82 protein-coding genes, 1 tRNA gene and 1 pseudogene (1 of these 84 only partly in view) are annotated in these 115,343 nt (G+C 66.2%); 44 read left to right on the top strand and 40 right to left on the bottom strand.

What is annotated here, in order from left to right:
* Positions 1–25: 25 nt before the first annotated feature.
* Together B9C43_RS48090 and B9C43_RS48085 are read right to left on the bottom strand one after the other, a co-directional pair.
* Positions 26–2,038, bottom strand: coding sequence for a bifunctional copper resistance protein CopD/cytochrome c oxidase assembly protein (locus tag B9C43_RS48090; RefSeq protein WP_084433998.1), 2,013 nt, complete (start codon positions 2,036–2,038; stop codon positions 26–28).
* A gap of 16 nt (positions 2,039–2,054) precedes the next feature.
* A complete protein-coding gene (locus tag B9C43_RS48085; RefSeq protein WP_084433997.1) occupies positions 2,055–3,251 on the bottom strand; it encodes an MFS transporter in 1,197 nt (398 codons plus the stop codon).
* Between the two features lie 144 nt (positions 3,252–3,395).
* On the opposite strand from B9C43_RS48085, the gene B9C43_RS48080 reads away from it, so the two are divergent.
* Entirely contained in the window at positions 3,396–4,178 is a 783-nt protein-coding gene (locus B9C43_RS48080) for an alpha/beta fold hydrolase (protein ID WP_084433996.1), read from the top strand.
* Position 4,179: 1 nt separating this feature from the next.
* Here the strand turns inward: B9C43_RS48080 and B9C43_RS48075 are convergent, their stop codons facing one another.
* The 4 genes from B9C43_RS48075 to B9C43_RS48060 are packed head-to-tail and all read right to left on the bottom strand — an operon-like array spanning position 4,180 to position 8,526.
* Entirely contained in the window at positions 4,180–4,752 is a 573-nt protein-coding gene (locus B9C43_RS48075) for a hypothetical protein (RefSeq protein ID WP_084433995.1), read from the bottom strand.
* Positions 4,749–6,296, bottom strand: coding sequence for a vWA domain-containing protein (locus B9C43_RS48070; protein ID WP_084433994.1), 1,548 nt, complete (start codon positions 6,294–6,296; stop codon positions 4,749–4,751). Before B9C43_RS48070 ends, B9C43_RS48075 begins: the two co-directional genes overlap by 4 nt.
* Complete coding sequence (locus tag B9C43_RS48065) at positions 6,293–7,450, bottom strand: toxic anion resistance protein (RefSeq protein ID WP_084433993.1); 1,158 nt, start codon at positions 7,448–7,450, stop codon at positions 6,293–6,295. Before B9C43_RS48065 ends, B9C43_RS48070 begins: the two co-directional genes overlap by 4 nt.
* Positions 7,447–8,526 (bottom strand): hypothetical protein, encoded by a 1,080-nt coding sequence (locus B9C43_RS48060; RefSeq protein WP_084433992.1) that lies wholly within the window; start codon positions 8,524–8,526, stop codon positions 7,447–7,449. Before B9C43_RS48060 ends, B9C43_RS48065 begins: the two co-directional genes overlap by 4 nt.
* 359 nt (positions 8,527–8,885) lie before the next feature.
* On the opposite strand from B9C43_RS48060, the gene B9C43_RS48055 reads away from it, so the two are divergent.
* Positions 8,886–17,453: a SpvB/TcaC N-terminal domain-containing protein gene (locus B9C43_RS48055; protein WP_084433991.1), complete on the top strand. Its 8,568-nt coding sequence runs from the start codon at positions 8,886–8,888 to the stop codon at positions 17,451–17,453.
* 27 nt (positions 17,454–17,480) lie between these two features.
* Here the strand turns inward: B9C43_RS48055 and B9C43_RS48050 are convergent, their stop codons facing one another.
* Together B9C43_RS48050 and B9C43_RS48045 are read right to left on the bottom strand one after the other, a co-directional pair.
* A complete protein-coding gene (locus B9C43_RS48050) occupies positions 17,481–18,215 on the bottom strand; it encodes an ABC transporter permease (RefSeq protein ID WP_084433990.1) in 735 nt (244 codons plus the stop codon).
* Positions 18,212–18,961 carry an ABC transporter ATP-binding protein gene (locus tag B9C43_RS48045; protein WP_084434073.1) on the bottom strand — a complete coding sequence of 250 codons (750 nt, stop codon included), beginning with the start codon at positions 18,959–18,961 and terminating at the stop codon, positions 18,212–18,214. The genes B9C43_RS48050 and B9C43_RS48045 overlap by 4 nt, the downstream gene beginning before the upstream one ends.
* A gap of 68 nt (positions 18,962–19,029) precedes the next feature.
* Between B9C43_RS48045 and B9C43_RS48040 the strand changes: the two genes are divergently transcribed.
* The 3 genes from B9C43_RS48040 to B9C43_RS48030 are packed head-to-tail and all read left to right on the top strand — an operon-like array spanning position 19,030 to position 22,913.
* Entirely contained in the window at positions 19,030–19,569 is a 540-nt protein-coding gene (locus tag B9C43_RS48040; protein ID WP_084433989.1) for a TetR/AcrR family transcriptional regulator, read from the top strand.
* Positions 19,566–20,135, top strand: coding sequence for a mycothiol-dependent nitroreductase Rv2466c family protein (locus B9C43_RS48035; RefSeq protein WP_033382567.1), 570 nt, complete (start codon positions 19,566–19,568; stop codon positions 20,133–20,135). The genes B9C43_RS48040 and B9C43_RS48035 overlap by 4 nt, the downstream gene beginning before the upstream one ends.
* 27 nt (positions 20,136–20,162) lie before the next feature.
* Entirely contained in the window at positions 20,163–22,913 is a 2,751-nt protein-coding gene (locus tag B9C43_RS48030; RefSeq protein ID WP_160097252.1) for an ATP-binding protein, read from the top strand.
* 100 nt (positions 22,914–23,013) lie between these two features.
* On the opposite strand, the gene B9C43_RS48025 is transcribed toward B9C43_RS48030, so the two are convergent.
* Positions 23,014–24,864 (bottom strand): S9 family peptidase, encoded by a 1,851-nt coding sequence (locus tag B9C43_RS48025; RefSeq protein ID WP_235039270.1) that lies wholly within the window; start codon positions 24,862–24,864, stop codon positions 23,014–23,016.
* A gap of 124 nt (positions 24,865–24,988) precedes the next feature.
* Here B9C43_RS48025 and B9C43_RS48020 point away from each other — a divergent pair, with 124 nt between their 5' ends.
* The 6 genes from B9C43_RS48020 (at position 24,989) to B9C43_RS47995 (ending at position 29,733) form a co-directional block, all read left to right on the top strand.
* The gene (locus B9C43_RS48020) at positions 24,989–25,537 is read left to right on the top strand and encodes a cysteine hydrolase family protein (RefSeq protein ID WP_200826039.1); all 549 of its coding nucleotides are present in this window, start codon (positions 24,989–24,991) and stop codon (positions 25,535–25,537) included.
* The gene (locus B9C43_RS48015) at positions 25,534–26,436 is read left to right on the top strand and encodes a GlxA family transcriptional regulator (protein ID WP_084433987.1); all 903 of its coding nucleotides are present in this window, start codon (positions 25,534–25,536) and stop codon (positions 26,434–26,436) included. The genes B9C43_RS48020 and B9C43_RS48015 overlap by 4 nt, the downstream gene beginning before the upstream one ends.
* 49 nt (positions 26,437–26,485) lie before the next feature.
* Positions 26,486–26,890: a hemerythrin domain-containing protein gene (locus tag B9C43_RS48010; RefSeq protein WP_160097250.1), complete on the top strand. Its 405-nt coding sequence runs from the start codon at positions 26,486–26,488 to the stop codon at positions 26,888–26,890.
* Positions 26,891–26,907: 17 nt separating this feature from the next.
* Positions 26,908–27,969, top strand: coding sequence for a LacI family DNA-binding transcriptional regulator (locus B9C43_RS48005; protein WP_200826038.1), 1,062 nt, complete (start codon positions 26,908–26,910; stop codon positions 27,967–27,969).
* Between the two features lie 88 nt (positions 27,970–28,057).
* Positions 28,058–28,130 (top strand) — tRNA-Arg (locus B9C43_RS48000).
* A gap of 724 nt (positions 28,131–28,854) precedes the next feature.
* Positions 28,855–29,733, top strand: coding sequence for a helix-turn-helix domain-containing protein (locus tag B9C43_RS47995; RefSeq protein WP_084433984.1), 879 nt, complete (start codon positions 28,855–28,857; stop codon positions 29,731–29,733).
* A gap of 55 nt (positions 29,734–29,788) precedes the next feature.
* On the opposite strand, the gene B9C43_RS47990 is transcribed toward B9C43_RS47995, so the two are convergent.
* Positions 29,789–30,004, bottom strand: a complete 216-nt coding sequence (locus B9C43_RS47990; protein WP_084433983.1) for a DUF397 domain-containing protein — start codon at positions 30,002–30,004, stop codon at positions 29,789–29,791.
* A 193-nt stretch (positions 30,005–30,197) separates the two neighbouring features.
* On the opposite strand from B9C43_RS47990, the gene B9C43_RS47985 reads away from it, so the two are divergent.
* From B9C43_RS47985 to B9C43_RS47965, 5 genes are read left to right on the top strand one after another with little or no spacing between them, the layout of a single operon-like run.
* Positions 30,198–31,754: an AfsR/SARP family transcriptional regulator gene (locus B9C43_RS47985; protein WP_084433982.1), complete on the top strand. Its 1,557-nt coding sequence runs from the start codon at positions 30,198–30,200 to the stop codon at positions 31,752–31,754.
* On the top strand, positions 31,741–33,981 hold the full coding sequence (locus tag B9C43_RS47980; protein ID WP_143447114.1) for a hypothetical protein: 2,241 nt from the start codon (positions 31,741–31,743) through the stop codon (positions 33,979–33,981). Before B9C43_RS47985 ends, B9C43_RS47980 begins: the two co-directional genes overlap by 14 nt.
* A complete protein-coding gene (locus tag B9C43_RS47975) occupies positions 33,978–35,075 on the top strand; it encodes a hypothetical protein (protein ID WP_084433980.1) in 1,098 nt (365 codons plus the stop codon). The genes B9C43_RS47980 and B9C43_RS47975 overlap by 4 nt, the downstream gene beginning before the upstream one ends.
* Complete coding sequence (locus B9C43_RS47970) at positions 35,068–35,616, top strand: hypothetical protein (protein WP_160097248.1); 549 nt, start codon at positions 35,068–35,070, stop codon at positions 35,614–35,616. Before B9C43_RS47975 ends, B9C43_RS47970 begins: the two co-directional genes overlap by 8 nt.
* A gap of 29 nt (positions 35,617–35,645) precedes the next feature.
* Positions 35,646–36,368 (top strand): maleylpyruvate isomerase family mycothiol-dependent enzyme, encoded by a 723-nt coding sequence (locus B9C43_RS47965; protein WP_084433978.1) that lies wholly within the window; start codon positions 35,646–35,648, stop codon positions 36,366–36,368.
* Between the two features lie 2 nt (positions 36,369–36,370).
* On the opposite strand, the gene B9C43_RS47960 is transcribed toward B9C43_RS47965, so the two are convergent.
* The gene (locus B9C43_RS47960) at positions 36,371–37,204 is read right to left on the bottom strand and encodes an RDD family protein (protein ID WP_084434070.1); all 834 of its coding nucleotides are present in this window, start codon (positions 37,202–37,204) and stop codon (positions 36,371–36,373) included.
* A gap of 35 nt (positions 37,205–37,239) precedes the next feature.
* Between B9C43_RS47960 and B9C43_RS47955 the strand changes: the two genes are divergently transcribed.
* Positions 37,240–38,247, top strand: coding sequence for a stage II sporulation protein M (locus tag B9C43_RS47955; protein WP_033382560.1), 1,008 nt, complete (start codon positions 37,240–37,242; stop codon positions 38,245–38,247).
* Here B9C43_RS47955 and B9C43_RS47950 read toward each other — a convergent pair.
* The 7 genes from B9C43_RS47950 to B9C43_RS47920 form a co-directional block, all read right to left on the bottom strand.
* Complete coding sequence (locus B9C43_RS47950; RefSeq protein ID WP_084433977.1) at positions 38,244–39,536, bottom strand: DUF58 domain-containing protein; 1,293 nt, start codon at positions 39,534–39,536, stop codon at positions 38,244–38,246. The two genes, B9C43_RS47955 and B9C43_RS47950, sit on opposite strands and share 4 nt — an antisense overlap.
* A 5-nt stretch (positions 39,537–39,541) precedes the next feature.
* Positions 39,542–40,492 carry an AAA family ATPase gene (locus B9C43_RS47945; RefSeq protein WP_084433976.1) on the bottom strand — a complete coding sequence of 317 codons (951 nt, stop codon included), beginning with the start codon at positions 40,490–40,492 and terminating at the stop codon, positions 39,542–39,544.
* Positions 40,492–41,622, bottom strand: a complete 1,131-nt coding sequence (locus B9C43_RS47940) for a DUF4350 domain-containing protein (RefSeq protein ID WP_084433975.1) — start codon at positions 41,620–41,622, stop codon at positions 40,492–40,494. Before B9C43_RS47940 ends, B9C43_RS47945 begins: the two co-directional genes overlap by 1 nt.
* Complete coding sequence (locus B9C43_RS47935; RefSeq protein WP_235039269.1) at positions 41,619–42,227, bottom strand: DUF4129 domain-containing protein; 609 nt, start codon at positions 42,225–42,227, stop codon at positions 41,619–41,621. Before B9C43_RS47935 ends, B9C43_RS47940 begins: the two co-directional genes overlap by 4 nt.
* Entirely contained in the window at positions 42,224–43,264 is a 1,041-nt protein-coding gene (locus tag B9C43_RS47930; RefSeq protein WP_200826037.1) for a DUF7847 domain-containing protein, read from the bottom strand. Before B9C43_RS47930 ends, B9C43_RS47935 begins: the two co-directional genes overlap by 4 nt.
* A 365-nt stretch (positions 43,265–43,629) precedes the next feature.
* The gene (pip, locus tag B9C43_RS47925) at positions 43,630–44,718 is read right to left on the bottom strand and encodes a prolyl aminopeptidase (RefSeq protein ID WP_084433974.1); all 1,089 of its coding nucleotides are present in this window, start codon (positions 44,716–44,718) and stop codon (positions 43,630–43,632) included.
* 9 nt (positions 44,719–44,727) lie between these two features.
* Entirely contained in the window at positions 44,728–45,936 is a 1,209-nt protein-coding gene (locus B9C43_RS47920; RefSeq protein WP_084433973.1) for an MFS transporter, read from the bottom strand.
* A gap of 81 nt (positions 45,937–46,017) precedes the next feature.
* Here B9C43_RS47920 and B9C43_RS47915 point away from each other — a divergent pair, with 81 nt between their 5' ends.
* The 3 genes from B9C43_RS47915 to B9C43_RS47905 are packed head-to-tail and all read left to right on the top strand — an operon-like array spanning position 46,018 to position 49,490.
* A complete protein-coding gene (locus B9C43_RS47915) occupies positions 46,018–46,911 on the top strand; it encodes a LysR family transcriptional regulator (protein ID WP_084433972.1) in 894 nt (297 codons plus the stop codon).
* Positions 46,912–46,944: 33 nt separating this feature from the next.
* Positions 46,945–47,433: a (2Fe-2S)-binding protein gene (locus tag B9C43_RS47910; protein ID WP_200826036.1), complete on the top strand. Its 489-nt coding sequence runs from the start codon at positions 46,945–46,947 to the stop codon at positions 47,431–47,433.
* A complete protein-coding gene (locus tag B9C43_RS47905) occupies positions 47,430–49,490 on the top strand; it encodes a xanthine dehydrogenase family protein molybdopterin-binding subunit (RefSeq protein WP_143447112.1) in 2,061 nt (686 codons plus the stop codon). Before B9C43_RS47910 ends, B9C43_RS47905 begins: the two co-directional genes overlap by 4 nt.
* Positions 49,491–49,953: 463 nt before the next feature.
* Here the strand turns inward: B9C43_RS47905 and B9C43_RS47900 are convergent, their stop codons facing one another.
* The 4 genes from B9C43_RS47900 to B9C43_RS47885 are packed head-to-tail and all read right to left on the bottom strand — an operon-like array spanning position 49,954 to position 54,632.
* The gene (locus B9C43_RS47900; protein ID WP_084434066.1) at positions 49,954–50,952 is read right to left on the bottom strand and encodes a LacI family DNA-binding transcriptional regulator; all 999 of its coding nucleotides are present in this window, start codon (positions 50,950–50,952) and stop codon (positions 49,954–49,956) included.
* Positions 50,953–51,005: 53 nt separating this feature from the next.
* Positions 51,006–52,433, bottom strand: coding sequence for an NAD-dependent succinate-semialdehyde dehydrogenase (locus tag B9C43_RS47895; protein WP_084433971.1), 1,428 nt, complete (start codon positions 52,431–52,433; stop codon positions 51,006–51,008).
* An 11-nt stretch (positions 52,434–52,444) separates the two neighbouring features.
* The gene (locus tag B9C43_RS47890; protein WP_084433970.1) at positions 52,445–53,689 is read right to left on the bottom strand and encodes a M24 family metallopeptidase; all 1,245 of its coding nucleotides are present in this window, start codon (positions 53,687–53,689) and stop codon (positions 52,445–52,447) included.
* Positions 53,679–54,632, bottom strand: coding sequence for an NAD(P)-dependent oxidoreductase (locus B9C43_RS47885; RefSeq protein ID WP_084433969.1), 954 nt, complete (start codon positions 54,630–54,632; stop codon positions 53,679–53,681). Before B9C43_RS47885 ends, B9C43_RS47890 begins: the two co-directional genes overlap by 11 nt.
* A gap of 106 nt (positions 54,633–54,738) precedes the next feature.
* On the opposite strand from B9C43_RS47885, the gene B9C43_RS47880 reads away from it, so the two are divergent.
* Positions 54,739–55,656: an ABC transporter substrate-binding protein gene (locus B9C43_RS47880; RefSeq protein WP_160097246.1), complete on the top strand. Its 918-nt coding sequence runs from the start codon at positions 54,739–54,741 to the stop codon at positions 55,654–55,656.
* Here the strand turns inward: B9C43_RS47880 and B9C43_RS47875 are convergent.
* Positions 55,651–56,118 carry a MarR family winged helix-turn-helix transcriptional regulator gene (locus B9C43_RS47875; RefSeq protein ID WP_033382541.1) on the bottom strand — a complete coding sequence of 156 codons (468 nt, stop codon included), beginning with the start codon at positions 56,116–56,118 and terminating at the stop codon, positions 55,651–55,653. The two genes, B9C43_RS47880 and B9C43_RS47875, sit on opposite strands and share 6 nt — an antisense overlap.
* A gap of 48 nt (positions 56,119–56,166) precedes the next feature.
* Positions 56,167–57,078, bottom strand: coding sequence for a TetR/AcrR family transcriptional regulator C-terminal domain-containing protein (locus B9C43_RS47870; RefSeq protein WP_200826035.1), 912 nt, complete (start codon positions 57,076–57,078; stop codon positions 56,167–56,169).
* Positions 57,079–57,184: 106 nt separating this feature from the next.
* Here B9C43_RS47870 and B9C43_RS47865 point away from each other — a divergent pair, with 106 nt between their 5' ends.
* A complete protein-coding gene (locus B9C43_RS47865; protein WP_084433966.1) occupies positions 57,185–58,363 on the top strand; it encodes an FAD-dependent monooxygenase in 1,179 nt (392 codons plus the stop codon).
* Between the two features lie 27 nt (positions 58,364–58,390).
* On the top strand, positions 58,391–58,783 hold the full coding sequence (locus B9C43_RS47860) for a DUF2237 family protein (protein ID WP_084433965.1): 393 nt from the start codon (positions 58,391–58,393) through the stop codon (positions 58,781–58,783).
* On the opposite strand, the gene B9C43_RS47855 is transcribed toward B9C43_RS47860, so the two are convergent.
* Positions 58,780–60,159 (bottom strand): polysaccharide deacetylase family protein, encoded by a 1,380-nt coding sequence (locus B9C43_RS47855; protein WP_084433964.1) that lies wholly within the window; start codon positions 60,157–60,159, stop codon positions 58,780–58,782. The two genes, B9C43_RS47860 and B9C43_RS47855, sit on opposite strands and share 4 nt — an antisense overlap.
* A 31-nt stretch (positions 60,160–60,190) precedes the next feature.
* Positions 60,191–61,342, bottom strand: a complete 1,152-nt coding sequence (locus B9C43_RS47850; protein WP_084433963.1) for a hypothetical protein — start codon at positions 61,340–61,342, stop codon at positions 60,191–60,193.
* 149 nt (positions 61,343–61,491) lie between these two features.
* On the opposite strand from B9C43_RS47850, the gene B9C43_RS47845 reads away from it, so the two are divergent.
* Positions 61,492–62,670, top strand: coding sequence for an alginate lyase family protein (locus B9C43_RS47845; protein ID WP_084433962.1), 1,179 nt, complete (start codon positions 61,492–61,494; stop codon positions 62,668–62,670).
* Between the two features lie 71 nt (positions 62,671–62,741).
* The gene (locus B9C43_RS47840; protein ID WP_235039268.1) at positions 62,742–63,266 is read left to right on the top strand and encodes a DUF4865 family protein; all 525 of its coding nucleotides are present in this window, start codon (positions 62,742–62,744) and stop codon (positions 63,264–63,266) included.
* Between the two features lie 272 nt (positions 63,267–63,538).
* On the opposite strand, the gene B9C43_RS47835 is transcribed toward B9C43_RS47840, so the two are convergent.
* Complete coding sequence (locus B9C43_RS47835) at positions 63,539–64,459, bottom strand: phosphotransferase (protein ID WP_084433961.1); 921 nt, start codon at positions 64,457–64,459, stop codon at positions 63,539–63,541.
* Between the two features lie 26 nt (positions 64,460–64,485).
* Entirely contained in the window at positions 64,486–65,781 is a 1,296-nt protein-coding gene (locus B9C43_RS47830) for an aminotransferase-like domain-containing protein (protein ID WP_084433960.1), read from the bottom strand.
* A gap of 72 nt (positions 65,782–65,853) precedes the next feature.
* Between B9C43_RS47830 and B9C43_RS47825 the strand changes: the two genes are divergently transcribed.
* Positions 65,854–66,609: an alpha/beta fold hydrolase gene (locus B9C43_RS47825; RefSeq protein WP_200826034.1), complete on the top strand. Its 756-nt coding sequence runs from the start codon at positions 65,854–65,856 to the stop codon at positions 66,607–66,609.
* Positions 66,606–67,364 carry an SDR family oxidoreductase gene (locus B9C43_RS47820; RefSeq protein ID WP_143447110.1) on the top strand — a complete coding sequence of 253 codons (759 nt, stop codon included), beginning with the start codon at positions 66,606–66,608 and terminating at the stop codon, positions 67,362–67,364. The genes B9C43_RS47825 and B9C43_RS47820 overlap by 4 nt, the downstream gene beginning before the upstream one ends.
* Here B9C43_RS47820 and B9C43_RS47815 read toward each other — a convergent pair.
* Both B9C43_RS47815 and B9C43_RS47810 read right to left on the bottom strand, forming a co-directional pair.
* Entirely contained in the window at positions 67,352–67,810 is a 459-nt protein-coding gene (locus B9C43_RS47815) for a TetR/AcrR family transcriptional regulator (protein WP_033382533.1), read from the bottom strand. The two genes, B9C43_RS47820 and B9C43_RS47815, sit on opposite strands and share 13 nt — an antisense overlap.
* Before the next feature lie 8 nt (positions 67,811–67,818).
* The gene (locus B9C43_RS47810) at positions 67,819–68,613 is read right to left on the bottom strand and encodes an SGNH/GDSL hydrolase family protein (protein ID WP_084433959.1); all 795 of its coding nucleotides are present in this window, start codon (positions 68,611–68,613) and stop codon (positions 67,819–67,821) included.
* Between the two features lie 97 nt (positions 68,614–68,710).
* On the opposite strand from B9C43_RS47810, the gene B9C43_RS47805 reads away from it, so the two are divergent.
* The 10 genes from B9C43_RS47805 (at position 68,711) to B9C43_RS47760 (ending at position 80,526) form a co-directional block, all read left to right on the top strand.
* Complete coding sequence (locus B9C43_RS47805) at positions 68,711–69,802, top strand: winged helix DNA-binding domain-containing protein (RefSeq protein WP_084433958.1); 1,092 nt, start codon at positions 68,711–68,713, stop codon at positions 69,800–69,802.
* Between the two features lie 135 nt (positions 69,803–69,937).
* Positions 69,938–72,112, top strand: coding sequence for a xanthine dehydrogenase family protein molybdopterin-binding subunit (locus B9C43_RS47800; RefSeq protein WP_084433957.1), 2,175 nt, complete (start codon positions 69,938–69,940; stop codon positions 72,110–72,112).
* Positions 72,113–72,122: 10 nt separating this feature from the next.
* Entirely contained in the window at positions 72,123–72,578 is a 456-nt protein-coding gene (locus B9C43_RS47795) for a (2Fe-2S)-binding protein (protein WP_033382526.1), read from the top strand.
* A 66-nt stretch (positions 72,579–72,644) separates the two neighbouring features.
* Positions 72,645–73,847 carry a PucR family transcriptional regulator gene (locus B9C43_RS47790; RefSeq protein ID WP_084433956.1) on the top strand — a complete coding sequence of 401 codons (1,203 nt, stop codon included), beginning with the start codon at positions 72,645–72,647 and terminating at the stop codon, positions 73,845–73,847.
* Between the two features lie 8 nt (positions 73,848–73,855).
* Entirely contained in the window at positions 73,856–74,503 is a 648-nt protein-coding gene (locus B9C43_RS47785) for a hypothetical protein (RefSeq protein ID WP_084433955.1), read from the top strand.
* Between the two features lie 28 nt (positions 74,504–74,531).
* A complete protein-coding gene (locus B9C43_RS47780) occupies positions 74,532–75,317 on the top strand; it encodes a PaaX family transcriptional regulator (RefSeq protein ID WP_084434063.1) in 786 nt (261 codons plus the stop codon).
* Between the two features lie 71 nt (positions 75,318–75,388).
* Positions 75,389–77,002 (top strand): S8 family serine peptidase, encoded by a 1,614-nt coding sequence (locus B9C43_RS47775; RefSeq protein ID WP_084433954.1) that lies wholly within the window; start codon positions 75,389–75,391, stop codon positions 77,000–77,002.
* A gap of 1 nt (position 77,003) precedes the next feature.
* A complete protein-coding gene (locus B9C43_RS47770) occupies positions 77,004–77,579 on the top strand; it encodes an RNA polymerase sigma factor (protein ID WP_033382521.1) in 576 nt (191 codons plus the stop codon).
* Between the two features lie 2 nt (positions 77,580–77,581).
* Complete coding sequence (locus tag B9C43_RS47765) at positions 77,582–78,049, top strand: hypothetical protein (RefSeq protein WP_033382520.1); 468 nt, start codon at positions 77,582–77,584, stop codon at positions 78,047–78,049.
* 20 nt (positions 78,050–78,069) lie between these two features.
* Entirely contained in the window at positions 78,070–80,526 is a 2,457-nt protein-coding gene (locus B9C43_RS47760) for a CHAT domain-containing protein (protein WP_084433953.1), read from the top strand.
* Here the strand turns inward: B9C43_RS47760 and B9C43_RS47755 are convergent.
* Positions 80,487–80,939, bottom strand: a complete 453-nt coding sequence (locus B9C43_RS47755; RefSeq protein WP_084433952.1) for a RidA family protein — start codon at positions 80,937–80,939, stop codon at positions 80,487–80,489. The two genes, B9C43_RS47760 and B9C43_RS47755, sit on opposite strands and share 40 nt — an antisense overlap.
* Positions 80,936–81,691, bottom strand: coding sequence for an SDR family NAD(P)-dependent oxidoreductase (locus tag B9C43_RS47750; RefSeq protein ID WP_033382515.1), 756 nt, complete (start codon positions 81,689–81,691; stop codon positions 80,936–80,938). Before B9C43_RS47750 ends, B9C43_RS47755 begins: the two co-directional genes overlap by 4 nt.
* A 97-nt stretch (positions 81,692–81,788) precedes the next feature.
* Here B9C43_RS47750 and B9C43_RS47745 point away from each other — a divergent pair, with 97 nt between their 5' ends.
* The 3 genes from B9C43_RS47745 to B9C43_RS47735 all read left to right on the top strand — a co-directional run bounded on the left by B9C43_RS47745 (position 81,789) and on the right by B9C43_RS47735 (position 88,697).
* Positions 81,789–84,110, top strand: a complete 2,322-nt coding sequence (locus tag B9C43_RS47745) for a bifunctional salicylyl-CoA 5-hydroxylase/oxidoreductase (protein WP_084434062.1) — start codon at positions 81,789–81,791, stop codon at positions 84,108–84,110.
* A complete protein-coding gene (locus B9C43_RS47740) occupies positions 84,107–85,213 on the top strand; it encodes an acyl-CoA dehydrogenase family protein (RefSeq protein ID WP_084433951.1) in 1,107 nt (368 codons plus the stop codon). Before B9C43_RS47745 ends, B9C43_RS47740 begins: the two co-directional genes overlap by 4 nt.
* Positions 85,214–85,568: 355 nt before the next feature.
* Entirely contained in the window at positions 85,569–88,697 is a 3,129-nt protein-coding gene (locus B9C43_RS47735) for a GH92 family glycosyl hydrolase (protein ID WP_084433950.1), read from the top strand.
* Positions 88,698–88,736: 39 nt separating this feature from the next.
* On the opposite strand, the gene B9C43_RS47730 is transcribed toward B9C43_RS47735, so the two are convergent.
* Entirely contained in the window at positions 88,737–90,749 is a 2,013-nt protein-coding gene (locus B9C43_RS47730; protein WP_084433949.1) for an MDR family MFS transporter, read from the bottom strand.
* A 71-nt stretch (positions 90,750–90,820) separates the two neighbouring features.
* Here B9C43_RS47730 and B9C43_RS47725 point away from each other — a divergent pair, with 71 nt between their 5' ends.
* Complete coding sequence (locus B9C43_RS47725; protein ID WP_084433948.1) at positions 90,821–91,840, top strand: Gfo/Idh/MocA family protein; 1,020 nt, start codon at positions 90,821–90,823, stop codon at positions 91,838–91,840.
* On the opposite strand, the gene B9C43_RS47720 is transcribed toward B9C43_RS47725, so the two are convergent.
* Positions 91,793–92,011: a DUF397 domain-containing protein gene (locus B9C43_RS47720; protein ID WP_084433947.1), complete on the bottom strand. Its 219-nt coding sequence runs from the start codon at positions 92,009–92,011 to the stop codon at positions 91,793–91,795. The two genes, B9C43_RS47725 and B9C43_RS47720, sit on opposite strands and share 48 nt — an antisense overlap.
* Positions 91,983–92,852 carry a helix-turn-helix domain-containing protein gene (locus B9C43_RS47715; RefSeq protein ID WP_160097242.1) on the bottom strand — a complete coding sequence of 290 codons (870 nt, stop codon included), beginning with the start codon at positions 92,850–92,852 and terminating at the stop codon, positions 91,983–91,985. The genes B9C43_RS47720 and B9C43_RS47715 overlap by 29 nt, the downstream gene beginning before the upstream one ends.
* 121 nt (positions 92,853–92,973) lie before the next feature.
* Here B9C43_RS47715 and B9C43_RS47710 point away from each other — a divergent pair, with 121 nt between their 5' ends.
* Together B9C43_RS47710 and B9C43_RS47705 are read left to right on the top strand one after the other, a co-directional pair.
* A complete protein-coding gene (locus tag B9C43_RS47710; protein WP_084433945.1) occupies positions 92,974–93,180 on the top strand; it encodes a hypothetical protein in 207 nt (68 codons plus the stop codon).
* A 2-nt stretch (positions 93,181–93,182) separates the two neighbouring features.
* Positions 93,183–93,629, top strand: a complete 447-nt coding sequence (locus B9C43_RS47705; RefSeq protein WP_033382503.1) for a DUF309 domain-containing protein — start codon at positions 93,183–93,185, stop codon at positions 93,627–93,629.
* Here the strand turns inward: B9C43_RS47705 and B9C43_RS47700 are convergent.
* Positions 93,605–94,468 (bottom strand): patatin-like phospholipase family protein, encoded by an 864-nt coding sequence (locus B9C43_RS47700; protein WP_143447109.1) that lies wholly within the window; start codon positions 94,466–94,468, stop codon positions 93,605–93,607. The genes B9C43_RS47705 and B9C43_RS47700 overlap by 25 nt on opposite strands.
* 43 nt (positions 94,469–94,511) lie before the next feature.
* Between B9C43_RS47700 and B9C43_RS47695 the strand changes: the two genes are divergently transcribed.
* Entirely contained in the window at positions 94,512–95,150 is a 639-nt protein-coding gene (locus B9C43_RS47695; RefSeq protein ID WP_084433943.1) for a phosphoribosyltransferase, read from the top strand.
* Between the two features lie 4 nt (positions 95,151–95,154).
* On the opposite strand, the gene B9C43_RS47690 is transcribed toward B9C43_RS47695, so the two are convergent.
* The 4 genes and pseudogenes from B9C43_RS47690 to B9C43_RS47675 all read right to left on the bottom strand — a co-directional run.
* Positions 95,155–95,337: an MbtH family protein gene (locus B9C43_RS47690; protein WP_084433942.1), complete on the bottom strand. Its 183-nt coding sequence runs from the start codon at positions 95,335–95,337 to the stop codon at positions 95,155–95,157.
* A gap of 14 nt (positions 95,338–95,351) precedes the next feature.
* Positions 95,352–96,560, bottom strand: a complete 1,209-nt coding sequence (locus B9C43_RS47685; RefSeq protein ID WP_084433941.1) for an MFS transporter — start codon at positions 96,558–96,560, stop codon at positions 95,352–95,354.
* Positions 96,557–115,054: a non-ribosomal peptide synthetase gene (locus B9C43_RS47680; RefSeq protein ID WP_084433940.1), complete on the bottom strand. Its 18,498-nt coding sequence runs from the start codon at positions 115,052–115,054 to the stop codon at positions 96,557–96,559. Before B9C43_RS47680 ends, B9C43_RS47685 begins: the two co-directional genes overlap by 4 nt.
* A gap of 3 nt (positions 115,055–115,057) precedes the next feature.
* Positions 115,058–115,343 (bottom strand): annotated as a pseudogene (locus B9C43_RS47675) (non-ribosomal peptide synthetase); its annotated part runs 7,250 nt beyond the window's last position; the annotation flags it as partial.

Raw genomic sequence — 115,343 nt, 5'->3', positions numbered from 1 at the left:
TGGGCCGGATTGTCGGTGGGGTGTGCTAGTCGGGTTTTCCGCCGTTCATCTTGTTGAGCATCGCGTTGTAGGCGGCCAGTTCCGCTTCTCCGTCCGCGTCGGCCTTGCGGTCGCGGCGACGTGCTTCTTTCTCGTCCTGGCGGGCCCATTGGACCAGCAGCGCGACCAGCACGACCACCAGCGGGAGCTCTCCCGCGGCCCAGGCGATGCCGCCGCCGAGGCGCTGGTCGGACAGCAGGTCACTCGCCCACGGCAGGGCCAGCGAGCGGTAGAACCGGTCGCCGATGATCTGCTGCATGCTCATCAGGATCACGCCGAAGAAGGCGTGGAACGGCAGTGACGCGAAGACCATCGCCAGCCGGCCGACGGGCGGCAGGCGACGTGGCGCGGGGTCGATGCCGATCACCGGCCAGTAGAAGATGTAGCCGGTCAGCAGGAAGTGCGCGTTCATCGCCAGGTGCGCCCAGTGCAGGTCCAGCGCGCCGTCGAACAGGCCGGAGAAGTACAGCGCGTAGTAGGAGCCCACGAACAGCACCAGCGCCACGACCGGATGCGTCAACGCGCGAGCCAGCGGCGAGTGCACGAGCGACACGATCCATTCGCGCGGCCCGGGCGGGTTGTCCTTGCCCGCGGTGGGCAAGGCGCGCAGTGCCAGCGTGACTGCCCCGCCGAGGACCAGCAGGATCGGCGCGAGCATGTTCAGCATCATGTGGCTGATCATGTGGATGCTGAACATCGACGGTGAGTACCGGCCGATCCCGGAGGACGTCGCCAGCAGGATCGTCGCGCAGCCGCAGAGCCAGGCGATCGTGCGGCCTACCGGCCAGGCGTCGCCGCGGGCTTTCAGCCGTCGAACACCGAGCAGGTACAGCACCGCCAGCGCGATCGCCAACGTGCCGTAGATCAGGTCGAAACGCCAGTCCACCAACGCTTTCAGCAACGTCGGCGCACCGTCCAAGGTGTACCCGATGCGCAGTTCGACGTTGTTGGGCTGGGTCACGGCCTGCTGCGGCGGTGGCGTACGGGCCAGCGCCGCCGCGATGCCGATGGTGATCATCATGACCAGCACCTCGAACGCGGCGAGTTTCACCAGCGCACGCCCGGAACCGGTGGCGACCACGGCCGCGACACCGCGTTGCCGTTGGAAGTACCCGAACACCCCGAGTGCGAGCAGCGCGAGGATCTTGGCGACCACGAGCAGGCCGTAGTTGGTGCTGAACAGGTCCGCCAGCGGCAGCCGCACCAGTGCGTTGATCACGCCGGACGCGGCCATCACGATCCAGCACGCCAGGGCGACCTTGGAGAACCGGCTCGCGGCCAGCCCGAGGTACTCGCCCTTGCGCCTGCCGTGTGCCAGCAGCGCGACGAGTCCACCGACCCACAGCGCGGCGGCGATCAGGTGCAGCAGCAGGCTGTTGGTGGCCAGGTCGTGCTGGCCGCCGCTGGAGGAGTGCCCGCTCACACCCAGCGGGAGCAGGCCTGCGACGGAGACGAAGAACAGTGCCGTGGTCCAGCCCCACGTCAGCACGAGTCGTGTGCCGACCGCCACCAGGAACGCGATCGCCGCCGTTATGAGCCATGTGTTCGTCAGTTCCGCCGCGCCCGCGAGGTCAACGAGCGTCTGGATGTCGAACAGCTGCGACACCGGACGGCCGAACGTGTCAGCGGTCGTGAACGGAATGGACAGCAGCGCGCAGACGCACCAGATGATCGATGCCCAGCTGGCCATGCGCACGGCTGCGTAGCCGTCCACGGCAAGCACACCGGACTTCTGCGGCGGCACCATGAACGCGGCGAACAGCAGCGAACCGATCACCAGCACGCTGCTGATCTCGGCCACTACGCGCAGCGTGATCATGCCGTACGCGGTGAACGCACCGGGGTTGGGAACGCCTGCCAGGTAGCGGTCGCTGACGAGCGCGAACAGCGCTGCCGCGACGAGCACCGCGAGGACACCGCCCACCGCGAGCAACGGCCCGACACGAGCACGCGCTCGTTTCGTACCGGTCGCCTGCGTTGGGGAGTCGGTGGAGGTCACAAGCTGAGAGTAGTGGTCACGTCGTGGCGGTCTCGACGGCCTGTTGACGGGTTTGCTGTTCCCGTCGCCGTGCACGGTTCGCCAGCAGTGTCAGCGGTGCCATGGCCCACGCGATGACCGCGGCAACGCCCAGCGCTACGGGCAAAGACGTGACTGAGGCGATCCCGCCGATCATGGGTGGGCCGAGCAGGAACCCGCTGTATGCGATGGTCGTCACAAATCCGAGCTCGCGTTCGCCACCGCCGCCGTCGGCTCGTCGCCCGACCGCTCCAGCAAGCTCCAATGCGACGGGGAATCCGTACGCGAGGCCCATACCGGCCAAAGCGAACCCGATGTACGTGAACGCTGGCGCGGGTACGAGCACGGCGATGAACAACCCGAGCGCGCCGATGGTCGAACCGCCGATCAGCATCCGCTGCGAACCCCAACGGGTCTCGATGCGCTCACCCAGCAGGCGTGCGATGGCCATGCAGATGGAGAACCCGGCATAGATCAACGCTGCCGACGCTTCGCCGATCCCGCGCTCGTGCACGCCGAAGAACGCCGACCAGTCCACGCTCGCGCCCTCGGCGACGGACGAGCACAACGCGATGAAACCGAGCAGCCACAACACTGGGCGCTGCACGAGTGACTTCTTCGGCCCGGTGTGCGCTGCCTGGGGTTTCAGGTCCTCGACCGGGATACGGCGCGCGAACCAGATAGCCATCGCCGTGCCGATCACCGCGACAATCGACAAGTGCCGCAACGGGTTGAGCGCCAACGCGGCCGCGCCCGCGGCACCGAGCGCACCGATCAGGCCGCCGATGCTGAAAAACGCGTGGAACACCGGCATGATCGCGCGACCGGACTGACGGATCGCGGTCACCGCGGCGATGTTCATTGCGACGTCCAGAGCGCCGACGGTGACGCCGAGCACGACGAGGACCAGTCCGAGTTGCAGAGGTGACGTCGCGAGCCCAAGCACCGGCAGCACAACGCACCCCGCGATCGCGCTGATCAGGACCATGACCTTGGCGCCGTAGCGGGCACACAGCGATCCGGACAGCAGTGCCGAGGCGATCATGCCGATGCTGGCGCCGAGCAGCGACAGGCCGAGCGCGCCTTCTTCGGCGCCGATCTGGGCGGCCAGGGCGGGCACCCGCGGCGCCCATGAACCGAAAACCACGCCGTTGAGAGCGAAAATGCCCAGCACAGCGACGATGGCGGAACGCACGGGCCCCTCCTTCGGTAGTCGATGTGAAGCGCTTCAGAGGTTAGCTGAAGCGCTTCAGACAGCCAAAGGGATTTACCGGATGGCGAGGTGACGCCACCCCACGACGGGTACAAGGAAGAGAACGCCTGACAGAATCGGGAAACGATGATCCGTGAGCTGACTTTGCACGGCGGGATGCCCGCGCTGGCCTACGGCGAAGGGCCTCCCCTCGTCTTCATCCGCACGATCTTGCCGAACGCGGGCAACCCCACCGGAATGAGCCGGCTCACCGAGACCCGGCAACTGAACCGGCTGACTCGTGGCCGCACGATCTACTCGATCGGCAGGCGCCCGGGCCGCAAGGCCGGGACGACCATGGCCGATCTCGCCGCGGACGTGGCCGAGGCGATCCTGCGCAAGTTCCGGGAACCCGTCGAGGTCATGGGATTCTCGACGGGCGGGTCGATCGCGTTGCAGGTGGCGGCCGATCGGCCGGACGCGGTCACGAAGCTGGTCGCGTGCGCCACCGCCTACCGCCTCGGGCCCGTGGGCAAGCAGGTGCAGCGGGACTACCGTGACCGGCTGGCGCGAGGTGACTATCGGGGCGCGATATCCGCGCTCGTGCCGGGCTGGGTGGACAAACCCTTGCCCCAGAAGCTGCTCAAGCAGTTCATGAGCCTGGACACGAGCACGCCGGAGGATCCGGACGGCATGATCGCGATGCTCGACGCGGAGGACGGCTGCGACGTCGACTGCGAGAAAATCGCCGCGCCGACTTTGCTCATCGCCGGTGACCGCGACCGGTTCCACCCGCGTGACCTGGTCGAGCAGACCGCGCACCGGATTCCCGACGCCACGCTCAAGCTGTATCCCGGACGCGGACATGTGAACGTTGTCCGGGACAAGTCGTTCTACCCGGACATCATCCGGTTCCTGGTCAACCGGTGAGTCACGAGTCGCCGGCGTGTTCTGCGCGTTGACGCAGGTAGCGGGTGTGGTCTGCTTGCTGGGTGATGTCGTCGCGATAGAAGCGTTCGGCGATTCGGTGGGTCTCGGCTTCCATCAGGTCCAACTGCGTGAGGAGCTCATCTGCGCGGCCGGACAGCCACCGGGGCACGTTCAGGTATGACTGGATCGACAGCGGCAGGTCGACTCGCGCCAATCGGATCACGCTGTGCAGGAGATCTGGGTCGGCGCGTAGCACGGTCGGGCGATCGAGCATTCCTGTCAGCACGGCGGTGATTCGCGAGACGAACTCTGCCGCACCCTCGGGTAAGCGCTGCTGTTCCACTGTGGACAACAGGGCCGCGAGGTCGGTTCGTACCTGGGAGATCTCGACAGACGTGTCTCCTGGTACGAGGCGGACTCGGTCCGGTGGCGCAAGGAGCGCGCCCGCCGCGTACAGGCCGACCACCACCAGCGGCCAGTACCCGCCTACCACGCCGAACACGTACAGCAGCACGCCGAGCAGGCCTGCCGCGGAGCCGACGAGGTTCTTGGTGGAGCCGAGGTACTTCATCATTGGTAGCCGCGAATCTCCTGGAACACCTTGGCCAACGGGGTATTGCGGGCGTCGAACACCTGGCCGCCGGTCAGCGTCGCGACCCGTTGCATCTCTTCGGAGTCGCTCTCCCCGAACATCACCGTGAACACCGGGATCTTCGCGCCTCCGTAGGACGATTCGAAGGAGCCGACGCCTGAGCCGTTGGTGTTCGCCCCGTCGGTCATCAGCACGATCGACGTGAACTTCGCCGGGTCTGGCTGGCCGAGCAACTCGTAGCCGCGGATCAGGCTGTCGAAGATCGCTGTGCCGCCTGTGGCCTGGAGCCCGCCCGCGAAGTTCTTGATCTTGTCGAGTTCCGCTTGCGGATTGGTCTCGGGTACCACGAATGTCTGTGGCGTGCCAGGCCTTCCGTTGAACGGCAGCATGGTCACTTCCTCACGGCCCCGGAACCCGCGGTATTTCCCGACAAGCGTGCCGTCAGCGCCGGTCAGAGCGATCAAGGCCGCACGCAACGCCTCGATCCGGTCACCCGCCATCGAACCGGACGTGTCCAGCACATAGAGCGTGCGCGACGGGCGCCTGATCTTGTTGAAATACGCCGACAGCAACGCGTCGATGGACTCGTGCGAGGTCGGGAACGGCAGTTCGACGAGGTCTCGTTGGGTGAACTGGTCGCTCAACGCAACGCCGGGCACCGCGGGCCGTCGCTTCGTCGTGTCCATGATGCGGCGTTGCACGTCCGGAGTTCGCAAGTAATCGGAGAGCCGTTGGTGCGCTGAGCGGGCGTCGTCGTTGGCGTCGTTCAGCAACGTGAGGGGATAGTCGGCACTCACCACGCCGTCGCTGGGGTAGATCAACGAAAGCTGCGAGGGCATGGACAACAGCACAGACTCGTAGTTCACGAGCCCGTCGACCTCCTTGGATCGGCGTTGATACGCCTCGGACAGCCAGCCCGACGACCCTGCCGACAACGTCTGCGCGCTGAAGAACTTCGTCAATCCTGGTGTCACGGCGGTGATTTGTTCCGCGGTCAGCGCGCTACCCGTGCCCGCCAGGGCGGAGGCGACACCGACGAGCGCGGAGAAGCCGGAATTGGACGCCGACGGGTCGGTCATGCCGTAGGTGAAAGCCTTGTTGCCCGCGGCTTCGGCGATCTCCGCCCACGTGACCCGTTTGCCTTCCCAGCCGAGCCGCGTGACCGCGTCCTTGGTCAGGCCGAGTACGACCGGCGAGTTCATGATCTTCACCTGGTTGCCCAGGCGTTTGCTCGCCTCCGGCCGCGTTTGCAGGTACCGGTTGGAGGAGAACCAGACCGCGTCGAACTGGCCCGCGGAGCCTGCCAGGGTGTCCGCGCCTTCGATCGTGCCGCTGAAAGTGAACTTCACCTCGACCCCGGTCGCCTTCGCGGCCTCGTCGAGGATCGGTTGCATGTCAGCGAGTTCGCTGCCCGCCAGGACACGCAACACGCCCGGTTCCGGCGGTCCCAACGGCTGCGACGACGGTGTGGAGGAGTCACATCCGGCCAGTGCGAGCACCAGTCCGGCGACGATCAGCTTTTTCATCCCGCCCTCTCAGCGGTGTGGGAACGCCGGAGGTAGTCCTCGGCCCGGCGCAGCTCGGTCTGCAACGCGTCCACGGTCAACGCCATGTTGTGCACAGCGCCGACTTTGAACTCGTCGATCGCGTCAATGGCACGGAAGATCTGGTCGAAGGACGTCTGAATGGTGCGCACGCCCACGGCGGGATCGCTGCTCGCGCGCTGGATGTCCGCCGACTGCAACGAAAGCAGGTGCGCGTTCGTCTCGATCAGACCCTCTGTCGTGGACTGCAGTGCGTCGATCTCTTCGTGCACATCACGCTGATGCGCCAGGGCCCCGCTGATCACCAGCGCGATCCGCAACGCCGACACGGTCGTGGAGACCGCCCGTTCCACTCCTCTGATCAGCTGGTCGTTGTTGCGGCGCAACAGATCCAGCGCGAGGTATCCCTGCGCGCACACCGCGAGCTGGGTCAGGATGTCCTGGTGGCGTTCCCGGATCGGATGCAGCACATCGCTGCGCAGCGCTGTTGCCAAAGCAGGATCAGCGAGATCCAGCACGCTCGCCTGACGGTCGACCGCCTCGTCGACGGCGGCTGCGAACGCCGCGGCCTCGGAGAGCTTGGTCATGGTCTGCCACAGTCGTTCGCGCTCGCCTTTGATCGCGGAGTTGTCACGGTGCAACAGGTCCTGACGCATCCGCAGGTGCACGACCAACGCGTTCACCGGTTCGTTCGCGGCCTGATAACGCGCCCACAGTTTGCGGGCCTCGCCCGCGACCGGGATCAGCTTCAGGATCTTGCGCCCGGTGATCGGCAGTTTCGCCGGATCGAGTGCACGGACAGTCTTGCGCAACTCCGCCAGGCTCAACGCGATCTCTTGCTGGGGCGTGGTTCGCTCCCCGCGCGCACCGGCGAGCGCCTTCGCCGACCGGTCGAGCAACGCGCCCGCGATCGTCGCCGCGACACGCATGTCCGCCGCGCCCAACGTGAGCAGCTCGTCGAGGACCTTGCCGAAATCGGGCGACCGCGGGTCTGCCGCGACCAGCCGCGCGGTGAACTCGTCCGCCCGGGCGGCCAGCCCCGAGCGCACCTCGTCACTGAGCGAGATCAGGCCGGCGGCTCGGGCCGCCGGGATCGGCTCGACCGGGTCCGGTGGGGTGAGTACGAAGTCGTTCACCTGTACTGCCTGCCGATCGCGTCAAGCATTCGCTCCAGCGTCTCGTAGGACGGCGGCTCGATGATGTCGACGAGCTCCGCGGGCACCGGGACGCCCTTCTCGGTGAGCACAGTGCGGAAAGCCTGGGAATCGTTGGGGCGGAAGCCGAACATGGCCGCGAGCCGGACGAGCTCGGGATCGGTCGTCAGCAGCTGACCGACCCGGTCACCATTGGGCGACAACGGGACCAACGTGTGCTTGGAGAACACGGTCGGCGCGGTGTAGAGCATCCGCATGTCCGGGCGGACGCTGCCGTCTCCCCGCAGCTGCCGGTCGAGGAACTGTGACTCGTAGATCAGGGCGAGCGGCGTTTTGCCCATCCCCGCCGCGAGGTAGTCCTCGAACGGCCCTTCGGTGCTGTTCTGCGTGTATCCCTGATCCAGGAACAACTTCGTCAGCTGCGGCAGCAGGCGGTTCTGCGCTTCCTCCGTGCTGACAACGGCGTTGCCGTTCGCCACGAACGACATGATCGCGAGGTACATCGACGCCGAGTTGGAGTCACGCGGATCGGTCGTGGTGATCAGCATGTTCTTGCGTGCCGGGAAAACGGTGTTTCCCGGCAGCTGGTCCCAGCGCGTCCCGGACTTCGCGAACTCCAGGTATTTCGCGACATCCAGTTGTCCCCCGCCAATGTCACCGCGGACGACTCCGTTTGCCTTGAGCAGCTGCACGATCGGCTCGAACGTCGCCACCGCGATCGGCGACTGGAACGGCGTGTAACCGGCCGTGATCTTACGGTCACGCTGGATCCGTTGCGCCGCAGGCGAACTTGACGGGAACACGAACTCGTACTTGGCCAGGTCGACGGTCGTGGCGATCTGCCGCGACCCGGCCGTGTCGACCTCCACCCGCAAGCCGTGCTTGGCGAACGCGTCGATCACGCGCTGGTCATGGAAGAACGCCTGCTTCTCCGAGCCGATCACACCCCGCACCGGCTGCGGCTCGGCGACACCTTCCCCTTGCTGGTCAAGCACTATCACCACAACGACCGCGACAAGCAGCACCGCCGCGAGTACGATCGACAACCGCCGCTTCACGCGCGGTCAACTCCCCTCACCAGACTGTCCACCTCGGATCATCCAAGTTCTTCGACTCTTTTGACGCGCGGACCGGACAGCTCGCGGTGAACTGTTGATGAACGACCGATGAACAGCGCAGCCGGAAAACGCTGTCACCACAAGGGAATCGGCGACGACCGGACAAGTACGGTCACCACCGGCGGCAATGTTACCGCGGGAAAACTACCCACATTTCCGACACTATTTATCCTATCGTGCAACGGAAATTGCGCAAGCCACCTTTACGACGCGAAAGCATCGCCACGCAGCGGATTGTCGGGTGCACCCATTGCTGATGGTCTGGTGTTTCCACCGAGCGATGCTAGGGGCGATTGAAGATGCGCCGCTTATTCCGATCACGTGTCCCGAAACGGGGCAAGATCGTCGCGATGGCCGCGGCCGTCGGACTGCTTGCCGTCGGCTTTCCACCTCTGCTACCCGTGAGCAGCGACGATGTCCGTGATGTCGCCGCCGATTCCTGTGTCACCGAAGCCAGACCCGCGGCCGCGAGGACCGCCAGACCGCCCGCGGCACAAGGTCTCAGCGCGGTGAACGCGGCCTACGTTCCACCACTTGACCCGGGTATGGCGAATGTGACCAAGCCACCGGAGCAGGCCTATCAATTCCAGCCTGCGGAAGAGAACTCGGCCGAGCAGGTCAGCGTTCCGTACGACCCGGCCGCGGTCGGCAAGGACTTCGACACCCAGGACGTGCACACCTATCAGTACGACGACACGAATTCCTGCTGGCGGCAATTGGAACGCCTCCAAGTGGACGAAGAGAACCAGACGATCGTGTCCGTCACCAGCCAGGCGGGCGTCCTGGTCAACGCGGCGGTGACAGTCCCCGACAGCCCGCAGGGAACGTCCTTCAACCCCACGCAGATCAAGAACATCCAAGCCGCACAACCCGGTTCGGGGATCAACCTCATGGGCACGCCCGCGCCGAACAACTCGGGCGAGGCGCAGCTGAGTTACCCCATCCACGCACCACCGGGCCGCGGCGGCCTGCAGCCCCAACTCGGGTTGCAGTACAACTCGTCGGTCGAGAACGGGTGGCTGGGCGTGGGCTGGGAGATGCAACTGCCCAGCATCACGGTCGACACCCGATTCGGCGTGCCACGCTACGACGCCGCTACCGAGACCGAGACGTACCTGTTCGGTGGGCAGCAACTCGCCCCGATCGCGCACCGGACCACGCCAGGCCCGCGTTCCGCGGAGAAGGTGTTCTTCCCCCGCATCGAAAACGGCGCGTTCGACAAGATCATCCGGCACGGTGACAAGCCCGCGAACTACTCGTGGGAGACGATCGACAAGCACGGGACGCGGTCGTTCTACGGCGGCACCCCGGAATCCACGCTCACCGACGGCACGGGCAACATCTTCCGCTGGGCGCTGCGGGAAACCCGGACCGTCGACGACGACTTCATCCGGTATCACTCGGTACGCCAAGAAGACTTCGGCGTTCCCGAAGGCGGAGCGATCCCCGGCAGCGACCTCTACCTCAAGCGGATCACCTACACCGGTCACGGCGCCACCGAAGGCCCGTACGCCGTCACCCTCACCAGGGACCGTGAACTGGGTGAACCGCGCAGGCCCGACGCGACGATCGACGCGCGCGGCGGGTTCAAGAAGGTGACCGCGGATCTGTTGCGCAAGGTCGAAGTGACCTTCGGTGATCAGCTGATCCGCCGGTACGAGCTGAACTACCAGGCAGGCGCGTTCGGCAAGACCCTGTTGAAGGCCGTGTCGCAGTTCGGCGACAACGGCGCGCCTTTCCACACGCACGACTTCGCGTACCACGACGACATCCGCGACGGTCAAGGCAACTACCAAGCCTTTGCTCGCACGGACTGGACCTCGCCCGGTGACAACCTCGGCACCGCCGCAGGGCCGGCGAGTGCACTGAACAGCAGCTCCAGCACGGGCGCGGGCGGGCACCTGTACGTCGGCTTCGGGCCGAACCGCACGAAGAGCGGCTCGATCGGCGCGAAGACCGGGTTCGCCGCCAGCCGTGACGAGGGCCTGCTCGCGTTGGCCGACATGGACGGCGACACGTTGCCCGACAAGGTGATCCGGACCGGGAACGGTGTCGCGTACCGCAAGAACCTGGCGAAACCCGGTGGCCAGGCCAAGTTCAGCGACGAGCTCAAGCCGTTGAACCTGCCGGGGATCGCGAACGAGAACAGTGACACGGTCACCGTCGGCATCGAGAGCTACATCGGCGGTGTGGCCGCGCAACTGGACCACGTGGACACATTCACCACCAACGACCGGTACTTCACCGACGTCAACGCCGACGGCCTGACCGACCTGGTCAGCAAAGGCAATGTCCTGTTCGGACGCGTCGGCTCGGACGGGAACCCGGTTTTCGGGCGGAGCAACGAGACTCCGGTGCCGATCGGCGACAGCAAGGTCGACACGAACGGCCTGCTGCCAGACTTCGCAGCCGACCGGCAGCGCCGCGAGGAGACGTATCCCCTGTTGGACAGCGTCCGGCGTTGGGTTGCTCCCTTCGACGGCACCGTTCAGGTGACCGGGAACGTCAAGCTCCTGCCGCCGCCGCAGAGTGACGGGTCGTTGACCGACAAGGGTGATCTCGACGGCGTGCGGGTGGCGATCCAGCACGAGGACACCGAACGCTGGTCGCGGACGATCAACGCCGGTGACCACAGCGAGCACATACCGTCCAACGTGGACAGGTTCACCGTCCAGCGGGGCCAGAAACTGTACTTCCGCGTGGGTTCCCGGCATGACGGCACGAACGACCAGGTCGCGTGGGACCCGACGATCACATACACCGGGATCGACGGCACTGACATCAACGGCCTGAGCCAAGCGACCTACCAGGCATCCCGGGACTTCACCCTCGGCGGGCGGACCGCGACCCTGCAAGCGCCGGTCACCGGCACGGTCAAGCTCGGCGGCGTGTTCACCAAGAAGGCCGCGACCACCGACGACGTCACCGTGCAGGTCCTGCGGGACGGCCAGCCCGCGTTCGAGCGAACGATGGCGTCGACCGAGACCGGCGAGGTCCGGATCGACCAGGACATCCCGATCACCAAGGACCAACAGCTGGAATGGCGGCTGAAGATCGACTCGCCGGTCGACCTCGACCAGGTCGCCTGGGTGCCGACGGTCACCTACACCGCCGACGGCGTGACCACGAACCCGCCGGTGACGATCGACATGTACCCGTCTGCCCTGCTCGACCGGCCACAAGGCCTGTTCACCGCGCCGCGCACGGGTGATCTGACAGTGGAACCGCGTCTGCAGATCGCCGGCAGCGGCCAGGTGACGTTCACGGTCAAGAAGCGTGGGGCGTTGCTGGGCAAGAAGGTCATCGAGGTGACCAACGGGACTTACGAGCCGCAGCGGCTCACCGTCCCGGCCACCGAAGGCGACGTGCTGTCGTTCGACTTCAGCACCCGCGACACCGGCATGCAGGTCGAAAGCTGGGGCGCGACAGCGGACGCGGCCGAGGTCCCAGTCGGATTCCACCGCACCGCCGCCGAGGAGACGTTCCCGCAGCCGTATCGAGGCTGGGGCGTCGTGGGTTACGCCGCCAACGGCGAGCGTGCGACCCGCGCGATCCCCCAGGCGGACTTGGTGATCAACCAGGACTACCGCGGTCAGCTGCCGACTTCCCTTGACCCGGTGAAGGACCGGGAGCGCTTCGAGGCCGACCCCAAGGTGATCACGCCGAAGGTCGTCCAGTTCACCCCGGAGCCTAAGGAAAACCGGTGGTCGGCGAGCGGGTCGTCCTTTGTCGCACGGCAAACCGTCAGCAGTTCCCGCTACGGTGGCGAGTCGGTCGACCTGCCGAAGTCGTCGGACTTCGAGGACCTCAACGCACCCGCGCGGGTGTCGCGGTCCAAGCAGACCTCGCTGACCGGGTCGATCGGCGGTGACGTGGGCACGGCAGGCGGCAGCGTCTCGTTCGGCGACAGCTCGGCCGAAGTCGACTACCTCGACATGAACGGCGACGGCTTCCCGGACGTGGTCGCGGGCGGGCGCGTCCAGTTCTCCGACGAAACCGGCGTGCTCACCGCCAACCGGGGCACGCTGCCGGGCAGCAACAAGGTCCGGGAAAGCAGCAACGTGAGCGGCAACGCCAGCGCTGGAAGCGCGGCACGGACCATCACCACAGGCCGCGGCCACGCCACTCCCCCGGCCAACAGCACCGCGAACAGCGCCCAGTCCGGCAACGACATGCCGCCGCTGGGTGTCGGCGGGAGCCTCGGCACGGGCAAGTCGACCGAGAAGTTCGACCTCCTCGACATCAACGGCGACAGCCTGCCTGACCGGGTGACAGCGGACGGGCGCGTGACGCTCAACCTGGGCTGGAAGTTCGCTGACCAGAGCGAACCGTGGCCCGGTGGCGGCCTGCACGACGGCACGATGAGCAACGAAGGCGTGAACATCGGCTTCAACACGGACTTCTATGGTCTGGCTGGTGGCGCGTCGCTCAACCACGGCCGGGCGTCGGCCAAGGCGAGCCTGGTGGACGTCAACGGTGACGGCCTGCTCGACCGGGTCTTCGACGGTGACCCGATCAGGGTCGCGATGAACACCGGCAGCGGGTTCACCCAGGCGCAGCCGTTCAACGGCAGCCTCGCCGGGATCAACCTCGACCAGAACAGCAAGCTCGCGGCGGGCGCGTACTTCCGGTTCTCGCTGTGTTTCGGCGTCTTCGGCTGCGTGATCACCAATCCCGGTGGGCACACGGACACTGGGACCAGCCGGACCGAGCGGATGCTGCGCGACATCGACGGTGACGGCTACGCCGATCACTTGCAGTCCACGAAGGACAACGAGTTGGTGTTCGCGCAGAACAAGACCGGCCGTACCAACCTGCTCAAGAGCGTGCACCGGCCGATGGGCGGCCGGATCGACCTGGATTACGCGCGGGACGGCAACACCTATGACCTGCCGCAGTCGCGTTGGGTTCTGTCGAAGGTGACCATGAACGACGGTCTGCCAGGCGACGGCAACGACACCCAGGTGACCACGTTCCGCTACGAAGGTGGCCTGTATGACCGGTTCGAGCGCGAGTTCCACGGCTACCGCAAGATCGTCGAGGAACACCGTGACCCCGAGGCGGTCTACCGGAGCATCACCAGGGAGTTCCACGACGGCTACTACCTGCGTGGCCAGGTCAAGCGCGAGATCACGACAGACGCCGCGGGCAAGCCGTTCACCGAAATCCTGTACACCTACAAACCGCGTGACATCCTTGCCGCGACGGTCGATCTGACCAAGCGCAACGCGTCGATCTGGTCGCAGCCGATCCGCACGGACAAGCGGTTCTACGAAGGCCGTGCCGCACCGGTGAAGCAGACCTACAGCGAGGTCACCTACGACGACATCGGCAACGTCACCAGGCAGTTCGAACCCGGTGAACCCGGGCCCGCCGACGACGTCGAGACGATCACTCGATACACCACGGACTTCCCTGAATGCCAGGACAAACGCATTCTGGACGTCCCGCACACGGTCGATGTCCTGGGCAACCGCAAGGTGATGCGGCATCGTGAGTCCGATGTGGACTGCCGGATGGGCAGGCAGACCCAGCACCGGGCGTTGCTGGAGAACGGGGACGTGGCGGTCACCGACATGACCTACGACGACTTCGGCAACTTGACGTCGGTCACCGGGCCGCCCAACAAGTTCAGCCAGCGATATCGGGTCGGCTACACCTATGATCCGGTGGTCAACACCCACCTTGAGGCGGTGACCGACAGCTTCGGGCTGCGGTCGAGCAGCACGACCAACCTCAAGTTCGGCCAGGCCGAGACCACGACCGATCACAACAACCAGCAGCTGCGGCACGTGTTCGACCCGTTCGGCCGGATCGACTCGGTGACCGGGCCGTACGAGATCGCGGACAACAAGGTCACGATCGACTTCGAGTACCACCCCGAGGCTCCGGTCGCCTACGCCGTCACACGGCACATCGACCGGGACGCGGGCGGCATCCGCGCCGACACCATCGACACGATCCAGTTCGTCGACGGGCTCAACCGCGTTGTGCAGACCAAGAAGGACGCGGCACTGCACGTTTCACCGAGCGCCGCGCCGGCCAACGGCATGACGGTGTCCGGCCGGATGAAGTACGACTTCCTTGGCCGTACCACCGAAATGCACTATCCGACGAGTGAGCCGAAGGGACCGGACAACGTCAAGTTCGCCCCCGCGTTCGACAGCGTCACACCGACCCGGACTTCCTTCGACATCTTGGACCGGGTCACGAAGACCGTCATGCCGGACAACACGGAAACCACGGTGTCGTTCGGGTTCGCGACCGACCGGCTCGGGCTGACGCAGTTCGAGACGGTGTCCAAGGACGCCAACGGGATCGAGTCGCGCACGTACCGCAACATCCGTGACGAAGTGACCACGGTGAAGGAGAGCAACCCGAAGGGCAACCAGCCCGCGATCTTCACCAGCTACGCCTACGACCCGCTCGGCCAGCTGCTGCGTGTCGTGGATGATCGCAACAACATCACGCAGTCGTCGTACGACAACTTCGGGCGCAAGACGGTTGTCGACAACCCGGACACCGGCCGTACCGAGACTCAGTACGACCTCGCCGACAACCCGGTCAAGCTGATCACCGCCAACCTCGGGGCGATCACCAGGTCCGTCGACTACGACTACGACTTCAACCGGCTCACCGCCGTGCGATACCCCATGTTCCCCGCCAACAACATCACCTACACATACGGACCTCCTGGCGCGCCTCACCATGCTGCCGGACGGGTCACGCGCGTGACGGACGGCGCCGGAACAGCGGATCGCGCGTACGGACCGCTGGGTGAACTCGCCAAGGAGACCCGAACGGTCCTGGGCAAGGCGTACACCACGCAGTACCGGCATGACAGCTGGAACCGCGTGCTGCAGATGACCTTCCCGGACGGCGAACTGCTGACGTATCGATACAACAGTGGTGGTCTGGTGGACCAGGCCACGGGCTCGAAGCACGGGATCTCCTACCCGTATTTGAAGCGCCTCGACTACGACAGGTTCGAGCAGCGCGCCTTGCAGGACACCGGCAACGGCGGCCGGACGGTTTACACGTACGACACCACTGACCGTCGCCTGCAAACCCTGGAGTCCAAAGTAGCCAATGGAGATGTGCTGCAGAAACTGAACTACGACTACGACCACCTCGGCAATGTCACGTCGTTGCGCAACGACCGGCCGAAGCCCGGTAAGCACGGGCCGGAAGTCGGTGGTCCGACCGTGCAGACGTTCGGCTACGACGACCTGAGCCGTCTCACCAGCGCGACCGGTGAATATCGGGGCCGGGACGACAAGGTCAACCGCTACCAGCTGACCATGGCGTACGACACGGTCAACAACATCACTCTGAAAGACCAGAAGAACACGCTCAACAACCACACCGTCGGCAAGACGACCTACAAGAACCCGTACGTCTACAACAGCGGTCACCCGCATGCGCCGAGCACTGTGGGAACCCAGCAAATCAGGTATGACGCCAATGGCAATCTGACGTACAAAGAGGAGGGACACGACCGCACGCAACAGATCTGGGACGATGAGAACCGGCTGGCGTGCACGCACGAAGGCAAGAGCCTTGCCATCCCACGCGAGCAGGCCTCGTGCGACCGCAACGCCGACCCCGCGGTCCGGTTCACCTACGACGACCAAGGAAACCGGGTCGTCAAGGACGCACAGGGCGACATCAACCTGTACCCCAGCCCCGGGTTCACCGAACGGGACTCCACCAAGTTCAAGCACATCTTCGTCGGCCAGGAGCGGCTCGCGACCAAGGTCGTGCGGTCGTCGGGCAAGGAGACCCAGCAGTACTACTTCCATCCCGACCACATCGGCTCGCAGGGGTACGTGACCGACGGCGAAGGCGATGTGACCGACCACAACGAGTACTTCCCATCCGGCGAATCGTGGGTCAACGAGCGCTCTTCGCAAGCCGGGCAGTACAAGTTCGCCGGAAAGGAGCTCGACTCGGAGACCGGCCTGTACTACTTCGGCGCTCGTTACTACGACCCGCGGAGCGGTGTTTGGCAGTCGACCGACCCGGCCGACCGCTTCACACCGGATGACGGCACGATCGGGCTCAACCCGTACCAGTACGCCGCCCATAACCCGTTACGGTTGGTAGACCCCGACGGCCGACTCGAGTACGACGCCAGCACCAGGCAGTTCAAGACCCAGCCAGGCGACACGTTGTGGGCTATCGCCAGGGAGACCGGGGTGCCGCTGGACACACTGGTGGCGATGAACATCTACGACGCGGGACTGTCCGAAGTCGACACCATGATCTCGATGGGCGGGATCGGTGTCGGCCAGGAGATCTTCCTGCCGGACCAGCCGAACATCGACACGTTCAAGTGGACTGTGGCCAACCTCGGCATGCAGGCCTACAACCAGGACAGGGCGCTCGGCGACTTCGCCAAGGACACGTACAAGTGCAACCTGTTCGTCAGCAACGTGTGGCAGAGCCAGATCAAGATCGGCAAGTTCTCCGTGCTCGGCTTCCGGTTCGGCGCGGAGCGGATACCGACCGCGAACGAAACCGCCGACCCTGACCTGGACATCAAGGGAACACAGGTAGTCCCGCTCAAGGACGCGATCCTCGGTGATGTCATCGCGTTCTCCCGGGACGGCAACTCCGGCCACACCGCGATCTACACCGGTTTCGTGGACATCACCAACCAGCCGTGGGTGAACTCGGGCGGCCAGACGCGCATCCGGCCGACGGTTGAGCGGGAAAAGAACCACTACGGCAGCATCGGCACGGGCGCAGGCAATCCCGGTGCCCCGCAGATCATGTACCGCAACCAGGACTACCTGGAACGACACGGCGACTTCGACAGCGGACCAGTGATCAGGAGGGTGATACCGACACAGCCGCAACAGTGATGTGACGTCCAGGCGTGGGGATCTCCCTCACGCCTGGGCTCCTTTTCGCATCACCGCGGTTCCCACCATCAACCCGATCGCCGCGATGGCACAGGCGACGAGACTTCCGTAGAGCACGTCGAGATTCATGATCCGGCCGGCGAACAAGGCGCGTTGAGCGTCCACAATGTACGAGATCGGATTGACGGCCCCCGCGGCACGCAGCCACGCGGGGCCGTTGTCCATCGGCAGCAGCACTCCCGACAGCAGGATCAACGGGAACATCAGCGTCTGCGTGACCACCCAGAACAAGGCGCCGCTCGGCTGGGACTTGATCGCCAGCACGAACGACAGCGAACTCAGGCCGATCCCGAACACGATCAGCATCACCAGCGCGGCCAGCGCTCCGGCCAGATAGACCTCGAAGCCGAGGATCGCGCCCAGCGCGATGATCAGCACCGCCTGCACCAGCAGCGTGATCGATTCCTTCATGGTGCGGCCGATCAGCATCGCTGTGCGACTCAACGGGGTGACGAGCATCCGTTCCAATGAGCCGCCGGTCAGCTCGATCAGCAGGGAATGCCCGGCTCCCATCGGCCCGAACAGGCACATCATCACCAGAATTCCCGGCACGAACCACTGCCACGAGTCTGTCAGCAGTGATCCGAACAGGAACAAGAACAGCAGGGGCTGGCCCATCGCGAAGACCAGGCTGATCGGGTCCCGCAGGGCGGGTATGAATTCTCGCGAGAAGACGGTCGCTGTGTCGCGCAAGAACTTCATGCCGCTTCCTCCCGGATGCTCCGGCCGGTCAACGCCAGGAACACGTCGTCGAGCGTCTCGTGGTCCTTCTTCAGCTGGGCAGGAGTTCCGTCGGCGATGACCCTGCCGTGGTCGATCACCACGACACGTTCGGCCATCCGATCGGCCTCCTCGAGGTAGTGCGTGCTCAGCACCAGTGTCATGCCCAGTTCTTCGCGCAGCCGCAAGATGTGGTCCCAGATGTTGGCTCGACTCTGCGGGTCGAGACCGGTCGACGGTTCGTCCAGAAACAGCAGACGCGGCCGGTGCATCAGGCCCATCGCGATGTCGACGCGCCTGCGTTGGCCGCCCGAGAGCGTGCCGGGTGTGCGCTTCGCCAAGGCCGTCAAGTCAAGCTGGTCGAGGACTTCGTCGGCTCGTTTGGCCGCGTCGATGCGTGTCATTCCGTGGCTACGGCCTTGGGTGACCAGTTCGTCGCGGATCCGGTAGTTCTCGCCCGCGCTGTTGTTCTGCCCGACGTAGCCGATGCGGGCACGCACTCCGTCGGGGTCTTTGACGATGTCGCAGCCCGCCACGGTCGCGGTGCCCGACGTCGGCGGTAGCAACGTCGTGAGCATCCGGAACAGCGTCGATTTGCCTGCGCCGTTCGGGCCTAACAGGGCCACGAGTTCGCCGTCGCGGATCTCGATGTCGACCCCTCGCACCGCTTCCACCAGGGTTTTCTTCATCCGGAAGTGCCGGACCAGGCCGGCCGTCGAGACAACCATGCGGAACACCGTACTACAAGAATGGAACGTTGGCGTTCCACTTTTGGAGTTGATGGTACAACTTAGGGGTGGAAAGGACCCGTTCAGCCATCCTCGCCGCGGCCGCGTCCGTGCTCGCGCGCGACCGCACGGCCACGCTTCCCGAGATCGCCAAGGCAGCGGGCGTCGGGCGCACGACCGTGCACCGCTACTTCCCCGACCGGGACACGTTGATCAAGGCCGCGGTCGAGGATTCCGTCGAGGCGATCGGCCAGGCGATCGCCGAGGCACAACTCGACGAAGGCACCCCCGTCGAAGCCCTGCACCGGCTCGTCACGGCCCACCTGCACGTCGGCGACCGCCTGGTGTTCCTGTTCAACGACCCGCACATCATGCGGAACTACGGCGTCTCGCCTGACGAACCGCCCGAAGAGGACCCCGTACTGGACCTGATCGTGCGCGGACAGCAGGAGGGGGTCTTCGACAGTCACGTGAGTCCACAGTGGATCCGGCACGTGCTGTGGGCGCTGGTGTACACCGGGATCGAGGAAGTGAACAGGGGGACCATCTCCCGGCACGGCGTGGCCGCCACCGTGATCCGCACCTTGGAGAGGGGGATCGTGACATGATCGCCGACATCTGGTTCGACCCGTCGTGCCCGTACACCTGGACGACCTCGCGCTGGCTGATCGAGGTCACGAAGGTCCGGCCGGTTGAGATCCGCTGGCACGTGATGAGCCTGTCGGTGCTCAACGAAGGCCGCGACGACGACCCGGAAGGCGACCCCGAGGGATATCTCTGGTACCCGGTTCGCGTTTGCGCTGCCGTGGCACAGAAATACGGCAGCGAAGCGCTCGGCCGCTTCTACACCGAACTGTGGAACGGCTCTGACGAGTGGATCGGCACCTTCGCCCCCGCGTTGGAACGTGCCGGGCTGCCCACCGAACTCGCCTCGGCCGGACCGGAGTACGACGACGCCGTCCGCGCGTCACACGCCGAAGCGATGAACCACCTCGGCCCGCACGTCGGCACCCCGATCATCGTGGCAGACGGAGCCGCGTTCTTCGGGCCGGTCATCTCCAAGATCCCGGTCGGCGAACCCGCCGGGCGGCTATGGGACGGCACGCTGCTCGTCGCGTCGACACCGGGTTTTCACGAGCTCAAAGGGGCCGTGCACGCCAAACCGCAACGCTGAGACCCGTTCGCGGGGAGAATGGCGGACGTGCGGATCGGGTTGCTGGGGCCGTTGGAGGTCAGGGCCGTCGACGGCACCGAAATCCCGGTGCCCGGCGCCCGCCTGCGCGCCCTGTTGACTGCCCTCGCGCTCGAACCTGGCAAGACGGTGCCGCTGGAGCGGCTGGTCGACGCTGCATGGGGTGCGCGGCCACCCCAGCGTCCCGCCAATGCTGTGCAGGCGTTGGTGTCGCGGCTGCGTAAGGCCGGAATTGGGATTTCGGCGCAGCCTCAGGGATATCGGCTGGTCATCACCCCGGACGCAGTGGACGTGACCACGTTCGAACGGTTGGTACGCGAGGGACACCGCCAGGAAGCGATGGAGCTGTGGCGTGGTCCCGCCCTGCTGGAGGTCCGCGGCACTGAGTACTTCGCGGCCTGGGTCGCGAAGTTGGAGGAGTTACGGCTCACCGCGCTCGAGGACGGGTCGATCAGCGAGCTCACCGAACTCGTCGCGGAGAACCCGTTGCGTGAACGGCTTGTCGGCGCGTTGATGCGGGCTTTGGCCGCAGCAGGTCGGTCAGCGGACGCGTTGCGGCTCTACGACCGCACACGCAAGGCTTTAGCCGAAGAACTGGGCGCCGATCCGTCCGCGGAACTGTCGGAATTGCACACCGAGATCCTGCGTGGTGCGCCCGAGACGAACCTGCGTGCGGCGCTGACGAGCTTCGTAGGACGTTCCGCTGAGGTCGCCGAGGTCAGGCGGCTCGTCGGCGAGTACCGGCTGACGACGCTGACCGGGCCAGGCGGATCCGGCAAGACCCGGCTGGCTGTCGAGGCCGCGCGCGCAATTCCCGGCGAGGTGTGGCTCGTCGAACTCGCCGCGCTCAGTGACGACGTGCCCGAGGCGATCCTGTCGACTCTGGGAATCAGGGACCTCGACGCGCTGCGAACCCGTGATGTGCTGCTGGTGCTGGACAATTGCGAGCACCTGATCGACGAGGTCGCACACGTCGCGGACAAGTTGCTGGGTGCATGCCCGTCGTTGCGGATCCTCGCCACAAGTCGTGAACCCCTTGGCATCACCGGAGAAGCCGTCTGCTCAGTCGAACCGCTCGCCCTTCCGCCCGCTGACTCGCAGCTTCCGGATGCGCTCGCGTACCCGGCGGTCCGGTTGTTGCTCGAACGTGCGCATCCGGGGTTCACGCCGACGCGTGCGATTGTCCGGATCTGCCGGGCATTGGACGGCATCCCCCTCGCGATCGAACTCGCCGCCGCTTTGCTGCGGACAATGACCGCGGACCAGGTAGCTTCCCGGCTGGACGACCGATTCCGGTTGCTCACCAAAGGAAGCCGGACCGCGCTGCCTCGGCACCAAACGCTCAAAGCGGTGATCGACTGGAGCTGGGACCTGCTGTCGTCACGCGAGCGAACCGTGCTGTGCCGACTCGCGGTGTTCGCCGATGGCGCGACTCTGGAAGCCGCGGAACACGTCTGCGGCCCGGATGCCGTGGACGTGTTGACCGCGTTGGCGGACAAGTCTTTGGTGATCGCCGGTGAGCGGTACCGGATGCTGGAGACGATCAAGGCATATTGCCTGGAGCGGTTGGAGGATCCTGCTGACGCGCGCCAAGCTCATGCCTCGTACTTCATCGCCCTCGCCGAGACCGCCGACCCGTATCTGCGGCGCTCCGCGCAAGTGGCGTGGCTGGCCAGGATGCACGCCGAGGACGCGAACATCAACAGTGCTCTGCTCGTTTCCGATGCGCAGACCGCCGTGCGGCTGACAGCCGCGGTCGGGTGGTATTGGCTGCTGGAGTGGTCTCTGCGGTGCCGCAGGGTTCCCGGCGTTTCACTCGGCGCACGTGCGCTGTCGTTGCCTGGCTCCGTGGATCCTGAGCCACGGGCCACCGCTTCCGCTGCTGTCGCTCAGTTCAACCTCCTGGGCAACGGCGACGAGGAGCAAGCGCTTGACTGGTTGGCCACGGCCCAACGGCTCGGCGGACGGCACCCGATGGTGCAACTCGTGTCCGCGGATCCGTCGGCTTCAGGCGATCCGTGGGTTCGGGCGATGGGCCGGCTGCACGCGGCGATCGGCTCGATCAACACCGGCAACCCGGACGAGGCCAGCCTTGTCGCGTCCCTCGCGGAGTTCCGGGCGCTCGGCGAGCGTTGGGGGATCTTGAACTCGCTGACCCACTTGGCGGACTTGGCTTCGTGGCGCGGAGATCTGGCCGCGGCGGTCGCCGGATACCAGGAGGCGGTCGACGTCGTCGAGGAGATCGTGGACGGCCAGGACGCCTGGAAACCCCGGCTCAGGCTGGCCCAGTTGCTGTGGCTGCACGGCTCCTATGACGCCTCGGCGTTGGCTCTGTCCAAGGCTTCCCGCGACGCTGCGCGGATCGGGCTGCCTGAGGCGATGACGGCGGCGGCGTACACCGCGGCCGACATCGCCCGGTGGTCCGGCGACCTCGACGCCGCCCGGTCGGAGCTGGCGAAGGCTTCGTCCTTGGCCAAGGATCTCACCGTGAACTGGGGTTTCCGGGCGTTGCTGCTCGACCTGAGCGGGTACCTGACCGGCTCGTCGCGGGCGGACGCCCTGGTTTGGGCGCGCCGCAGCCACAGCGCGCCGCTGATCGCGCACGTCCTCATCGGTCAGGCGGATGCGGCACTTCGCTCCGGCGACCACGCTGAGGCCGAACGTTTGCTTGCGGAGTCTGTGGCCGTCCGGGGGACGCCGGACTTGTCGAACCCCGACGCCGCCCGCATCCAAGCAGAATTGTCAGACCCCCATGGTTAACTGAAAAATAGGGGTTCCCCTGGTGGCGGGATTTGTCGGGGCTTGGTGGGGCGCGGCGTGGTGGTGTGGCTTGGTGGGGTGCGGCGTGGTGTGGGCTGGGTCAGGCGTTCAGGTGGCGGATGAGGAAGTCCCAGGTGCGGCGGTGCACGTAGGTCTCGTAGCCGGTGAACACGTGGTCCGAGCCGGGGACGATCAGCATCTCGAAGTCCTTGCCCGCCGCGATCAACGCCTCCGCCAGCCGGTACGTCTGGTCGGGTGACACCTGATCGTCCAGCCCGCCATGGACCAGCATCAGCTTGCCCGCCAACCGCTCTGCCGCGTCCACATTGGAGTGCAAACCGGCGAGGGCGGCGACGTAAGGCCCGTACATGTCGGTGATGGCCGGGTCCGTGTACCGAAAGTCGTGCACGCCGGACAACGCCACACCGACCTTGTACACGTCCGGGTAGTCCAGCATCGCGCGCACTGTCGCGAACCCGCCGCCGGAGATGCCGCAGATTCCCACCCGGTCGAGGTCCATCCACGGCCGCGTGGCCGCCAGCTGCCGCAAAGCCGCCACGTGGTCGTCCAGTCCGGCGGACATGTCCTGGTACGACGCGTTGAAGAAAGCCCTGTCACGCCCCGGAGTTCCCCGGCCGTCCACCGCGAGGACCACGAACCCCAAAGCTGCCAACGCTTCGGCGGCATAGCCGTGCCATCCCGCGTCAAACGCCGCGCTCACCCGGATGACGAACGGGTTCAAGTACGTGTGCTCAACAACCGGATACCGCAGGCGAGGGTCGAACCCGTGCGGCCGATACAGCACGCCGTACACATCCGTCGAGCCGTCGGCGGACTTCACGCAGAACCGTTCCGGCGGTGACCACCCAGTCTCCACAAGTCCGGAAATGTCCGCGCGGCCCACTTCCTCCAACACCTCGCCATCCCACGATCGCAGCACATGCACCGGCGGAGTGTCCGTTGTGCACGCTGTGTCGAGGAAGCCTGCATCGCCGGGAAACACCACGTGGTCCAGTCCGTCGTCTGTCACCACGGTGAAGTCCGATCCGTCCAAGCCGACCCGGCAGACGGTGCCGCGGTACGGGTCATCAGAAACAAGCCCCACGGCAAGGAAATGCACTACGCCATCCGCTACCCGCAGAATCTGCTTCACCTGCCACGGCCCGGATGTCACTTGCGACGAGCCAGAATCCGAGTACAGGTACAGATGACCGCAGCCGTCCCGCTCGGAGTACCACAGCACTTCTCCCGAAGGCAGCACGTGCACCGCCGGGCCGAGCGTCAGATGCTGCCCCGGCAGAATCCGTCCGGCACCCGTCTCATGCACCACTGTCCGCACCTCGCCGGTCGCCGGATCGAGCCGGCGCAACGACAAGCCGTCCTTGGCCGACAAGTAGTACACCGCACCGGCAGCCCACCACGCCCACTTCATCTGGATCGGCGACATCATCGGCATCGGGACCGTGTCCCCGCGCACCACGGCACCCGAACTCACGTCGATCACGACGAACTCGGCCAGCTGCACGGCCTCGTCTCCGGGTAGCGCCGAACGCTTGGAGCGCAACCCGTCGGGAGAAAGCAAATACTTCAGGCGCAGGCCTTCCTGGATCGTCCGGTGCGTCAATACCTTCGTCGAGTCCGGCGACCACACCGCCGCGGGCGGCGCGTGGGGCAGACCCATCTTGGTGAAGATCGCCGCGTACATGTAGTAGTCCGGGTTGGCGCCGTAGTCGTGGTCGACGTCGCCGTCCGTGGTCAGCGGCCGTTCCTGGCCATCGGTGCGGATCCATAGGTTGCAGTCCCGCCGGAACACCACGTGCTTGCCGTCCGGTGACGCGATCTCCATCGGGTTGCCGGGCGGGTCGGCCCACGGGGGCACGGCCGTCGCGCCGCGTACGAGGTTCGGTCGGTTCGCCGCGAGGAGTCGCTCAGCAGTTTCGTAGGTACTCACGAAGCCACCGTCGCGCAGTGCGCTGACATATCACCGCGCTGGCGCTGACACGTGACCAGATCGGTCCGCATCCCGGCTTGCGCGTGCCTTCCGGGCGACCGTCGTGACAGGCGAGGCTCATGCCATGACCAAAGCACTGATCGTGATCGATGTGCAGGAATCGTTCCGCCAGCGGCCCAACTGGGCTGAGCTGTCCAACCCCGGCATCGTCGACCAGGTGAACCGGCTGGTGGACCTGGCCAGGGCGGAGAACGACCTGGTGGTGTGGGTGCTGCACAGCGAGCCGGGCAGCGGCACGGTGTTCGACCCGGCGAGCGGTCATGTGCGACTGCTTGACGGGCTGAAACCGGACGAGGGTGAGCCGGTGCTGACCAAGACCTCGCACAACGCGTTCACCACGACGAACCTGCAGCAGACGCTGACCGCGCGCGGCATCCGGGAGCTGCTGATCAGCGGTATCCGGACCGAGCAGTGCTGCGAGACGACCACCCGCGTCGGCAGTGATCTCGGTTTCGAGATGACGTTCGTCACCGATGCCACCGCGACCACGCCCGTGCCGCACTGGAAGACCGGTGCCGTGCTCGGGACCGATGAGCTGATCGAGCGGACCGAGTACGCGCTGGCAGGGAGGTTTGCGACGATAGCGACCGTGGCGGAGCTGACCGGATCGTGACCCGAGTGGTCTTCTTGCTGGTCCCGGGAGTCCATCTGCTGGATCTCTCGGGGCCCGCGCAGGTGTTCTCCAGCGCGGCCGACCTCGGCCTTGGCTACCACCTGTCGTACGTCGCGGAGACCACCGAGATCCCCAGCGCCCAAGGTCTGACGCTGCACGCGGACACCACGCTGCCGACACTGTCCACTGAGGACCTGATACTGACGCCGGGCTGGCGCTCCCCCAGGCTCGCCAACACCGGGAAGCTGAGCGGCGCGACCTTGGCCTGGTTGCGTGACCACCATGCCGCAGGTGGCGTCGTGGCGAGCGTGTGCGCGGGCGCGGACGTGTTGGGACGCGCGGGTTTGCTCGACGGCCGCCGCTGCACCACACACCATGACCTGCAGGACGAGCTGGAGCGCCGCTATCCGCGGGCCACGGTTGTGCGTGACGTGCTCTATGTCATGGACAACCGAGTGATCACGTCAGCGGGGATCGCCAGCGGTATCGACCTGACGCTGCACCTGATCACAACGCGCCACGGTCCGGCCGCCGCCGCCAGCATCGCCCGCACGATGGTCGTCTACGCGCGCCGTAACGGCGACGAACTGCAGTCCAGCGTCCTGCTCAAACACCGGTCGCACGTGAACGAGACCGTGCACCGTATCCAGGACATCATCGAGACCCGCATGACGGATCGACTGTCACTGGCTGAACTCGCCCGCCTGAGCGGCTGCAGCGAACGAACGGTGACGCGCCTGTTCAGCCGCGCCACCGGCATGACGCCTTTGCGTTATCAGCAGGCCCTGCGCGTCGAACGCGCGGAACACCTCATCGGCCATGGCGCCACCGTCGAGTCCGCAGCGCGCATGGTCGGCTTCGAGGACGCCCGCATGCTCCGCCGCCTCCGCTCACGTTGACAGATCTAGTAGCTTTGTTTGCAAAGCAAAGCTATCTCTGGAGGCTGTTGTGACCACGCCGGACCGCAACCGCGCCATGGCCGCACAACTCGTCCGCGCGCATGACGAACTGCGCCGCGAGTTGCGTCGGGTCCGTTCGCAGCTCGGCAGCGGCGATGCGGTGCTCAGCAGGAGCCTGACCACGCACTGCCTGGCGTTCTGCGACAACCTGCGGCACCACCACACCATGGAAGACGGCGGGTTCGCCCTGCTCGACGGCGAACTCGCGCCGGTGCTCGACCGGCTGCGCCAGGAGCACCACGTCGTATCGGCCGCACTCGGCCGGATCAGGGACCTGCTCGGCTCCGACGCGGCCGCCGCCGACGTGGAATTGGCCTTCGAACAGCTCTCCGAGCAGCTGGAACGGCATTTCGCGTACGAGGAAGAGCAACTCCTGCCTGCCCTGAATGGGTAAGTCAGTACCCTTTGCGGGTGAGTTCCAGGCGACCGACGCTCGACACGGTGGCACGCGAGGTAGGCGTGTCCCGCGCGACGGTGTCCAACGCCTACAACCGGCCTGATCAACTGTCCGAGCGGCTACGTGCGGAAATCATGAGCGCGGCGGCCCGGCTCGGCTACGCGGGGCCGGACCCGATCGCGCGCAGCCTGGCCACCCAGCGCGCCGGCGCGGTCGCGGTGATGCTCGACCGCGGCCTGTCCGCCGCGTTCTCCGACCCGGCGCTGTCGATCATGCTGGACACCTTGGCGTCCACAGTCGACACGGGGGAACGGTCGCTGGTCCTGATGCCAGGCAGCCCCCAAGGCGGAGGCCCGACCACCGCAGCCGTTGCCCGAGTGCACGCCGACGTCGTCATCGCGTACTCCCTGCCGGACAACGCACCCGCGCTCACGGCCGTCCGCGAACGTGGCCTGCCCTTGGTGGTGGTCGACCAGCCCGGCGCCGACATCCGGGTCGCCGATCGCGAGGGCGCTTCGCTCGCCGCGCGGCACGTGATGGACCTGGGCCACCGGGATATCGGCATCATCAGCCTGGACATCTCCCCCGACGGCCACAACGGGCCGGCGAGTCCACAGAGGATCAACACGGCCCAGTTCCAAGTGACGGTCGAACGCCTCACCGGCTACCTGGACCACGTACCGCCGTCGACACCGATCTGGGAAGCATCCGACAGCCGCCGTGAACTCGGCCGCGAAGCAGCCGCGTGGCTGTTGGCCCAATCCCCTCGCCCAACAGCACTACTGTGCATGTCGGATGAATTGGCAATCGGCGCAATTCGAGCCGCACGTGACATAGATCTCGAGGTGCCCGGAGATCTCACGATCGTGGGTTTCGACGACACACCGGCGGCCGCGTGGGCCGATCCACCGCTGACAACGATCCGGCAAGATCTGCTCGAGAAGGGCAGACAGACCGGTGAGCAGGCACTTCGCCTGCTGGACGGCAGACCGCCCGCCGAGCCGGTGACCATCCCCGTCACCTTGGTGGCGCGCGCATCCAGCGCAGGAGTGCCAGCGAGACGCCTACCCCGGTGATCTTGTTCACCCAGACTGGTGCGATTCAGAAACATTGCGGCGTCGGCGAACGATCACCCTTCTGAAGGCGGTTAGCCTGCCGCCCTCAGCCCCCGTAGCTCAGCGGATAGAGCGAGAGACTTCTAATCTCTTGGTCGCAGGTTCGAGTCCTGCCGGGGGCACCGTCTCTACCCAGCCTTCACCCACGGTCCACCCTGTCCCTGGAGTGGACCGCTCCGCAGGTGGTTACCCGCCACTTCCGCCGGACAAACCTCGAGGAACCAATCTGCGTTCCCCCAATCAGGTGAACTGACGCAGCAAACGACGGCGCTCCACCTACTGTTCCAGGTCGGCTTGCGCGTTTCGCCGTCGGCGTCGAGCAGCACCCCGTCGATGGGCGGTTGCCGCAGCCAATATCAACCACGTCAACAGCATTGCCAGCAGCACGGCATCCATCGCACCCGTTATCAGCTGCGCGGTGACGTTTACGACCCAGCAGTAGCCCGCCACTCGGACCAATCTCGTCGACGGTCGCGAGGCTGCGGCGCTGACGACGAGGGTCAACGTCACCGCCCATCCGACGGCGTCGTAGTCCGCGTCGCCCGGGTGGTCGCAACCCGACTCCCTCGCGACGGCCTGCCGTACGGCACTCCGCGCCGGACACCGAACCGTGCCCCAAGCCTGCCGACAACCTTCATCGCTGTGATTCATAATGATTCATACTCAATCATAGTGAATCGCTTGTCAACCTGCTCCGCCGGAGAGAGTTGCCTGCAAAAGGCCAAAAAATGACGGGACTTCGGCGCTTGACAGTCGTTACTCGCCGTGAAATAGTCTTGCATCACCAAAACTCACCGTGGATCATGTAAGGGGGTCCGTTGGCTAAGGCAAGGAGACGGCGAGATCATGATCAGGGTGGCGGATGAAGCGGAACGCACCAGTGCCAGGCGCAAACGGCTCGCGAACGAGTTGCGACGGTTGCGTGACCTCGCTGGCCTTTCCGGACGTGATCTCGCCCAGCGAATCGGCATCAGCCAGTCCAAAGTATCCAGGATCGAGTCCGGGCGGTCCGTGCCGTCCATGCCGGAAGTGGACGCGTGGGCACGTGTCACGAACGCGTCCGACGACCGCAAGGAGTGGCTGACGGCCATGACCAACGCGGTGTTCACCGAGGTTCAACCGTGGCGGGCCACGCTTGCGGATTCGCACGTCCAGAACGAAGTGCACGAGCGAGAGCGCAATGCGCGCCTGATCCGCACGTTCCAACCATCGGTCGTCCCTGGGTTGTTACAGACCGCGGACTACGCCAGATACGTGTACAGCCTGGCTCAGCCGTACCCCGACCATGAGGTGGCCACGGCCATCGCCGGGCGGATGGAACGGCAGGTCGCCCTCTACGAACAGGACCGCAGGTTCGAGTTCCTGATCACCGAAGCGGCGTTGCGCTGGCGGCCCGTACCGCTCCACTCGCACCTCGCCCAACTTGACCGGATCACCGCGATCAGCACTCTCGAGAACGTGTCGATCGGCGTGATTCCCCTCGCCCAGCAGGTGCTGGCACCAGCACCGCACGCATTCATCGTCTACAGCGAGAACGACGGCGACCTCGACGATTTCGTAGAGGTCGAGACTGTGCACGCGAATCTCATCGTGAACGATCTCGACGATGTAGCCATCTACCAGAATCAATGGTCAATGCTATGCCGAACAGCTATTTTTGACGACGAGCTGCGAACATTCCTCGCCGCTCTCATCACCGAATTCAGGCACACCGCACACACCTGACCGCCCGGCGGGGCGCCGCGGCGCACAGGCCGCGACACCCCTAACCGTGAGCCGGTCAGCCGATGTCGAACTCTCCTGCCCGGACACCTGCGATGAAGACGATCCACTCCTCGTCGGTGAACACCAGAACCGGCCCTGCGTCAACTTTCGAGTCCCGAACGAGGACGCCGGCCGGGGTGATCTTCACCTCGACGCAGCTGCCGGGCTGACAGAAACTGCTGACCCGCCACTCACCGGACCGACCACATTCGAATTCCACGTTTTCCCGCATTGCCACTCCCTTGTCTTTTGACGATCTCTGACCGCCGTGCAAGAAAAGGTTCGGGGATGCTTCACCGTGGTAATCAGGGTTGATCAAATCGGCTTTCTGGGTGGTTTCGAATGGTCATCGGGGTGGTTCTGAACGGCTATCGGGGTGGTCCGGCCACCCGGCGACAGGCGTCGAAGGAACGAAGGAGTACGCGATGGATTTCGTACTGCTCCATGAAGTCACCGCACGCGTCGATGGCAACCCGGTCGCGCTCGGCGAGCGCCAGCACCGGCTGTTCGTGGCGATTCTGCTATTGGCCGAAAGCCAGCACGTGCCGACGGACCAGCTGATCAGCCGGATCTGGGGAGACCTCCCACCGGAGAAGCCCCAGGAACAGTTGAACCGGATCGTCAACAAGGTCCGTCGGACGTTGGCGGATGCCGAGACCGGCGCCGATGCGCACTTGCCAAGGGGAAGCGGCGGGTATCGGTTGCAGGTACCGCGCAGCCATGTGGACTGGCTGCGGTTCCGGGATTGCCGCAGCCAGGCGCGTGAACTTGCTCGGACCGACAAGACCGGCGCCCTCGACCTGATGCGGGCCGCGCTCGCTGAATGGGGCCCCGTGCCCGGCAGGATGGATCCGGAGCCGCTCTTCGGGGTGAACGGCGAGTGGATTTCCGGCATGCGCGTGACCCTGGTCAACGAACATCGAGCCGCCAGGCTCGAGCGGGCCGCACTTGAGATCGAGACAGGTGACCCAGGTCTGGCCGTTGGTGAGCTCGAGGGCCTGTTCGCGCTCTTGCCAAGCAACTACCGAATAGCCGAACTGCTGGTGCACGCCTACTGCCTGGACGGTCGCCGGACGGACGCACTCGCCCTCTTTCCCCGAATGGACAAGCTGTTGAAGAAAACGCACGGCGAGGATGCCAGCCAATCCCTCCGCGAACTGCACGACCGCGTGCTGCACGACGACGAGTCGCTTCGCCCACGGGCCGTGATTCACCCGGCCCCCGAATCGATGGCCGGGAAGGCCGTTGTGCCCTACGACAGGGAGCAGGCCATCGGGCAGGAGCCGATGACCCGGTCACTCGTGGCGATCGACGCCGAGAACCCCAGCCGTCACGGCGATCCAGCGCTGCGCGACGACCTGTACGCGATCTTCGCGCAAGCCCGGTCGGCCAGTGGAGTGACGGCGGACCAGGTCGTCTTCGAGGACCGCGATGACGGCTTCATCGCACTGATCGACGCGGACCTGATGAATATCCTCGGCTCCGGGCTTGATGCTCTGATCGAGGCGCTCCGACGGCGTGACCAGGACGTTCCCGAAGCCGACCGGCTGCGGCTGCGCATCGCCGTGCATCGCGGCCAGGTACACCGCGACGAACGAGGATTGTCCGGGGCGGACCTGAACGCCGCGTTCCGGCTTGTCGCTTCACAACAGGTCAAGGAGGTCTTGCAGCGCGCCGCGAAGGCGCAGTGCGTGATCGCGGTATCCGACTCCGTCTACAACGGACTCATCAAGCACGGCCACGAAGACCTGTGTGCCAGCTCATACGGGCGGCTGGACGACAAGACCGGCTGGGTACGGGTCCCCGGATATCCACACCCACCTCTGCACAGCGAGAACGACGACGAGGATGAGGCCGACACAGCCGAGCCGTCGCCGCTGGCCGGTGCCACCGTGAACGGCAACCTGTTCTACAGGAACAAAATCAAGAATCTGGACGCCTCCGTCAACCTGAATGGCAGGCCCGACCGTGAGCGACGCTGAACAGCCCGAGGACGTCGACGACAAGACCGAGGACAAGCCAGCGGCGGACAGCACCGAGGACGGCAAGGACGAGCCCAAGGCCGAACCGGCTGACGACGCCGAAGACCCTCTGGAGAAGGAGTTCCGGACAACCGCTCCCGACCGGGACAAGGGACGTCAGCTCGGGGAAGACAATCGGGCACGAGCGGACGCCGTGTCCGCGCTCCTCGGTGGCACAACACAACCGGCGAACATCTTCCTCAACAACACGATCGGCCTGCTCGACGCCGGAGCTGGCGGTCCCGTGGACGCCACGAGAGGAATGGTGGTGAGTGGCGCGGTCGCCGAGCAGACACTGCGATCCGTCGCCGCGACCTTCGTCGAGCCGGACGACTATCCCGGCCTGCGCTCGAAACTGCGCGCGAGGTCGGTGGTAATGCTGCGGGCGAAGCCCGGTTGGGGACGTACGACGTTCGCACTGCGTCTGCTGCACCAGGAATGCGTACAAGGCGTGGAGAAACTCAACCCGGACGTGAGTCTGCGCGCGCCGAAAGAGCTTGGCCTGCGTGCCGGCCGCGGTCACCTCTTGGAATGGCTCAGGGTCAACGAGGCGCGTCAGCTGCACGAGTTCCACTTCGACGAGCTCAAGCGGGCGCTGGACACCAAGGGCTCAAGGATGGTCGTCCTGCTCGATCCGGCGACCGAGATCCGCGACGAAGCGCTGTCGGCTTACATCCTCGACGCGACCGCGTTCCCCGACGGGGCCGCTGTCGTCGCCAACCATTTCCGGGCGCATCTGCGATCGGCGGGCAAGCCGGAACAGCAGATCGAGGACTTTCCCGAGTTCGCCGACCTGGTGACGGAGTCCATCCGGACAGCGCGCCGAGTCGGCCAACTCGCGGAGTTCGCGCGTGATCTTGGTGAGGTGGCTTTGCGGCGAGCCGACTTCGCGACTATTCGAAGCCGCTACGCCGGCACCGCCGAGGCGGAGTTCCGGGAGTGGTTCGACACGCTCATCGACAACGACCAACGTGCCTTCGCCGTTGCCCTCGCGGCGTTCAACGGCATGCCCATGCACATCGTGGCCGAAACGGCGACGCTACTCGCGAAGGACATGCAGGCAGCCGAGAACCCGGACCAGCGAACCCGGACCCGGTCGCTGTTCACTTTGCGCCGCAGCGACCTGATCGAAACCGTCGGGGCGGAAGTCGTGACCGAGATGGAGACGACCGAGTTGGGTCCGCTCATGGCCCACGTGGTCAAATATCGCGACGACCGCCGGCCCCGCAAGGTGCTGCAACACGTGTGGTGGGAGTACGACGAAGCGCACGCGGTCGTACGGAACTGGCTGCGCAAGCTGGGGGCGTCCGAGAACAAGAGGGTCTGCGCTCGCGCGGGTGTCGCGGTCGGCCTGCTCAGCCTGTCCGAATTCGACCATGCCCGCCAGTTCGTGATCGAGAAGTGGGCGGACGCCGACTCTTTCCGCGAACTGCAGGCCGTGATGGGAGCACTGGAACTGCCGAGCAGGCAACCGGAACTCCAGCCGCTGCTGGTCGAGATGCTGGACAAGTGGCTGAAGTCGGACTCGGTTGGCCGGCGGACCGCGGCGATCAAGGCGTTGGGGACCTTTGGCATCGTCACCCCGGACGTGGCGATGGCGAAGATGCGCCGCGTCGCGAGCAGGGAGGACTCGACCACCAAGGACCGGTTCGCGATCGCCGACGCACTGACGAATATGGCCATGATTCCAGGACGCCTCGGTCAGGTGTTGTCGAGTCTGCTCAGATGGACGGACAACATGCGCTTTCCCATCCGCAACACCGGGTTGTTCTGTTCCCTCCAGCTTGCCACGTTCCTCCATGTGTCCATTGAGGAGAGTCCTGAGCCCTGGCCCGCGCTGTTGCATGTAGCCGAGAACGAACCCACAGCCGAACGGCCGATCCGTTTTCGCAATGACACGATCAGTTACCGGCGTGCCGTGGTGATCACCCTTGCCCGGTTGCTCGACGCGCCGTTCCGGGCGCAATCGTTGTACGCCGAATTGAAATCCTGGGTGGACACCGCGCAGAAGGATCCCGCGCAACGGGCGCCGCTTGGCCGATTGTTCGCCGGTCTCGCCGCGGAGACCGGCGACGAGGACAGTTTGCGGTTCTACCTCAACGAATGGGCCACCGAGCGGAAGACCAACAGGACCGAAGCCGTGGCGGACATCATCGCCGCGCTGGACGAGGGAAGGGTGAGACCGTGAGCGAGCCGAAACCATTGATCAACCGGGCTGAGCTGAGCAAGGCGGACATGTGGAGATCGCGGCCGGTTCCCGGCGCGGACGTCGCCATCATCCTGCTCGACAAGCGAGGAAACCTGTACGAATCCACGCGCGCGCTCACCGCTGGCGAGATCGCCTGGGACACCCCGAAAGCATCGTTCGAGGTGGACATCTCGATGCACACCACGAAATTCGAGCTGCAGCTGCCCGCCGCGGAGGAGGCATTCAGCTTCAGTGCCAAGATCGTGGCGCACTGGCGCGTCGATGACCCCAGGGAGGCGGTGCGCAGCAAACTGTCGGACGCGGAAGAGGTCGTCAAACCGACGGTCGAAGGGCAACTGCGCGAGATCAGCCGTTCGTACCCGATCGAACGCAATGCCGCTGCCGAGGACGCGATCCGCAAGCACTTCACAGGTCGCTCTGTTCGCCTCTCACATGGCCTCTTGCTGGTGGCGTGCGAGACGACGCTGCAGATGGACACGAGCACCCATGGACACATGGCGTCTCGCACGTTCGCCGAGCGCGCGCGTGAGCGGTTGTTGAGTGACCACAAGACCACCACGTTGGACACCACGCTGACCATCGAACTGGAGCAGACCAAGCAGTTGCTGGAAGAGCAGCGCGCGACGTTCGCCCAGCGGCTCGCCGCCAAAGAGGAGGAGCACAAGCTCGAGCTCTTGCAGAAGAACATCGAGTTCTACGCACAGGCGCTCAATGCGGGCAGCCTCAACCTGGTGGCACTACGGCTCGCTGCCAACCCGGATGAGGTCAAGGAGGTCCTCAATGTTCTCGTTGAGCAGCGGCAGCTCGATTTCGAAGGCGCCCGCGGCATGCTGAACTCGTTGCTGGAGAACCATTTGGTGAACAAGCGTGATGTCGCCGACATCATGGCGAGAGCCACGAGCGTGGTCGCCGACCACATGACGCGCGCGCCGTTCGAAGTCGACCGGTCAAGCCGACAGGATCCAGCCAGGAACGGAGTCGTTGACCCGCCTGCCCTCGCCGCAGCACCGGTCACGGCCGAGGTGGTGCGGGAGCAGGACGAAGATGACGACTTTGATGACGATGATGACTAGCGAGCAAACGGCCACGAATCCGCTCACCGATTTTCCCGTTGTCGGCGGTGTGGTTCAAGCGGCGGACAGCCTGTTGCGGGATCTGAACATTCCGCTGTGGTTAGCACAGGTCGTGGAATTGGCCGGACTGCTGCTGTTGCTCCACGTGTTGCTCACACAAGTCTTCCGGCGTGTGTTGCCGTGGCTGGCACCACTGCTGGACGAGGCGCTCGCGTGGACCTTCGACCGCATAGCGATGCTGCTGCTCGTGCCGGAACTGGTATCCACCCGCATCCGAACCAGGAAGGGGAAACCCCCCTTATCGACCGCCTACACATATGGCGACAGCGTGGTCAGCCTGGCGAACGCGGCCAAGTCCGTCGCGCACGTCGTACTTGATGTCCTGCCGCGGATGCGGACGGCACCTCCACTAGTGCCTGCCATGCTCGTGTTCGTCATCGCGCTTGTGTGGAACAGCGAGACCTGCACGGGAGACCCGTGTGTATCACCAGCGACGCAATGGTTCACGGTGGCCGGCGAGTGGTTCGGACAGCTCGTGTGATAGATCACGCCCCAGCTAGGCTGTCGGGAGTGGAGATCTTCGACGACCTCGAGGCTGAGTACGACCGGTTGGACGGCATCTTCGCCACGCTGTCGGCCGAGGACTGGATGCGCCCGTCATCCGCGGCGGGCTGGAGCAATGCCGACGTTCTGCTTCATCTCGCGCAGACCGAGGAAACGGTTGCCGCGACGGTGAAAGGCGACCCGATGCGGGAGCGCGGAGCCATGAGCGTGGACGAGGCGATGGACCTCTGGGTACGCAGCGAACGCGCCGGGCCCGATGTGGTCTATCCACGCTGGCAAGCGGCCAGGCGGATATCCGTCCAGGTCCTTCGCACGGCCGATCCCACCAAGGCGTCGGCGTGGGCATCCGCTGCGCTGCGGCCGGCCACGATGGCGACAACGCGACTGGCTGAGCATTGGGCGCATGCCTTGGACATCACGGGCCCGCTCAACATTCCGTATCCGGACACCGAGAGGTTGCGGCACATCGCACGGTTGGCGCATCGAACGTTGCCCTACGCGTTCCAGCTCGCCGGGCTCGAACCCGTGCCTGTCCGGGCGGAGTTGACCGGACCGGACGGCACGAGCTGGCAGTTTGGCCCCGAGGACGCAGAGGACGTGATCAGTGGATCGCTCGGTGCGTTTTGCCGGGTCGGCGCGCAACGGCTCAAGCCCGAAGACTCCGGTTTGACGACCTCAGGACCCCACGCGGCCACCGCGCTCCGGCTGTTGCGGAACTACGCAGCCTGAAATCAGCTTGGCGGCGCGAACGGGTTGTCCTGCGACGGCGGTTCTGCGGCGGGTTGTGGATCCTGCGGCCGATATTGCTGCTGCTGAGTCTTCCGGGCTTCTTCGCGGGTGCGCCGCTCGGCCAGGATCGCCGCCAGGTACTCCGGGATCGGGACGTTGGGCGGCACCGGGCTGTCCAGGCGTGCACTGACCTCGGCGGCGAGCCGGTTGCCCAGGTTGTGTGCGGCTTCCGGGGCCAGTTCGTGCAGCCTGCCGAGGTACTGGCGGATGGCCAGCGCGAGGTCGTTGGGCAGGCCTGAGACGTTCTGCGTGGTCGCCCACCCGGCGAGCGGCGGCGGCATGTAGACCGGAGCCACGGCCTGTTCGGGAATGCGTTCCCGGATCACCAACGTGCCCGCGAGCATGTCCCCGACTCGCTGGCTGTTGCGGGACGACAGCGACACGATCACCGCGACCGCTCCGAACAGCCCCACACCCCAGAAGTCGACGAAGAACCCGGCGAGGCCACGGACAAGCGCGTGCCGGAACCGGATCGGCCCGCCGTCCATCCGCACCACACGCAGGCCCGCAGCGGCTTTGCCGATCGTCTTCCCCCGGGTCAGCGTCTCGGCCAGCACCGGGTAGCCGACCAGTACGAGGACCAGGCCGACGAGCGTGGTCGCGGACTGCAGCGCGCCGTCGAACCCGACCAGACCGGCCGCGCCGAGCACCAGGAACAGGATCAGCAGGGTGAAGAACTGGATCAGCACGTCGAGAGCGAACGCCAGACCGCGGCTGGCCAGCCTGGCCACCCGCATCTCCAGCAGCACTGCCTCGCCGCTGACTAGATCTGACATGCCCACCCCCTGGTCAATGCGGAATAGTACGGGGTGTGGACATCGATTTGTTCGTCGCGGCACACCGTGCGGAGTGGGACCGGCTGGCCGAGCTGGTCCGGCGCGGTGGATCCGTGCGCGGCGCCGAGGCCGACGAGATGGTCCGGCTGTACCAGCGCACCGCGACGCACCTGTCGATCGTGCGGACCGAGCTGCCCGATCCCGCGCTGATCGGCCGGTTGTCCACGCTCGTCGCGCGGGCCCGTTCGGCGATCACCGGCACGCACAGCCCAGCGTGGCGTGAGATCGGCTTGTTCTTCTCCCGGCGACTGCCTGCCGCCTTGTACCTGGGCTGGCGTTGGTGGGTGCCGACGGGTCTGCTGTTCATCGGGGTCACCGCGTTGATCGCGCTGTGGATCGCGGGCGACCCGCAAGTCCAAGCGAGCATTTACGCGCCGGACGAGATCAGGGAGATGACCAAGCCGGGCGGCGAGTTCGAGAACTACTACTCCAGCAAACCGGCCGCTTCCTTCGCCGCGGGTGTCTGGACCAACAACGCCTGGGTGGCCGCGGCGTGCCTGATGCTCGGTGTGCTGCTGGGCCTGCCGGTGATCTACATGCTGTGGATGAACGCGGTGAACGTCGGCATCGGCGGCGGCTTGATGATGTCCGTCGGGCGCGGTGACGTCTTCCTCGGCCTGATCACGCCGCATGGCCTGCTCGAACTGACCGCGGTGTTCGTGGCCGCCGGCATCGGGCTGAAGCTCGGCTGGACGGTCATCGACCCGCGCGGCCGGACCCGTCCGCAAGCGCTTGCGGAAGAGGGCAGGCCGGTGGTCGTCGTCGTACTCGGGTTGGCGTGTGTGCTGGGCATTTCCGGCGTCATCGAGGCGTTCGTGACCCCGTCGGGCCTGCCGACGTGGGCGCGGATCGGCATCGGCGTGGTCGCCGAGCTGGCGTTCCTGGCGTACGTGTTCATCATCGGCCGTCGCGCCGCTCACGCTGGCGAGACCGGCGACGTCGACGCGAAGTACGCGGGCGACAAGCTGCCGACAGCCGCCTAGAGCCTGCCAGCGGCTTTCAGCGCCAAGTACGCGTCCGCGAGGGCTGGAGCGAGCTCGTCCGGTGTGGCGTCGACGACTTCCACGCCACGACGCCGCAGCAAACCCGCGACATGTTCACGCTCTTGCATCGCGCGTGCTGCCGCGGCCGCGTCGAACACGGCTTCGGCGTCGCCACGAGCGCTGGCCATCTCGCTGATCCGTGGGTCCGCGACGGACGCGATCAGCACCATATGGCGTGACGTCAACGTGTGCAGGATTGGCAACAGCCCTTGTTCCAACGGATCTGGGTCCAACCCGGTCAGCAACACGACCAGCGAGCGTCGTCGGCTGCGGCGCAGCACCTCAGCGGCGATGCCGGACGCGTCCGACTCCACCAATGTCGGCTGCAACGGCGCCATGCTGTTGACCAAGGCGGGCAACAGGTCTGCGGCCGACGAGCCCTGCACGCTGGCCCGTACCTGCCGGTCGTAGGCGATGAAGTCGACGCGGTCACCGGCTCGTGCGGCCAGCGCGGCCAACAGCAACGCGGCGTCCATCGAGGCGTCGAGACGGGGAATGTCGCCGACGCGTCCGGCGGACGTGCGGCCGGTGTCCAGCACGACCATCAGGTGCCGGTCGCGTTCCGGCCGCCACGTCCGGATCATCACGTCCGCTGAGCGAGCCGTTGCGCGCCAGTCGATCGAGCGCACATCGTCACCGGCCACATAGGACCGCAGCGAGTCGAACTCGGTGCCTTGGCCGCGAGCCAGTGTCCGCAGCCTGCCGTCGAGGTCGCGCAACCGGTCCAGCCGGGACGGCAAGTGCTTGCGACTGGTGAACGGCGGCAACGCCCGCACAGTCCACGGAACGCTGTGCGATCCCTGCCGTGCCGCCAAACCCAGCGGCCCGAACGCCCGAACCGTGACCCGCTCTGCCATCCGGTCGCCGCGCCGAGTCGGCAGCAGCGCCGTGGTCACGGTCTGCTGGCCGCCGCCGGGAATGTCCAGCGCGTGCCGGTCCTGCGCGCCCGCGCTGGGCGGCCACGCGTCCCGCAGCACACCACGAACCCTGGCGTTGCCCGGGTTCACCACGGTCAACGTCACTTCGGCAGGCTCGCCGAGCCGCACTGCCCGGGTGCCGCCACGCGAGAACGTCAAGGCGCGGACCGATCCCGCCAGCGCGAGGTCGATCAGCATCGCGGCCACGATCAGCCCAGTGACCAGGAAAATCCCGGCCCACGAAGGAATCAGGAAACCAACGACAAGGGCGCTGAGCAGAGCGAGCAGCCCCGCGCGCCCGCTGATCGCCATCGGCGCTAGCGGGGCACCGGCACGGCAGCGAGCACGCCGTCCAGCACCCCATCGGTGGTCGCGCCTTCGAGCTCGGCCTCCGGCCGCAGTTCGAGACGGTGCCGCAAAGCGGGACGCGCCAACGCTTTCACGTCGTCCGGCGTCACGTACTCCCGGCCGGACAGCCACGCCCACGCGCGGGCAGCCGCGAGCAACGCCGTCGCACCACGCGGCGAGACACCGAGACGCACAGCGGGTGAGCTGCGAGTCGCCCGGCAGATGTCCACAATGTACGCGAGAACCTGCTCGTGCACGGTCAACGACCGGACCGCGGCCCGGCCTTCGTCGAGGTCGGCTTTGCTGGCCACCGGCTGGATCCCGGCGGCGGTCAGGTCCCGCGGGTCGAACCCGGCCGCGTGCCGGGTCAGGATGCCGACTTCGTCCTCACGGGACGGCGTCGGCATGGTCAGCTTCAACAGGAACCGGTCCAGCTGGGCTTCGGGCAGCGGGTACGTGCCCTCGTACTCGACCGGGTTCTGGGTCGCGATCACGATGAACGGGTCGGGCAACGGCCTTGGCGTACCGTCGATCGAGACCTGCCGCTCCTCCATCGCCTCCAGCAGCGCCGACTGGGTCTTCGGCGGGGTGCGGTTGATCTCGTCGGCGATCAGCAGGCTGGTGAACACCGGTCCTTCGCGGAACACGAAGTCGGCCTTGTGCGGGTCGTAGACGATCGACCCGGTCACGTCACCGGGCATCAGGTCCGGCGTGAACTGCACCCGCGCGTTCTTCAGGTCGAGCGCGGTCGCCAAAGCCCGCACCAGCAACGTCTTCGCCACACCCGGCACGCCTTCGAGCAGCACGTGACCGCGGCACAGCAACGCGATGATCAGGCCGGTGACCGCGGCGTCGTTGCCGACCACCGCCTTGCCGACCTCGGATCGCAGCGCGATCAGCGCCTCGCGTGAGTTTCCCATCAGCGTGAACCTACCTCATTCAGCAAGGCATCCAGATCGTCCGCGATCTGAACGAGCGCTTGTTCCGTCGTGGGTGGCGGTCCGAAAAGGACGGCGTGCACCTCCACCCCGGGCCGCCCGGTCCGGGCGGTGACACTTTCGGTGATCGCCGCGGGCGTCGCGTCGGAAGGCAGGCCCAGCAGCGGGATCAGCTTGCCGATCGTGGCGCGCCGCAACGCGTCCGCGGCGTGGTCGGTCGCTTTGGCCCGCCGGTAGAGCCTGGCCCGTCCTTCGGTGGTTTCCGCTGCCCGTACGACAACCGGCAGCGGCTCGGTGACGATCGGACCGAGGCGGCGAGCCCGCCATGCCATGAAAAGCAGGACTGCGACGGCCACTTGACCGAGCCCGAACCACCATCCGCCGGGCACCAGGCTGTACAAGCTTTCCAGCCCACTGCCTTCGGCGTCGCGGTCGCCGCCACCACCGCCGCCGGCCGCGGCATCGGCCAACGTGGGCATGTACCAGACGAGCTGCCGGTGCTGACCGAGAACCCGCAACCCCAGCGCGGCATTGCCTTCTTGGTCAAGGGTGTCGTTCACCACTGGCGCGGCGTCACCAAGCAGCGTGACGTCGCCGTCGCGCACTACGGCGCCGTCGTAGCAACGGGTTGGCCCGTCGTAGGTCACGCCTCCGATGTAGACGACACCAGCGGCGTCGAAGCCACAGCCCGGTTGCCGGTTCTGTGGCTCAACGAGGATTTCTCGCCGCGTGGACGGAGCCAACCCGACCAGAGCCCCATCCGTGGCTCCGATCGTGACCGTCGCCCCGGCTTGCTCGCGCAAAGTCTCCAACTGCTCCACCGTCAGCCAGTTCGGCTGGGTGATCAGCAAGGTGCTGTCCCCGGTGACCGCGTCGTAGGCGTCCGCGATCGAACCGACCTGACGGATCTGGACGCCTTGTTGTTCGAGCAGTCTGGCGATGGCGCGGCTGCCCTGCGGCGAGACCGAATCGGGGTCCAGCGCGCCATCCTCACCGCCGCCGCGCGCCAAGGCGATCACGATCGCGGCAGCCACGATGATCAGCCCGACAATGACCGGGCCACGGGCAGCGCGCCAGATCCGCTTGTAGTCAGGGGAAAGCGAGGTACTCATCGGCGGGCGCCGTCCAATGCGAGGTCGAGGTCGACCAGCCGCCGGTATTCGTCCACAGTGGTCTCACGGCCGCCGTACCAGACGTCGTCGAACAGCCTCGCCGCGGCGCGCAATGCGTTGGCGTAGTCCGGAAGTCTGGCGCCCGCGGCGTGCGCGACCTCGTCGACCGTCCGCCCGGAGCGTTCATCGAGAACACCACGCTCTTCCAGGCCACGCACGATCGCCCGGAAGCGTTCCCGCACGGCCTCGGCGAGATCCCCTTGCGCCTCAGCGGCTTCGGCCGCCCGCCGGTGGTCGGCCGCCGTCAGCTTGCGCCCGGTGAACACGGACGCGCTCGCGGTGCGGGCGAGTTTCCCGACCCGCAGCCGGATGATCACGATCACGGCGACGATGAGAGCGAGCAGGACGACCAAGCCGGCGATCCCGCCGGGGACCACGCTCGCGGCACCTTCCAGCAGCGCCATGAACCGGTCCACCAGCCAATTCAGGAACCGCACGAACAACGAGGGTTCTGCGTCTTGGTACGCGGGGTCGGACAGCTCCCGGACGGCCGCGTCGCGTGCTGCGTCGCGGCCGATGTCGACCGGGATGTCGGTGTTGTTCACCAGGCCGTCGGTGGTTGTTGCGGTGGGTATTGCTGCTGCTGCGGGTATTGCGGCGGCGTGACACCTGCCTGACGGGCCAGTTCGATGTCCATGCCCTCGCGGCGCATCCGGCGGTCGATGTAGATCAGCGTGGTCACGCCGGAGGTGAACGGCCGGGTGATGGTCTCCGCGATGATCCCGGCCAGTGCGGTGAGCAGCAGCATGAGGTCGTTGTTCGGCTCGAACCCGCCGCCGGTCGCGGCGTTCAGCCCGCCACCGGCCAGGATCAGCGGGATCTGCACGATCTGGGCGAGCAGGCTGGCCATGATCACGGCGAGCAGCAGGATGCCGCACGTGCGCCACCACGCGCCGGTGACCAGCAGCCGTGACCGGCCGAACGCCTTGCCGACCGTGGCACCTTCCAGGATCAGCGCCGTGCTGGCCAGGCTGAGCAGGACGTACAGCCAGATGCCCGGGATGACCAGGAGAACCGTGCCGACGATGACGATCAGGGTGTACAGCACGCTCAGGCCGAGCAGGGCGCCGAACCGCGGCTTGATGTGGTTCCACGCCTCGCCGACGGTGACCGGCTGGCCGAGCACCGCCTTGCCCATCACGACGGTCAGCACACCGTTGAGGAACGTGCCGACCAGCATCGTGATGACGATCGACGGAATCGTGAGGATCAGCGTGGCCTGCAGTTCCGCGATGGCACGGTCGCCTTCGTCGGCCGACAGCGGCAGCGTGGTGTAGAGCCAGTCGGTCTGGTAGATCATGAAGAACATGACGCCGACCAACAGCAGGTTGGAGATCGTCGACACCAGCGCCGACACCCCGAGCATCTGCTTGGGGTAGCTGCGGATGGCGGCGATCGCACCGTCGAGGATCTCGCCCAACCCCAACGGCCGCAACGGGATGACCCCAGGCTTGGCCGCGGGCGGCGGGCCCCACTGCTGCGGAGGCGGCGGCATCGGGTACGGCGGCTGCTGCCCGGCGGGGGGATCCTGTGGTCTGCGGGACTGGTCGTCGGGTGACGACCATCCACCTGATTCAGTCACTGAAACCCCCTGCTCCTGCCCTTTGTGTCGGGTTCACTCTAGGGGCACTCGCCACACGGTATACACGCGCGGGTATCAGAGACGTGAGCCACCGGTCGCGTCGAGGTCCTGGCCACGGCCCTGGCGAGCGTCCGAAGAGGCCACGAACGCGACGACGTCGGCGATGTCCGCCGGTCCGCCTTTGGGGCTCCCCGGATGGGGTTTGTGGGGAGGGCGGGGCTCGGTTACCGGAGGCGTCGGTGGCGGTGTTCATGCGGGTCTGGCCAGCATGAACGGTCAGCGCCGACCCAAAACTGTCGTACCCCTGCGATAGCGTTGAATCAAGGGCTCCCCTGGATGGCGGGTTTTGTCGGGAGGGGCGGACCTCATGGGTGGGGTTGCAGGAGGGCGCGGCCTCGTGGGTGAGTTGCGGGAGGGGCGGCGCTCGTGGGGGTTACGCGAGGGGTGGGCCTTGTGGGTGGGTTGCGGGAGGGATGGGCCCGTGGGTGAGTTGCGGGAGGGCCGGGCCCGCGGGTGGGTTGTCGGAAGCGGTCGGTGGCGGCGATCAAGGCCTCGACCATGCCGGGTGAATGAGCGTCATGGCCCGCATCCGTGATCACCAGCTCGCTGCCCGGCCAAGCTTGCTGCAACTGCCAAGGCCCGCCCAGCAGGTTGGTCATGTCCAGTGCGCCCTGGACCAGAACGCCTGGGATGCCGGCGAGTTTCGAGGCGTTGTCCAGCACGTAGCCGTCCTCGACGAACGAGTCGTGGCTCCAGTAGTGCGTGACCTGCCTGGCGAAGCAGATCCGGAACTCCGGGCTCTCGTATCTCAGGCTCGGCGCTGATGTCGGGATGATCGCGTCCTCCCAGTCGCACCAGTTCCTCGCCGCTTTGTCCCGTACCTCGAATTCCGGGTGGGACAGCAGCTTCAGGTACTCCGCCGCCACGTTGTTGCCGTCCGCCTTGACCCCGGCACGGAACTTCGCGTACGCCTCGGGGAACACCCTGCCGAGACCGTTGATCAACAGGTCGACTTCGGCGACGCGGCCGGTGGCCACGCCGAGCAGGACCATTTCGGACACTCGTGACGGGTGCCGCAGGGCGTACACCAACCCCAGCATCGATCCCCACGACGCACCGAAGACCAACCAGCGGTCGATGCCCAGTTTGGTACGCAGCAGTTCGATGTCGGCCACTTGACGGTCGGTCGTGTTCGCCGACAGATCCGTCGCCGGGTCACTGGCGTGCGGCGTGCTCCGGCCGCAGTTCCTCTGGTCGAACAACACGATCCGGTAGGCCGTCGGGTCGAAGAACCGCCGCATCCCCGGCGTGCACCCCGACCCGGGCCCGCCGTGCAGGACCACGGCGGGCTTTCCGGACGGATTTCCACACTGTTCCCAGTAGATCTGGTTGCCGTCGCCGACATCCAGCATTCCGTGCTCGTACGGTTCGATCTCCGGGTATCTCTCCGCCATCCACCCAACTTATCGGCTGAGCGTGCGGCGGGCGGCCCACGCGAGCAACCCCAGTTCCAGCACGGAGAACAGCACCACCGCGGCCTGGCTTGGCAGCCAGACCAGCGCGATTCCGATGGCCAGCACGGGAAGCACCAGTCCCGCGTATGCCCCAAGGAACAGTGCGGCGAGCACCTCACCTCGGACCGAAGGTTCGGCCAACGCGGCCCCCGACGCGACCGATGAGCGGAACGTCATCCCGACGCCTGTCCCTCCGATCACGGCTCCCACGAAGAACAACCAGATCGCGTCGGTCAGCACAGCTGTCGGCACGAGGATCAGGCCGATGGCCATCAACACGAAGCCGCGCTTGAGCTGGAGCCGGGTTTCCATCCGGATGAACACCACCTGCGCTGCCGCCGCGGAACCCAGCAGCGCGAACGTGGCCAGCCCGCCGAGCAGTTTCGACGGCTGGTGGAACACCAGCGTCAGCAGTGTCGGCGCGAGCGCCGTGAACAGCGCCATCATCGCGAACGACGCGAACGCTCCGGTTGTGGCACCGAAGAACTTGGTCAGCGAGTCGCGTGGCAGCGTCACCCGCTGCGGCCGGTATGCCGGGCGTTCTTCTTTGCGCTCAACGGTTTCGGGCACCAGGCTGATCGACAGCGCGCTCAGCAGCAACAGGCCGAGGAAGATCAGGTACGGCGTGGTCAGCGGTGAGTCGACGAACTGCAGCAGGACTCCGCTGACCACCGGGCCGATCGCCAGCCCGCCCGTGTTGACCACAGTGGACACCAAGGTGGAGTCGGCTGTGCCCGGACGTGCGACGAGCCGCAGTTCCGACAGGTGCGCGGTGGCCGCGGCGACGATCACGCCGACTCCCGCGCCACCGATCAGCCGGGCGATGATCAGGCCTGGAACGTCCGGCCAGGCCACGAAGATGAACGCGGACAAGGCCTCCACGAGCGTCGCGCCCAGGATCATCCGGCGGCGGCCGAACCAGTCGCTGAGGTGGGCGACCAGGTACAGGCTGGTCACCACGCCAACCGCGTACGCTGCGAAGATGACCGTGATCACCCAGGTTGGGAAGCCGTCACGCTGCTGGTAGATGCCGTACAGCGGGGTCGGCACGGTCGAGTAAGCCAGCGCGAGCGTGAACGCGGCGGCGATCACCCAGTACCCGCTGCCGTGGCTGACGCGCCACGTGCGAGCGGATGGACGGACGGCGGTCAAAGTCATGCTTCCACCGTGCGCGCGCCGACTCATCAAGTCCAACGAAAGATCTTGGTCAGATCCATCGTCATCATCGATAATTAGGTCATGGAGACCCGGCAGCTCGAAGTCTTCGTCGCCGTGGCCGAGGAGTTGAGCTTCACGCGGGCCGCGAAACGGCTCTACGCGGTCCAGTCGACGGTGTCCGCGGCCATCAAGGCACTGGAGGCCGAGCTCGGGACGACGTTGTTCGACCGGTCGACCAGGCGGGTCACGTTGTCCGAGGCTGGCAGCGCGTTCTTGCCGGAGGCGAAGACCGCGCTCGAGGCTGTCGACCGGGCGATCGCCACGGCTCAGGAGGCGTCGGCCGGGCTGCGCGGCAGCATCCGGATCGGCACGATGACCAACCTCTCGGTGATCGACCTTCCCGGCGTGCTCGGCGCGTTCCATCAGCGCTATCCGCTCGTCGACATCCACGTCACGGTCTCGACGACCGGCTCGAGCGGGATGGCCGACGACGTCCGCTCGGGCAGGTTGGACCTCGCGCTGCTCGGCCTGCCCGAGTCCGACCTGGTCGGCTTGCACCCGCGGCCGCTGGCGAGCTGGCCGTACGTGGTGTTGCTGCCGTCGAGTCACCCGCTGGCGGATCGCGAGACGGTCTCACTGCGCGACCTGGCACAGGACTCTTTCGTGGACACGTCGGCGGGGTTCGGCAACCGGGTCGTGATCGACCGCGCCTACGTCGCGCTGGGAACGCCGCGGCGAGTCGGGGCCGAGGTCGCCGACCTGAGCGCCGTCCCGGCGTACGTCCAGGCCGGGCTCGGTGTGGCGGTCGTCCCGGACCTGGGGTTCGACGTCGGACCGGGCGCCGTGCGCGTGCGGCTGGCGGACGGGATGACATGGCCGATGACGATCGTGACGCTGGCAGGCAAGCCGCCAAGCAGGGCCTTGCGGACGTTGCTCGACCTGATCGACCGGCTGATATCGTTTGCAGACAAGTAGCCGTTGTTGACCGATCCCATGACGCTAGGTAACGTGCAATCGTTAGCACTGAAGACGGGAATGGGCATGGCAGAGACGTTCCAGCTGACGGTGAACGGGACCGAAGTCGAGGTGACCTGCGACCGGGACACGCCGTTGCTCTACGTCCTGCGCAACCACCTCGACCTGAAGGGCACCCGGTTCGGGTGCGGCCTCGGTCTGTGCGGCGCGTGCAACGTGATCATCGACGGCCGCGCGGTGTACTCGTGTGACACTCCACTGTGGTCAGTCGCGGGCAAGGAGATCCGCACTGTCGAAGGCCTGGCGGACAACCCGGTGCAACGGATGTTCGTCGAAGAGCAGGCAGCGCAATGCGGGTACTGCGTATCCGGGATCGTGATGAGCGCGACCGCGTTGCTGGAGCACAACCCATCCCCTGACGAGCACGAAGTACGCACCGCGCTGGACAACAACCTGTGCCGTTGCGGAGCACACAACCGAATGGTCCGTGCGGTGCTCCGAGCCAGCGAGGCGTCGTCGTGATCCCGCCCGCGCTCGCCGCTGCGCCACGGCTTTCCGCGTGGATCACCGTGAACGCGTCCGGCACGGTGTCCGTGCGATCCGGGAAAGTCGAACTGGGCCAAGGAATTCTCACCGCGCTCAGCCAGATCGTGGCCGAGGAACTGGACGTGGAGCTCGCGCGGATCACGATGGTCCCGATGACCGCGCCCGTCACTCCCGAGGACACGCTCACCGCGGGCAGCCGTTCCCTGGAAGAGTCAGGAGTCGCACTGCGGCAGGCGGCCGCCGAGGTCCGGGCGCTGTTCGTGGCCGCATCCGGACTCGGCCCGGACGCCACAGTGCACGACGGCGTGATCAGCTCCGGCGCCGGCACAACGAGCTATTGGGACCTCGCCGAGTCCGTCAGCCTGGACATCGACGCGACCGGTGAACCTACGCCAAAACTTGTTGCGCAGCACAGCATCGTGGGATCGAGCGCGCCACGGCTTGACCTGCCGGACAAGGTCTACGGCCGCCCTCGATTCATCCACGACATGTCCCTGCCGGGCATGCTGTACGGACGCGTCGTGCGTCCGCCCTCTCCCGGCGCGACCCTGCGCTCACTCGACACGTCAGCGGCAAAGGAACTCGCGGGCGTCGTTGAGGTTGTCCGTGACGGCAGTTTCCTAGGCGTGGTCGCGACGCATGAGGAAACCGCCATCTCCGGGGCCGAACTGCTGCGCAAACACGCCGTCTGGGACGAGAGCGCGTCACTGCCCTCAGTTGACGATTTGCTGTCGTCGCAGGACTTCGAGACACAGACCGTCGACGCACAGTCCCCTGAGTTCGTCACCACCGTGTCCGCCCGATACACCCGTCCGTATCTGGCGCACGCGTCCATCGGACCCGCGTGCTGTATCGCGCAATGGAACGACACGCTCCTCGAAGTCTGGAGCCACACGCAAGGCGCGTACAACCTCCGCAAAGCCATCACACTGGCGTTGCCGCTGAGCCTGGACCAGATCACCGTGCACCACGTGGAAGGCGCCGGATGCTACGGCCACAACGGTGCCGACGACGCAGCGTTCGACGCGGTGTTGCTGGCGCGCGCGGTTCCGGGGCACCCTGTCCAGGTCGTCTGGTCGCGCGCCGACGAGCTGTCATGGGCACCCTTCGGCCCCGCGATGGCCGTCCAGATGTCCGCCCGCGTCGAGGACGGCGTGATCACCGGTTGGCGCCACGAGACTTTCGGCAACGGTCACGCGTCCCGCCCAGGCACGTCTCCTGTGGCTCCCGGGCTCCTTTCGGCGGCGTATATGGCTGGCGGGAAGCCCTTGGTCGCGTCCAACGACCCACCGACGGCCCGCGGCGGCGGAGCGCAGCGCAACGCGATCCCGCTGTACACGTTCCCGCAGCGGGAAATCATCAAGAACCGCTTGCTCCACATGCCGCTACGCACATCGGCTATGCGCTCGCTCGGGGCGTACCTGAACGTCTTCGCCATCGAGTCCTTTATGGACGAGCTGGCCGGTGAGGTGGATCCGGTGGAGTTCCGGCTGCGGTACCTGGCGGACGATCGCGCTCGTGCGGTGATCCTGGCCGCGGCCGACCAGGCAGGCTGGTGGGACCGTTCGCCGAAGCCCGATTCCGGCTACGGTTTCGGCTTCGCCCGGTACAGCAACCACGGCGCGTATTGCGCGGTTGTCGCCGAGGTCCGCGCCGAGAACGAACTCAAGGTGACACGCTTGACGCTCGCCGTGGACGCCGGCCTGATCGTCAACCCCGACGGCCTGCGCAACCAGATCGAAGGCGGCGCGATCCAGAGCACGAGCTGGACATTGAAGGAACAGGTGCGTTTCGACCGGACGCACGTCACGAGTTCGGACTGGGAGAGTTATCCGATCCTGCGGTTCTCCGAAGTGCCCGCGGTGGACGTGGTTCTGCTCAACCGCCCCGACTTGCCCAGTTGCGGCGCGGGCGAGGCCGCGCAGGGCCCCACCGCCGCCGCCATCGGCAACGCTTTGCACGACGCACTCGGCGTCCGCGTCCGCAACCTCCCACTCAGCGCCGAGAACATCGTCGCCGCCATGCCGGACTAACGCAGTGGCGCGACGGAACTCCGGCGAATCACTTCCCTGGCAAGCTCATGCGCCTTGCGCCGAGCCCGCTCTCAGCCAGCGCCGAGGACGCCGCCATGCCGAATTAGTCCAGTGAGGACAACAGTGTTCCCAAGGTGCGCGGCCCCTGGCACCGCTCCCAGTCACGCCCATTCCCCTCCCCGCCCACAAGGGGGACCCCTGATTCAAGGCTATGACAGGGAACTCGGGGGCGGAAGTTCGGCGGGGCTTGGGTTGTGGACAAGTGCCGGGTGTGGACAACTCGGGTGTCATGCTCTTGATGGCCGGGGAAGTGTCGGCCCTCGCCGCTAGGCTGGCGTCGGGGGCCGGAGGCCGTCCCGTCACCGAAGTGGCGCGACCGAACCCCGACGAATCAACTCCACCGGCAAATCACGCGCCTCACGCCGACCCCACCCGCCCAGCACCCAAAACCCGCCACCCCGAACTAACGCAACGGCGCAACTGAACCCCGGCGAATCAACTCCACCGGCAAGATCACGCGCTTGGGCGGAGTCGTCGGGTTGGCGATGCGTTCCAGCAACAGCCTCGCGGCCTCCAGGCCCATGTCGTAGTGCGGGATCCGGACGGTCGTCAACCCTGGCCGTTGCTTGTCCGCGAACGGCATGTCGTTGAAGCCGACCACGGACACGTCATCCGGGCACGACAGACCGCGTTCGTCCAAAGCGGAGTAACACCCCAAGGCGATCAGGTCGTTGCCCGCGATGATCGCTGTGACGTCGCGCTGGAGGTCCACCGCCGCGCGGTATCCGGCTTCCTCGGTGAACGCCGTGGAGAACGTCACCCGGCCCGGGTCGACCTCCAAACCGTGTGCTGCCATGGCATCGACGAACGCCCGGTAGCGCTCCCAGCCTGTGGACAACTCCTGTGGGCCGGCGACGTGGCCGATGCGGGTGTGGCCAAGGGAAGCGAGCAACTGCACGGCGGAGTAGACGCCTGCGTTGTTGTCGTTGGTCACCGAGGGGATGTCGCCTGCGTCCGTGCGGCGGTTGACCAGCACGGTGGGTACTTGGTCGGCGGGTGAGGGGTCGTTGCGGCGGCCGGTGGCGAGGATGAAGCCGTCGGTCTGCCTGCCGCGCATTGCCAGCAGGAGCTCACGTTCGCGTTCGTCGTCGCCGTCCGTATTGCCCATCAGGGCCATGTAGCCCGCTTCGCGCAGACCGTCCTCAATTCCTCGGACGATCGGAGGAAAGACCGGGTTGCGGAGGTCGGGGATGATCACCCCGGCCACCGACGACGTCTTCGTGCGCAGCATCCGCGCGGCTGAGTTGGGCGCGTAGCCCAGGGTTTTCGCCGCGTCCATCACCCGGTTGGCGGTCCGCGTGCTGACCTTGCCCCTGGTCTGGGGGTTCAAGGCGCGACTGGCTGTTGCCGCGTGCACCTTGGCCAGGTTGGCGACATCCTTGATCGTCGGTGGCTTTTCCACGGCGGCCACCCTAGCGGTAACGACCCCGTCACCTATTGCGATCACTCAAAGAATCACCAATTGACGGCTATGTACTTCGACTCCGTGTACTCCAACAGGCCCTCGTGGCCACCCTCCCGGCCGATTCCGCTTTGCTTCACGCCCCCGAATGGCGCAGCGGGCTCGGACACCAGGCCACGGTTGAGCCCGACCATGCCGGACTCCAGCGCTTCGGACACCCGCAGCCCACGGGCGAGATCGTCCGTGTACACATAGGACACCAGGCCGTGTTCGGTGGCGTTGGCCAGCCTGACCGCTTCTTCCTCGCCCGCGAACGTCACGATCGGCGCGACCGGCCCGAAGATCTCCTCGGCCAGCACGGGCGCCGACGACGGCACGTCGGCGAGCACGGTCGCCGGGTAGTAGAACCCAGGCCCGTCCGGGCGAGAGCCGCCCACCAAGGCCCGAGCGCCCAACGAGACCGTCTCGGACACCAGGGAGTCCACTTTGTCCACTGCTTCGGCGTTGACGAGCGGCCCGAGCTGAACGCCTTCAGACGCGCCCGGTCCCATCGTCAAGCCGCCCATGGCTGACGCCAGCCGCGTGGCGAACGCGGGCGCGATGCCTTCCTGCACATAGAAGCGGTTGGCCGCGGTGCACGCCTGTCCGCCGTTGCGCATCTTGGCGATCATCGCGCCTTCGATGGCCGCGTCCAGGTCGGCGTCGTCGAACACCAGGAACGGCGCGTTTCCGCCGAGTTCCATCGAACAGGACAGCACGCTCTCGGCCGCGACCGCGAGCAGCCGTCGTCCCACTTCGGTCGAGCCGGTGAAGGACAGCTTGCGCACCCGGGGGTCCGCCAGCATCGCCGAGACGACCGGCCCGGATCGGCGTGACGGCACGATGTTGACCAACCCCGGTGGCGCACCGGCTTCCTCAAGCAGGGCACCGATTGCCAACGCTGTCAGCGGCGTCTCGCTGGCAGGTTTGAGGATCACCGAACATCCCGCGGCCAGTGCGGGCCCGATCTTCCGGGTCGCCATCGCGGCAGGGAAGTTCCACGGGGTCACCAGCACACTCACGCCGATGGGCTGACGCAGCACCATAATCTGGTTCTGCCCGCCCGGCGCGGTCTGCACAGTGCCCGCAACGCGCACCGCTTCCTCGGCATACCAGCGGAAGAACTCGGCCGCGTACTTCACTTCGCCCAGCGCGTCCGGCAAGGCTTTGCCGTTTTCCAGCACGATCAGCCGTGCCAACCAGTCCGCGCGTTCCTGCATCAGGTTGAACACCGCCATCAACAGGTCGGCACGCGCGCGCGGCGCGGTCGCTGCCCACGAAGGCAGCGCGGACGCCGCCGCGTCGACCGCGGACAGGCCGTCCTCGACGGTTCCGCTCGCGACGGACGCGATCTCCTGGCCGGTCGCCGGGTCGAGCACCGGGATCCGTGCGCCATCGGAGGCGGGCAGCCACTTCCCGCCGATCAGCAACTCGGTCTTCATCACAGACACCTTCAGTACGGGTTGGCCACGAACAGGTCCTGGGCCGGGAACTTCGTCAGCACCTCGGCGCCGCGGTCGGTCACCACGACCTCTTCCTCGATCCGGGCGGCGGAGAACCCGTCGGACGCCGGGCAGTAGGTCTCCAGCGCGAAGACCATGCCCGCCTGGATCTCGACGGGATGCTCAAGGCTGTTGAGCCGGGAGATGATCGGCCGCTCGTGCAGGCCGAGCCCGAGGCCGTGGCCGAACTGCAGGCCGAACGCGGCCATCTCGTCGGCGAACCCGAAGTCGGTCGCCGCCGGCCACGACAACGCGATCTCGTCGGTCCCGACACCGGGCTTGACCAGCTGGATGGCCACGTCCATCCACTCACGGGCCCTGCGGTAGGCGTCGCGCTGCGAATCGGTCGCGCTGCCGACGCTGAAGGTCCGGTAGTAGCACGTCCGATAGCCGTTGTACGACTGGATGATGTCGAAGAACGCCTGATCCCCTGGCCGGATCAACCGGTCGGAGAAGTTGTGCGGGTGCGGGTTGCACCGCTCCCCCGACACCGCGTTGATCGCCTCGACCTGGTCGGAACCCATTTCGTAGAGCCGTTTGTTGGCCAGTGCGACGATCTCGTTCTCGCGCACGCCGGGCTTCAGCGCCTCGACGATGTCCTGGTACACGCCGTCGACCATGGCGGCGGCCTGCGACAGCAGCGTGATCTCGTCGACCGACTTGATCTGCCGCGCGTCCAGCATCAGCTGCTGCGCGTCGAGGACGGTCAAGCCTTGGCGCTGCATCTCGAACAGGAACGGCGGTTCGACGATGTCCACGCCCACTGGCGCGTCCGCGACGCCTGCCTGGGTGAGGATGTCCTTGATCTCGGTGATGGCCGAGGCCATCAGCCCGGCGCTGGGGGCGATCGCGCCGCGCAGCCCGAGCATTCCGGCGCGGCAGTTGTCCGGCTCCAGCCACGGCGAGTACAGCTTGTGGTGGCGCGCGGCCGAGCCGAAGTCCCACAGGATCGGCTCGCGGTCGCGGGTGAGCAGCGCGTAGCGGGTCATCTTGTCGCCGAGCGCGCCGCCGATCCACGTCTGTGTGGTGTAGCGGATGTTGTAGAAGTCGAACAGCAGGAACGCCCCGCACTCACTGGATTCGAGCGCGGCCTTGGCCCTTTCGATGCGGTACGCGCGCAACCTGTCGAAGTCGACGCGCTGCTCGTAGTCGACGGCGCCGTGCCCGGGAGCCGGGATGGGCCGGTTATCGGCCATCTTTCGTCTCCAGACCGTCGGTCACGTCGGCCTCCTCCGGCTCCAGCACCCACCCGGCCCGGCGCGCTTGTTCCTGGATCAGGACAGCGAAGTCCTCGTCGCGATGCCCGGCGCCGATGGCCGCGGACACGATCTGCGCGGCGGCCGACGCGACCGGCATCGGCGCCTCGAGTGCCCGTGCGGCCTGCAGGCCGAGGTCGAAGTCCTTGCGCAGCAACGGCATGGTGAACGTCGGGGTGAAGTCGAGGTTCACCAGCGCGGGCGTCTTGTACTGGCTGAACGCCGAGCCCATCACCGACTGGTTGAGGAACTCGAGGAACGCCGCGCGGCTCACGCCGCCTTTCTCGGCCAGCACGGTGATCTCGGCCATCGACTGGATCACCACGCCGAGGAACACGTTGTGGCAGATCTTGACCAGCCGGGCGACCTCGTCCTCACCGACGTACGTCACCGCGCGGCCCAGGGCCGTGAGCACCGGCTCGACCTGGTCGAACACCGGGCGCGGGCCGGACACCGCCAAGGTCACGCGGCCCGCGTCGACCACCTTGGGGTTGCCGCTGACCGGCGCCGCGAGGAACTCGGTGCCGCGCTTGAGCGCCACGACACGCACGCTCGCTGAGGCTTCCTCGGAGACGGTGGACGAGTCGATCAGCACCTTGGGCGCCATGTCCGGGTTGGTCAGCACGCCGTCCTTGCCGGCGGTCACGTCCTCCAGGTCGGCCGAGGCGGCCACCATGGTGAACACGACATCCCGGTCGGCGAGGTCGATCGGCCGGTCGGCGATGGACGCGCCGTGCTCGGCGAGTGCTTCCGCCTTGGCCCGCGTCCGGTTGTAGACCGTCACGTCGTAGCCGGCCAGCAGCAAGCGTTTGGCCAGGGCCGCACCCATCCGGCCACAGCCGATCCAGCCGATCCGGGGACGGTCCGCTGAAATGGCCGCCATCGTTACCTCGCTCCCGTGATTGCAATCGTTCGCATTCACGATGCCTCTCGATTCTGCCGTCGTCAAGGGCTTGACTCCGGGCAGTGATGTGCGAACGATTGCTGTCGTGCGCACAGTGAGTTTGGGAACCTTCAGCCCGTCGGTGCTGGTCGAGGTCGCCGCCCGGACTGGCGCGCTGGAGCACGCCGGACTCGCCGTGCAGGAGATCCCCGCCACATCGTCGCCGGCCCAGTTTGCCGCACTGTTGGACGGCGAGCTGGACGCCGTGCTGACCAATCCCGACAACGTGGTGGCGTACCGCTGTCTGCCGGACAACCCGCTGAGCCGAACCGCAGACGTGCGCATACTCGCTGCGGTGGACGGCGGGCTGGGACTGTCGCTCTTCGGCCAGCCCGGATGCACGACCCCGGAGCAACTGCGCGGCGGCGTGCTGAGCGTCGACGCGCCGACAACTGGGTTCGCGTTCATCGCCTACGAGCTGCTCGACCAGCTTGGGCTGCACAAGGACGACGGCTACTCCATCCAAGCGATGGGGTCGACGCCGCGGCGCGCCGAGGCGTTGCTGGCGGGGCAATGCCGCATGACGGTCCTCAACGCGGGCAACGACCTGCGGGCCGAAGGCGAGGGCGCCACCCGGCTGAGCAGTGTGACGAGCATCGGACCGTACGTCGGGACTGTGCTCGCAGCACGTGGCGACACGATCCAGCGCGAAGGCGAAGTGCTTGCGCTGCTGATCGAGACGCTGCTGCACACGTCCGCCGAGCTGGTCGCAGGCAAGCACATGGAGCTGGCCCTGGACGCCACGCAGCACCGCCTCGGCTTGGACCGCACGACCGCTCAGCGCTACCTCAAGACCTTGGTGGACCCGGTGGACGGCCTGGTTGCCGACGGGCGGATGTCGCCGGATGCGCTGCAGACCGTGGTCGGGCTGCGCAACCGCTACTTCCCCGGCGCGTCAACGCTCACCGTGGAGGCCGTACTGGACTCCGGGATCGTCGACGACGGATTGCTGCCCACGTCATGACTTCTTCGCGACCGCCCGGCGCTGATGCTCGGTCACGTCCATGAACGCGGCCTTGAACTGAGCGAACGCGTCCCGGCCGAGCCTGCGGGCGTGCCGGTCCTGCAGTGCGTTCATGATCTTGTCGGCGGCCTTCATCTGCTCGAGGCCACGGTCGGTCGGGCAGACGAGCTTCGCGCGCCGGTCGGCCGGATCGGGGTGCCGCTGGACGTAACCGAGTCGCTCCAGTTCGTCCACGAGCGTGCCGATCACCTGCTTGTGCTGACCGGAGAGCCGGGCGAGGTCGGTCGCGCGGACGCCTTCGGGATCCATGTACGCCATCACCGCGCCGTGCCGCGGCTGCAGATCGTCGAACCCCTTGGCGGCGAGCGCACTGAACAGTTCGTTCTGTACCGCGAACAGCAACCGCCCGGCCAGCACCCCGAGATCGGGGTTCGTCTTGTTCCGCTGTGCCCGGGTCGTCATGTGCTCCGCCTTCGCGCTGTGCCGATCTGGATACCGGCCAGTAACCGGTCAGTGTAGTTCTCGGGCCCGCAGCATGTGCTCGACCCCGTCGAGCAATAACCGCAGGCCGTACTCGAATACTTTGTCCAAGTCATAATCGAAGTCGCCGGCCTTGCTGAGCTGCACCATCGTCGGATACCTGCCGGTCTCCAGCAGCCGCTCAAGGGCGGCCTCCTCGGTCGCCATCCATTCCTCATGTGTCACCCCAGTGTCCTGCCGTGCCTGCATTTCGTCCTGCAACGTCAACGCGAGTCCACGAACATGGCCGAAAATACTCAGGTGCGTGTACCACATGTCGGCCACGGGCAGACCCAACCGGCGCAGCACGGTCATTGTCCATTCGGTATACATGATCAGATTCGGTGACACGCGAGGGCGCGTCATCGACATCGCCGCGGCCGCCCATGGGTGACGGCGGCAGACTGTCCACAACAGACGCGCTGCGATCTCGACACACTCCCGCCAGTCCGGCGGCATCTGCTCAGGGAACGGCTGCTCGGCGAACACAGCGTCGGCCATGTCCACCACTAGGTCCTCCTTGCTGTGCACGTGCCGGTACAACGACATCGTCGCCACCCCGAGGTCGGTGGCGACCCGGCGCATCGACACCATGCCAAGGCCTTCCGCGTCGGCGATCGCGATGGCCGCTCGTACCACCCTTTCCCGGCCGAGGTCCGGCTCCTTCGGGGATTTGCGCGCCGCCTGCGGCGCCGACCGGACGACCGTGCCCGCGCCCGGTTTCGTGTCCACGACGCCGTCGTCCTTCAGGGCTGCGATCACCTTGGTCGCGGTGGCCATCGCGACACCCCATTGCTGTGTGATCTGCCGCGTGGACGGGACCCGCTCACCAGGCTTGAGCTCCCCGCGCGCGATGCGCGCCTTGATCTCCGCCGCGATCTTCTGATAGGGCGCTTCAGCCACCACATACCCCCAGCGCACTAGTGCTCTATCCGACTCAACCAGCTTAACACCGCATAGCGCACTAGTTCACTATACAGCGTACGCGTAGCGTCTGTACGGTGTATTCATGCGCACTGTACTGATCTCAGGGGCCGGTATCGCCGGGCTCTCCCTGGCTTACTGGCTGACCGAATACGGCTTCCGCCCGACAGTGGTGGAACGGTCCCCGTCCTTACGGACTGGCGGGCACGCGATCGACATCCGCGGCACCGCACGAGAAGCGGTCTCGCGAATGGGCTTGATGGACGCGATCCGCGCGCGCCACACCGGAACGCACGGCATCGCGATCCTCAACGAGGCGGGCGAGCCCGTGGCCAGGATGGGCGGTGACGACTTCGGCGACTCCGGCGGGATCGTGGCCGAAATCGAGATCCTGCGCGGTGACCTGGTGCAGATCCTGCACGACGCCTTGCCGTCCGGCGTCGAGTACATCTTCGGCGACACCGTCACCGCGCTTGCCGAACACGACAACGGCATCGACGTCACGTTCGACGAGGCAGGCACGCGGACCTTCGACATCGTCGTCGGCGCGGACGGTATCCGTTCCGGTGTGCGCGACCTGGTATTCGACGCGGAGATCCGCGACATGGGCTACTACATGTCCTACTTCGCCGCGAAGATGGACTACGACTTCAACGGATGGGAGCTGATGTACAGCGTGCCTCGGCGCGCAGTGCTCATCTATCCGGTGGGCGACAGCGGCGAAGTCCGGGCCGGCTTCGCGTTCGCCTGCCCGGAGGTGCCGGACGCCCGGAGCGATCCGAAAGCCGTGCTGGCCAAGGTGTTCGACGGCGTCGGCTGGGAGGTCCCCGGCCTCGTCGAGCAACTGCGGCAGACCGACGACCTGTACTTCGACCGTGCCGCTGAAGTAAGGATCGAGCAGTGGTCCAACGGCCGGGTGGTGTTGCTCGGCGACTCGGCGTTCGGCGGTTCGGTCGGGATGGGCACCAGCATGGCCCTGGTCGGTGCCTATGTTCTCGCGGGTGAACTGTCCGAAAACGGATATGAACAAGCCTTTGCCCAGTACCAGTGCGAGATGCGCGACTACGTGGCCACGCACCGCAAGCGCCCACCCGGCGGCACGAACGGTTTCCTGCCCCGCACCAGGCGAGGTATCTGGCTGCGCAACCAGTTCATGCGGTTGCTGCCGCATCTGCCGGGTCGCAAGAGGATGATGGGCGGCATCGAGAAGTCCGCCAACGCCATCACCCTGAAGCCATACACACGATCTGTCTCTCCCGCATGATCGGTCGGTTGTGCGACCCTGTGAGGTATGAGCGACGACCGGAACGTACTCGGCGGCGCCCTCGAGGAATGCGGCACTGATCCGGTGACCGGTTTCTACCGAGACGGCTGCTGCAACACCGGCCCGCAGGATGCGGGCAACCACACCGTATGCGCGGTGATGACCGGCGAATTCCTGCAGCACCAGCGGGAAATCGGCAACGACTTGGCCGCCGCCCGGCCGCACCTGGGCTTCCCCGGCCTCAAGCCGGGAGACCGGTGGTGCGTGTGTGCTTCGCGGTGGCTGCAGTCCTATGAGGCCGGCGTCGCGGCGCCGGTGGTGCTCGCCGCGACGCACGCCCGTGCACTGGACGTTGTTCCGCTGGAGGCCTTGCAGGAGAACGCGGTCGACGTTCCCGCCGACCCCAGTTCGCTGCTCTAGCGAATAGGCCGCCACGGGTGCGGGATCTGCTCCTCGGTGCCGAACGCGAGCGGGATCCGGTACGGCACCGGTGATTGGACGGCCGGAATCGGTTCACCAGACGAGACATAACGGTCGGCGATCACCTGACCGGACGCATCGACCACACCAAAGCAGTATCCGAGTTCGCGCGCTTTGTCGATTATCATCCCGACGGCTTGCACCGTCGCCGCACCGGACGGGGTGTCGATCGGGCCGTCGTGCATCCCGATGATCACTCCAGGCCTCAGCTGACGGACGATGTCGTCGCTGATGGCCTGCGCGCTCATCTCCGGCAGCCAGTCGGAAGTGTTGACGCGGTTGAGGAAGTACGTGTACTCCAGCTCGATCAACAGCTTCTGCACGGCCGGGTTCGATCCGCCGAACGGTGGCCGGATGCCTTTGAAATCGAGCGGTGCGCCCGCGTCGGCCAGCACCTTTTCGTTGCGCAGCACCTCTTCGCGGTTCTGCTCGGGCGTGAGCTGGTCCATGTGGACATGCGAGTACGTGTGGTTGAGTTCGACATGTCCTTCACGTGCTTGGAATCTGGCCCACTGCGGGTTGGCTTCGACGCGCACACCGTTGTCGAAGAACACGCCGAGCACCTGCTTGTCCCTCAGCACACGCAACAGTTCCGGCCGGTAGATCGAGGTTCCGTCGTCGAAGGTGAACGCGATCCGCCGGTCACACGAGTTGTCGGCCTGCGGCTTCGTGCCGACGTCCGAACGTGCCGCCGTGGCGAGGACGGCCAGGCGTTGCCAGGGCTTGAGCCGGAACTCGGTGGCCGCCTTGTCCACTGTGCTCAGGAAGTCCGCTTTGCCGTGGAACGGTTCGGCGTTCCACACTACGTCCTGCATCGTGCATCCGTCGCCGCGCTGCGGATTTCGGACTCCGGAATCGCGCCGACCGTATGAAATCGTTTGCTCCGGTGCCCATCCGTTCGGGCAGGCGTCCCGCGCCGGGATCACGTCCGTGCGCGAAGCACCGTTGACCGTCACGGTGTTGACGAGCCGGTCCGGCACGTCCGCCGCGACGTTCACGACCACGCGGATCGGCGGATAGGACGAACGTGCTGGCAGAGCGTCACTTCGCTGGCATGTGGTTCCGGTGCAGGTCCACCCTTCACCGGCGACCGCGGTCGCGGTCAGTCCGGCGGGAAGCGCGTCGCTGACCGTAACCGCGCCTGTGGCTGGGGATCTGCCGGGGTTGGTGACCGTGATGGTGGCGTACGCGGCCACCATGCCAGGCATGAAGTGCGACGGTGCATGGTTCACGGAGACCGTCAGTGGTTGTGCGGCATTCGCTGGGACTGCGACCGCCAGAACGAGAATGGCGGTGCCGATCAAGGACCTGATCATGTCACCCCCACTAGTTCGGAAGGTTTCCTAATCAGTCTCCCGTCGGCGTCAAGGGCCGCCTGGTCTGAAGCACCAGTTCCCGCCCGACCAGCACGAGCGCGGCGAGCATCGCCAACGCCAGCCACTTGAGGTCCACTCCCGCCCGGCCGAACAGGAAAGGCGTGTACGAGAAGAACGACGCGAACTGGACGAGCAACGGGACCGGCCAAAGCCTGCGCGGGAAGTAGAACGCGACGATCACCGAAAGCGCGTCGGCGAGGTAGAAGTAGCGTTCGTGCATCGCGGGCAGGAAGAACGGCACCAGGATCGCGAACACTGTCGCGAGCAGGACAACCCGGGGAATGGTCAACGCCATCCGGCTCGCCACGACACCGAGGATCACGATCAGCACCAGCGTGCCGGTGAACAGCACACCCGCGTTCCTGATCATGTCCGCGGAGTTGGTGACGGTGAGGAACTGGTAGACGTTCGGCGCGTTCAACGTCAGCCGCGTGTACTCCCCTGCTTGATCGACGTACACCGACAGCAACTGCGCCGGGTTCGCGCCGACAAGCAACGCGGGTCCGTCGAGCAGCAACACCACGCCAGGCACGACAAGCAGGCCAGGCCAAGGCACCTTGCGCAGCAACACAAGGATCAGCAGCAGCGGGAACAGGAACACTATCTGCAGCTTGAAAGCCAACGCGAGCCCGAAGAAAACGCACGCCAGCCAGGGCCGCGAGCGCACCGCGTAATACACGGCGCCCACCCCGAACGCGGCATAGATCGAATCGCACTGGCCCCACATGGCGCCGTTGGTGACGACGGTGGGTAGCAAACTGACCGTGACCGCCGCCAGGAAAGGCACCCAGCCACGCGGATACTTCAGCGCCACGAGTTTGTACGTGTAGAACGCCAGCAGCAGGTCGAACAGGATCGAGATGACTTTCACGCCGATCAGAGTCGGCACCGGCAAATAGGTCAGGATCGCGAGCAGATACAGATACGGAACGTTGTAGTTGGCGAATTCGTATCGCAGAGCGGAAAACCCGCCGTTGGCCTTGATGAAGTCGTACCACTGCGCCACGAAGGCCCGGTAGTCCATCGATTGGAAGTCCACCAGCACCAGCCGGACGGCGAGGGTGAGCGGCACGATCGCGGCGGCGACGAAGAAAGCCTGGCCAGGGCGGGCTATTCGGGTCACGGGGTCGACAACACCAGATGATCCTGGACGCACACTGGGAGATCGCTGAGCGTTTGATCGAAATGCCCGGTTCTATTGACGGTCGTGGTCCAGACCACACACACTGGGCGTGACCCCACCGCCGCCACCGGAACGTTCAAAGGAGAACGATGCCTGCATCCGGTCGCCGCTTAGGGCTGCTTTCCGGCGTTCTGACCCTGCTTATCGCCTTCGCTGTACCCGCGGTTCCGGCAAGCGCGGCCCCTGCGGTCTTCACCCATCCCGGTGTGATGGTCAGCCGTGCCCAGCTGGACTTCGTCCGCGGCCGTGTCAATGCCAACGCCCAGCCATGGCGCAACGCCTACAACCAGATGGCTGGCAGTCAGTACGGATCCCTGTCCCGCACACCAAGGCCGCGTGCGGTTGTGGAGTGCGGCCCCTATTCCAACCCGAACCTGGGCTGCACCGACGAACGCCAGGACGCGATCGCCGCGTACACCCTGGCATTGATGTGGTACATCACCCAGAACTCCCAGTACGCCACCAAGTCCATCCAGATCATGGACGCGTGGTCGAACATCATCCGCGACCACACGAACTCCAACGCACCCCTGCAGACCGCATGGTCGGCGGCGTCGTGGACGAAGGCCGCGGAGATCATCAAGCACACGTACTCGAGCTGGCCGAACTCCGGGCGGTTCGGCACGATGCTGCGCAACGTGTACCTGCCGGAGATCGTGAACGGACGGGCGAACACGAACGGCAACTGGGAACTGACCATGATGGAGGCGTCGCTCGGAATCGCGGTGTTCCTTGAGGACCGTGCCGTCTACGACAAGGCAGTCGGGATCTTCCGCACCCGGGTGCCCGCCTTCATCTACCTGCCCAGCGACGGCGCGTTGCCCAAGACCCCGCCGGGCAGCGGAATCGACACAAGGGCGGAGATCATTTCCTACTGGCACAACCAATCGACGTTCGTCGAAGGCCTGAGCCAGGAGACCTGCCGCGACTTCACCCACACCGGCTACGGCATCGCGTCGATCGCCGCGTTCGCCGAGACAACCCGGATCCAGGGCCAGGACCTGTACCCGGAGATCGGTGACCGGCTGCGCACCGCACTGGGCTTCCACACCCGGTACGAGCGCGAAGGCCCGCCGTCGTGGCTGTGCGGCGGTGCGATCAAGCGCGGCCTCGGCCCGGTGACCGAGGTCGGCATGAACCACTTCGTGACACGCCAGGGCATCACCATGCCCAACACCCAAGCGTGGACCGAAGCCGGCCGTCCGCACGGCTCGAACAACCTGTTCGTCGCCTGGTACACCCTGACCCACGCCAACAACCCCAGCTAGCTCCCTGGATCCCCCAGCCCGCTGGTAGGTTCGTTCGCAGACCAGCGAACTGGGGGATCACCATGTACGCGATGCAGTACTCGATCACGCTGCCCACCGACTACGACATGGGCATCATCCGCAACAGAGTGGCGACCCGCGGCCACATGATGGACAACTTCGAAGGGCTGGCGTTCAAGGCATACCTGATCCGCTCGGTGGCCGACGGATCGCCGGTGAACTCGTACGCGCCGTTCTACGTCTGGAACGACGTGGGCGGAATGGGCCGTTTCCTGTGGGGCGGTGGGGGCTTTCAAGGCATAGTCCGGGATTTCGGCAGGCCGGTCGTGCGCCACTGGACTGGCGTGACGCTCGAGTTCGGCCCGGCTGACGTCGCACGGTCTGCTTCGCGTACGACAACGCCGATTCCTGAAGGGGTCGACCTGACGGAGTTCGTCGCGGAGACGGTGCGAGAGGTGAAGGACCTCGCTTCAGCGGACTCGGTGTATGCCACGGCAATCGCGATCGACCCGGACCACTGGGAACTAGTGCATTTCACTTTGCACGCGGACACGGCGCCGGATCGCTACGAGGTCCTGCACCTGTCCCGCCCCTGACAATCACAGGTTCTGCCCTCGGGTGCCGTGTCCGCTGGTGCTGGGCGTTTGGTCCGGCGGAGGCGATCGGCTGTGGACAACCAAGGCCACAGCGGATCTTGAGGCCCAAAACTGTCGGTCCCCTTCGATAGGCTGGATTCCGGGGGCCGGAGGCTGTCCGCAGCCGCGCACAGGGACTCAGAGCGAGCCTGGCGAGGGTCCCGAAAGCGTCCCCACTCCGACTCAGTAAATCCGCCGAACCACATCGCGCGTTGCTTAGGCGCGCGCCGCCGCTATGCGTTGGCTCGGCGGAGCCGTTCGGCGGCCTGGTCCTGCAGCGCGTCACAGGACAAAGGTGCAGTCCCGTGCAGTACTTCCCATCGGGCGTTGTGCGATACCGTCCACAGGCTCGCAGCCCACGCGACCTCCTGCTCGACGGCAGTGAACGACCGGCCTCGAATGTCCTGATAGGACTCCATGAACGCCTCGGAGCTCGAAATCGGCGCCAGTGCGGGCGGTCCGGCGTTGGCGAAAGCCCCACTCGCCGCGCCAACCAGCGCGGCCTCCGGTTGCCACGCCAAGCTGTCCCAGTCGTGCACCACCCATACCTCCGAACCGTGCCATCGGAGGTTCTGTGCCTCATAATCCCCGTGCCCCAGCACGCAAGGCAAACGAGCGGCCAGCAGCCGCGCGCGGATCCGCGAGGCTATGTCAACGACATACGCGGGTACGGCGCTCTGGTCCCGTTCGTCGAGGAAGTCGATCGCGGGCCACAGTCCAGGATCCGTGTGATCCCAGCGCAGCCAGCGCGGATTCGGCAGTGGTGGCGCGACGGTCACGTCGGACAGTCCGGCCGTCAGCGCGGCGAACACTTCCGCGTAACGCACGGCCACATCCGGCGAGTCGCCGTGCAACACCTCGCCGCCGGGCCGGTATTCCTCGGCGTGCACGGCCAGCGAATCGACACGGACCACCGGTGTGAGCGGCCGGGCGCACGGCAACCCGCGCTCTGCCAACCGTGCCTGCGCAGCGACACACGACACAGCCCGGCCTTCGTCGGCACGCGCCTTGACCACGACGTCCGTGCCATCGGCCAATCGGAGTCCGAACACCGTGGATATCTGTTGTGCCTGGAACAACACGTCGACGGGTTCGCTGCCCAGGTGGTCAACGCACCAAGCAGGCAACCATTCCGGCAAGTCGTTCATGCCCATGATGAAACTGTGCCATGTGTGGCCGGTCAGGTGTCCAGTCCTTCGTAAGGATCGCTCGCCGCGAGCCGCGCAAGGGTCTGCAGCGCCGTACGCAAGGTCTCCAGCGGCGGAGACGACAGCGACAACCGCACAGCATTCCGTGAATGCCCGGGTGCCACTGCGAATGCCGCGGCTGGAGCGAGAGCGATGCCGAGCCGGGCGGCTGCGGCGACGAATGCTTCCGCGCGCCAAGGCTCAGGAAGCTCCCACCAGCAATGGTAGGCGCGCGGATCCCCTGTCACCGTCAGGTACTCCCGTGCGACCTCCTGCCGTGCGAGAGCATCCTCGCGTTTGGCGGCACAGATCCGTTCGACGACGCCGTCCGTGAGCCACCGGACCGCGGCCTCCATCGCGAAGTGTTGCGCTGCAAGCCCGGTACTCCGCACCGCTGCGACAACACGGTCGGTCAACTCCGCCGGAGGCGCGATGAACCCGACTGTGAGTCCAGGGGCTAGCCGTTTTGACAAACTGTCGACCACCACAGTCCGCTCTAGCGGCGGCAGATCCTCGGCCAGGAACCCGTAAATGTTGTCCTCGATGGCGTAGATGCCTGCCTGCGTCAGCACCGCGCCCAACTCGGCTCGGCGTTCCACGGGCATCGTGACACCGAGCGGATTGTGCAGAGTCGGCTGCATGTAGACCGCGTCCACGCCAGCCAAGTCCGACGGCCGCAACGCGAGTCCGTGCGAGTCCATCGGCAACGGCACCAAAGTGATCCCACGCCGAACCGCGATCCCTTTCACCACAGGGTACGTAAGCGGCTCCACACCCAGACGTCCGCCATTGGGCACCAGAACCTCCAGTGCCGCCGCGATCGCCTGTCTGCCGTTGCCCGTGAACACAACGCTGGAAGGCGACCATCCACCCCGCGACATCATCCGCACAGCCGCCGCGCGTAGCGAAGGACTCCCCGTCGCCGTCGTGGGCAGAAGCGCCGAAGCCATGACGTCCCCGCGTATCAGTCCGGTGAGACTCGCGGCCTGCATGGCCGCTTGCCCTGGCAGCACAGAGAAGTTCAACTCCATGTCCACTGTGGCCAGAGGTGGCTCGGTGAGCGCAGGCGCATCCGCTGGCGGAGACGCCCGCACAAACGTCCCCCGGCCTGTCTCGCCGACGACCAATCCGCGCCGCCGGAGCTCGGTGTACACGCGTGCGACGGTCGAGTTCGCGATGCGGTACCTGCGCGCCATCTGACGCTGCGGAGGCAACTGGTCCCCCGGCTTCAGCGTGCCCGCCGCGATGGCCGCCGCGAGCTTGTCGGCAATGCGTTTGTAGTCGTCCACGATTGCACCATATTGCACCGAGAGCAATGTTTCTATTGCTCCGAGCATGGGATCGAGGTTAGCGTCAAATACGTGCTCACCGCCTACGACGACATCGGCTCCGGCAATCCGATCGTGCTCATCCACGGCCACCCGTTCGACCGCACGATGTGGCGGCCGCAGGTCGAGCGATTCAGCCAGACCCACCGCTTGATCGTCCCCGACCTTCGTGGTTACGGGGAAAGCACCGTGATCCCGGGCAAGACCACGCTCGACGTGTTCGCCAGGGACGTCGCCGACCTGCTCGACCGGCTCGGCGTCGACCGGTTCGTCCTAGGTGGACTGTCCATGGGCGGCCAGATCGTCATGGACTTCTACCGGCAGTTCCCCCAGCGCGTCACCGGCTTGCTCCTCGCGGACACCTTTCCCGGCGCGGAAACGCCCGAAGGTGTCAAAGCCCGCAACGACATGGCCGACCGGCTCGAGCAAGAGGGCATGGGGCCGTACGCCGAGGAAGTCCAATGGAAGATGGTCGCCAGGGGCAACGACTCCGATCATGTGATGCACATGATGAAGAACGCGCCGCCCGAAGGTGCGGCGGCGGCGTTGAGAGGCCGCGCGCAACGTCCGGATTACACCGATTTGCTCAGGACCATCTCGGTGCCCACGCTCGTGGTCGTGGGGGAACTGGACGAGTACACGCCAGTCGATGTGGCGCAGCACATGCACACCCTGATCCCAGGATCTGAACTCGTGGTGATCCGAAATGCCGCGCACATGCCGAATCTGGAGCGGCCCACGGAGTTCAACGAGGCATTCGAACGACTTCTGAATACGGTATGGGTATGAGCAAAGACATGATCGTGTTCGTGACGGGGGCCAGCACCGGGTTCGGGGCGGCCATCACCCGCCGGTTCGCGACGGAAGGCGCACACGTCATCGCTTCGGCCCGGCGGGCCGACAAGCTCAAGGACCTCGCGGACGAACTCGGCGACCGCGTCCTGCCGCTTGAGCTGGACGTGACCGACCGCGCGGCGGTCTACGCGGCGGTGGAGAACCTGCCCTCCGCGTTCCGGGACGTGGACGTCCTGGTCAACAACGCGGGCCTGGCGCTGGGCATCGAACCGGCGTACCGCGCGGACCAGGACGAGTGGGACCGCATGATCGACACCAACTGCAAGGGCCTCGCCACGTGCACGCGCGCGGTGCTGCCCGGCATGGTCGAGCGCGGCCGTGGCCACGTGATCAACATCGGATCGATCGCGGGCACGTACCCCTACGCCGGCGGGAACGTCTACGGCGGCACCAAGGCGTTCGTCCACCAGTTCAGCCTCGGCCTGCGCAGCGACCTGCACGGCACCGGCGTGCGCGTGACGTGCATCGAGCCGGGCATGGTCGGCGGTACGGAGTTCTCCACGGTCCGGTTCTCCGGCGACCAGGCCAAGGCCGACGCGGTGTACGACGGAGTCGAGCCGTTGACCGCGGACGACATCGCCGAGTCGGTGCACTGGGCGGCGAACCAGCCCGCGCACGTGAACATCAACGTGATCGAGTTGATGCCGGTGGCACAGAGCCCTGCGGGCCTGCAGTACTACCGCACATAGGCGTCCAAGGTCACCGCCAGGACGGCGGATGCGTCGGGCCGCAGCGCCAGCCCGCGCAACGCCGCCCACAACGAGGCCGCCTTGAGCTCAGGACCTGGCACGAACCGCCGGAACTGCTCGAATACGGCGGTCCCGAGCGGCACCATGTCCGGCCGGAACATCAACTCGAACAACGCCGGACCGCCCCGCGCGAAGTCCACAAAGGACTCGCACGCGGCGGTCAGCTGCCCCGGCGGAACGGCACGCAACCGCCGGTCGAGTTCGACGTACCCAGCCGACGCGACGGCCGTGAGCAATGCCGTGCGGTTCGGGAAATGCCTGAGCGGCGCGCCGTGTGAGATGCCCGCATCGCGCGCGACTCGCCGCAAGGTCACCGCGTCGACGCCTTCGTGAGCGAGCACCTCGAGCGCGCAACCGATCAGGCGCTTGCGGGTGCTGTCGGTCACAGCGGCGCTCACGCGTTGCCGGGCACAGGCTGCAGCTCGGTGACCGGGAGCAGGTGCGGGCGCTTGGGCAAGACACCATCGCCGGGCTGGCGGCCGATCAACCGGTTGCGGACCCGGCCCCGGACCACGGGCCACACCTGCTCGAAGACCCAGCGAACGTTGGACACCATGCTCGGAGGCGCAGGCACCCCGGGCAACGGCTCCAGCCAAGCCGAGTCGTACGCGAGATCCAGGCGCCCCAGCAAATGCGCGGCCAGCCGGCGGTGACCGATCTCCGCGAGGTGCAACCGATCCGGCCCGAAGTAGCGGGAATCCCGGGCAGCCTGATCACCCCAGAGGTCCACAAGGATGGCGCCGTAACTGACGGCGGCTTCCCGCATGGCGTCGTTGAGGGCCTCGATACGCGGGCCCATCCGCCAGCCGAAAGGCATCCGCTTGGCGATGTCGCTCAACGTGAACACGACCACCGTCGGCGCCAGCTCCGTCAGCGCCCGCACCGCGTGATCCACCCGACGAGCCACAACGCGGTCGGAGTAGCCGCTCGACATGATGTCGTTACCACCACCGAAGAGCGCGACCAAGTCGGGCTCCAGCGAAGCCGCCGCGGGGATCTGCTCCACAATGATCTGGTCGAGCCGACGGCCGCGGACGCCGAGGTTGGCGTACCGGAAGTCCGGATTGCCGGCAGCGAGTCGTTGCGCGACGAGGTCGGCCCAGCCGCGGTACACGGCTCCGCCCGGGTACGGGTCGTCAAGGCCCTCGGTGCAGCTGTCGCCGAGAGCGACAAAGCGTTGGTATCTCATTCACGTCCTAGTAACCTCGGATTCAGGTAGACAGTGTCTACCATTCATCTCGTATTGAGGCCAGAACCTGTCCGTTATTGGCCATAGTGTTCGTGTCATGACCGCGAAGCTCACCCGCAAGGCCCTCAACCGCGCGACGCTGGCCCGTCAGCTGCTCCTCGAGCGCTCGGACATGCCCATCGCAGACGCGATCGAGCACTTGGTCGGGTTGCAGGCCCAGACGACGCACAGCTGGTACCACGGCTTATGGACCCGGCTGACGGACTTCGACCCGCACGCGTTGTCCGACATGCTCAAGAACCGTGAAGTGCTCCGGATGGCCTTGATGCGGTCGACGATCCACCTGGTCACCGCGCGCGACAGCCTCACGGTGCGGCCGTTGATCCAAGGCGTCATCGAACGCATGACAATGGGCACATACGGCAAGAACCTCGTCGGCCTGGACCAGAACGACCTGATCGAGGAAGGGCGCAAGCTGCTGGACGAGAAGCCGATGACCTTCACCGAGCTGGGCAAGCGGATGGCCGAGCGCTGGCCGGACCGAGACGAGCACTCGCTCGCATACGCCGTGCGCGCGTGGGTTCCGCTCGTTCAGATCCCGCCGCGCGGGCTGTGGGGCGGCAGCGGCCAAGCGGTCCACTCAACGGTCGAAACCTGGCTCGGCCAGGAAGTCGACGCCCAGCCGGACCTCGACAAGCTGGTGCTGCGCTACCTGGCCGCGTTCGGCCCGGCGTCGGTCAAGGACGCGCAGACGTGGTCCGGTTTGACCCGGCTGGCCGAGGTTTTCAACCGCCTGCGCCCACAGCTGACAACGTTCGCGGACGAGAACGGCCAGGAACTGTTCGATCTGCCCGGCGCGCCACGGCCCGACGAGAACACTCCGGCGCCGGTGCGGTACCTCTACGACTTCGACAACCTCCTGCTGTCGCACCACGATCGCAGTCGCGTATTGGTCGACTACTCACAACAGCGCCCGCGCAACGGCATGCTGCCGAGGCTCTTTCTGGTGGACGGCTTCACCACCGGCTGGTGGACGGTGGAGAAGGCCAAGGACAAGGCCGTTCTCGTCGTGCACCCGTACCGCAATCTGTTGAAGAAGGAGATCAACGCGCTGTCCAAGGAAGGCATGCCGCTGCTGGAGTTCTATGCGCCGGGAGCCGAGCACGACATCCGCTTCGAGGGCTCGTGACTGTGGCGGGCCACATTTGCAAGGCCCGCGACTGTCACGTCGTCACACAAATCGCCCAACACGACTACGGAACGTTGAATAGGGGCATAACGGTCCTTAAGGTGACGTCGGTTCCCACCCCGGAAAGGGGCCCCGATGGCCACTCCCACCACCCGGCGCGGATTCCTGACGTTCCTTGTCGCCGCACCCACGCTGACGGTCGCCACGAACCTGTCCGCGGACGCGTTGCCGAGCCTGCCCGCTCCCGCGGACATCACGGATCTCGGTGACCTGCTGATCCTCGCCGGTGCGCCGACGGCGAACATGCTCGTGCTCGAAGTCAAGCCGGACGGCACGGTCGAGTTCCAGCTGCCGAGGTCCGAAGTCGGCCAGGGCATCACCACGGCGGTGGCGATGCTGGTCGCCGAGGAGATGGACATCCCGGTCGGCAAGGTCCGCGTGACGCTCGCGGACGCCCGTGCCGAGCTGCTGTTCAACCAGCTCACCGGCGGTTCGAACACGATCCGCTCGGTCTACGACCCGGTCCGGCGCACGGCCGCGACCGCTCGGGCCCGGCTGGTCGAAGCGGCCGGGCAGAAATGGAATCTCGCGCCGGCGAAGCTGTCCACCAAGTCGGGCAAAGTCGTCGCGCCCGACGGGCGGTCCCTCTCGTTCGGCACGCTCACCAAGGCGGCGGCGAGCCTGACCGCTGTCGGCTCGGCCGAGCCGAAATCCGAGGCGGAGCACCGGGTTGTCGGCACCGCGCAGTCCAGAGTAGACGCCCGCGCGATGGTCACGGGCAAGATGAAGTACACATTGGACCTTGAGGTTCCCGGCGCGATGCCGACGGTCGTGCGCCGCCCGCCGACGATCAACGGATCGGTCAAGTCGGTCGACGACTCGGTGGCCAAGTCCATGCCCGGTGTGCTGGCAATCGCTGTCGTGCCAACGGGGGTCGCCGTGATGGCCGAGACGTTCGGCCAGGCCATCGCGGCCAAGGACGCCCTCAAGGTGACTTGGAACCGCGGCACTGTCGACGACTTGTCCGACAAGGAGATCAAGGCGAAACTCCGTGCGGCTGCTCTGCCGTTCGTTGTGCCGCCACTGCTGACCCAGCACGTCGACGGGGAGTTCGACTTCGCGTTCGTCAGCCACGCACCGCTGGAGACCAACTCGGCGATCGCCGACGTACGGCCGGATCGCGCGGAGATCTGGGCAGGCTTGAAGTCGCCGATCGTGGCCAAGCAGACCATCGCGGCCACTCTCGGCCTGCCGCAGGACAAAGTCACCGTGCACGTCACGCAAGGTGGCGGGTCGTTCGGCAGGCGGCTGTTCTTCGACGCCGCACTGGAAGCCGCGCAGATCTCCAAAGCCATGCGCCGACCGGTCAAGCTGATGTGGACCAGGGTCGACGACATGCGCCACGGCCGGGCCCGCGCGGCGAGCCACCACAAGATCCGCGCGACGTTCGCACTCGGCGAGGTGCTGACGTTCGAGCACCGCGTGGCCTCGGTGGAAACCGACTTCCGGCACGGTCTCGGCGAGATCCTCACCGCGACCGCGGCACATCTGCCGGTCGGCGGCAACCTCAGCTTCGCCCAGACGGTTTTTCTCACCACCGTGAAGGTCCCATACCACTTCGGCGTGGTCACCCAGCTGCTCAACGAAGTCCCGCTGCGGATGCACACCGGCAGCTGGCGTTCGGTCTACTCGGCCAACACCAGGGGCGCCGAGGAGATCATGGTCGACGAACTGGCCGCGAAACTCGGCAAGGACCCGGTGGCGTTCCGCAGGCAGACCCTGAAGACCGACCGGCAACGCGCGGTGCTGGACAAGGTCGCGGCAATGGGCAACTGGGGCCGGACCATGCCGAAGGGGTTCGCCCAGGGCGTGGCGTTCCACGACGAGTACAAGTCGTGTACGGCGTGTCTGGTCGAAATGGACGCCCGGGATCCCAAGAACCCCAGGGTGACCAAGGCCTTCATCGCCGTCGACGTCGGCAGGCCGATCAATCCCCTCGGCGTGCAGGCACAAATGCTCGGCGGACTGACCGACGCCATCTCCACCACCCTGCGGGCCGGACTGCACATCGAGAAAGGCCTGCCGCTGGAAGGCAGTTACTCCCAGTTCCACTACGCCAGGCAACGCAATTCGCCGCCCCAGGTGGAGATCCACGTGATGCCCGCCAACGGCGAGCCGGGCGGCTGCGGTGAACTCGGCGTGCCCGCGGCGGTCGGCGCGATCGCCAACGCCTACGCCCGTGCGACCGGGATCAAGCCGCGCAGCTTCCCGATCAACTTCCCCGTCGACTTCGACCCGTTCCCGCGCTAGGAGATTCACCGTGCCGAAGTACACCTTCTCCGTCAACGGGAACCCGGTCACCGTCGACGTGCCCGCGGACATGCCACTGCTGTGGGTGCTGCGGGACAAGCTCGGGGTGAAGGGCCCGAAGTTCGGCTGCGGCATCGGTGTCTGCCGCGCCTGCACGAGCCACCTCGCGGGCAACGAGATCCAGCCGTGTGTCACGCCGGTGGCACAGTGCGCGGGCAAGGAAGTGACCACGATCGAAGGCCTCGCGGACGGCGACACCCTGCACCCGGTGCAGGAAGCGTGGCTGGAACAGGACGTCCCGCAGTGCGGCTACTGCCAGCCCGGTCAGATCATGGCCGCGGTGGCGTTGCTCAAGCGCACGGCCAACCCGACGGACGCGGACATCGACAAGATCGAGAACGTCTGCCGGTGCGGCACGTACTTCCGGATCCGCCAGGCCATCAAGAACGCCGCCCAAAAGATGTAACGCACTGAGCCGAACGGCAGTGTTATCGTCCATGAATCCTGCTTAGAGGCTCAGCGTGGAGCGTCGATGCACTTCGTGGACACCCAACCGGCGCTTGCCCGGCTCGCTGCCGAGGTCGAGCGGCACAAACCGGAGCTGATCAAGAACACCGTCGCGCAGATCCTCGAGGAAATGCCGGTGTACGGCCGGGCCGAGTTCGTCTCGCACGACGAGCTCAACCGGTCGGTCACGGTGAACATCTCCGTGGTGCTGCGGACGTTGCGTGGCGTCGAGCCGCCGGACATGTCGCAGGCCACCGCGACCGGCCGGGCCCGGGCGGAACAGGGCGCTCCCCTGCCGGAGTTGTTGCGCGCGTACCGGATCGGGCTCACCCAGGTCTGGCTGGAGTTCACCGAGCTGACCAGGGACACGGCCGAACTGGTCGCGGTCACCACCGCGATCTGGGCGTTGATGGACGACTACGCCGAAGCGCTGACCACGTCCTATCGGGACACCACGGCCTCGCTGATGCTGGCGCACCAGAACCGCCGCTCGGCACTGGTCGAGGCCTTGTTCGCGGGCAGTTCGGAGGGCTCGCTCTGGGACATCGCGCGTGTCCTCGACCTGTCGCTGGACGGCACGTTCGTGGTGGTCGCCGCGGAAACCCCGGTGCTCGGCCAGGAAGCGTTGCCACGGATCGAGTCGCGGCTGCGTGAACGGTGCCTCGCGTCGGCCTGGCGGCTGACCCCGGATCTGCAAGTCGGCGTCGTGTCGCTGAGGTACTCCGGCGCGTCGGCCGCGATCGTGGAACTGGTGCGCCAGGACATATCCGGGCGAGTCGGCGTCAGCCCGGTCTACAGCGGACTCGGCAACACCGCGCGGGCGTTGCACCTGGCCAGGGTCGCGCTCTCGAGCCTGCCGCCGGGCACGGCAAGCATGGTGCAGTTCAACGATTCGCCGCTGGCCGGGCTGGTGGCCAGTGCACCGGAAGCCTCCGTGCAGCTCGCGCATCAGGTGCTCAGGCCGCTGCTGGATCTGCCTGGCGAGGAGCGCAATGTCCTGTTGCTGACGTTGCGGGCGTGGTTCGAATGCCAAGGCTCGACGAAGCTGACCGCGCAGCAGATGTTCTGCCACCCCAACACCATCCGGCACCGCCTCAAGCGCATCACCGACGAACTGGGCCGGACCTTGACCGATCCGGCGGACATCATGGAGATCGGCACGGCACTGCGGGCATTGTCGATCTTTCCGGACACCGCGCATCTGCCTCCACCAGCACGACCGGCATAATCGACCAAGTGGAGGACAGCGCGTACCGGCGGGACTGCGAAGCGTTGCGGACGAGGTGGAACGACCGGATCGCGTGCGCGGACGGGCCGTTGCCGGGCTCGGTCCTCGACCCGTTGGTGACGCCGCAAGGCTGGTGCGGGCACGTGCAACTGGCCGAGGGGCAGCGCGCGGGCACCGTGATCGACGCGGTGTCGGACATCGCCAAGGCGTACGACCTGCCGGACGGCTCGATCGTGGTGCGCACCATGGCGGAGAACCGGCAGGTGTTCATCTGGGGCTACACCACGAAGTCGGGCGCGGACTACCACCTGAGCTGGCCGCACCCGGTGCTGGACGGCAGCGAGTTCGTGGACATCAAACGCCAGAGCAACGGCACCACCCTGCTCGACCTCGTCCAGCTGACCACCTGGGCCCGGGCCCACAAGGAGAGCTGGGACGCCATCCGCGCCGGGCGTGAGATGGACGTGCAGCAGTTCGTCCGCCGCCTGAACCGCCTGCGTGCGGGGATCGTGGACATCCTGACCCGCGCCAAGCCCCAGCAGATCCGCGAACTGCTCATGCGAGTGGGCCTCGACCGGGCGTCACTGCCCAACGACCTGGCCGAGGAGCTCAACTACCCGCACGACCGCGATCCGACGGTCCCCATCCCCCGGTAACAGATATTGTCGGTACGTGACGGTCGCCATGGAAACTGCCCAGCCGCGGCACCTCATCGTGACCGTGTACGGGTTGTACGCGCGCGGCGCGGGTGGCTGGATGTCGGTGGCCAGGTTGATCAGCCTGATGGCCGACCTTGGTGTTGACCAGGCGGCGGTCCGTTCGTCGATTTCACGACTGAAGCGCAGGGGCATGCTGCAGGCACTGCGGCAGGGCGGCGCGGCCGGTTATGAACTGTCCGAGGAGGGCTTGGCGATCCTCAAGGAGGGGGATCGTCGGATCTTCCGGCAGGAACGAGCCACTCTGGCCGACGGCTGGCTGCTCGCGGTGTTCTCGGTTCCTGAGTCCGAACGCTACAAACGGCATCTGCTGCGCTCGCAGCTCACCCGCCTTGGTTTCGGCACGACCGCGCCGGGCGTGTGGATCGCACCCGCGCACCTGTCCGAAGCGACCGAGGACATGTTGCGGCGCCTGGATCTGAGCGGTTACGCCGATTTGTTCCACAGCAAGCACTTGGCGTTCGGTGACCTGGCCGAGAAGGTCAGGCGCTGGTGGGATCTCGACCAGCTGGAACACCTGTACAACGAGTTCGTCCAGGCACACCGAGCCGAACATGCCAGCGACGACCGGGAGGCGTTCGTCAAATACGTGCGGCTGCTGACCGATTGGCGCCGGCTGCCCTATCTCGACCCCGGGCTGCCCGCCGAACTGCTGCCGGACGACTGGGTCGGGATCAAGGCCGCCGATCTGTTCTTCACCCTTCAGGCCCAACTGGCCGTACCTGCGGAAAGGCACGCCGTAACGTCTTCGTGACCTCACGGGACGTATCTGGCACGCAGGTCAGGCGCACCTGTGGTACCAGAGCGACCCGAAGGGGAGAGCGAATGGTGGTCAAGTTCGTCAGGAAGCCAGGCAAGCCGTACGGCGATGACGACCGCAGCGCGGTGCCGGAGATGCCTCAGCATTTGCTGGAAAGGCACGGCGCTCGCGTGCTGAACCCCGTCAACGCGTTGGTCGCGGGCGGACCGTACGAACCGCCCAGGTCCACTGTGTACCGAGCCGGGTCGATGCTGATCCCGAACGACATCGCCAGGGACGTCCGAAACACCGTTGCCTTCAACGAAGTGCTCAGCCGGGTCGACCTCGAACTGGTCACCCCGAGGCACCAGAACGAGTACACCGAACGTCTGCAGCGCCTGCCCCGTCCGGTGTCGTTACGCGCGGTCGGCCGGACGACCAAGCCGACCCAGGTCGATTGCTGGCTGGCGCTGCAGGAACTGCGCGTGGCCGCGATGAACGGCCGGTTGCGCAAGGACTTCGTCGACCGGATCTCCGTCGATCACCTGCTTGTCGGCACCGTCGACATCGGAGGAACGCCGTGGGAGGCCAGCGGTGTCGGTGGTGCGCCTTGGGAAGCGAGTGGAGCGCCGGGTTCCGGCTACGCGCGCGGCGGCACGACCGGGCGTATCCCTGTGGCGTTGGCCGCTCCCCCACCACCGCGCGGCCCGATCGACCGGCGTCCCGTTGTCGCGGTGCTGGACACGGGCATCGGTCCGCATCCGTGGTTCGACTTGCCTGACCGGACCGCGCCGCCGCCCGCGGGCGGGTTCCTGAACGTCTTCCCTGAGCTGCAGGACGCGATCCGCAAACAAGGCGAAGAAGCCGCTTTGACAACACCGACACGGATCCTGACCGACTTCTGGGACGCGCCCGTCACGGACAACCCGTTGGTGGGCATGCTCGATCGCGACACCGGGCACGGCACGTTCATCGCTGGCATCATCCGGCAGACCGCGCCGGACGCGAACGTCCTCGCGATCCGTGTACTGCACAGTGACGGCATCGCGTACGAAAGCGATGTTCTGCTTGCGTTGTGGGGCTTGATCCTGCGGGTGCAGGACGCACAGCAGCAGAACGATCCGGACCGCATGGTCGACGTCGTTTCCTTGTCGCTCGGCTATTTCGACGAAGCCGGGTCGACGAGCACGTTCACCGGCTTGCTCACCGAGGCGATCGACAGGCTGCGTGAACTCGGCGTGCTCGTGATCGCGGCGGCCGGCAACGACGCGACCAGCAGGCGGTTCTATCCGGCCGCGCTCGCCGAACGCACCAGCCCTCCGGACGTCGCGCCGCAGGTGATCAGCGTCGGCGCGCTGAACCCGAGCACCACACGTGCGTTGTTCAGCAACGAGGCGCCATGGGTGCGCGCTTGGGCCACAGGCGCTGGTGTGGTGAGTACGTTCCCGATCGACGTGCAGGGCTCGATCAGCGCGACCATGGTGCCCGTCGATGGCCGCAGCGCGTTGGACCTGGACGACTACCGCGCCGGTTTCGCCGTCTGGGACGGCACATCGTTCGCCGCACCGCTGGCCGCGGCCGAGATCACCGCAGCCATGATCCAGTGCTCCGCCGAGGATCCCGCGCTGGCGTTGAAGACTGTGGACCGGCAGGTCGCCGTCAAACGAGCGCGCGCCGCGCTCACGAGAGCCGGCGGGTGAAATGCCCGACACCTCCCTGCACCACGCCAAGATGGCGGACCTGCTGGAAGCCGCGCGCAACGGCGACCAGGCCCGTCTCGCCGACTTGGTCGACGAACTGACGCCGCTGTTATGGCAAGTCGCACGGGCACAAGGACTCGACCGCGACACCAGCAGTGACGTCGTCCAGACCGCATGGCTCAAACTGCTCGGCGCGATCCAGGCGATCCGTAGTCCCATGGCACTGACCAGCTGGCTGGTCACGGTGACCAGACGCGAGGCATGGCGCGTGCGCAACTCCACCCGCATGGAGGTGCCCGCGAAGGACGTGCTGTTCGCCGAGCTGCCCGATCTCGGTCCGACACCGGAGGAACGGCGGGTCGAGGTCGAACGCGTCCGTCAGTTGTGGACGGCCGTCAGCACTTTGTCAGACCGATGTCAACAGTTGCTCCGAATAATCGCGTTCACCCGAAGGCCCGACTACGACACTGTCAGTGCCGCACTCGGTATGCCCAGGGGCAGTATCGGCCCGACCAGGGGCCGCTGCCTTGCCAAGCTGCGGGACGCGTTGTCCGCTGATTTCGCCGAAGAGAGCTAGCCATGACTTCCCCGGACGAGCCGCTCGACGAGCGCGACCACGCGATCCTGGCCGGTGTCAACGAAATGTGGCGCCGGTTCGACCCCATGCCGGTCGATCTGCTCGACCGGGTGAAGTTCGCCATCGAACTGGAGACCATCGACCTCGAGGTGATGCGGGCCAGCGAGGTCCGCGAACCGGCCGCGGTGCGCGGGGACGAGCAGCCGCGGTTGATCACTTTCGACAGTGAGACAGTCACCATCATGGTCGGTATCAAGCAAAACCCGGACCGGAGCATCCGGGTGGACGGCTGGCTGACCCCGGCAGGCTGTCACCCGATCGAACTACGCACCAGCACAGGCCCGATGACCACGATGTCCGACGACGAAGGACGGTTCGTGCTGGACGCGGTGCCGTCCGGCCTCGTCCAGCTGATCGTCCGGCCGAACGGCTCGACCCGGACGGTGACGACCCCGTCGATCTCGCTGTAGATCAAGTCCATACTTGGCCGGTGACACGGGCAAGGGACTTGCACCAGCGCGGCCTGAACGCGCTCAACCGGGGACGTCCGTTGCTCGGCGCACGCGCTTTCCGCGCCGGGCTGCGGATCGCGCCGGATGACGTGCGGTTGCTCAACAGCCTGGCCGCGGCCGAGGCCGCGTTGGGCAACACCGGACAGGGTTTCGCGTTGCTCGACCGGGCGGACCAGCTGGCCACGCCGGAGACCGCGGGGCTGCTGCGGCAACAACGTGGCCTGCTGCTGATCCTCGTCGGCCGGATGGACGAAGCGCTGGTCTGCCTTGACCAAGCGATTCCCTTGCTGCGCCGCGATCCCCTCGTGCTCGCCCGGACGTTGCTGAACCGGGCGATGTTGCACCAGATCGCCGGACGTGTCCGGCCCGCGTTGGCGGACCTGGAACGGTGTGAACGACTGGGCCGGGAACTCGGGCTCGACCGGCTGGTCGCCAAGGCAGTCCACGGCCGAGGTTCGTGCGAACTGCTGGCGGGCAACATCCCCGCGGCACTGCGGGATTTCGACCGGGCACGCGTGGTCTACGAGTCGCACGCCGACGGGATGCTGCCGGTGGTCGCGGTTGAACGCGCCAGAGCGCTGCTGGCCGCGGGGTTGCACAGCGACGCGGCGACCGAACTGGACTACGCGTTGGCGAGATTCCCCCGGACCCGCATGGACCAGGAGCACGCCGAGGCGTTGCTGACCCGGGCGCAGGTCGCGCTCGCCGCCGGTGACCTGACGGCCGCCAAGACATGGGCCAGCCGCGCGGAAAGCCGGTTTCGAAGACGGGGCAACGAGACCTGGGCCGCGGTGGCGGCGGTGACCAAGGTCCGCGCGGAATTCAAGAGTGGCAAGCGGTTGGGCGTGGTGGCGGCACACGCGGCCGAACTCGCCGGGCGGCTGACGGACCTCGGACTTCAGAACGACGCCGAAGCCGCCGAGTTGGTGGCGGCGCGTGCTTGTCTCGCCCGCGGCGACATCGGCAAGGCACGCGGGCACATCCGGGCTCGTAGTGGCCCGAAGTCGTTGCCGGAGACGCGGTTGATGCGCCGATTGGCCTTGGCGGAGCTCGGTGCGGCCACGGGTGATCGCCGGGCGATCTTCGCCAATGCCCGGGCGGGCCTGGATCTGCTGCGTGATCACCGCAGCCGGGTGGGCAGTCTCGACTTGCGGACCACCACGACGTCCCTCGGCCGGGAGCTGGCTCGTGCGGGGCTGGCCGCCGCGTTGGACCACGGCTCGCCTGCCGTCGTCTTCGGCTGGCTGGAACGCTCACGCGCGCAAGCCTTCCGGTTCCAGCCCGCCCGGCCACCCGACGATGACGACACGGTCGAGGCGGTCGCCGAGTTGCGGCAACTCGCGCATCAGGTGCGTACCGCGGAATTGGCGGGCAAGCCCGACGCCGACGCACGACGCCGCTGTGCCCAGCTGGAACGGGTGATCCGGGCCCGCGGCTGGCAGGCCGAAGGCACCGGCGAGCACTTCGCCGACGCGACATTCGGCCAGGTGCGCGCGGCTTTGGGGGACGCGACGATGGTGAGTTACGCGTCCGCCGACGGGCGGCTGTGGGCCTTGGTGATCACGTCGGCCCGTGCCCGGCTGGTCCGGTTGGGTTCGCTGGCAACGGTTTCCGAGTCGCTGGCCAAGCTGCACAGCGATCTGGACGCGTCGTGCGGGCGGCAATTGCCCGCCGCGTTGGATCGGGTGATCAAGGCGTCGATCCAGCGCAGGCTGGAGGCTCTGACGCGGGAGCTGGTCGAGCCGGTCCGGCCGATGCTCGGCGACTCCGACGTGGTGATCATCCCGACGGGAGCTTTGTCCGCTGTGCCATGGGGTTTGCTGCCGGACATGACCGGTCGTCCGGTAACGGTGTCGCCGAGCGCCTCAACATGGCTGGCTGGCCGGGGAACAGAACTCTCGGCGCCGTCGCGGTGGTTGTTCGTCGCGGGCCCGGATCTGGCGCATGCCGACGACGAAGTGCTGCAACTGGCCAAGGTTTACGGCGAGGGCGCGGTTCTGCTCGGGCCGGACGCCACCGTCGCGTCCACGCTGCAAGCGTTGGACGGATGCACCACAGCGCATTTCGCGGCGCACGGGCATCACGAGCGAGAGAACGTGTTGTTCTCCCGCCTGGATTTGAGTGATGGACCGTTGATGGCCTACGACATTCACCAGCTTCAGTCAGCGCCCGCGCATGTCGTGCTGTCCTCGTGCGATGTCGGTCAGACCGTGGTGCGCAACGGCGACGAGATTCTCGGGTTCACGGCCGCATTGCTGTACAGCGGAACCAAAACTGTGGTGTCCAGTGTGGCCTCAGTCGACGACGATGCCGCTGTCGATGTGATGGCCGCGTATCACCGAGGTCTGTTGCAGGGACGTCGACCGGCGCATGCGCTGGCCGACGCCACGCTCATTCAGCCGCTGATGCCGTTCGTATGCTTTGGGTCCTCTTGACCGCGGTTCATCGGCACAGCTGCGAAGCCCTGAACCTCGACGAGTGCTTCGACGTCCCACAACCGGCTCACGCCAATGCCCGCCATCGCCGGATATTCGGTGCCGACCAGGGCGCGCCACACGCTGCCGATCTCGCGGGCGTGCGCCTTGTAGTCGTCCATGTCGACGATGTAGATCGTGACGCTGACCAGGTCTTTCGGCTCGCCACCTGCACCGCGCAACGCGGCGAGCAGGTTGCCCAGTGCCTTCTCGAACTGCTCGACCACACCGTCGCCGACGATCTTGTTCTCGTCGTTCAACGCGGTCTGACCCGCCAGGAACACGATCCGCTCGGCGTCGGCGGTGTTCACGGCGACCGCGTGCGAGTAGCCGGACGGCTTGCCCAGCTCCGGAGGGTTCACCCGTTCGATCATGACTGCACCGCACCGCCGTCGACGTTGATGGCCTGGCCGGTGATGGCCGAGCTGGCAACGCACAGATCCACCACGTCAGCCACCTCCTCGGGCGTGATCAGCCGGTGGATCGGCTGCTTGCGCTCCAGTGCCGTCCGGATCTCGTCCTGAGGTTTGCCGGTGCGCGACGAGATCGTCTCGACCCAGCCGTCAGTCATCGGCGTGTCCACGTAACCAGGGCAGACCGCGTTGACGGTGACACCCTTCCTGGCCACCTCGGCCGCCACGGCGCGAACCAGACCGATGACACCGTGCTTGCTCGCGGTGTACGCGGCGAGGTTCGGCTCGCCTGCCTTTCCGGCGATCGACGAGATCACCACGATGCGGCCCCATCCGCCCTCGGTCATCGCCGGGACTGCCCGGCGGATCGCCCGGAAGGGCGCGGTGAGGTTGAGGTCGAGCTGGCCCTGCCAGTCCTCGTCGGTCAGCTTGGCGATCGGCTTGGCCACCGCCGCTCCGGCGTTGAGGACGAGGACTTCCACCGTGCCCCACGTCTCTTCTACCGTCGAGAACACGTTCTGCATGGCGGCCGGATCGGTCACGTCGGCGGGAAGGCACAATGATGGCCCGGGCAGCTTCTCCGCCACCTCAGCGAGCTGGTCCGCACTGCGGGCGGTGAGCGCGACCCGGTGACCGGCGGCCGACAGCCTGCCCGCGATCACACTGCCGATACCCCGGCTTGCGCCCGTGACCAGGCAATTCCTTGTCGTCACCGACCCAGCGTGCCAGATTTTCGTAACGGTCGTCAACAGAACGCGATATGTTGTATCCTTGACGGTCGTAAGGCTCACGACAGAAGAGGTGGGCAGCGTGCGGATCGCGATAGCGGGCGGCGGACCCGGCGGGCTCTACTTCGCCGCGTTGACCAAGGCACTCAACCCCGGTCACGAGATCACCGTGTGGGAGCGCAACGCCCCGGACGACACGTTCGGCTTCGGCGTGGTGTTCTCCGACGAGACACTGGGCGGGATCGAGCACGCCGACACCACGATCTTCGCCGAGATGAGCAAAGAGTTCGCCCAGTGGGACGACATCGACGTGCACTACCGGGGCACGACGTTCACCTCGGGCGGGCACGGCTTCGCGGCGATGAGCAGGCAGCGGCTGTTGACCATCCTGCAGCAGCGCTGCCTCGACCTTGGCGTGACGATCCACTTCCGTACCGAGGTCCCCCAGGATCTGAGCGGCTATGACCTGATCGTCGCCTCGGACGGCGCCAACTCCGCCACGCGCGCCCGATACGCCTCGGTTTTCCAGCCGACCGTGGAAACTCGGCGCTGCAAGTACATCTGGCTCGGCACGGACCTGGTGTTCGACGCCTTCAAGTTCTACATCCTCGACACCCCGGCCGGGGTCATGCAGGTGCACGGCTATCCGTACAGCCGCGACGCCAGCACGTTCATCCTGGAGATGCACGACGACGTCTGGGAGCGAGCGGGCTTCACCGCACCGCAAGGACTTCTGCCCGGTCAGAATGACGAGAAGTCCCTGGAGATGATCCGGGAGCTCTGCGCGGACGTGCTCGGCGGCCATTCGATCGTCGGGAACAATTCGAAGTGGACGAACTTCGCCACGATCCGGTGCGCGACATGGCGCCACGAAAACGTCGTGCTGCTGGGCGACGCTGCCCACACCGCGCACTTCTCTATTGGCTCGGGCACGAAGCTCGCCATGGAAGACGCGTTGTCCCTGGCGGCTTGCCTGCACGAGCAGTCCGATGTGGACTCCGCATTGGCCGCCTATGAAGACGAACGGCGGCAGGTCGTCACGTCGACCCAGCGTGCCGCGCAGGCCAGCCTTGAGTGGTTCGAGAACATCGGCCAGTACACCGATCAAGACCCGCATCAGTTCGCCTTCAACATCATCACGCGCAGCCGCCGCGTGACTTATGACAACCTGCGTCTGCGCGACCCGGAGTTCGTCGCGGACATGGACGCGTGGTTCGCGCGTGACTTCGCCGACGTCCGGCCACCGATGTTCCAGCCGTACAAGATCGGCGACCTTGAGCTGAAGAACCGCATCATCGTGTCCCCCATGGACATGTACAGCGCCACCGACGGCGTGCCCGGTGACTTCCACTTGGTCCATTTGGGAAGCAAGGCCATGGGCGGTGCGGGCCTGGTGATGACCGAGATGGTGTGCGTCTCGGAGACTGGCCGGATCACGCCCGGCTGTACCGGGATGTACAAGCCGTCACACGAAGAGTCGTGGACACGCATCGTCGACTTCGTGCACACCCAGTCGGACGCGAAGATCGGCATCCAGCTTGGCCATTCCGGCCGCAAGGGTTCGACCAAGCTGATGTGGGAAGGCATCGACCAGCCGCTGCCGTCCGGCAACTGGGAGGTGTGCGGGCCGTCCGCGATCCCGTACTCGCCGGCCAACCAGACTCCCCGTGAGCTGACGCTGGACGAGATGGCCTCGATCAAGGCGGAGTTCGTGGCTTCGGCGCAGGCAGCCGCGCGTGCCGGGTTCGACTTGCTGGAACTGCACTGCGCACACGGATATCTGCTGTCGTCGTTCCTGTCTCCGCTGACCAACCAGCGCACTGACTCGTATGGCGGCTCGCTGGAAAACCGGCTGCGTTATCCGCTGGAAGTCTTCGATGCCATCCGGGCGGTCTGGCAGGGGCCGATGACCGTGCGCATCTCCGCGACCGACTGGTGCGAAGGCGGAATCGACGCCGCTGATTCGGTCGAGATCGCCCGTGCGTTCGCCGAGCACGGCGTCGACGGTGTCGATGTGTCCACCGGCCAGGTCGTAAGCACGGAGAAACCCGCGTACGGCCGCAGCTATCAGACCCCGTACGCCGACCGGATCCGCAATGAGATCGGACGCAAGTACGGCGTCGCGGTGATCGCGGTGGGCGCGATCTCCTCATACGACGACGTGAACTCGCTCATCCTGGCGGGACGAGCGGACCTGTGTGCCTTGGGCCGCACCCATCTCTACGATCCACACTGGACATTGCACGCGGCGGCGGACCAGGACTACACCGGGGTCACGTGGCCAAAGCCGTTCGCGGCGGGCAACCGCAAGCCTCGCACCGGCCGGACCGACGGGCCGAAGCCACGCCTGGACCTGATCCGGTCCGGCGAGCCCAAGACCGCGCACGCCCGCTGGAGGGGATGACCATGGACGTCAAGGCGTTGGCGGCCGAGCAGTTGGTGCCGTTGGCCCAAGCGGGCAAACCCGGTGCGGTGAACCGGGAACTGATCAAAACCATGGGCTCGCTGGGCCTGCTCGCCCGGTTGTTCCCCGGCGTCGAGTCCGGCAAGCCCACCCGGGACGCCGCGGCCATGGATCTGTGCCTGTTGCGGGAAGCCCTCGCGACGGTCTGCACCGAAGCCGAGACAGCCTTGGCTTTGCAGGGCTTGGGCACGTATCCCATCCTGCAGTCCGGTGTGGACAGCCAAGTCTCCCGCTGGGTTCCGGCCGTGGCCGCGGGCGACGCGGTCGCGGCTTTCGCGTTGACCGAACCGGACGCAGGCTCCGACGCGGCTGCCTTGCAGTTGAGTGCGACCCGTGACGGCTCAGGCTGGCGGCTGTCCGGAGAGAAGATCTGGATCTCCAACGCTCCCGAAGCGGACGTCTACTCGGTTTTCGCCCGGACTTCGGACGCGGGCGCACGGGGTGTCTCGGCTTTCGTGGTGCCAGGCGATCGAGCCGGCTTGTCCGGCGAACACCTCGACATGGTCAGCCCGCATCCCATCGGCCGCTTGACGTTCGACGGCGTCTACGTCGACCAAGACGAACTCCTCGGCGAGGAGAACAAGGGCTTCCGGGTCGCGATGCGCACCCTGGACTTGTTCCGCCCCAGCGTCGGCGCCTTCGCCGTCGGCATGGCGCAAGCTGCTCTGGACGCGGCGGTTTCACATGCCGGAAGCCGGATCGCTTTCGGCGGACCGTTGAAGGACCAGCAAACCGTCTCGCACACACTGGCCGAGATGGCCACCCGCATCGAGGCCTCCCGGCTACTGGTGCATTCCGCGGCTCGTGCTTATGACTCGGGCGAGCAGAACATCGCTTCACGGGCCGCGATGGCCAAGCTTTTCGCCACGGAGACAGCCCAGTACGTCGTCGATGCCGCCGTGCAGATCCATGGTGCCCGCGCCTTGCAACGCGGGCACCTGCTGGAACATCTGTACCGGGAGGTCCGCGCACCTCGGATCTACGAAGGCGCATCGGAAATCCAGCGCACTATCATCGCCCGCGAACTGTTCCGCCAGGCCTGACAGACGTGGAATACCCTCATATATCCCGCAGCCGAGGCTTGCCCGCCAATGCTGGCGTTGCGCGGGGACCGCAGACACGTGTCAGGGATTTCGGAGCGCTCCCAGACGGACAGCGCAACATGGCGCGCATCGTGTTCCTCATCCGAAAGCCCGTGAGTTCTATTCCGCGTGGGAGCAGAAAGCTCGTAGCGAGCAGCACGGACTTTCCGCCCACTGTGGAGCCGTCAGGTCAGGCTTTGCCATCTCTGTGGCTTATGGACGCCATTTGGCCGCCTTGACCCTCAATTAGTACAACGCCTAAACTTACGCGCCGATCCACGACAACGTTGTCATCTCTGCCCTGCGGGAGTCACGCATGCGCGCACATGCCCGGCGGTTAGGCCTCGGAGTTGTTCTCTCGGTGGCGCTCACTAGCGTCATCCCCATGGCAACAGCGACCGCGCAGCCGGTCATCGACCCCACCGAACTGGTGAATCCGTTCATCGGCACGGGAACCGGCGGCCAGTTCGTCGGTTCGGTGAACACGTTCCCCGGCGCGGTGGCGCCGTTCGGGATGCTGTCGTGGAGCCCCGAGACGTCATCCCGGCCGACCGGTGGTGGCTACAACTACGACGACTCCGCGGTCACTGGTCTGAGCCTGACGCATCTGTCCGGCGTCGGCTGCCCGATCCAGGGTGATCTGCCCATCCTGCCGACTGTCGGAGCGATCGAGGCGGCGCCCGCGCGAACGACCAAGCCGTTCAGTCACGCCGACGAGGTGGCGAAGCCGGGGTATTACCGGACCAAACTCGACGGCGTGGACGTGCGGGTGGCCGCCACGCAGCGGACTGGTGTCGGCGAGTTCGGCTTCCCGGCCTCCACCCAGTCGAACTTCCTGTTCAAGACAGGCTCGTCGCAGAACGGCAACACCACTGCGACCGTGTCGATCCAAGGACCGGACCGGCTGTCCGGGTCGATCACCAGCGGTCGTTTCTGCGCCCGGCAGAACAACTACACGCTTTACTACGCTGCCGTTTTCGATCGGCCGTTCACCTCCCACGGCACCTGGCAGGCGAACACCGTGACGCCCGGCGCCAAGGAGACAGCGGGGCCGGGTTCCGGCGCGTGGGTCACGTTCGACACGACGCAGAAAGCCGAAGTCGGGCTGAAAGTCGCCATCAGCTATGTCAGCGCCGCCAACGCGTGGGCGAACCTGCAGGCCGAGAACCCCGGCTGGGGCGTCGATCCGGTCGCAGCGCGGACCAAGGCCGCGTGGCACCGCCTGCTGTCCACAGTGGAGATCGAAGGCGGGACACGCGACCAGCGGATCCAGTTCTACACCGCGCTGTACCACTCGTTGTTGCACCCCAACGTGTTCAGCGACGTCAACGGCCAGTACATCGGCTTTGACAACAAGGTGCACACCCTGCCGCCGGGCAAGGTCCAGTACGCCAACTTCTCCGGCTGGGACGTCTACCGCACCTTGATCCAACTGCAGGCACTGATCGCGCCCACCGAGTCGAGTCAGATGATGCAGTCGCTTGTGAACAACGCGGCGCAAGGCGGCTGGTTGCCCAAGTGGCCGGTCGCCAACGGGTACACGGGCGTGATGAACGGCGACGCTGCCGTGCCGATGATCTCCTCCGCATACGCGTTCGGTGCACGGGACTTCGACACCAAAGCCGCACTCGCCGCGATGGTCAAGGGCGCGGAGGTCGTTCCGACGCCCGATCAGCTCGGTCAGGGGTGGTACGAGCAGCGGCCTGGCCTTGCCGACTACAAGAGCCGCGGCTACGTGCCCAACACGGTGCGCAGCGACATCTCCGACGTGAACAACGGTGCCTCGGCCACCCTTGAGTACGCCTCGGCGGACTTCAGCCTCGCGCAGTTCGCCCGCGCTCTCGGCGACGAGGACAAGTACCGGCACTACCTGGCCAGGTCACACAACTGGACCACTTTGTACAACGTGCACTCCGGCTACCTCCAGCCGCGCAGCGACACCGGTGCCTTCCCCGCCGGCAACCCGGTCACCACCGGAATGACGAACTTCGGCCAGTCCGGTTTCCAGGAGGGCAACGCGGGCCAGTACTTGTGGATGGTGCCGCACAACATCGCCGGGCTGTTCTCGGCGATCGGCCAGGACAACGTGCAGCGCAGGCTGGACACGTTCTTCACCGAGTCCAACGCGGGCCCGAACCGTCCGTACTACTGGGCGGGCAACGAGGTCGACATGCTGGTGCCTTGGCTCTACAACTACGCCGGGACTCCACATAAGACTCAGGAGCGCGTCCACAAACTGCTCACCACGATGTACTCGAACGCTCCTGGCGGTGAGCCGGGCAATGACGACCTCGGTGCGCTGAGCTCGTGGTACGTCTGGTCGGCGATGGGCCTGTACCCGACCACGCCGGGAACGTCCACAGTGGCCATCAGCGCGCCGATTTTCTCCAGCGTGCGCATCCGCACTCAACGGGGCGTGACGGTGATCCAAGCGCCAGGCGCCGCACCGGGCAAGTACATCAAGTCGCTGACCGTGAGCGGACGTCCGTCCCAGCAGACGTGGCTGCCGGGTCTCAGCGGCTTCAACTTGCTCCAGTTCACGTTGTCGGACAAGCCGACTGATTGGGGCAAGGACAACCCGCCGCCTTCGTATGACGCCGGGCCGCTCGAGTTCCCGCCTGGCGTGTTCCCGGTCGAGCTCACAGTGGACTCGACAACGGTAACCGCGGGCGCGCAGACCGCCGCGTCGTTGAACCTTGACGTGGGCGCGGGCGCTGAACCCGCCAAGCCGATCTCGGTGCAGTCCGTGAACTGGGTGGCGCAACCCGTCAACGGCCTGAGTGTCACCCCAAGCTCCGGAACCGTTCCGGTCGCGGCCGACGGCAGCGCTCGGATCGATGTGACGGTGTCCGCTGCGGCCAACGCCAAGCAAGGCTTCGGCGCCATCCCGATCTCGCTGAGCACGCCCTCGGTCGCCTTGCCCCGGCTGGAGTTCCCGGTCGCGGTGATCGGGCCGGGCAAGACGGCCAAGGCGTGCACCACACTTGGCGCGAACAACGTCGAGTTCGGACTGGCCCAGCGGGAACTCGCTGGCGACGGCGTGACCACACCCGTGACAGTCGGCGGGAAAGAGGCACGCAAGACCGTGCTGAGGGTGCCCAACAACCTGAACATGTACTTCCGGGTCGAGCGGCGCTTGGCGTTCGACGGTACGTTCACGGCGACATTCGACGTGACGTACTACGACTCCGGGACACACGGCTGGCAGGTGCAGTACGACTCCGTTGAGCACCCCTACAAGAGCGCGATCACGGTGGTCAACCAGAACACGAACACCTGGAAGACCATGACGGTCACGGTGGACGATGCCAAGTTCGCCGAGCGGCAGAACGAGCAGACCGACTTCCGGATCGCCTCCGACCAGCCGGTGACCATCCACAGTGTGCAGACCACGATCACAGGCGACGGCGTGCTTCCGATGAACCTGTGCTCGGGCACCGAGTGATGAAGCCGTCCGGGTGGGCCCGCCGTCCCACCCGGACACCTAAACCCGGGCGGCGTGTTTGCCGGTCGACAGGTCGCGGCTGCTGGCGATCAGCTTCTCGGCCATCTCCTCCACTGCGTTCGCGAACTTCGTGTCGCTGTCCTCATGCCAGTCCGCGAGACGGTTCAGCAGCCAGGCCCGAGCCGCGCCGATCAACTGGGCGAACGCTTCGGTTCCTGCCGGTGTGAAGCGGTAGTGGCCCTCGGCTTCGCTGACGTAACCGACCTCGACCAGCTGGCGGGCAACGGGTTGGAAGATCCCCGCGGGCACTTTGGTGCTCTCGGCGATCTCGTGCAGGGTGGCGTCGCCGTCGTCGATGCTGTGCTTGAAGATCCGGACGAGCATCCACGCCTGCGCGTAGTTCAGCGGAACGCCTGAGGCGGCGAGCATCTCGGGACGCGGGTCGTTCTGCTGTTTGCTCACGACCATCGCGATGAGCTTTTCCAGCTCCGCGTGGGAGTCCCTGGACGCGGGCGGTGCGAAGCTCTCCCCCACACCGGTGTTTCCGGCCGCGACAACTCGTGAGGTATCCCTGAGCGGAACTTCCTTCAAGAACAGTGCGACGACGAAGGCAAGCAAGCCAACGGGTGCGGCGGCAAGGAACATCGTCTGCAACGTGTCCACATAGGCCTGGATGACAGGTGCTTTCACCGCTGGCGGCAACGCGTGTACCCCGTTGACGTTCAGCACGATCCGTGGATCGATGTCGGGCGGGGTCACCGGAGTCAGGTGTTTCGGCAGCTGGTTGGCGTAGATCGTGCCGAAGATCGCGACACCGAAGGAACTTCCGAGCGTGCGCAGGAAACTCACGCCGGACGTCGCGACGCCGAGGTCGGAGTAGTCGCTCGTGCTCTGCACGACCACGGTCGGCACCGGCATGACGAGACCGACACCGAGGCCCAGTACCAGCATGTAGCCGGAAATGGTCCAGAACGTCGAGCTGGCGTCCATCAGCGACAGCAGCACCAGGCCGCCGGAGATCAGCAGCGACCCGACGATCGGGAACGCCCGGTACCGCCCGGTCTTGCTGATCACCTGGCCGGTGATCATGGCCGCGACCAGCAGCCCGCACACCAGCGGCAGCATCCGCAGGCCGGAGCCGGTCGCCGACGCGCCTTGCACGTACTGCAGATACGTGGGCAGGTACGTGACACCGCCGAGCATCGCGAACCCGACGATGAAGCTCAGGATGCTGGACACGGTGAAGACCGGGCTGCGGAACAGCCGCATCGGCAACATCGGTTCCGCGGCACGCATTTCGACAACCACGAACAGCACAAGCGCGACAACCGATCCGGCAGCCATCCAGATAATTGTCGGAGAACCCCACGGATACTCGGTGCCGCCCCAGCTCGTCACCAGTGTCAGGCCAGATGCCGCCAGACCGATCAGCAGAATGCCCAGGTAGTCGACCTTCGGGCGGAGCGCGGCCTTGACCGTCGGCATCGACAGGACGGTGACGATCAGCACCAGCACACCGAGCGGCAGGTTGATGTAGAACGCCCACCGCCAGCTCGCATGGTCCACGAACAGGCCGCCGAGCAGCGGCCCGACCACCGTCGAAACACCGAAAACGGACGCCAGCGCACCCTGGTACTTGCCGCGTTCGCTCAACGGCACGACGTCCGCGATCACCGCTGTGGCCGTCACCAGCAACCCACCAGCACCGAGGCCCTGCACAGCGCGCGAGGCGATCAGCCATGTCATCGAGTCGGCCCAGCCCGCGAAGAACGAGCCGATCATGAACAGCAGCACGCTGACCAGGAACATCCGCTTGCGGCCGTACAGGTCGCCGAACTTGCCGATGAGCGCGGTCATGATCGTCTCAGCGAGCAGGTACGACGTGACAACCCAGGAGAGGTGGTTGCCGCCGCCGAGGTCGCTGACAATCGTCGGCAACGCCGTGGCCACAATGGTCTGGTCAAGGGACGCCAGCAGCATCCCGAGCATGATCGCCGCGACGATCGCGTTGCGCGCCCCGCGGCCGACGGGTGCGGCCTCAGCCTCTACCATCCCGGCCTCCTGTGTGGACAGTCGCAGACTAGGTCTGATCCGGATAGCTCGCGACTCGGTAGGTTGGCGGCATGAGCTTGCGCGTCGGATTGATCGGGTACGGCACGGCGGGCGCGTTCTTCCACACGCCGCTGATCACCGCGACCCCGGGCATGACCTTGCGGTCCGTGGTGACCTCCCGCGAGGTGCCGGACGGTGTGCGCCGGCTGGACCGGCCCGACCAGCTCTGGGAGGACCACGACCTGGTCGTCATCGCCTCCCCGAACCGGACCCACGTGCCGCTGGCAACGGAGGCGGTGCTCGCAGGCGTGCCCGTCGTGGTCGACAAACCCTTCGCGCCGTCGGTCGAGGAGGCCCGCGCGCTGACGTCGCTCGCCTCGTCTCGGGACGTCCCGATCACGGTCTTCCAGAACCGCCGCTGGGACGGCGATTTCCTGACCGTGAAGGAATTGATCCGCTCAGGGGCGTTGGGCCGGGTGCACCGGTTCGAGTCGCACTTCGACCGCTGGCGTCCGACGCCGAAGGACACGTGGAAGGAACTGCCGGGCCGGGAAGAGGCAGGCGGAGTCCTGTTCGACCTGGGAGCGCACCTGATCGACCAGGCATTGCAGCTCTTCGGACCGGCGAGGTCGGTGTACGCCGAGGTCAACAAGCAACGGGACGGAGTGCAGGTCGACGACGACTTCTTCCTGGCATTGACGCACGAGTCAGGTGTGCTGTCCCACTTGGCCTCCAGCACCCTCGCAGCGCAGCCAGGTCCCCGGTTCCGTGTGCTCGGGTCTTCGTCGGCGTATGTGAAGTACGGCTTGGATGTGCAGGAAGCGGCGCTTCGGGCGGGTGAGGGTCCCGGGTCTCCTGATTGGGGTGTGGAGCCTGAGGAGGCGTGGGGTCTGCTTGGCGTGGCGGGTGAGACGACGACGCCGGTGGAGACGAAGCCCGGTTCATACCAATACTTCTACGCGGCGATGGTGTCGGCTTTGCGGGACGGTTCGCCGGTGCCGGTGGCTCCTGAGTCCGCCATCGCCACCCTGGAGATCATCGAGTCAGCGCTCGACTCGCCGCAGGGATTCGTGGAGCTGCCAGAAGACTGATGCGGGGATGGTGAGATGCCCGGAATCCGGGCTCTTGGAGTCGCGGATGCTGACGGTGGCGCCAGGCCACGCGACCTCGACACAGTCCACGCTGCCACCGCTGAAGCTGCTCTTCCGCCAGGCCACCTCGATACAGTTCTCGTCACCGCTGAAGCTGCTCTTCCGCCACATCAAGTCCACTAACCAGCCCGTCCAGGTCGTAGGAGATGGATCTCAACAACTCCACTGAACCAGCCATGTCCAGAGCTACTGCTTCCAGATTCTCGACTTGGCGCCGATAGGCGACCACGTCCTCTGGTTCATCGCGGTACAGACCTGTGGTCATCGCCTCGATGAACACCAGACTGGGTTGGTCGTCGAAATCGAGAATCACGAACTGGCCGCTGAGACCTGCGTGTGCGGACACGGTCGCCGGGATGATCCGAATTGACACGTTGTCGAGGTCGGCCAAGCCGATCAGGTGCCTCACCTGCTCGGCCATCACCTTCGCGCCGCCGATCAGCTGTCGGATAGCCAACTCAGTCACGATGAAGTTGACCTGTGGTGGCCTCTTTCGGGTGAGAATCGCCTTCCGTTCCATGCGTTGGGAGACCGTGGCGTTGATCTCAGATTCGCTGCCATTCGCCCGAAGGGCTGACAACACGGCGCGGGCGTATTTTGCAGTCTGCGCAAGGCCAGGCACCAACATCAACTCGAAGTTTGTGATCACCGTGGCATCCGCTTCGAAGGCTCGGTAGGTGCGGCTCTTCGAGCCGACGACCATGCTCGAGTGCGACGTGTTGCGGGCGTGGTTGAGCAGCTGGTCCCGTTCTGCCCCAACGACTCCAAGAACCGCCAGGATCGCGGCCACTTCCTCAGTCGTCGGCTCTCTCTTCCCATTCTCCAAGCGGCTCAACGAGCTGATCGAGATCCCGACCTGCCTACTCACCTGCTCCAAGGTCTTGCATGCGGCTTTGCGATGCCATGCAAGCCCTATGCCGATCCCTCGCGAGTTCACGTTCTGCCGCTGCATTCCGCCCACTCCTTTTGCAGGGTATGCAAAAACGTCCGCCATCCACCGTTACCGAGCACTGACCCCACTTCACCCCATCGGGGCCGTTGCACATTTTTCGTCTTCCGCCATTATTTCCCACATGAACGGAATCCAGGTCGATACGTGGATCAAACTCGAGGCGTGTCAGATCTCCTACACACTCGACGGGGATATGGCCGAGTTGCAGTTCGGCGGCAGGCTTGACGGCCTGTCAGTGACCGCCACCCAGGACGGCCTGCGCAACCTCATCGACACCGCAACCGAAGCGCTGCAAGCGATCAGAACGGAACCCGATGGCAAGATCTAGGTATGGATCGAGACCGGGATCCGGCCGGACGGGCACGTAATGCCAGGCCACGGGATGGATTGGGGCGGCCGTTGCCCTACGGCGCCGAAGGTGTCGAGCGCCTGCCGGAGGGCATCAGCCGCACGCCCGAGCAGACCTTGAGCGAAGCCCAGAAACTTCTCGACGACGGCAAGCCCTTCCATGCGCACGAGGTGTTCGAGGACGCGTGGAAGGCAGCCGACGAGCCTGAGCGCGCGCTGTGGCGTGGTTTGGCCCAGATCGCGGTTGGCTTGACTCACGCCGCGCGCGGCAACGAGGCTGGCGCCGAGGCGTTGATTCAGCGCGGTGTCGACAACATATGGCCTTATGAGGTTGATCCGCCTTATGACATTGACATCGCCGGGTTGTTGCGTTGGGCTGAGAATCCGACGGGAGTACCTAGGCTTTACGCGGAGCCGCCGGGTCCGTAAAGCCCGGGTCCGGTGATGGTGATTCCGGACAGGAATTCCCGAGAACCGTCGTAGGCGTTCGCAATCAATTCCGCGGTGTGCCCGAAATCCAACGGCGTCACCGCTTTGACCGGCGCACCCGGCAGGTAGACGACCGGGACTTCTGACGCCGCGCGCTCGGACTCCAGCTCCGCCTGGTTGCGCATCCCGAGCGTCGCCCAGAACAACACCGCGTCCGCCAGCGTCTCGGGGACACGAGGCAGGTGCCCGGGAAACGCACAGTCGAGAATCACCACCGACTTCGCGCCCAGGGCAAGCGCTTGCCTGATCGGCACGTTCGCGATCACGCCGCCGTCGTACAACACGTGCCCTTCGTGGAACACGGGCGGATAGATGCCCGGAATGGCACTGCTCGCCAGGATCGCTGGCGTCAACGGCCCTGAGTTGAGCAACACCGCTTTGCCGGTCAGCGCGTCCACCGCGACCGCACCGAACGGCAGGCTCAAATGAGCGAAGTCATCCACGCCTTCAAGCTCAGTCCTGATGATCTCCGCCAGCCCTGTGTTGGGAAACAGGTGGTTGCGGTGCTGGCGCAGCGTCCGCAACTGCGCGAGCGGCCCACCGGGGAACACCCTGGCCCGGGTCATCCGATGCCAGATGGCCTCGAGCCTGGTCGGCGCGTTCTGCGGGTCCAGTGCGAGCAACGCACCGTTCACCGACCCGACCGAGGTCCCGACGACCAGGTCAGGCTCGATCGCGCGCTCCGCGAGCGCCCGCAGCATCCCCACCTGGCCCGCGCCGAGGCTGCCGCCCCCGCCCAGGACAAACGCCACCGGCTTGGGCAGTTCGATCTCGTCCACGAGCACATTGTTCACAAGTCGCGGGGTTCGGGTACCTGGAACCATGCGGTTTCGCGATCGGGAAGATGCCGGACGGCGACTGGCTGACCAGCTGGAACACTATCGGGGTCACTCGGACGTGCTCGTGCTCGCGGTGCCGAGGGGTGGGGTGCCGGTCGCCAGAGTGGTCGCTGACCGGCTCGGCGTGCCGATGGATCTGCTGCTCGTGCGCAAGCTGGGGGTGCCGGGGCAGGAGGAGCTCGCGATGGGGGCGATCGCGGACGGTGACATCGTGCTCAACCAGGAGGTGGCCCGGCACGTCCCCCAGCACGAGATCGACCGGGTGATCGAGTCCGAGCAGGCAGAACTCCACCGCCGCAACACCGCCTACGGGCGGACCCCGCTGGACGTCAGGAACAAGACAGCGATCGTGGTGGACGACGGCCTCGCGACCGGCGCGAGCATGCGGGCCGCGGTGCAGGCGTTGCGGCAGCGAGGGCCCGGCAAGATCGTTGTGGCTGTGCCGACGGCTCCGGCGCATACCTGTCGGGCGTTCACGCGGATCGTTGACGAGGTTGTCTGCGTGACGATGCCTGAGCCATTCGGCGCTGTTGGCCGGGCGTACAAGGACTTCAGCCAGGTCAGCGACGGCGAGGTGCGTGAGTTGTTGGCGGCCGGGCCGGGTGACCGGCCCGGCCGCTAGGGCATCAGGAGCGCAGGCTGCGCGGACGCATGTCGGTCCAGACCTCGTCCACGTAGTCGGTGCACTCCTGCTTGCTGCCCGCCTTGCCCACCGCGTGCCATCCGCCCGGGATCGCCAGGTCGGCGGGCCACAGTGAGTATTGGTCCTCGTCGTTGCGCAGGACTTGGTAACGGGCGTTGTCGTCCATTGTGGATGTCCTTTCTAGACAGATACCGGGAACCGGCGCAGTACCGGGCTGACTGTGACGAGCAAAGAGACCGCGGCCATGCCCGCGGTGCACCAGAGCACCGCGACAGTGCCATCGACGAACTCCACCAGCACGCCGCCCGCGGCAGGTCCGGCGGCTGCCGCTGCGCCGACGACGACGTTCATCACGCCGCTCAACCTGCCGCGCAGGTCGTCTGGGGTGAGCAGCAACTGGTGGGTGTTGATGGTTGTGTTGGCTGTCGGCGCGAGGAAGGACATGCCCGCGAACAACGCACCGAGCACGTATCCGTTGGGCGCCAGGATGGTTAACGGGGTGAGCAGCGTGACCATCCAGAACACGGCCATGATGGACACCCACGGGTGCAGGATCCGGTGCAGTGTCGGCGCGAGCAGCGACCCGAGCAAGCCGCCGAACCCGAGCATCGCGGCCATCAGGCCGATCTGCCCCGCAGGCACTCCCCTGGCGTTGGCCAGCACGATGATCACGATGTAGAACGCGTTGAAAAAGAAGTTCAGGCTCACCGCGCACAGCGCGGTCACCCGGACATGCCGATGGCTCCACACCCACCGCAGGCCTTCGGCTATCTCCTTGCCGATGTTCCCGATCGGCGCCCGCTCGACCTCGCGATACGGAACCCGCAGGAATGCCAACGAGATCAGCGAGATCAGGTGCGTGATCATGTCCACAAGGAACGGCACGACCCGGCCGATCGCGAACAGGACGCCACCGAGCGCGGTTCCGGCCATCTGGCCGATCGACGACCGGGCCGCATTCAGCGAGATCGCCGTCGCCAGCTGTTCTTCGGGTACCAGCCGAGTCAGACACGCGTCCTCAGCTGGTTCGAACAAGGCACGGCAGACTCCCATGATCACCGCGACCAGCACCATGTGCGCCAAACTCGCGCTGTCCCACCACAAGGCGAGCGCCAGGCTGCCGACCGCCGCGGCCATCGCGGCCTCACACCACAGCATGATCCGCTTGCGGTCCCAGCGATCCACGAGCGCTCCCGCGGGCAGCCCGGCCAGCAGCTGTGCCGCGGCATCGGCTCCGAGGACCAAACCGGACGCCGCAGGTGAGCCCGTGATCGCCAGTACCAGCAAGGGGAACGCGATCATCGTGGTGCTGAAGCCGACCTCGGAGACTGCTTGGCCGGCCCACAGCAAGGTGTAGTTCCGGTTACGCCGCAACGGAACGGTCGTCATCGGCACTCCTCGGCCATCGTCCTGAGGGCTTGTGCGAACTTCTCGACCAGTGCTTCGACCGTGGCGCGCCGGTAGCGGTCGGACCGGAAGTACCAGGAGAACCCGAGCCGGCCGTCGCCGACCTCGCCGACGATGTCGATCAGGTGCTCGGGCACCGCGTTCTCGTCCTGTTCCTGGCCGATGGACGTCTTCATCGCCCGATACAGTCCCGACGAGACACCGCCGGAGTCGAACTGGCCGAGGTAGTTGAACGAGACTTGCGGGCGTGGAATCTCCGGCAGACGGTCGGTGAGGTACCGCAGCGGGCCGTAGCCGAAGCCGTTGCGCGGGACCGCACGCATCTGTTTGCGGACAGACCTGACAATGTCACGCCAGCGTCCATCAGGGACAGTGAGGGTGACCGGGAACATCGATGTGAACCATCCGACGGTCCTCGACAGGTCGACGTCGTCCAGGACGTCTTCCCGGCCGTGGCCTTCGAGATCGAACGAAACCAGGCCGTCCTCGGCCAATGCCCAAGCACATGCCGCCAGCAACACATCGTGCAGCCCGGTGCGATACGCGGTCGGGGCTCCACGCAGAAGTGCGTCGGTGTCCTCGGCGCTGAGCAGCACTGACACCGAGTCGACCGGGCCAGTCCCCTGGTGGTCCACCGGCATTTCGACGACCCGCACCCCGGACCAGAAGTCCAGTTCCTGGTCGAAGCCGCCCTCCTGAACGTGCTCGGTGAGCTTGCGTGACCAGTCGCGGAACGAGGTCGTCTTGGCGCCGAGGTCTATTGGCGAGCCGCGCAGTGCCTGGTGATAGGCGGTGTCGAGGTCGTCGAGAAGCACTCGCCACGACACCCCGTCGACCACAAGGTGATGCACGACGATCAACAGCTGCTGGTTGTCGAACAGCACAGCCTTGATCAGCGGGCCAGTCCCGATGTCGAAGCTCGCGTGCACACTGTCGGCGAACCCCACCATGTCCACATCGGACACCACTTGAAGGATCTCGGCGGGCGAAATCGGGGCGTTCTCCTGCGACCATGAGCCATCCGTGCACGAGAACCGCATGCGCAGAGCGTCGTGGTGCACAACCAACGCCTCGAAGGCCGACCGCAGCGCGTCGACCTTGACATCCGGCGCCAGCTCGACCAGGTGTGATTGGTTGAAGTGGTGCGGGTTTCCTTGCCGTTCGGTGAAGAACCACCGCTGGATCGGCGTGAGCGGAACCGGCCCGACCACGGGCGCACGGTCGTCTTCGGTGGCTTCGATCACGGTCACCAGCGGCGCCATGGACGCGATGGTCTGGTGCAGGAACACGTCCTTGGTGGCGATCCGCAGCCCGGCCTGCCTGGCCCTGGCCACCACCTGGATGCTCAGGATCGAGTCGCCGCCCAGCTTGAAGAAGCTGTCGTGCACACCGACCCTGGGCAAGCCGAGAACATCGGCCCAGATCTCGGCCAACGCCGTCTCGATCGGCCCTTCGGGCGCGACATATCCCTCGTCCGATCCGGCTTCGGGTTCAGGCAAGGCGGCGCGATCGACCTTGCCGTTCGGGCTCATCGGCACCGAGTCCAAGGCCATGAACGCGGCCGGGATCAGGTACTCAGGCAGGCTCTGGCCGAGGAACTCCCGAATGTCTTCCGGGACGACCGGCACGGTGTACGCGATCAAGCGCTTGTGCCCGTCGTCCTCCCGGAGCACGGCGACAGCGGACCGCACCGCAGGATGCGACCGCAGGGCGGCTTCGACCTCACCGAGCTCGATCCGGAAGCCGCGGATCTTCACCTGGTCGTCGGCCCGGCCGAGGAACTCCAGTTCACCGTGCACGGTCCAGCGCACCAGGTCACCGGTCCGGTACATCCGGCTGCCGTCACCCAACGGGTTGGCCACGAACCGTTCCGCGGTGAGCCCAGGCCGGTTCAAATACCCACGGGCCAGTCCAATGCCTGACACGTAAAGCTCTCCGGCGACACCGATCGGCACGGGCCGCAACGAACCGTCCAGCACATGCACTTGGGTGTTCCAGATCGGCCGGCCGATCGGCGGCGAGCCACCGGCCGTCAATGGCGAGCTCCACGACGTGACCACAGTGGACTCGGTCGGGCCGTAGGCGTTGATCATCCGGCGACCGGAAGCCCATCGGGCCACCAGCTCGGCCGAGCACGCGTCACCGCCGACGATCAGGCACCGGAAGTCCGGCAATGGAACGTCAGGCACAGTCGCCATCGCGGCGGGCGGGATCAGCGCGTGCGTCACCCGGTTGTCCCTGAGCACCTCAGCCAAGTGCTCTCCCAGCAGAGGTCCTGGTGGCGGGACGACCAGGCTCGCGCCGACCGGCAGTGACATGCAGAGTTCCAGTACCGATGCGTCGAAGCTCGGCGACGAGAATTCCAGCACCCGGTCTCCTGGCCGGACATCGAAGTGCGCGCATTCCGCTGCGGAGAACGACGCCAGACCGGCATGGCTGACCACGACACCCTTTGGCCGGCCGGTCGAGCCGGACGTGTAGATCACGTAGGCCGGGTGCTCCAGCCTCCGGTCGACCAGGAGATTGCTTGAGTCGCCGTCCACGTCCTCGGCCGACGTCAGGACGAGCACCGGTGCGGCGTCGGCCAGCATGAAGTCGATCCGGGCCTGCGGGTAGGCCGGGTCCACGGGCAGGAAGGCCGCCCCGGTCTTCGCCACGGCCAGCTCGGCGACGATGATCTCCACCGAACGCGGCAACATCACCGCCACGATCCGTTCCGGTCCAGCGCCCCGCGCGACGAGTCGCCGTGCCAGCCGATTCGCCCGTGCATTGAGCTCGGCATACGTCATCGCTCCGCCTTCGAACACCAACGCGGGCGCGTCAGGCGTGCGGGCAACCTGCGCCTCCACCAACTCCGGGAAAGTGAAGGGTTTGACGTCGCGCGCGGTGTCGTTCCACGCGTCCAGCAGTTGCTGCTCAACCGGCGTGAGTGCTGGGATTTCCCGGATCGGACGATGCGGATCCTCGGCGACAGCGGACAAAACCATCGTCAGGTGCTCGGTGAACCGCTGAATCGTCGTCGCGTCGAACAGATCCGTGTTGTACGTGACGACTCCGTGCAAGCCCTCGGCGGTTTCCCTGAATTCCAAGGTGATGTCGAAGCTCGCGGTCACCACAGGAAGGTCAAGGTCCTCAGCTGTCAGCCCTGGGAGCTCGACCGAGCCGCCCGGCGTGTTCTGCAGTACGACCATGACCTGGAACAGCGGAGTCCTGCTGGTGTCCCTGTCGGGTTGGACCGCGTCGACCACGTGCTCGAACGGCACGTCCTGGTGCGCGAACGCCTCCAGCACGGTCTCCCTGACCTCAGCCAGGAACTCCGCGAAGGTCCTAGCAGTGTCTACAGTGGATCGGAGAACCAGGGTGTTGACGAAGAACCCGACCAAGCGCTCGAGTTCGGCGCGTTCCCGGCCCGAGGTGACCGTGCCGATCGCGATGTCGTTCTGCCCGGACCACCGCTGCAGGACCACTTGACATGCCGCGACAAGCGACATGAACAGCGTGGTGTTGGGCGACTTCAATGCGTCCACGGACGGCAGTTCGAATTCGAGGATGTCACCGTTGTCCGTGTGCACAGGCGGCCGTGGCCGGTCGGTCGGCAGTTCCACTGGCGCGACACCGTCCAGGCGGTTGCGCCAGTAGTCGAGGTGCCCGCTGGAGTCCTGTTCCCGTTGCCACGCGGCGAAGTCCGCGTACTGGATCGGCAGATCGGGCAGATCGGCAGTAGTGCCGGTGAGTTCGGCCCGGTACAGCTCGGCCAGGTCGTTCATCAGCACCCCACCCGACCAGCCGTCGGTCACGATGTGATGCATGATCAACCCGAGCACGTGCTCGTCCGGCCCGATCCGCAGCAGCCGAGCCCTCAGCAGCGGGCCAGTCGAGAGATCGAACGGCCTGCGACTCTCCTCCACCAGCGCTTGCTCGACATCGGACACTTCCAGGACGGACAGTGGCACGTCGAAGTGATCGTGCACGATCTGAACGCCCTTGCCATCGACCGACTCGAACGTCGTCCGGAGTGACTCGTGCCGCGCGACCAAGGCGTTGAGAGCGCGGGAAAGCGCGTCCGTGTCGAGTTCACCGTAAAGGCGGACGGCCAGTGGTGTCACGTATTCCGTGCTGTCCCGATCGAACTCGTGCAGGAACCACAGCCGCTGTTGAGCGTACGACAACGGCAACACGGAATCTCGCGCACGCACAGAGATTCTGGCGCCCGAATCAAGCGCGATGGCGGCTGCCAGACCGGACACCGTTGGCGTGTCGAACACCGCCCGCGCGGAGACCTCAGCTCCCAAGACGGCCCGGATCCGCGAGATGACGCGGATGCTCATGATCGAGTCTCCGCCCAGCTCGAAGAAGTTGTCGTGCGCACCGACCCGGTCCACATCGAGCAGGTCGGCCCAGATCTCGGCGACCACGCGTTCGACCGCGGTCTGCGGTTCGACGTACTGAACGGCGTCGATCGCCGGATCGGGCAACGCTCGGCGATCGAGCTTTCCGTTGACCGTGAGCGGCAGTTCGTCCAGGCCGACAAACGCTGACGGCACAAGGTAGTCCGGCAGCATCCGGGTCGCGAACTCCTGCAACGCCGGATCCAGCGACGGGACGACGTAAGCGATGAGCTTCTTGTCCCGGGCGATCACCGCGATGTCCGAGACGCTCGGATGCGCGGCCAGCACCGCCGCCACCTCGCCCGGCTCGATCCGGAAACCACGGATCTTGACCTGGTCGTCGATCCTGCCGAGGTACTCCAGAACACCGGTCCACCGCACGACATCACCGGTGCGGTACATGCGTTCACCGGAGTGGAACGGGTCGGCGATGAAGCGCTCAGCGGTGAGCCCAGGCCGGTCCAGGTAGCCACGAGCAAGCCCGGCACCGGCGATGTACAGCTCCCCTGGCACGCCAGGCGGAACGGGCTGCAACCGGTGATCCAGTACGTAGGTGCGCGTGTTGTCCAGTGGTCGTCCAATGGGGACGGAGTCCGGAGTCTCAGCCAGCGGATGACAGGTCGCGAAGGTCGTCGTCTCCGTTGGCCCGTAGACATCGAACACAGTCGTGTCGGGACAGGCTTCCTGAACCCGCCGGATTGCCGATGCGGGAACAGCTTCGCCACCGGTCCACACCTCGCGTACGCCAGTCAGACACCCGGGATCGTCTGCGGCCACCATGCGGAACAAGCCGACGGTCAGGAACAGAGCCGTCACGTCCCGTTCGGTGATCATCTGCCGGAGCAGCGTTGTGTCGACCTCACCGGGAGGAGCGACGACGACCGAGCCGCCGTTGAGCAACGGCACCCAGATCTCGTATGTCGACGCGTCAAACGCCTGCGGTGAGTGGAAAAGCACGCGCTCATGGCAGCGCAGTCGTTGATCCTGAGCCAAGGCCACGACATCGCGGTGCCGAACCGCCACACCTTTCGGTTTGCCGGTCGACCCCGAGGTGTACATGACGTACGCGAGCTGATCGGGATGAACCGGGGCGCCCGGGTTGTGGTCAGGGCCGTCCCCTGCGACCAGGACGACGTCTCCACTGTGGACCTGGGAAGCCACGGACTGCCAAGCGTCATCGGTGACGAGTACTGACACTCCGCTCTCAGTCAGCAGTGAACGCAACCGGTCCAGCGGTGCCCGGCTGTCCAGCGGCAGGTAGGCGCCGCCAGCCTTGACAATGGCCAGCAGAGCGATCACCAGGTCGGCCGAGCGTTCCATCAGGACACCGACGCGCTCCTCCGGTTGCACCGAGAGCCGGTGGGCCAGCCGGTTCGCGAGCGCGTTGACCTCGCGATATGTCAGGTGGTCGACGGCGAGCGCATCCGGCGTACGGTCCACTTGCGCCTCGAACAGCTTGGGAATCGACGCGTCCGGCAGCTCGGTCACCGCGCCCGTCCACTCGGCCAGCAGGCGTTCGTGCTCGGCCTCGGTCAGCCACGGCAAGGTGTCGACGGGCTGGTCGAGTGCGTCCGGCAGTGCCGAGATGAGCAGGCGCAAGCGTTTGGCCATCCGCTCGACGGTCAGCGGGTCGAACAGCTTCGGGTCGTACGCGAGTTCGACGTGGAGCTGATCATCGAGGTACGCCCGGACAGCGAGCGGCAGGTTCGTGGTGTCGACGCCCTCGATCTCCTCGACTCCGGGCGCACCCGGAATCGTCTCCGCGCCGATCGGGTAGTTCTCGAACGCCACGAGGCTGTCGAACAGGTTCTGCACCCCGGACAACGCCTGCACCCTGCTCAGCGCGGTGTACTCGAAACGTCTCGATTCGGCCTGAGCGCGCTGGATCGCGCCGAGCCAGTCGGCGAGCGGCTGCTGGCCGTCGATCTTGACCCGCGTCGGCACGGTGTTGATGAACATGCCGATCATCGATTCCACGCCGGGCAACTCGGCGGGACGTCCGGACACAGTGGTCCCGAAGACGATGTCCCGTTCACGGCTGTACCGCGACAACAACAGCGCCCACGCGCCTTGCACCAACGTGTTGACGGTCAGCCCGCGGCGACGCGAGATTTCCAGCAGCCGATCGGAGGGCACGGCTAGCGAGACTGCGGCACACGACTCGCTCTGGTGGGACGCTGCCGGCGGCCGGTCGAACGGTAGCGGAGTCGGTGACTCGAACCCGGCAAGCACTTCGCGCCAGTGCCGGTCGGCTGCCTCGGTGTCCTGGTTGCTGAGCCACTCCAGGTAGTCGCGGAACGGCCTGCGGTGCACCGGGGTGTACTGACCGGCGTACCGCTCGATGACTTCAGTGAACACCTGCGCGTTGCTCCAGCCGTCGAGGAGCATGTGATGCGAGGTCCACACCAGATCGACCTCGTTGCCGGGCAGTTGTGTGATCGCCAGGCTCATCAGGGGTGCCTGAGTGAGGTCGAGTTCGTCATCCGAGTTGACCGGCAACCGCACGTCACTGTGGACGATCTGGATGGGTTCATCCTCCCAGCGCACAGAGGTACGCAGGATCGGATGGGCGTCCACAGTCGCCTGCCACGCGTCGATCAGCCGCTGGACGTCCGTGACGTTGGTCAGGCGCAGCCGGGTCTCGTTGAAGTACGCCTTGTTGTCGGTCAGGCTGTGGAACAGCATGCCTGCCTGCAGTGGCGTCAACGGGTAGATGTCCTCGATGCCAGTGCCGAACGAGTCCACCTGTTCCTGGGTGAGCTTCGCCAACGGGAAGTCCGACGGCGTGTAGCCACCTTCGGACTGTCCGCAGTGGGCGATGATCTCTCGCAGGGCCGTGAGCACGTCCTCGGCGACCGTACGGATGGTCTCGTGGTCGTGGATGTTGCTCGAGTACTCCCAGTCGAGACGGAGTTCGCCATCTTCGATCGCACCCGTGATGTCCACGAGGAAACCCCGGTCGTGGCCGGGCGCGACGTCCGAACCGATCCCCGGCAGCGAACGACGGTAGAGGCCCTGTTCCTCGGCTGCACCCCACTGGCCGTGATAGTTGAAACAGATCTCGGGCAGTTCCCCGAGCTCACGTCCGCCGATGTACTTCAACGCCTCGTAGCTCAGGCCGCGATGGGGAATCGCGCGGAGCTGTTCCTTGACCGCCTTGAGCGTCCGGCCCCAGTCAGTACCCGGGACGCGCAGGGACACCGGGAACTGGGTGGTGAACCAGCCGACGGTCTGGGACAGGTCGAGGTCGTCGAAGATCTCCTCGCGGCCGTGACCTTCCAGTGTCACGGCCACTTCATCCTGACCGGTCCACCGACCAAGCGCACGACCAAGCGCGCTCAGCAGCACATCGTTGACCTGAGTCCGATAGACGCCGGGGACGTCATGCAGCAACGCTGTGGTCTCGGCACGACTGAGCCGGACTTGGACGTTCCGCGCGGACTCGGCCGTGTTCTGTCCACTGTGGTCAATCGGGATGGCGAACTGGGTCGGCGTCCAGGAATCATCCTGGAACGCGCCGGACTGCACGTACTCGACGAGCCTGTGCGCCCACTGGCGGAACGAAACACCCTTCGGCCTGAGGTCCACCGGACGCCCGGCCTTGATCTGGTGATACGCCGTTTCCAAGTCGCCCAGCAGGATCCGCCAGGACACGCCGTCGATCGCCAGGTGGTGGACGGTCAGGAACAACCTACGGCCGGGGAACAGCACCGCACGCAGCATCGGGCCGTGCTCGAAGTCCACACTGGCCTGAGCCGCCACTGCGGTTTCGTAGTCCTCGCCCTTGCGGAAGACGTCATGCGCAGGACCGACGTCCTGCCGCCACTCGCCGTCGACCTTGAAGAACCGCGTTCGGAGGGACTCGTGGCGCTCGACAACGGCCTCGATCGCGGCGCGCAGAGCGTCCTCGTCCAGATCCTCCGCCAGCTCCACGAACATGGACATGGTGAAGTGCTTGGGCGCGCCATGCTCGAAGAACCAGTGCTGGATCGGAGTCAGCGGCGCCGGTCCAGCAATCTCAGGAAGCTCATGGGTCTGCGAAGCCGTTGTCACCGCGGCCAAACGAGCGACCGTTGGGTGCAGGAAAACGTCCTTGGACGTGACCCGCAGTCCCGCCTGCCGCGCACGGGACACCACCTGGATGCTCAGGATGGAGTCGCCACCGAGGGCGAAGAAGTTGTCTTCCACGCCGACCTTCGCGATACCCAGCACCTCGGCCCAGATGTCGGCCAGGACCTGTTCCACCGGGGTCCGAGGGGCGACATGCGCGGTCTCGACGTTGATCTCCGGATCGGGCAGTGCCCGGCGGTCCAGCTTGCCGCTGATGGTCAGCGGTAACCGGTCCAGCTCGACGAACACCGATGGCACCAGGTAGTCCGGCAAAGTCTGGCTCACGTACTCACGCAGGCCGGACGTCGGGCCGACCACGTACGCGACAAGCCTGTTGTCCCGGGCGATCACCGCCGCGGCCCGCACCGACGGATGCCCAAGCAGACGCGCCTCGACTTCACCCGGCTCGATCCGGAAGCCACGGATCTTGACTTGGTCGTCCGTCCGGCCGAGGAACTCCACGCCCGCGCCTGTCCAGCGAACACGGTCACCGGTCCGGTACATCCGGCCAGGCTCGAACGGGTCCGCCAGGAACCGGGCCGCCGTCAGACCTGGCCGGTTGCGGTAGCCGCGAGCAACTTGGGGCCCAGCAAGGTAGAGCTCGCCGGGGACGCCTTCAGGTACCGGCTGTAGGTAGTCGTCCAGAACGTACGCCCGCAGGTTGTGCAGCGGCACGCCGATCACCGGGCGGTCACCCGTGACTCGGCAGGACAACGCGTCCACAGTGCACTCGGTCGGGCCGTAGAAGTTGTACGCCTCCACGTCATGAAGTTGCTGCCACAGCTGGGTGTCCAGAGCCTCGCCGCCGAGCATCAGCACTCGCGCGTGATCCAGCAAGCCTGCCGGGATCAGCTGTCGCAGGTAGGACGGAGTGAGGTCGAGGAAGTCGATCCTGTTCGCGGCGACGTACTCGACCAAGGCATCCGGATCGCGGCGGGTGTCGTCGTCGATCAGGTGCAGTTCGTGGCCGTCGGCCAGCAGCACCAGGCCTTCCAGCGAGGTGTCGAACGAGAACGCGGCTGTCAATGCCACGCGCATGTCCGGCGGGAACACCGCACGGTGATTGGCCAGGAGGTTGACGAGCTGCCGGTGTTCGACGACAACGCCTTTGGGCTGACCGGTCGAACCCGAGGTGTAGATGATGTACGCCGCGTGGTCGCTTCGCAGCGCCCGGACCGGGTTCGAACATTCACCGGAATCAGGCAGGTTCTCCAGCACCAGCAGCGGTTTTGTGTCGTCGAGAACGAATTTCCTTCGGTCGTCGGGTAGATCGGGGTCGAGCGGGAGGTACACCGCACCGGCCTTGAACACCGCCAGGATCGCCACGACCATGTCGGTGGTCCGCGGCAGGCTCAGCGCAACCACTTGCTCAGGCCCGGCGCCGTGCGAGATCAGCCAGTGCGCCAGTCGATTCGCGCGAGCGTTCAACTCGGCAAAGGTCAGTACCTCGTCTCGGAAGACCAGAGCTGTCTTGTCCGGTGTGCGTGCGGCCTGAGCCTCGAACAGCTCGGGGTAGGTCGCGTCAGGCACCGCGACCGTGGTCGTGGGTATCCGGTCGTCCGCTGCCAGGAGTGTCCCTAGCCTCCGGTCCCCCTCGATCGCGGCCAGCAGAGTCCTCAGATGGTCGACCAAGCGCTCGATCGTCGCCGCGTCGAAGAGGTCCGTGTTGTATTCGACCGCGCCGAGCAGGACGTCGTCGTGTTCCTGGAACTCGAAGGTCATGTCGCAGGCGGCCGATACGACCGGAACCACGACCTCGTCGACCTGCAGGCCGTTCAGCCTGGGCACCGACTCCGGGGTGTTCTGCAGCAACACCATCACGTCGAACAACGGGTTACGGCTGGTGTCGCGCTGCGGCTGCACGGCGTCGACGACCCGTTCGAACGGGACTTCCTGATTGGCGAACGCAGCCAGGACGTTCTCCCGGACGTCGCTGAGGAAATCGTCGAAGGTCGCCGAGAGGTCCACAGTGGACCGAAGCACCAGGGTGTTGATGAAGAAGCCGACCACCCGCTCGAGCTCCGCGCGTTCCCGGCCGGAAGCGACCGTGCCGATGGCGATGTCGTCCTGCCCGGAGTACCGGGCCAGCAGGACCTGACATGCCGCGATCAGGGTCATGAACAGGGTGCTGTCCTTGGCCCGTGCGACCTCACGCAGCCGGGCCGTCACGTCCGCGGGGATCGTGAACTCGGTCATCGCGCCCGCTGACGTGAACACCGATGGCCGTGGCCGGTCGGTCGGCAGGTCCAGGGGCTCGATTGCGTCCAGCTTGCGCCGCCAGTAGTCGAGCTGACCGGTCAGGACCGGCTCGGACAGCCGTTCCCGCTGCCACGCCGCGAAATCCGCGTACTGGATCGGCAGATCTTCGAGCGGGGAGCCGTTGTACAGGGCGCTGAGGTCGTCGGTCAGCACACCGGTCGACCATCCGTCGGTGATGATGTGGTGCAGGCTCAGCACCAGGACGTGGTCCACATCGGAGATCCGGATCAGCAACGGCCGGAACAACGGGCCGGTGCTCAGGTCGAACGGCCGCCTGCTCTCGATGGCGAGAACCCGATCGAGCTCGGTTTCCGGCAGGTCGATCACGGGCAGCTCGATCGCCGACGGCGGGTGGATCACCTGTGTCTGCGACGGAAACGTGGTCCGCAGTGATTCGTGCCGGGCGACGAGTTCGGTCATCGCGTAGGTGAGCCGGTCGACGTCCAGTTCGCCGCGCAGCCGCAAGACCGTCGGAGTGATGTACTCGGAGCTGTCCGGCTCGAACTGGTCAAGGAACCACAGTCGCTGCTGGGCAAAGGAAAGTGGGACGTTCTCACGCGAAGCCCGTTGAATCGCAGTTTCCTGCCCGCCAAGCGGAATTGCCGCGGCCAGGCCTGCGACGGTCGGGTTCTGGAAGATCACGCGTGGCGAGAGCTGCACACCGAATTCCGCCCGCAGGCGAGCCACCACGGTAATGCTGAGAATTGAATCGCCACCGAGTTCGAAGAAGTTGTCCTGCGCGCCGACTCGCCCGGCACCGAGCACGTCCGACCAAATCTGGGCAACCGCGCATTCCACTCGGCCGACGGGCTCGACATAGCCTTCGCCTACCGAGAAATCAGGGTTCGGCAGGGCGCGCTTGTCGAGCTTTCCGCTTGTGGTCAGTGGCAGTTCGGCAAGGGGAACAAAGGCGGCGGGAACCATGTAGTCCGGCAGGATCTCGCTCAGGTAGGTGCGCAGCCCATCGACTTCGCCCACCACGTAGGCGATCAACCGGCCAGCCCGCGCGATCACGGCCGCTGCCCGCACATCCGTGCGTTGGAGCAGGCGTTGCTCGATCTCACTCGGCTCGATCCGGAAGCCACGGATCTTCACCTGGTCGTCGGCACGACCGAGGTACTCAAGTCCCGAGTCGGTCCAGCGGGCCAGGTCACCGGTCCGGTACATCCGGCCAGGCGCGAAGGGGTTCGCGACGAACCGGTCCGCGGTCAGGCCAGGACGGTTCAGGTAACCACGCGCGAGCTGCGAGCCGGCGAGGTACAACTCTCCGGGAACGCCAGGCGGTACCAGCGACATCTCCTCATCGAGGACGTAAACCTGTTGGTTGGCCAGGGCCCGGCCGATCACCGGCCGGTCGCCCTCGATCCGGCAGGACACAGTGTCCACTGTGGCTTCGGTCGGACCGTAGAAGTTGTACGCGTTCACTCGGACCAGGTGCTGCCAGAGGTCCGCGTCGATCGCCTCGCCACCAATGCTCAACACGGTGGCGACGTCCAGCAACCCCACCGGGATCAGCTGCCGCAGATAGGACGGGGTCAGGTCAAGGAAGTCGATGCCGTTCCTGGTGACGTAGCCGATCAGGGCCACTGGATCCCGGCGGACATCGTCGTCGATCACGTGCAACTCGTTGCCGGTGGCCAGCAGCGCCAAGCCTTCCAACGACGTGTCGAACGAGAACGCCGCGGTCAGGGCCACTCGCATGTCCGGTGGGAAGACCGAACGATGGTTGGCCACCAAGTTGGCCAGTCCTCGGTGTTCGACGACCACACCCTTGGGCAAGCCGGTGGAGCCGGAGGTGTAGATGATGTAGGCGGCGTGATCCATCCGCGGCGGAGCCGGATCCGAGGCTGAGAAGCCTTCGAGATCGGGCATGGCTTCCAGGACGACGGCGGGTTGGGCGTCGTTGAGCATCATGTCCACCCGGGACTCGGGCAGCTCCCGATCGATCGGGAGATACACCGTACCCGCTTTGAACACCGCGAGGATGGCCACGATCATCTCGGCCGTCCTCGGCAGCTTCAGAGCAACGACTTGCTCAGTCCCGGCTCCTTGAGCGATCAGCCAATGCGCCAGCCGGTTCGCCTGAACATTCAGCTGGGCATAGCTGTAGCGCTGGTCTTGGAACACCAGCGCGGTTCGCTCTGGCGTGCGCTGGACTTGCCGCTGGAAGATCTCCGGGTAGGTGTACTCCGGGACTTCCAGCGAGACACCGGCACCCTCAGCCAGGACGAAGTCCTGCTCGGCGGCCGACATCCACGGCACGTCCGCGAGCCGGATCTCCGGATCGAGCCCGGTGATGATCATTTCCAGCCGCTCGGCCATCCGCTGCGCGGTCGTGCGGTCGAACAGCCTTGGGTCGTAAGCGAGTTCCAGGTGCAGGTCGTCGTCCAGGTGTGCTGACAACGTCAACGGGAACGTCGTGTTGTCCTTCGCCTGTACTTCGACCACACGCGGCTCGGTCGTCGCGTCGCTGAGGGGGTAGTTCTCGAACACCACCACGCTGTCGAACGACGCGTGGATCTGGGCCAACGACATGAAGTCGAAGCGCCTCGACTCGCTCTGCGCTGCCTGCAGATCCCTCAGCCAGGCAGCCACGTCCTGGGAACCGGAGACGTCGACACGGGCCGGCACCGTGTTGATGAACATGCCGACCATCGACTCGACCCCTGGCAGCTCCGCGGGCCTGCCGGACACGGTCGTGCCGAAGACCACATCGGACTGCCCGCTGTAGCGCCCGAGCAACAGTGCCCAGGCGCCCTGGACGATCGTGTTGGCAGTCAATCCGTTGCGCTGCGCGACACGGCGAACGTCCGGAATCGTCAGTTTGATCGACTCGGTTGATTCGGCCTGGTGCGCTTCCTGGGGTGGCCGGTCGAACGGCAGTGGCGTCTTCGCGTCCACTCCGGACAGCGTGTCGCGCCAGTACTGCTCGGCGGCTTGGTGATCCTGCGCTGCCAACCATCGCAGGTAGTCGCGGAACGGCCGCCGGGAAACCGCTGTGGGCTTGCGGTACTCGTCGCACACCTCGGCGAAGACCTGGGCGGTGCTCCACCCGTCCATCAGGATGTGATGGGACGTCCAGGTCACCTTGACCCGGTCGGCACCGAGCTGTTCGATCGCGATGCGGGTCAGCGGCGGCTCAGTGAGATCGAAGCCGCCCGATTCAGGTTTCCCATACGTCACAGGCACAGTGACGTCACGGTGGACGACTTGCACGGGCTGGTCGACGTCCTGCCACAGCACGCTCGTACGCAGCACCGGCGTGCGGTCGACGACCCGTTGCCAAGCCGCGCCCAACGCCTGCGGATCGGTGACGCCGTCAAGCACGATCGCGATCTCGTCCACATAGGCGTCGGCTTCCACCAAGCTGTGGAACAGCATTCCGGCCTGCAGCGGCGTCAACGGGTAGACATCCTCGACCGTCCGGCCGAGCCGGTCGATCTGCTGCTGCGTGAGCTTGACCAGAGGGAAGTCCGACGGAGTCCGGCCGCCCGCACCCGGCTCGGCGCAATGCCCGACGATCGCGCGCAGCGCTTCGACGAGGTTCGAAGCCAGCGTGCGGATGGTCTGCTCGTCGTGCGCCTCGGGCGAGTACTCCCAGGTCAGGGCCAGTTCACCGGCTTCGACAAGACCGGTGACGTCCAGCAGGTAGGTCCTCGGTCCGTCCTGCCCGGGGCTTTCCAGCCGATCGCGGATGAACCCACCGGTCAGCTCGAGAGTCCCGTGGTAGTTGAAGCAGATCTGCGGCAACTCACCCACCGGCTCGCCGCCGAGGTACTTCAGCGCCTCGTAGCTCAGTCCCCGGTGCGGGACCGCCCGCACCTGTTCTTTGACGGACTTGAGCGTGTCGCCCCAATCATCGGCCGGCAGCCGCAGGACGAGCGGGAACTGGGTGGTGAACCAGCCGATGGTCCGGGACAGGTCGATGTCGTCGAAGATCTCCTCGCGGCCATGGCCCTCGACCGCGATGGCGACCTCGTCCCGCCCTGTCCAGTCGGACAGGACGCGACCCAGTGCGCTGAGAAGTACCTCGTTGACCTGAGTGCGGTACGCATCAGGCACCGAGTGCAGGAGCGCGTCAGTTTCCGCCGGGGGCAGCCGGACCTCAATACTCTTCGATGATCCGACTGCCTTGTCGTCAACTGGGATCTCGGCTTGCCAATAGCCGATATCGTCCTGGAACCCGCCTGCCGCAACATGATCAGCCAGGCGCCGAGTCCACACACCGAACGGCGTGCTCGCCGGCGGCAGATGCACCGGTTGGCCGGATCGGGCCTGGCGATAGGCGGTCTCCAGATCGCCGAGCAGGATGCGCCACGACACACCGTCCATGACGAGGTGATGCACCGCGATGAACAGCTGGGATCCGGTGAGGACCGTCTTGATCATCCGGCCCTGCGCGAGGTCGAGGCCGTCACGGGTGAACGGCGTGCCGACCTCGAAGATCGCTTCACCTGTCCCGGCCGTCTGCTGACTGTCCGAGAATGACGTGGTCAACGCTGGGTGATGTGCGACGACGGCTTCGAAGGCAGTCCGCAGCGCCGATGCGTCGATGTCCGGTTCGAGTTCAAGCAGCACGGACATCGTGTAATCGGGCAACTGGCCGTGCGTCTGGAAGAACCAATGCTGGATCGGGCCAAGCGGTGCCGGTCCGACCGGCTCCTGTGCGGGCGTGTCGGCTTCGGTCGCGAGCCGGGCACCGGTCGCGAGTTCGGCAATGGTCTGATGCCGGAAGATGTCCAGCGAGGTCAGCCGGATTCCGGCCTGGCGGGCTCGGGAGACCACCTGGATGCTGAGGATCGAGTCGCCGCCGAGGCCGAAGAAGTTGTCCTCGACCCCGATCCGGCCGACGCCAAGTACTTCGGTCCAGATCCGGACCAGCTCGCGTTCGATTTCGGTGCGGGGTTCGACAATTCCGCGCGCTTCGGAACCGAAATCCGGTTCCGGCAGGGCGCGCCGGTCGACTTTCCCGCTGGAGGTCAGCGGCAGCTCGTGGAGTTCGACGAACACCGACGGGACCATGTAGTCGGGCAGGATGCCCTTCAACCAGCCACGCAGGTCGAGCGCACCGACCGGGACAACGTACGCGACCAAGCGCTTGTGCCCGTTGTCTTCCCTGGCCACGACCACGGCCTCGGCCACACCGGGATGGCGCAGCAGCGCGGCCTCGACCTCGCCCGGCTCGATCCGGAACCCGCGGATCTTGACCTGGTCGTCGGTACGGCCCAGGTATTCCAGGCCGGTGTCCGTCCAGCGGGCGCGGTCGCCCGTGCGGTACATCCGCGTGCCGGGCTCAAAGGGGTTGGCAATGAACCGATCCGCGGTCAACCCTGGCCGGTTCAGGTAGCCGCGCGCGACTTGCGCCCCGGCCAGGAACAACTCGCCGGGAATACCAACGGGTTGCGGGCGTAGCCGGTCATCAAGGACGTAAGCCTGCAAGTTCTGCAATGGCAGCCCGACGACGGGTCGGTCCCCGGTGACCTCGCAGGACAACGCGTCGACCGTGCATTCGGTTGGGCCGTAGAAGTTGTATGCCCGCACGGTCGACTTGGCGAGCTGCTGCCACAGTGATTCGCCGAGTGCTTCGCCGCCGAGCATCAGGATCCGCGCATGGTCCAACAGCCCCGCTGGGATGAGTTGCTGGAGGAACGACGGCGTCAGGTCCATGAAGTCGATGCGCCGGCGGGCCACGTAGTCGACGAGCGCCTCAGGGTCGAGCCGGACCGACTCGTCGATCAGGTGCAGTTCGTGGCCGTCGGCCAGGAACACCAGGCCTTCCAGCGAGGTGTCGAACGAGAACACCGCCGTCAGCGCGACCCGCATGTTCGCCGGGAACTGGGCACGATGGTTGAACAGCAGGTTCACCAGCTGCCGGTGCTCGACCACGACGCCTTTGGGCTTGCCGGTCGAGCCGGACGTGTAGATCACGTAAGCCGCTTGGTCCGGCCGCACCTGGGTAAACGGATCGGTCTCCGGGTTGCCGGAGAGATCTGGCAGTTCGGTCACCACAACGACCGGTGTGGCGTCCTCGACGATCTCCGCGATCCGGTCGGCCGGTTGCTTGGGGTCGACCGGCAGGTACACCGCACCCGTCTTGAACACCGCCAGGATCGCGGCGATCATCTCCGCGGTTCGCGGCAGCGCAAGCGCCACAACGCGTTCCGGCCCGGCACCCTGGGCGATCAGCCAGTGCGCGATCTGGTTGGCCCACGAGTTCAGCTCCGCGAAGGAGTACTCCCTGTCCTGGAAAACGAGCGCTCGTTTGCCCGGGATCCGATGTGCCTGCGCCTCGAACAGCGCCGGATAGGTCACGTCCGGCAAAGGCACAACCACTCCGAGCCCGTCCGGCACCTCACCCAGCGCCAGATCGCCGACAGGAACGCCGGGCGTGGCGGTCACGGCTTCGAGCAGGGCGAGCAAGTGCTTGGCTGTGCGGTCGATGGTCGGTGTGTCGAACAGATCGGTGTTGTACTCGAGCACGCCTTCGACCGCGCCGCCGCGTTCACGGAACTCCACAGTGAGATCGAAGTTCGACGCCCACCGCGGCAGGCTGACCTCCTCGACTTCCAGGCCGGGGAACGTCGGCAGCGGCTTGTCCGCGTTCTGCAGCAGAACCATCACGTCGAACAGCGGATTTCGGCTGAGGTCCCGTTCGGCGTGCACGAGCCGGTCGAACGGCACTGCGTCGTGAGCGAACGCGTCAAGCACGGTGTCACGGACGTCCGTCAGCAACGAGGTGAAGGAACGAGACGAGTCGATTGTGGACCGTACGACGACGGTGTTGACGAAGAATCCGACCAGCCGATGCAGCTCCTCGCGACCACGGCCTGACGTGACTGTGCCGAGAGCGATGTCCTGCTGCCCCGCATACCGCGCGAACAGCACCTTGCACGCGGTGAGCAAGACCGAGAACAACGTCGTGTCACTGGCCCTGGCAAGCTCAGCGAGCCGGGTGACCAGCTCAGCCGGGACCACGAACTCGTGCATCGCGCCCGCTGAAGTGCGGACCGCCGGTCGTGGGTGATCGGTCGGCAACTCCAGCGGCGCGATGCCGTCCAGGTGCTGTTGCCAATAGTCGAGGTGTGGCGTGAGGTCCTGTTCACGCTGCCATACCGCGAAATCCGCGTACTGCAGCGAAGGTTCCGGCAAGGAGCCGCCCGCGTAGAGCGTGCTGAGTTCTTCGGCGAGAACACCCATCGACCAGCCGTCGACCACGATGTGGTGCGAGCTCAGCAGCAGGATGTGCTCGGTCGAGGACAGCCGGGCAAGTGCGGCCCGGAACAGCGGGCCGTTCCTGATGTCGAACGGCTTGCCGAACTCCGCGCGCAGCACATCGTCCACATCGGCTGGTGTGCAGTCCACGATGGAGAGTGGGAGGTCGACGGCGGGGTGCACGATCTGCACACCCTCGCCGTCCACCTCATCGAACGTCGTCCGCATGGACTCGTGCCGCCGCGACAGCTCCTGGAGTGCCGCGGACAGCGCGTCAACGTCCAACTGGCCGGTCAGGCGCAGCGCGAACGCACTGTTGTACTCGTTCTCATCCGGCTGGAACTCACTCAGGAACCACAGCCTGCGCTGGGAGAACGACAGCGGCAGCGGGCCAGTGCGGTCCGCCTTGGCGATCGCGTCCGCCGAGCCCTTGCCTGCGAGTCTTTTGCGCAGCGCTTCCTGCAGGTGTGCGGGCAGCGCGGAGATCCGGTCCGCTCTTGATGCCATGGTTCACTCACCACCCGCCGCGATGCGCTCGAGCTCACGGAGGATCTGTTCCTCGACCGTCTGAGCGAGTGCCTCGACTGTCTGTGCGGTCATGACGTCACGTGGCGTCAGCGAAACGTCGAAGGCCGCGTTCGTCTTGGCCGAGATGAGCACACTCTGGATGGAATCGCCGCCGAGGTCGAAGAAGTTGTCCCCGATGCCGATCCGGTCGACGCCAAGCACCGACGACCAGATCTCGGCCACGACCTGTTCGGTGTCCGACCGTGGCGCGACGTGGTCGGTCCGCACG

Origin of the sequence: Kibdelosporangium aridum, from assembly GCF_900176515.1 — a bacterium.
GTDB classification, from domain to species: Bacteria; Actinomycetota; Actinomycetes; order Mycobacteriales; family Pseudonocardiaceae; genus Kibdelosporangium; species Kibdelosporangium aridum.
This window is presented reverse-complemented; position numbering and strand designations above follow the sequence as displayed.

Excerpts from the sequence above, each read along its gene's own strand:
- B9C43_RS47960 (WP_084434070.1), bottom strand. The coding sequence starts at position 37,204 with ATGTCAGATCTAGTCAGCGGCGAGGCAGTGCTGCTGGAGATGCGGGTG.
- B9C43_RS47915 (WP_084433972.1), top strand. The coding sequence starts at position 46,018 with ATGGAGACCCGGCAGCTCGAAGTCTTCGTCGCCGTGGCCGAGGAGTTG.
- B9C43_RS47780 (WP_084434063.1), top strand. The coding sequence starts at position 74,532 with ATGGAAACTGCCCAGCCGCGGCACCTCATCGTGACCGTGTACGGGTTG.
- B9C43_RS47805 (WP_084433958.1), top strand. The coding sequence starts at position 68,711 with ATGACCGCGAAGCTCACCCGCAAGGCCCTCAACCGCGCGACGCTGGCC.
- B9C43_RS48035 (WP_033382567.1), top strand. The coding sequence starts at position 19,566 with ATGATCGCCGACATCTGGTTCGACCCGTCGTGCCCGTACACCTGGACG.
- B9C43_RS47820 (WP_143447110.1), top strand. The coding sequence starts at position 66,606 with ATGAGCAAAGACATGATCGTGTTCGTGACGGGGGCCAGCACCGGGTTC.
- B9C43_RS47735 (WP_084433950.1), top strand. The coding sequence starts at position 85,569 with ATGCGCGCACATGCCCGGCGGTTAGGCCTCGGAGTTGTTCTCTCGGTG.
- B9C43_RS48020 (WP_200826039.1), top strand. The coding sequence starts at position 24,989 with ATGACCAAAGCACTGATCGTGATCGATGTGCAGGAATCGTTCCGCCAG.
- B9C43_RS48075 (WP_084433995.1), bottom strand. The coding sequence starts at position 4,752 with ATGATGAAGTACCTCGGCTCCACCAAGAACCTCGTCGGCTCCGCGGCA.
- B9C43_RS47940 (WP_084433975.1), bottom strand. The coding sequence starts at position 41,622 with ATGAGTACCTCGCTTTCCCCTGACTACAAGCGGATCTGGCGCGCTGCC.
- B9C43_RS47890 (WP_084433970.1), bottom strand. The coding sequence starts at position 53,689 with ATGGCCGATAACCGGCCCATCCCGGCTCCCGGGCACGGCGCCGTCGAC.
- B9C43_RS47895 (WP_084433971.1), bottom strand. The coding sequence starts at position 52,433 with ATGAAGACCGAGTTGCTGATCGGCGGGAAGTGGCTGCCCGCCTCCGAT.
- B9C43_RS48080 (WP_084433996.1), top strand. The coding sequence starts at position 3,396 with ATGATCCGTGAGCTGACTTTGCACGGCGGGATGCCCGCGCTGGCCTAC.
- B9C43_RS47730 (WP_084433949.1), bottom strand. The coding sequence starts at position 90,749 with ATGGTAGAGGCTGAGGCCGCACCCGTCGGCCGCGGGGCGCGCAACGCG.
- B9C43_RS47790 (WP_084433956.1), top strand. The coding sequence starts at position 72,645 with ATGCACTTCGTGGACACCCAACCGGCGCTTGCCCGGCTCGCTGCCGAG.
- B9C43_RS47690 (WP_084433942.1), bottom strand. The coding sequence starts at position 95,337 with ATGGACGACAACGCCCGTTACCAAGTCCTGCGCAACGACGAGGACCAA.
- B9C43_RS47855 (WP_084433964.1), bottom strand. The coding sequence starts at position 60,159 with ATGATCAGGTCCTTGATCGGCACCGCCATTCTCGTTCTGGCGGTCGCA.
- B9C43_RS47800 (WP_084433957.1), top strand. The coding sequence starts at position 69,938 with ATGGCCACTCCCACCACCCGGCGCGGATTCCTGACGTTCCTTGTCGCC.
- B9C43_RS48070 (WP_084433994.1), bottom strand. The coding sequence starts at position 6,296 with ATGAAAAAGCTGATCGTCGCCGGACTGGTGCTCGCACTGGCCGGATGT.
- B9C43_RS47685 (WP_084433941.1), bottom strand. The coding sequence starts at position 96,560 with ATGACGACCGTTCCGTTGCGGCGTAACCGGAACTACACCTTGCTGTGG.
- B9C43_RS47970 (WP_160097248.1), top strand. The coding sequence starts at position 35,068 with ATGACTAGCGAGCAAACGGCCACGAATCCGCTCACCGATTTTCCCGTT.
- B9C43_RS47865 (WP_084433966.1), top strand. The coding sequence starts at position 57,185 with ATGCGCACTGTACTGATCTCAGGGGCCGGTATCGCCGGGCTCTCCCTG.
- B9C43_RS47920 (WP_084433973.1), bottom strand. The coding sequence starts at position 45,936 with ATGACTTTGACCGCCGTCCGTCCATCCGCTCGCACGTGGCGCGTCAGC.
- B9C43_RS47990 (WP_084433983.1), bottom strand. The coding sequence starts at position 30,004 with ATGCGGGAAAACGTGGAATTCGAATGTGGTCGGTCCGGTGAGTGGCGG.
- B9C43_RS47985 (WP_084433982.1), top strand. The coding sequence starts at position 30,198 with ATGGATTTCGTACTGCTCCATGAAGTCACCGCACGCGTCGATGGCAAC.
- B9C43_RS47725 (WP_084433948.1), top strand. The coding sequence starts at position 90,821 with ATGAGCTTGCGCGTCGGATTGATCGGGTACGGCACGGCGGGCGCGTTC.
- B9C43_RS48050 (WP_084433990.1), bottom strand. The coding sequence starts at position 18,215 with ATGAAGTTCTTGCGCGACACAGCGACCGTCTTCTCGCGAGAATTCATA.
- B9C43_RS47715 (WP_160097242.1), bottom strand. The coding sequence starts at position 92,852 with ATGCAGCGGCAGAACGTGAACTCGCGAGGGATCGGCATAGGGCTTGCA.
- B9C43_RS47720 (WP_084433947.1), bottom strand. The coding sequence starts at position 92,011 with ATGTGGCGGAAGAGCAGCTTCAGCGGTGACGAGAACTGTATCGAGGTG.
- B9C43_RS47810 (WP_084433959.1), bottom strand. The coding sequence starts at position 68,613 with ATGAGATACCAACGCTTTGTCGCTCTCGGCGACAGCTGCACCGAGGGC.
- B9C43_RS47860 (WP_084433965.1), top strand. The coding sequence starts at position 58,391 with ATGAGCGACGACCGGAACGTACTCGGCGGCGCCCTCGAGGAATGCGGC.
- B9C43_RS47740 (WP_084433951.1), top strand. The coding sequence starts at position 84,107 with ATGACCATGGACGTCAAGGCGTTGGCGGCCGAGCAGTTGGTGCCGTTG.
- B9C43_RS47875 (WP_033382541.1), bottom strand. The coding sequence starts at position 56,118 with ATGACGACCCGGGCACAGCGGAACAAGACGAACCCCGATCTCGGGGTG.
- B9C43_RS47775 (WP_084433954.1), top strand. The coding sequence starts at position 75,389 with ATGGTGGTCAAGTTCGTCAGGAAGCCAGGCAAGCCGTACGGCGATGAC.
- B9C43_RS47680 (WP_084433940.1), bottom strand. The coding sequence starts at position 115,054 with ATGGCATCAAGAGCGGACCGGATCTCCGCGCTGCCCGCACACCTGCAG.
- B9C43_RS47995 (WP_084433984.1), top strand. The coding sequence starts at position 28,855 with ATGATCAGGGTGGCGGATGAAGCGGAACGCACCAGTGCCAGGCGCAAA.
- B9C43_RS47695 (WP_084433943.1), top strand. The coding sequence starts at position 94,512 with ATGCGGTTTCGCGATCGGGAAGATGCCGGACGGCGACTGGCTGACCAG.
- B9C43_RS47765 (WP_033382520.1), top strand. The coding sequence starts at position 77,582 with ATGACTTCCCCGGACGAGCCGCTCGACGAGCGCGACCACGCGATCCTG.
- B9C43_RS47950 (WP_084433977.1), bottom strand. The coding sequence starts at position 39,536 with ATGGCGATCAGCGGGCGCGCGGGGCTGCTCGCTCTGCTCAGCGCCCTT.
- B9C43_RS48045 (WP_084434073.1), bottom strand. The coding sequence starts at position 18,961 with ATGGTTGTCTCGACGGCCGGCCTGGTCCGGCACTTCCGGATGAAGAAA.
- B9C43_RS48055 (WP_084433991.1), top strand. The coding sequence starts at position 8,886 with ATGCGCCGCTTATTCCGATCACGTGTCCCGAAACGGGGCAAGATCGTC.
- B9C43_RS47885 (WP_084433969.1), bottom strand. The coding sequence starts at position 54,632 with ATGGCGGCCATTTCAGCGGACCGTCCCCGGATCGGCTGGATCGGCTGT.
- B9C43_RS47710 (WP_084433945.1), top strand. The coding sequence starts at position 92,974 with ATGAACGGAATCCAGGTCGATACGTGGATCAAACTCGAGGCGTGTCAG.
- pip (WP_084433974.1), bottom strand. The coding sequence starts at position 44,718 with ATGGCGGAGAGATACCCGGAGATCGAACCGTACGAGCACGGAATGCTG.
- B9C43_RS47845 (WP_084433962.1), top strand. The coding sequence starts at position 61,492 with ATGCCTGCATCCGGTCGCCGCTTAGGGCTGCTTTCCGGCGTTCTGACC.
- B9C43_RS47945 (WP_084433976.1), bottom strand. The coding sequence starts at position 40,492 with ATGGGAAACTCACGCGAGGCGCTGATCGCGCTGCGATCCGAGGTCGGC.
- B9C43_RS47705 (WP_033382503.1), top strand. The coding sequence starts at position 93,183 with ATGGATCGAGACCGGGATCCGGCCGGACGGGCACGTAATGCCAGGCCA.
- B9C43_RS47770 (WP_033382521.1), top strand. The coding sequence starts at position 77,004 with ATGCCCGACACCTCCCTGCACCACGCCAAGATGGCGGACCTGCTGGAA.
- B9C43_RS47840 (WP_235039268.1), top strand. The coding sequence starts at position 62,742 with ATGCAGTACTCGATCACGCTGCCCACCGACTACGACATGGGCATCATC.
- B9C43_RS47835 (WP_084433961.1), bottom strand. The coding sequence starts at position 64,459 with ATGGGCATGAACGACTTGCCGGAATGGTTGCCTGCTTGGTGCGTTGAC.
- B9C43_RS47755 (WP_084433952.1), bottom strand. The coding sequence starts at position 80,939 with ATGATCGAACGGGTGAACCCTCCGGAGCTGGGCAAGCCGTCCGGCTAC.